Below are 112532 nucleotides of genomic sequence, written 5' to 3'. Positions count from 1 at the left end.
CGACCGAGGGCTCGGGCTTCCTGTACGTGCGCCGCGAACTGATCGCGCGGATCGAACCGATGCTGGTGGGCTGGTGGAACGGCGCCTATGACCGCGCCACCGGCGCGCTGTCGCTGGTGCCCGGCGCGAAGCGCTTCGAGGCGGGCTGCCCGATCGTGCCGGCCATCCTGGGCCTGGGCACCGCGATCGACTACGCCGCCGCGATCGGCATCGACGCGATCGAGGCGCGCGTGCGCGACCTGACCGAGTATGCGGTGGCGAAGCTGTCGTCAATCCCCGGCTTCGAGCTGTACGGCCCGGCCGACGTAGCCCACCGCATCGGCATCGTGCCGTTCAACGTGCGCGGCGTCGACCCGGCCCGCATCGTCGCCGCGCTGGAAGCGCAGCAATGCATCATCGAAGCCGGCAACTTCATGGCCGACGCCATCCTGGCGCGCTACGGCGTCTCGACCATGGCGCGCGTGTCGCTGCACTACTTCAACACGCATGACGAGATCGACCGCGTCGCCGCGCTGGTGCGCGCGGCGATCGCCTGACCCCACACCTGAACCGACGGAAAGCAAGACATGACCCAACGCATCCTCCTGATGAGCAGCTCGCGCAAGGACAACCTCGGCTACCTGGAGCACGCCGGCGAGCAGATCCACACGCTGCTCAAGCATGAGCCGCGCAAGGTGCTGTTCGTGCCGTTCGCCGGCGTGACCTTCAGCTTCGACACCTACGAAGGCATGGTCAAGCCGGTGTTCGAGAAGCTCGGCTACGCGCTCGAATCGATCCACCACAGCGCCGATCCGCTGCGCGCGGTGCAGGACGCCGACGCCATCGCGGTCGGCGGCGGCAACACCTTCGCGCTGCTCAAGCGCCTGTACGACGCCGGCATCGTCGAGGCGATCCGCGCGAAAGTGCGCGCCGGCACGCCGTATGTGGGCTGGAGCGCGGGCAGCAACGTTGCCTGCCCGACCATCCGCACCACCAACGACATGCCGATCGTGCAGCCGCCGTCGCTGCGCGCGCTGGGGCTGGTGCCGTTCCAGATCAACCCGCACTTCATCAGCGGCAAGCCCGCCGGGCACAACGGCGAAAGCCGCGAAGAGCGGCTCGCCGAGTTCCTGCACATCAACGCGCCGGAGCAGGTGTTCGCGCTGCCGGAAGGCTCGGCGCTGTATGCGGACGGGACCACCGGGCTGGTGCTGGGCGAGCGCAACGCGCTGTGGTTCCCGGCGCAAGGCAAGGTCGAGACGATTCGCGAAGGGGAGCCGTTCGCGCTGTCGCAGATCACGGGGCCGGCGGGGATGGAGGGGTGGCCGGGCTTTGAAGCCTGAGTGTTGTCTCCCCTCTCCCGCGAGCGGGAGAGGGGAGCACACACTCGGGATGGATCGTTGATCGGCAAGCGAGCCACCTCGGGCCACCAGGTCCATAGCAACCCAACAAGAATCCGCCCGCGGGCCGCCCAGCGCCGCCCGCGCGGCCCCCTTTTTGCCTTCTGGAGGAGAAAACAACATGAGCCCAACCCTTCGCCGCGCCATGCCGCTGGCATTTCCCGCGCTGCTGGCCCTGCCCGCCACCGCCATGGCCCAATCCGGCGTCACGCTGTACGGCGTGATCGATACCGCGCTGACCTACCAGACCCACTCGAATCCCGCCGGCGACGCGCAAATCGGCCTGCAGCAGGGCGGCGAAGGCTTCCTGTCCGGCAGCCGCTTTGGTTTGAAGGGGGTCGAGGACCTGGGCGGCGGCGTGAAGGCCGGCTTCGTGCTGGAGAACGGGCTGCTGGCCGATACCGGCAGGCTCGACCAGCAGGGCCAGCTGTTCGGCCGGCAAGCGTATGTGAAGATCGGCAACCGGTGGGGCGAGCTGGCGCTGGGCCGGCAGTACACCACCGCCAACACCATGCTGTACTACGTTGATCCGCTCGGCGTGGGCGCGGCGCCGTCGAATGCGTGGATGGTCTACCTGACCGGCCAGCGCTACGACAACGGCGTCAGCTACACCGGCAATTTCGGCCCGGTCTCGGTGATCGCCGAATACGCGCTGGGCGAGACCGCGGGCAACACCCGCGCGATGTCGTCGATGTCGTTCGGCGTCAAGTACGCGGCCGGCCCGTTCACCGCCGTCGGCGATTTCCAGCAGACCCGCGACAGCCAGAGCCGCAACGCCAACATCTACCTGGCCGGCCTGAAGGCCGCGGTCGGCCGCGCCAGCCTGTTCGCCAACTACATCCACAGCGACCGCGACGCGGGCTTCGACTCGTCCAAGGGCGGCACCGACACGGCCACCATCACCAGCATGTCGACCGCGGCCACGCCGACCAACCGCGCGGCGATCAGCTCGGTGTTCGGCGGCAGCCGCCACGATGATTTCTTCACGCTGGGCGCCAGCTACGCCGTCACCGGCAACGTCACCCTGACCGGCAGCGTGATGCACAACCGCACCCGCGCCGACAGCTTCAGCGGCAACCGCACCACCGCGTATGCGGTGGCCGGCTACGCCTTCAGCAAGCGCACCGACGCCTACCTGGCGCTGGCCTATGACCGCGTCCACGGCGACTGGTCCGGGCTGTTCGGCAACAACACCACCAGCTGGACCGGCGGCAGCGGCACGCCGCTGGACGGGCGCGACACGCAGACCACGGTGATGGTCGGCCTGCGCCACCAGTTCTGACCTTTTGTAGAACGCCCTGCCCGCGCCGCGCGGGCGGGGCCAACCTTTGGAGAAAGCCATGGCCCTGCAGCAGACGCTGGTCATTCACGAAGCCCTGGACAGCCCGCACGCCAACGGCGCGGTCGTCAGCGAACTGTTCGCGCCGTACGCCGACGCCGGCGTGTCGGTGCAAGTCACCACGGTCAGCAACGCGCCGCCCGAGAACACGGCCAATACCACCGACTTCATCAGCATCGTGATCCCCGGCAGCGCCGGCAAGCGCGGCGGCGGCAAGGCGCCGACGCTGGGCGTGATCGGCCGCAACGGCGCCATCGGCGCGCGTCCGGAGCTGGTGGGGCTGGTGTCCGATGCCGATGGCCCGATCGGCTGCCTGGCGGTGGCGCTCAAGCTGGCGCAGATGAAGGCGCGCGGCGACCACGTGGCGGGCGACGTGATCGTGACCACGCACCTGTCGACCAATGTCTCGATGGTGCCGCACGACCCGGTGCCGTTCATGGGCATGCCGGTGTCTTCCGACACCATGAACGATTACCAGGTGCTGCCGGAAATGGACGCGATCCTGTCGATCGATGCGTCCAAGGGCAACAGCATCGTCAAGCACCGAGGCTTTGCGATCTCGCCGACCGCGCTGCAGGGCTATATCCTGCGCGTGGCGCCTGACCTGGTCGCGACCATGGAGTCGACCACCGGCTGCCCGGCGGTGACCTTCCCGATCTCGCTGCAGGACATCACGCCGTACCACAACGGCCTGTACCACTTCAACAGCATCATGCAGCCGCACGTGGCCACGCAGGCCCCGGTGGTGGGCGTGGCGGTGACGGCGCAGTCGGTGGTGTCGGGCAGCGCGACCTCGGCCAACCATGAGGTCGACATCGCCGAGGCGGTTCGCTTCTGCGTGGAAGTGTCCAAGCGCTTCGGCGCCGGCAAGTGCCAGTTCTTCAACGCCGCCGAGTGGGAGAAGATCCGCGCGATCTACCCTGACCTGTCGGTGTTCCAGACCGCCGGCAAGCGCTGACGCGCGCGGCTCAGCGTGCCGTCGCCTGGCCCGGCTCGGGAGGGGTGGCGGCCGGCGGCACGGTGGCGCCGTGCCGCCGCTTCCATTCGTCGAAGCCGCCGGCCAGCGCCCAGGTCTTGGGATAGCCGGCCACGCGCAGGCGTTCGGCCAGCAGCGCCGCCGACAACTCGTTCGGGCAGGCGCAATAGACCACGATGTCGGCCTCGGCGGGCGGCACGCCCAGCGCGTCGAGGCTGTCGAGCGCGCCCTGCATGTCGAGCACCATCGAACCGGGGATGCGCTCCATCGGCAGGTCGCCATGGGCGCGCACGTCGATCACCACCGGCAGCGTGCCGGCCAGCCGGCGCGATTCCAGTTCATCCACGCTCATGCGCGGCACGCGCCGGGTGATGCGCAGCAGCCGGAAGCGCCGCCACGAGCGCCACGCCAGGAACACCAGGAACGCCCCCACCACCGCCGCCAGCGCCAGGTGGCCGTAGGTGCTGAAGCCCGCCAGGATGGCATCGATAAAGTCGCTGAACACCACGCCGATCAGCAAGCCGCTGCCGGCCCACACCAGCGCGCCGATCGCGTCGTAGAACAGGAACACCGGCAGCGGCGTGCCGGTCATGCCGGCCATCGCGGTCGACAGCGCGCCGGCGCCCGGCAGCAGCTTGGCGACCACCAGCGAGCGCGGCCCCACGCGCAGGTACAGCGACTGGGTCTGGCGGATGCAGGAGTCGGGCGAGATCGACACCTTGCAGATGGTGCGCAGCATCGGCTGGCCCAGCCTGCGCCCGGCAAAGTACCAGCCGGTGTCGGCAATCAGGCAGGCCACGATGACCGCCGCCAGCACCGCGCCGATCGACGGCCCGGTCTCCTGCACGCCCAGCGCGCCGGCGACGAACAGCATCGGATAGGCCGGCACCGGCAGGCCGGCCTGCTCGACCAGTACGTTCAGGAACACCAGCAACAGCCCGTGGTTTTCCAGCAAGGCCTGTAACTCTCCCACCGCGCTCTCCCCCGTTGGTTCAGGACGCCAGTGTGCCAGCGGCGGGATGCCAGTGGCGCGGCAGCTTTGCATGGTCGGTTCAAATTCGCTGAGTGGACGGCCCGCTACGCCACTTACGTTGTCCTACAACCAGCACCCCGGCATGGACCTCCGTACAGTGTTCTCGTCTGCCTTTTTGGCCTGCCGAAGCGGGATCCGGACGCACGAGGCATGTGGCTACCGGTTAACCCGCTGTACGGCCGCACCCTATTGCCTTCGTCAAAGCAATGTCGTACGATGACTGATAACTCGACTGGCTGCCCCGCTGCAGTCAGCCGCCTCTGCCACCCCGGGCCATCGGCCCGCCCTGGATTGCCGCAATGCTCGCACCCAACGAACTCAAGCAAATCGTCTCGGAAGGCCTGCTGTCCTTCCCCATCACCGACTTCGACGCCCGGGGCGACTTTGCGCCGAAGCCCTACGCCGCCCGACTGGAGTGGCTGGCTCCCTACGGCGCCACCGCGCTGTTCGCGGCCGGCGGCACCGGCGAGTTCTTCTCGCTGACGCCGCAGGACTACACCGCCGTGGTCGACACCGCCGTGCGCACCTGCGCCGGCAAGGTGCCGATCCTGGCCGGCGCCGGCGGCCCGACCCGCACCGCTATCGCCTACGCGCAGGAAGCCCAGCGCCTGGGCGCCGCCGGCGTGCTGCTGCTGCCGCACTACCTGACCGAAGCCAGCCAGGACGGCATTGCCGCCCATGTGGAAGAAGTCTGCAAGGCGGTCGATATCGGCGTGATCGTCTACAACCGCGCCAACTCGAAGCTCAACGCCGACCAGCTGGCGCGCCTGGCCGAGCGCTGCGCCAACCTGATCGGCTTCAAGGACGGCGTCGGCGACATCGAGGCCATGGTCAGCATCCGCCGCAAGCTGGGCGACCGCTTCTCCTACCTGGGCGGCCTGCCCACCGCCGAAGTCTATGCCGCGGCCTACAAGGCGCTGGGCGTGCCGGTGTATTCGTCGGCAGTGTTCAACTTCATCCCGAAGACGGCGATGGATTTCTACCGCGCCATCGCCGCGAACGACCACGACACCGTGGGCCGCCTGATCGACGACTTCTTCCTGCCCTACCTGGCCATCCGCAACCGCAAGGCCGGCTATGCGGTCAGCATCGTCAAGGCCGGCGCGCGCCTGGTCGGCCGCGACGGCGGTCCCGTGCGCGCACCGCTGACCGACCTGACCGGCGAGGAAATGGAGATGCTGGGCGCGCTGATCAACAAGCTCGGCCCGCAGTAATCCAGTCGTCCTCGCATTGCCTTTCGACAGCCGGCCGCGGGGCGCATGCCCTCCGGCCGGTTTCCCCGTTCCAGACGCTGACAAGGAATCCTTCCATGCAAATCACCGGCGACATGCTGATCGGCGCGCAAGCCGTGCGCGGCACCGAAGCGACGCTGCAGGCGATCAATCCCGCCACCGGCGCCCCCATCGGCCCTGACTTCCACGGCGGCGGCGAGGCCGAGGTCGAGCGCGCGTGCGCGCTGGCCGAAGCCGCCTTCGACACGTTCCGCAACACCAGTCCCGAACAGCGCGCGAGCTTCCTCGAGGCCATCGCCGCGGGCATCGAGGCGCTGGGTGACGCGCTGATCGAGCGCGCCCACCTGGAAAGCGCGCTGCCCATCGCGCGCCTGCAGGGCGAGCGCGGCCGCACCGCCGGCCAGTTGCGCCTGTTCGCCACCGTGCTGCGCGAGGGCCGCTGGCAGCAAGCCACCTTCGACCCCGCGCTGCCCGAGCGCACCCCGCCGCGCCCGGACCTGCGCATGCAGCGCATCGCCATCGGCCCGGTGGCCGTGTTCGGCGCCAGCAACTTCCCGCTGGCCTTCTCCGTCGCCGGCGGCGACACCGCCGCGGCGCTGGCCGCGGGCTGCCCGGTCGTGGTCAAGGCGCATCCGGCGCACCTGGGCACGTCGGAGCTGGTCGGGCGCGTGATCCAGCAGGCGGTGCGCGACGCGGGCTTGCCCGAGGGCGTGTTTTCGCTGCTGGCCGGGGCGGGCAACGCCATCGGCACGGCGCTGGTGTCGCATCCGGCGATCCAGGCAGTGGGCTTCACCGGCTCGCGCGCCGGCGGCCTGGCGCTGATGCAGGCCGCCCAGCGCCGCCCGCAGCCGATCCCGGTGTATGCGGAGATGAGCAGCATCAACCCGGTGTTCCTGCTGCCCGCGGCGCTCGATGCGCGCGGCGAGGAAATCGGCCGGCAGCTGGTCGATTCGCTGGTGTTGGGCGTCGGCCAGTTCTGTACCAATCCTGGACTGGTGATCGGCATCGAAGGGCCCGCGCTCGACAAGTTCCGCGCATCGGCGCTGGCTGCGCTGCAAGGCAAGCCGGCAGCGACCATGCTGACGCCCGGCATTCATGCTGCGTATCAGCAGGGCGTGGCCCAGCTGTCGTCGCTCGACGGGCTGCAGCGCATTGGCAATGGCGTCGACGGCAGCGGGGCCAACCAGGCGCGTCCGGCGATGTTCGAGACCACCGCGGCGCAGTTCCTGGCGGATCACCGGATGCAGGCCGAGGTGTTCGGGCCGTCGACGGTGCTGGTGGTGTGCCGCGATTTCGAAGAGATGCTGACGGTGGCGCGCCAGCTCGAGGGCCAGCTGACGGCGACGATGCAGCTCGACGACGCCGACCACGAGGCCGCGCAGCGCCTGCTGCCGGTGCTGGAACGCAAGGCTGGACGGGTGCTGTGCAATGGCTATCCGACCGGGGTCGAGGTTGCCTATGCGATGGTGCATGGCGGGCCGTTCCCGGCAACTTCGGATGCGCGTTCGACTTCGGTGGGGGCGACGGCGATCGACCGGTTCTTGCGGCCGGTCTGTTATCAGAACCTGCCGCAGGCGTTGTTGCCGGAAGCGCTGCGGAAATAGCGATAGACGATGCGATGCGGCCCCGCCTGGTGCGGGGCTTTTTGCTTCTGGACGCGGTGCAAAACTACGGGCTCAGCAAAATACCGCGGACTTTCTCAAACCCGATTGGGTGCTCCCTCTCCCGCTTGCGGGAGAGGGTTGGGGAGAGGGCCAGAGCTTCAACGAAGTTCGACCGCCTCGTGCTTGCCACACGCCCCGCCCTCACCCCCGGCCCCTCTCCCGCAAGCGGGAGAGGGGAGCAAACCAGCGGCATGGCGAACGCCACAGGCTTTTCAAATTCCGCTTGGGTACTCCCTCTCCCGCTTGCGGGAGAGGGCTGGGGTGAGGGCCAGAGCTTCAACGAAGTTCGACCGCCTCGTGCTTGCCACACGCCGGCCCTCTCCCCCGGCCCCTCTCCCGCAAGCGGGAGAGGGGGAGCAAACCAGCGGCATGGCGAACGCCACAGGCTTTTCAAATTCCGCTTGGGTACTCCCTCTCCCGCTGGCGGGAGAGGGGAGCAAACCATCGCAAGCTTCACGCTCAATGCAAAACGGCCCGCATTCACCATGCGAGCCGTTGTGCCTTCGGCAAAACCGATCAAGCCTCCAGCTTGATCCCCGCCTGTTTCACCACCCCCGCCCATCGCGTCTGCTCGGCAACGAAGAACTTGCCGGTTTCGCCCGGGGTCATCGTCACCACCTCTGCGCCCTGCGCCACCAGTTGCGCGCGCAGGTCCGGTGCGCGGATGATGCGGATCAGTTCGCCGCTGATGCGCGCCACCATCGCGTCGGGCATGCTGGCAGGGGCCATCACGCCCTGCCAGGTGCCCGACTCAAAATTCGGCACGCCTTGCTCGGCGATGGTCGGCACGTTCTGCAGCAGCGGCATGCGCGTGCGCTTGGACTGCGCGATCAGCTTGAGCTTGCCCGACTGCACATGCGGCAGCGTGGCGAGCATGCCGTTCATCAGCACCTGGGCGCTGCCGCCGACGGTGTCGGCAATCGCCTGCGAACCGCCCTTGTAGGGCACGTACTGCCACTTGGCGCCGGTGGCCTGCTCCACCGCCACGCCGGCCAGGTGCGGCGCGCTGCCGATCGCGGTCACGGCGAAGTTGAGCTGGCTGCGCTGCGACAGCGCCACCAGTTCCTTCACGCTCGCCACCTGCACCGACGGATGCACCACCAGCAGGTGCGGCGAATACGCCAGCATCGATACCGGCTTCAGGTCCTTGGCGATATTGAACGTCAGCTTGGTATAGACCGACGGGCTGATGGCCAGCGCGCCGATATCGCACAGCAGCAGCGTGTGGTTGTCGGTGGCCTGCGCGACCAGTGCCGCGCCGACGTTGCCGTTGGCGCCGGGGCGGTTGTCCACCACCACCGACTGGCCCAGCGCCTCGCCCAGCTGCTTGCTGATCAGGCGCGCGATGATGTCCGACGAGCCGCCGGCGGTGTACGGCACCACCAGGCGGATCGGGCGGTTCGGCCAGTCCGGCGCGGCGTGCGCGGCCGAAGACAGGCCGGCGAGCGGGCCCGCGGCGAGGCCGGCGGCCAGTGCGGAGGATTGCTTGAGGAAGTTGCGGCGTCCGTGGGTCATGCTGTGGTCTCCTGTCGAGGGGCGCGCGCCGGCGCGGCACGATGGGCGTGCGGGGCCGGCGCGATCGGTGCTTGGGTATGGGATTGGGTGCGGCGGGGTCAGTCCAGCGCGATCTTGCCCTTCTCGATCACGGTCTTCCAGCGCTGCAGCTCTTGCGCCTCGAACTGGTTGAACTGCTCGGGGGTGTTGGCCACCACCTCGAAGCCGCTCTCGGACAGCTTCTGGCGCATCTTGGGGTCGTTCAGCGACGACACCAGCGCACCGTGCAGGCGGCTCTTGATCTCCGGCGGCAGGCCGCGCGGCGCGGCCACGCCCTGCCATGAATAGACCTCGACATCCTTGATGCCGGCCTCGGCCATGGTGGGCACGTTGGGCAGCACCGGCGAGCGCTTGTCGGAAGTCACCGCCATCGCCTTGAGCTTGCCGGTGCGGATATGCTGCAGCACCGCGTTGACGTTCTGGAACGACACGTCGACCTGCCCGGCCAGCAGGTCGGAGATCGCCGGGCCACCGCCCTTGTACGGCACGTGCAGGCCGTCGGTGGCGCTCTTCTGCCAGAACAGCGCCGCGGTCAGGTGGTCGGACGAGCCCGCGCCGGACGAGGCAAAGCTGACCTTGCCCGGGTTCTTCTTCATGTAGGCCACCAGTTCCGCCAGCGTGTTGGCGGGGAACTGCGGGTTGGCGACGAGCACGTTGGGCGCGCGCACCGCCACCGTCAGCAGGTCGAAATCTTTGGCCGGGTCATAGCCCAGGTTCTTCTGCAGGAACGGATTCACCGCGTACACGCCGATCGACGCCACCATCATGGTGTAGCCGTCGGCCGGCGCGCGCTTGACGTAGGTGGCGCCGATGGCGCCGGTCGCGCCGGGGCGGTTGTCGATCACGAACGGCTGGCCCAGCTTCTCGTTGAGCGGCACCGTCAGCATGCGCGCGATGGCGTCGCTGGAGCCGCCCGGCGGGAACGGCACCACCACCGATACCGGACGTTGCGGCCAGTCCTGCGCGGCGGCACTGGCCGGGGTGCTGAAGGTCAGCGCCGCGACCGCGGCGACCGAGCCGAGCGCAAAGGCGCGCAGCCAGTTTTGCAGGCGCGGCGCGCCCTGGCGTTGGAAGGTGTACATCGTTGTCTCCTGCAGTGTTTTGATAAGAGAGGCCTGCCGTCCTGTGATGGGCAAGGGCCGTTGGCGTCGTCGCCGGTGCCCAGTCAGCGCACCATGCACGGCGCCTTGTTGTCGAACTGCCAGCCGGGAATCAGGAACTGCATCGCCGCGGCATCGTCGCGCGCGCCCAGGCCCTTGCGCTGGTACAGCTCGTGCGCGCGCGCCAGCGCATCCGGGTCGAGCTCGACGCCCAGCCCCGGGGTCTTGGGCACCTGCACCAGCCCGCCTTCGATCTTCAGCGGGTTGCGGGTCAGGTGTTCGCCGTCCTGCCAGATCCAGTGCGTGTCGATGGCGGTGACGCGGCCCGGCGCGGCCGCGGCCACGTGGGTGAACATCGCCAGCGAGATATCGAAGTGGTTGTTCGAGTGCGAGCCCCAGGTCAGGCCCCATTCGGCACACATCTGCGCCACCCGCACCGAGCCCTGCATGGTCCAGAAATGCGGGTCGGCCAGCGGGATGTCGACCGACTGCAGCCGCACCGCATGCCCCATCTGGCGCCAGTCGGTGGCGATCATGTTGGTGGCGGTGGGCAGGCCGGTGGCGGTGCGGAATTCGGCCATGATCTCGCGGCCCGAGTAGCCGTCCTCGGCGCCGCACGGGTCTTCGGCATAGGCCAGCACGCCGCGCTTGTCGCGGCACAGGCGCACGGCTTCCGCCAGCGACCAGGCGCCGTTGGGGTCGAGCGTGATGCGCGCCTTGGGGAAGCGCTCGGCCAGCGCCAGGATCGCTTCCATCTCTTCGTCGCCGCGCAGCACGCCGCCCTTGAGCTTGAAGTCATTGAAGCCGTAGCGCTCATAGGCCGCTTCGGCCAGGCGCACCACGGCCTCGGGCGTCATCGCCGCTTCATTGCGCAGGCGGAACCACGCGTTGTCTGCGTCGGGCTCGGTGCGGTAGTCCAGCGTGGTGCGCTGGCGCTCGCCGATATAGAACAGGTAGCCCAGCATCTCCACGGCGTCGCGCTGCTGGCCCTCGCCCAGCAGCGCGGCCACCGGCACCTCCAGGTGCTGGCCGAGCAGGTCGAGCAGCGCCGCCTCCAGCGCCGTGACGGCGTGGATGGTGATGCGCAGGTCGAAGGTCTGCAGGCCGCGGCCGCCGGCATCGCGCCCGGCGAACGCCGCGCGCACGCGGTTCAGCAGGGCCTGGTACTGGCCGATGGGCTGGCCCACCAGCAGCGGGCGCGCGTCTTCCAGGGTCTGGCGGATGCCTTCGCCGCCCGGCACTTCGCCCACGCCGGTGTGGCCGGCGCTGTCGCGAAGGATCACGATATTGCGCGTGAAGTACGGGCCATGGGCGCCGGACAGGTTCATCAGCATGCTGTCATGCCCGGCGACGGGCACCAGGGTCAGTTCGGTCACGACCGGGGTGTGGGCGGACGCCATGGGGGCGGCGGTAAAGGTCATCTCAGGACTGTCTCCGGCATCAACCCCGGGCGTACGATTGTCCACCCGGGCTTCCGTGTTGCGTATGTTATCTGTCATCGTATGACTTATAACCCAGTATAATGAGGCAATCTCAGACCGGTCAAGTCCGGGAAACCCCGCCCGTTATCCGTCCCTAGCCGCCATGCCGAACGCCCAGCCCCTCGCGCCGCCTCCCTCCTCCGGCCCAACCTCCGGCCCCACCCCGTTGCGCCGCCGCGGCCGCACGCTTGCCGAGGAAGTCGTGCAAGCCCTGGGCGAAGAAATCCGCCAGGGCCAGCTCAAGCCCGGCGACAAGCTCCCTACCGAATCCGAGATCATGGCCACCCTGGGCGTCAGCCGCACCGTGGTGCGCGAAGCGCTGTCGCGGCTGCAGGCCAGCGGCATGGTGGAGACGCGCCACGGCATCGGCACCTTCGTGCTGGAGCGCGCGGCCGAGGCGCCGTCGCCGTTCCGGATCGGGCCGGACGCGCTGGGCACGGCGATGGATGTGATGGCGATGCTGGAATTCCGCGTCAGCGTGGAAGCCGAGGCGGCCGGCCTGGCGGCCGCGCGCCGCACCGATGCGCAACTGGCGGCGATGCGCCAGGCGCTGGATGAACTGAAGCATGGGGCCGGCGCCGGCAATGACGCCGTGGAAAGCGACTTCGCCTTCCACCTGGCGATCGCACGCGCCACCGGCAACCGCTATTTCACCGACATCATGGGCCACCTGGGCACCATGGTGATCCCGCGCAGCCGCCTGCAGGTCAGCACCCCCGAGCGCGTGCAGTACCTGGAGCGCGTCAGCATCGAGCACGAGAACATCTACGACGCGATCGAGCGCCGCGACCCCGACGCCGCCAAGGCCGCCATGCGCATGCACCTGACCAACAGCCGCGAGCGCCTGCGCAAGGCGTCCGGCTCCGCCAGCCCGCAAGGCTGACGCGGGACGCGCATGCGGCGGGCATGCGCCGGCAAGTCATACGATGTCTAATGAATGGTGATGCAGGCGCCCGCCCGCTAAGGGGTCAGCCGGCACCGGCGCGCAAAGTCGACCAGTTCGACCAGAGACGACACCTGCAGCTTGTTCATGATGCGGGCCTTGTAGCTGCTGACGGTCTTGTTGCTGATAAAGAGGCTCTCGCTGATGGCCTTGTATGACATGCCGCGCGCCAGCATCTGCAGCACCACCAGTTCCTTGTCGGACAGCCGCCGCAGCATCTCGTCGTCGGCCGACATCGACTGGCGCGGCGCGCCGCCGCGGCCCAGCACCGGAAACACGGTATAGCCGGCCAGCACCGCCTCGACCGCGCGCAGGATTTCCTTGATGTCCTGCGTCTTGCTGACGAAGCCCTGCGCACCCGCCTGCCAGGAACGGCTGACGAACACCGCCGGGTCCAGCGCCGTCACCACCAGGATGCGCACCTGCGGATGGATCGCGCGAAGCCGCGGCGCCACGTCGAGCCCGCTCGAGCGCGGGATGTCCAGGTCCAGCAGCACCAGGTCCGGCATGCGTGCGCGCACCATTTCGATGGCGCATTGCCCATTGTCCGCCTCGATCACCTCGTCGACGCCAAGCAGCTGCGACAGATGGTGCCGAAGCACCAGCCGCATCGCCGGATGGTCGTCAACGATCAGGATGGTTGTCATGCGCGGGTCCGAGGTTCGAGGCAGGCATCGGCTGAAGCCGCATCCCGAAGCAGCAAGGGGATGGCAGGAACGGCGCACGCCGGTACGCGATGCCACGCCAGTATAGGGAGCCGCAAGCGCGCGCAGGATGGGAGGAATCCGCTTCAGTTGCAGCGAAAATCCTAGGCCGGCCTCAGACGCGCGGCGCGTTGCGCGGCATCGCCCCGGGGCCGTGCCGGGGCGCGTGTCCCTGCGCGCGGCAGGGACAACGGGGTGCGGCCAGTGGTGCTACTCTATTCGGGCGTGTTTCATCCATGGAGAACACTGTGCCCCGCAAGACCCCCATCGAGCGCTACCGCAATATCGGCATCAGCGCGCATATCGACGCCGGCAAGACCACGACGACCGAACGCATCCTGTTCTACACGGGCGTCAACCACAAGCTGGGCGAAGTGCACGATGGCGCGGCCACCATGGACTGGATGGAGCAGGAGCAGGAGCGCGGCATCACCATCACCTCGGCCGCCACCACCGCCTTCTGGAAAGGCATGGCCGGCAACTACCCCGAGCACCGCATCAACATCATCGATACGCCCGGACACGTCGACTTCACCATCGAAGTCGAGCGTTCGATGCGCGTGCTGGACGGCGCCTGCATGGTCTACGACGCGGTCGGCGGCGTGCAGCCGCAATCCGAAACCGTCTGGCGCCAGGCCAACAAGTACGCGGTGCCGCGCATTGCCTTCGTCAACAAGATGGACCGCGTCGGCGCCGACTTTTTCCGCGTGCAGACGCAGATCGCCGACCGCCTCAAGGGCCGCGCCGTGCCGATCCAGATTCCGCTGGGCGCCGAGGACCACTTCCAGGGCGTGGTCGACCTGGTCAAGATGAAGGCCATCGTCTGGGACGACGCCAGCCAGGGCGTGCGCTTCGAATACCGCGACATTCCCGAAGAACTGCTCGCCACCGCGCAGGAATGGCGCGACAAGATGATCGAGGCCGCCGCCGAGGCCGACGAGCCGCTGCTGAACCAGTACCTGTCCGGCGAGCCGCTGAGCGAGGCGCAGATCAAGCAGGGCCTGCGCAAGCGCACCATCGCCAACGAGATCGTGCCGATGCTGTGCGGCAGCGCCTTCAAGAACAAGGGCGTGCAGAGCATGCTGGACGCGGTGATCGACTACCTGCCGTCGCCCGCCGACGTGCCCGCCATCCTCGGCCACACCGAGGACGACCGCGAGGCCGAGCGCCATCCCAGCGACGACGAGCCGTTCTCCGCGCTCGCCTTCAAGATCATGACCGACCCCTTTGTCGGCCAGCTGATCTTCTTCCGCGTGTATTCCGGCGTGGTCAATTCCGGCGACAGCGTCTACAACCCGCTCAAGGGCAAGCGCGAGCGCCTGGGCCGCATCCTGCAGATGCATGCCAACGTGCGCCACGAGATCAAGGAGGTGCGCGCCGGCGACATCGCCGCGGCGGTGGGCCTGAAGGAAGCCACCACCGGCGACACGCTGTGCGACCCCGACAAGGTCATCATCCTGGAACGCATGAGCTTCCCCGAACCGGTGATCTCGCAGGCGGTGGAGCCCAGGACCAAGGCCGACCAGGAAAAGATGGGCGTGGCGCTGAACCGGCTGGCGCAGGAAGACCCGTCGTTCCGCGTGACCACGGACGAGGAGTCCGGGCAGACCATCATCTCCGGCATGGGCGAGCTGCACCTCGAAATCCTGGTCGACCGCATGCGGCGCGAGTTCGGCGTCGAGGCCTCGGTCGGCAAGCCGCAGGTGGCGTACCGCGAGACCATCCGCCAGCCGGCGCGGGACGTCGAGGGCAAGTTCATCAAGCAGTCGGGCGGGCGCGGCCAGTACGGCCACGTGGTGCTCAACCTCGAGCCGATGCCGCACGGCGGCGGCTACGAGTTCGTCGACGCGATCAAGGGCGGCGTGGTGCCGCGCGAGTTCATTCCCGCGGTGGACAAGGGCATCCGCGAGACCATGCAGTCGGGCGTGCTGGCCGGCTACCCGGTGGTCGACATCAAGGCCACGCTGGTGTTCGGCTCTTACCACGACGTGGACTCGAACGAGAACGCCTTCCGCATGGCTGGCTCGATGGCGTTCAAGGAAGGCATGCGCCGCGCCCGGCCGATCCTGCTCGAGCCGATGATGGCGGTCGAGGTGGAAACGCCCGAGGAATTCACCGGCAACGTGATGGGCGATCTGTCGTCGCGCCGCGGCATGGTGCACGGCATGGAAGACATCGCCGGCGGCGGTGGCAAGATCGTGCGCGCCGAAGTGCCGCTGGCGACCATGTTCGGCTACTCCACCACGCTGCGCTCGCTGACGCAGGGGCGCGCGACCTTCACCATGGAGTTCAAGCACTATGCCGAGGCGCCGGCCAATGTGGCGGAAGCGGTGATCTCGGCGAAGCGGGTGGGCTGAGGGTTTCCGTCCCCGGGCGGTTTGTCGCGCGGGGACTTCGTTGGCGCGCCGGCCCTCACCCCCCGCCCCTCTCCCGCACGCGGGAGAGGGGAGAAAACAAGCGGAATATAAGGGGCCTGCAAGCAGTCTATGACAGGCCCTCGACCAGCGCTCGACGAAGCACTTTTCGAGGGCGCTGACCCGGTACGGGTAAACTACGCCCTGTTCGCCGCGCCGGGCACCACCCGGCACGCGCCTTCCAAGCCCGATCGGCCGCTGCCGAAAAACGCTTGCCGAAGCGGGCGCCGGCGAACCCGTTCCATGGCCTTCGGGCCGCTCCCGTGGCGCCGGCAAGCGGCGCTGCGCAAGGCTTGCCCGGCAACACTGCCGGCATTCGCCGCCCACCCTGGCATCGCCGCCCGCTTCGACCCTCGCCCGGGCCGCGCGCACCCATTGCGCATGGCCCGATGACGACCCGCGCCCCCGCGCGGGACTGGAACCCGCAGGCCATCGGCCTGACGGATCCGCTGCGGCACGCCACCGCGCCGGCCGGATCCGCCCTCCGGAGGACCCTCCATGCAGAAGACAGCCAGCCACTGGCTGCTGGCGGCCGGGCTGTTGCCCGTCGCTGCCGTCACCGCGGCGCTCACCGCCGCGCGTGCCCACGCCGAGCCCGGCATCACCGTGTATGGCATCGTCAGCACGGCCGTGCGCTATACCTCGAACCTGGACGGCCATCACCACGACCAGGCGGCGCTGGTCTCCGGCGGCATGGTCGGCAGCCGTTTCGGCCTGAAGGGCGATGAAGACCTGGGCGGCGGCCAGCACGCCATCTTCCAGCTCGAGGCCGGCATCGGCAGCGACGACGGCCGCGCCAGCTACCAGGCGCTGTTCGGCCGCCAGGCCTATGCCGGGCTGGCCGGCGACTGGGGCAGCCTGACCTTCGGCCGCCAGTACAACGCGCTGAACAATATCGGCTGGGCCTTCAATCCGCTCGACCAGGGCTGGGGCAACTTCTGGTCCGATCCGCTCTACCTTGGCGGCGACATCTTCTTCCAGGACTACCGCATCAACCACAGCGTGGTCTACAAGAAAACCGCCGGCCCGCTGACGCTGCAACTGGACTACGGCGCCGGCGGGCAGGCCGGCAGCCTCGCGCGCGGCGCCACGCTGGGTGGCGGCCTGATGCTGCAGCAAGGCGCGCTGGCGCTGGGCGCGGCCTACGACCAGCGCCGCAGCGTCGACGGCGGCGGCACGGTACGCAACTACGCCGTGGGCGGCTCGTATGCATCCGGCAAGGCGACCTTCTACCTGGGCCACATGGGCCGGCGCGAATCGGCGCGGCAACAAACCGCGGACGGCGCGCGCTTCGACATCGCCTTCGCCGGGCTGGGCTACCAGCTCACGCCCGCGCTGCATCTGTCCGGCGCCTATTACCGCTACTGGCAACGCGGCAACGTGACCACTCAGTTCCAGCAGGTGCCGGTGCTGCTGGGCGGCGGCAATGCCGACAGCGTCGCGCTGGTGGCCGACTACGCCTTGTCGCGGCGCACCAGCCTGTACCTGGAGGCCGACGTGGTGCGCGCGCGCGGCGGCGCGGTCGGCCGCGAGACCGAATACTGGGCCGGCACGCCCGCCGCCGGCGTGGCGCGCAGCACGCGCGTGGGCGCGATGCTTGGCATGCGGCACCACTTCTGAAGCCGCTGCGGAATTGCCTGCGGGATGCGTTGTTTTTGCAAGCCTCGCGAAAGAATTACCTTCGCCGGGGCGGCCGGGAGTGCCGCTGCCTGGCGCTCGACGCGGAAACCACGCGCTCGCCACGCCATCGCGGTGCAGGCATGGTCATTGCGCGCGCCAAGCATTCCACCGTCTCGCGACAAGGAGCAACAGCATGCAAACCCAACCTCCCAGCAGTCAAGGCGCAGCCATCGTCGGTTCCGGCGTGGGCGAAGGCCCGGGCCCGGAAGTGATGGCAGCTTCCAGCCTGGATGGCACCAAGGCGTATTCGTCCGACGGCGAGCATGTCGGCAAGATCTCCGAGATCATGCTGGACGTGCCGCACGGCCGCATTGCCTACGCGGTGCTGACCACCGGCGGCTTCCTCGGCATGGGCGACACGCTGCACGCCATCCCGTGGAATGCGCTGGTCATGGATACCGACGAAAAGTGCTTCCGGATCGCCGTCACGGCGGACCGGATCAAGTCCGCCCCGGGCTTCAACAAGGACAGCTGGCCAAGCATGGCCGACCCGCAATGGGGCAAGTCGCTGCACGAATACTACGGGCGCGACCCGTACTGGGTCTCTCCGCCGCTGTAATTCGCTGGCAACACGCTGCGCGAACAGGGCCGCGATAGAACCGCAATAGGGCCGCTATAGGGCCGCTATCTCGCCCCGAACAAGGCCGCGACGCGCCGCACAGGCGCCTCGCGGCCTGCTTGCATTGCACGGCAAGGCTAGGCAAAGTCTGCCAAGACGCGCGGGCCGCACGCCGGGGGCCGGCGTGCCCCGAGAGAGAAGACCATAAGGACACCGCCGCCAGCATGACGCCCTCGCCATCTCCGCCGACGCCGTCTGAATCCGCCGCCGCAAGCGCCCGCGCAGCGCCCGTCGCGCGCGCCGACGCGCCGGGCTTTCTCGCCGGCGGCGGCGAAATGGGCGCGCTGATGCGCGCCTTCGACTGGGCCGCGACCCCGCTCGGGCCGCCGCAAGGCTGGCCGCACAGCCTCAAGACCGCGATCCGCATCATGCTGACCTCGCGCCAGCCCATCTGGATCGGCTGGGGCGAGGCCCTGCACTTCTTCTACAACGACGCCTACCAATCGATCATCGGCGGCAAGCACCCCGGCGCGCTGGGCCAGCCCACGTCCGTGGTCTGGCGCGAAATCTGGCCCGAGATCGGCCCGCTGCTGGCCACCGCGATGACCGGCACCGAAGGCACCTTCGTCGAACAGAAGCTGCTGATCATGGAGCGCAACGGCTACCCGGAGGAGACCTACTACACCTTCTCCTACAGCCCGGTTCCCAATGACCACGGCGGCACCGGCGGCATCATCTGCGCCAACAGCGACGACACCGAGCGCGTGCTGGCCGAGCGCCAGCTGAACGTGCTGCGCGACGTGGCGGCTTCGGCCAGCGAGGCGCGCGCCTGGCGCGACGCGTGCGAGCGCGCCATGGCGGCGCTGTCGTCGGACCCGCGCGACATCGTGTTCGCGCTGCTGTACATCGCCGAGCCCGGCGCCCGCACGCTGCAGCGCACCGGCGCCATCGGCATCGATGCCGGCCACCCGGGCGCCCCCGCGCAGATCGCGCTGGACGCGCAATGGCCATGGCCGGTGGCCGACGTGCTGGCACGCCAGCAGCCCGGCCTGGTCAGCGACCTGGCTTCGCGCTTCGCGATGCCGCTGCCGGGCGGCGCGTGGGGCGTGCCGCCTTCGTCCGCGGCGGTGATCGAGGTCGCGCCATCGGGCAGCGCCTCGCATCGCGGCGTGCTGGTGGTGGGGCTGAACCCGTTCCGGCTGTTCGATGCGCGCTACCGCAGCTTCCTGACGCTGGCGGCGGGGCAGATCGGCGCCGCCATGCACTCGGCGCTGGCCTACGAGGCCGAGCGCAAGCGCGCCGAGGCGCTGGCCGAGATCGACCGCGCCAAGACCGCGTTCTTCTCCAATATCAGCCATGAATTCCGCACGCCGCTGACGCTGATGCTGGGACCGCTGGAAGAACTGGTGCGCCGCACCGGCCCCGGCGAAGACCGCGCCCTGCTGGAGATGACGCATCGCAACGGGCTGCGGCTGCTCAAGCTGGTCAATGCGCTGCTGGATTTTTCGCGGATCGAGTCCGGCCGCGTGACCATGCGCCGCCAGCCCACCGACGTGGCCGCGCTGACGGCGGACCTGGCCTCGCTGTTCCGCGCCAGCGTGGAAGCGGCCGGCATCACGCTGCGCATCGACTGCCCGCCGCTGTGCCCGCCGCTGGCGCGCGCGGTGGCGGTGGACCGCGACATGTGGGAGACCATCGTGCTGAACCTGGTCTCCAACGCTTTCAAGTTCACCTTCGCCGGCACCATCACCGTGGCCGTGGCGGCGCAAGGCGACGACACCGTGGCGTTCACCGTGCGCGACACCGGCATCGGCATCCCGGCGGCGGAACTGCCGCGCATCTTCGAGCGCTTCCATCGTGTCGAAGGCGCACAGGGTCGTACCATCGAAGGCAGCGGCATCGGCCTGGCGCTGGTGCAGGAGCTGGTGCGGCTGCACGGCGGCACGATCGACGTGCAGAGCGTGCCGGGCGAGGGCACCTGCTTCACCGTGCGCCTGCCGGCCGGCGCCGAAGCGGCCATGGCTGCGGTCACTGGCGAGGCCGCCGAGGCTGACGCCGCGCCCCCGTCCAGCAGCGTGCAGGCGCGCGCCTATGTCGAAAGCGCGCTGCGCTGGCCGCAAGCGCAGGTGCTGCCGGCAACGACCGCGGCAGCGGAAGACCTTCCCTTGCCCGCCGCGCAGGCCGCAGCCGGCGATACGGCGCAGGCAGGCGCCCTGGTGCTGGTGGTGGACGACAACGACGACCTGCGCGACTACATGCGCCGCCTGCTGGGCGCCGCCGGCCATCGCGTCGCCGTGGCCGCCGACGGCGAGGCGGCGCTGGCGCTGGCGCGCGCGCACGCGCCGGCACTGGTGGTGTCGGACGTGATGATGCCGCGCCTGGACGGCTTTGGCCTGGTGCGCGCGCTGCGCGCCGACGCCGCGCTGCGCGACACGCCGGTGCTGCTGCTGTCCGCCCGCGCCGGCGAGGAGGCACGCGTCAGCGGCCTGGACAGCGGCGCCGACGACTACCTGGTCAAGCCCTTCTCTGCGCGCGAACTGCTCGCGCGCGTGGCCAGCAATCTGCGCCTCTCCGAACTGCGCCGGGCCACCGAGCGCCGCCTGCAGGAACTCAACGCCACGCTCGAGCGCCGCGTCGCGCAGGCCGTGGCCGACCATGACCGGCTGTGGGAGCTGAGCGAAGACCTGCTCATCGTCGCGCGCTTCGATGGCTGCCTGCAGCGGGTCAGCCCGGCGTGGACCCGCACGCTCGGCCACGCGCCGCAGCAGGTGCTGGGGCGCGCGTACCTGTCATTCATCTACGCCGACGACCAGGCCGGCGCCAGCGCGCAGCTGGACGCGTTGCGCCACGACGGCGTGCCGGTGCGCTTCGAATGCCGCCTGCTGCGCGCCGACGGCGCGCTGCGCTGGCTGGCGTGGACGCTGTCGGTCGATCCGGCCAACGGCCATATCCACGGCGTGGGCCGCGACGTCACCGGCGACCGCGAAGCCCAGGCCGCGCTGCGCCACGCCGACGAGGCGCTGCGCACCGCGCAGAAGATGGAGGCGATCGGCAACCTGACCGGCGGCGTCGCCCATGACTTCAACAACCTGCTGCAGGTGATCGGCGGCAACCTGCAGTTGCTGGCGCGCGACCTGGCCGGCGATGCGCGCGCCGAGCCGCGCCTGCGCAACGCGCTGGCCGGCGTCGCGCGCGGCGCCAAGCTGGCGTCGCAGCTGCTGGCGTTCGGGCGGCGCCAGCCGCTGGCGCCCAAGGTCGTCAACCTGGGCCGGCTGGTGCGCAGGCTGGACGACATGCTGCGCCGCGCGCTGGGCGATGGCATCGAGATCGAAACGGTGGTGGCGCCCAACCTGTGGAACACCCTGGTCGATCCGTTCCAGGTCGAGAATGCGCTGCTGAACCTGGCGATCAACGCGCGCGACGCCATGCACGGGCACGGGCGCCTTACCATCGCGGCGCGCAACGCCCGGCCCGGCGAAGCCAGCGAGGAAGCGGCTGCTGCCTCCATGCAGTATGTGCTGCTGTCGGTCACCGACACCGGCGTCGGCATGCCGCCCGAGGTGCAGGAGCGCGTGTTCGAGCCCTTCTTCACGACCAAGCCCGAGGGCCAGGGCACCGGGCTGGGCCTGAGCATGGTGTATGGCTTCATCCGCCAGTCCGACGGCCACGTGAAGATCGTCAGCGCGCCCGGGCGCGGGACCACGGTCACGCTGTTCCTGCCGCGCGTGCAACGCGATGAAGACCCGGATATCGAACTGGATGCGGGCGCCGCGCACGGCGGCAGCGAGACCGTGCTGGTGGTGGAAGACGACGAGGACGTGCGCGCCACGGTGGTCGAGATGCTGGCGAGCCTGGGCTATCACGTGCTGCGCGCGCGCGACGCGCACGCCGCGCTGTCGATCGTCGAGCGTGGCGTGCCGGTAGACCTGCTGTTCAGCGATGTGGTGATGCCCGGCCCGCTGCGCAGCACCGAGCTGGCGCGCAAGCTGCGGGAACGGCTGCCGGACGTGGGCGTGCTGTTCACCTCGGGCTACGCCGACAGCGTTATCGTGCACGACGGGCGGCTCGACGCCGGCATCGAACTGCTGAGCAAGCCCTATACGCACGAGGCGCTGGCGCGCAAGGTGCGCCACGTGCTGGCGAACCGCGCCCAGCGCGCCCGGCGCGCCGCGCACGCCGCGCCAACGGGCCACGCGCCAGGTGCCCCGCGTCTGCGCGTGCTATGTGTCGACGACGACGCGCTGGTACGCGCGGGCACCGCGGAAGTGCTGCGCGCCTACGGCGTTCACGCGCTGGAAGCGGACAGCGAGGCCGGGGCACTCGCCTTGCTGGCCGGCAACGCGGTCGACGTGCTGGTGACCGACGTGGCACTGGCCGGCGATTCCGGAGTGGAACTGGCGCTGGCCGCGCGCATGCGCCATCCGGCGCTGGCCGTGGTCTTCGCCACCGGCTACGAACTGGACCTGACCCCGGCGCAGCGCGACGCGCTCGGCGCGGTCGCGGTGCTGCGCAAGCCGTATCCGCCGCAGCGGCTGCTCGAGGTGCTGCGCGATGTCGTGGGCGAGGTCGTTGGCGAGGTCCGGCAGCAGGCCGAAGCGCCCGCCCGACGGCAGACCGCAAGCTGAGCGCGCCGCGGCGCTGGCGGTCGGTTCAGCCGCTCAGCCCTTCAACCGTTCAGCCGCCAAGCAACCAGCCGCACGCGCCGGCCAGTCCGATCAGCGCCACGCCGGGCAGCAGGCGCTGCACCGCGCGCGGCGCGTAGGACAGGCCCAGCGCCACCGCGATGGCACTGGCCGTCATCATGCCCAGCCACGACACCGTGCCCAGCGGCCCACCCTGCGCGGCGATATGCAGTCCCCACGCCAGCGCCAGCGCCAACGCGCCGGCCAGGCGCATGCGCGCCACCGCGCCGCGCGACGGCATGCTGCCGCGGCCATGGATGTCGGCATGGTGCCGCTCGAGCGACAGCGCCAGCGCGGCAAACCCGGCCAGCGACAGCGCGAACGCAGCGAGCGCGTTCATGCGGCCTCCTGCGTGCCGGCGGCAACGTTGCGCGGGCGCGATGGCAGGCGTGCGGCCGCCGGTTGCCGACGGCCTGTGATCCACGCCGCGACGCCCAGCGCCACGCCAAGCGCCAGCGACACCAGGTCGAAGCCGGCCACGGCTGCCGGCCCGCGTCCCTGCAGCAGGGTCACGCCCAGATGCGACGCGGTGGTCAGCGCATTGAGCAGCGGGATGCTGCCGAACAACACCGCGCCCGCCCACAACTGCGCGCGCCACATGCCGCGCGTGGGCCGGCACAGCGCCAGCAGCGCGCACGCGGCCCAGGCCATGAAGAAGCAACGGATCTCGGCCTCGGGCCGCTGCGCCATTGCCACCGGCAGCAGGCGGTTAGCCCAGAAGTAGCTGGCAAAGGCCACCGGCAGGCCCGCGATCGCGCCGAGGTTGAGCGCCTCGACCAGGCGCAGGCCAAACCCCGGCCGCCCGCGCGCAGCGATCGCCCTGGCCTGCTGCTGGCGCGTGCGCACCGCCCACAGGATGGCGCCGGTGGCGACCATGGCGGTGCCGGCCAGCCCGCACAGGAAGAACAGCGCGCGCAAGCCCGGTGCCGCAAAGCCGGCGATATGCAGGCCAGTCATCACGCTGCGCGTCAGTTCGGCGGCGGACTTGTCCTCGGCGTACGCGCCAAGCAGGGCGCCGCTGGCACCGGCGAATTCCAGCGCGGGCGGATCGTGCGCGAGCGTATCCGGCTCGGCGCGGGTGATCGTCACGGTCGCGTTGGCATCGCCCGGCAGGCTCACCACGATGCGGCGCACCTGCCCGCCCTGCCATGCGCGCACGGCCTGCGCCATCATCTCCGGCACGCTCGCCAGCGGCGCGGCCGTGCCCGCGGCCTTAGGCGGCAGCGGGCGCAGCCCGGTCTGCGCCTGGAACGCGCGCTGGTCGCCCCCGTATGCCGCCTCGACGCCCCACGGCATATACATGAACAGCAGCGTCACCAGCCCGGTGTAGGTGATCATCAGGTGGAACGGCAGCGGCAGCACCGCCAGCGCGTTGTGCGCATCGAGCCAGGAACGCTGGCCCTTGCCGCGCCGGAACGTGAAGAAATCGGCAAAGATGCGGCGATGGGTGATCACGCCGCTGACGATCGCCACCAGCATGAACATGGCGCAGAACCCGGCGATCCAGCGCGCCCACTTGGCCGGCATGTAATGCAGGTCGAAGTGCAGCCGGTAGAGGAATTCGCCGCCGCGGGTCTCGCGCGCGGCTGCCAGCGGCGCGCCGGTGGCCGGATCGAGCAGGCGCGTGTCGAAGCGGCGCGGCTTGCCGTCGGCATCGCGCGGCGCCTGGCCCGGCTTGTAGGTCCACAGCACGTTGACCGTGTCGCGCCGCGCATCCGGCAGCGTGATGAACCAGCGCGCGGCATCCGGGGCTTCATGCTGCAGATAGCGCAACGCGTTCCGTGCCATCTGCGCCGGCGGCACCTGCGCGGCATCGGCCGGCGCGGTGCGATGCAGCTCCGGCCGCATCCACAGCGAGATCTCTTCCTTGTAGTAGCTGGCGGTGCCGCCGCAGAACATCAGGAACAACACCCAGCACACCAGCAGGCCGCTCCAGGTGTGGAGCCATGCCATCGACTGCCTGAATCCCGCGCGCATCACGCCCCCCGCCCGAGCGCCAGCATGGCCGCCAGCAGCGCGGCCGGCAGCGCCAGGCCAGCGCACGCGCGCCAGGCGCTACGCACCGCAAACACCCAGACCGCCGCGCCGGCATAGATGGCGAACGACAGCAGCGTCGCCGTGGTCACGGCATCGTGCCGCGCCATCGGCAGATAGAGCGCGAGCACCGCGGTGGCCAGCGCCGCCAGCGCATAGCCGCCGGCAATGGCGGCGACGGCGCGCGCGCCCACGCCCGCGCGATAGCGCCACCCGCTCGCCGCGGACGCCTTGCTCATGCCGGCACCCGCGGCGCCGCGCGCCCGGCGGCATCACCGGCGCCAGCGGCGTGGGCGACGAAACAAGGGCGGCGAGGCAGGACGAGGACGGCGGACATGGGGCGATGCAGGCTGGGAATCGTCACGAATGATAACAATTCGCATTATCGATCTCAAGGTAATCGCTGGCTGGCGCCGACCCGCCCCCGATTAGATCATCAATATTTTTGAATAACAATGACAATGCATGTCGCCTGAAAGACGCCGGGCGCTCGCTATAGTTCTGCACATGCAGCGCAACACGCCAAACAGCGCTGGCCGCAAACAATCAACTATTTTGAATCGCCCAGGAGAAAATCATGTCGAACGCCAAGCTTGAAGTACTGACCCCGCGCAACAGCCAGCTGATCTTCATCGACCACCAGCCGCAGATGGCCTTCGGCGTCCAGTCGATGGACCGCCAGCTCATGAAGAACAACGTGATCGGACTGGCCAAGGCAGCCAGCGTGTTCGACGTGCCGACCATCATCACCACGGTCGAGAGCGATTCGTTCTCGGGCTACACCTACCCGGAATTGCTGGATGTGTTTCCCGGCAAGCAGACGCTGGAGCGCACTTCGATGAATTCCTGGGACGACCAGAAGGTGCGCGATGCCCTGCAGGCCGCGGGGCGCAGGAAAGTGGTGGTCGCCGGGCTGTGGACCGAAGTCTGCAACACCACCTTCGCGCTGAGCGCGATGCTGGAAGGCGACTACGAGATCTACATGGTGGCCGACGCCTCGGGCGGCACCAGCAAGGAAGCGCACGACTACGCCATGCAGCGCATGGTCCAGGCCGGCGTGGTGCCGGTGACGTGGCAGCAGGTCTTGCTGGAGTGGCAGCGCGACTGGAAGAACCGCGACACCTATGACGCCGTGATCGACATCGCCAGGGAACACTCGGGCGCCTACGGCATGGGCATCGACTACGCCTACACCATGGTGCACAAGGCGGCGCAACGCACCGCGACGCCGCACGAGTCGATCGCCCCGGTCCACGCGCCGGTGATCGAGCGCTGATCCGCGCGGCCGGCATCTGACAGGAGATCCCACCATGAACCCAAGCCGAAGCCTCGCCCATGGCGCGCTGCTGCTCGCATGCTGGCTCGCCGTCGGCACCTCCAGCCTGGCCGCCGCGGCCATCGTCGCACAGACGCTTGGCTGAGCGCCGGGCGTGCCGCCGGCAGCAAGATCAAGCGGGCTGTCTCACCATGAGACAGCCCGCTGCACGGCTTACGCATAGGCGCCGTCGAGATACGGATCGACGCTGCGCGCCGGATCCGCCGAGACGCCGCTGCGGTCGAGCCCGGCCACGGAACGGGCGCCGTCGGTGTAGGGGGCGACGCTGCGCGCACCGTCGCTGAACGGATCGACGCTGCGGGCGCCGTCGCTGTACGGGCTGCGCGGCGCCTGGACCGAGCGCGCGCCTTCGCTGTACGGGTCGCGGGCATCGACCACGGCGCGAGCGCCATCGGTGAACGGGTCTCGTGCGCCTGCGGCAGAGAGGCTGGCGGCCTGGGCGCCGGCAGCGGCGGCAGCGAGAGCGATGGCGAAGACAAAGCGGCGGGCGATCTGGGTGGTCATGATCGGTTTCCTTAAGTTCACGTTGAGGGTTGAGCGGGCCGGCTTTCGCTTTCGGGTATCCGACGCCGCGGCCACGGAACGTATTTAAGGAGACCGGTGTATCGGCCATGTAGCCGATGCGGGCCGCCTTTGTCAGCCGCCGTGTCGGACGTGGGGCGGGATACAAGGCAGTACAAAGTCGAAGGCAGCCCGCAGGCCGTCGAGCTGGCTAGCCTGCCACCGCGCCCTGGCCTTCGCCCAGCCCCAGGCGCACTGCCTCGTCACGCAGGCTGCGCACGAACGCGTGCACGACCTCGCCGGCCCCGCCCTGGCGCCATACCGCGCCCACCGGCCCGAACGATTCGGCGTCGGCCACGGGCAGCACGCGCAGCAGGCCCAGCGCTTCCAGGTGGCGCGCCATGGCGCCGGAACAGACACCGATGTAATCGGTGCCGCGCAACACCGCTTCCAGCGTCAGCACGGAACCGGTTTCCACGCGCGGCTGCAGCCCGGCCGCGCCCCGCTCGAGCAGCACCGTGTCGAGCCGGGTCCGCATCAGCGTCTCGCGCGGCGGCATGACCCACGGGAAAGCGAACAGGTCACGCCAGGCGATGCGCTGGCGTCCGGCCAGCGGATGATGCCGTCCCACCACCACGCCGATACCATCCTCGAACAGCACCTCGTGCGCCAGGTGGGGGCCATAAGCGCGTGCGTCGATGGAGCCGACGATGACGTCGTAGTCGCGTCGCTCGAGCCGCTCCAGCAAGGTATTGAAGACGCCTTCCGTGACCTCGATCTGCACGTTGGGCTGCGCCTGCTGGAAGCTGACGATGGCGCGCGGGACTAGGTGAGCCACGCCGGCAAAGACAGTGCCCACATGCAGCCGTGCCACCGCGCCCTTGGCAATCGAGCCCAGCTCTTCATGCGCGCGCGACACCTCGCCCAGCACGCGCACCGCCAGCTTGCGCACCGCGTCGCCAGCCGGCGTGAGCTGCAGCCGGCGCCCGCGCACCAGCAGCCGCGCGCCTGCCAGCGCTTCCATCTCGCCCAGCCAATGCGACATCGCCGACTGCGTCATATGCAGCCGTTGCGCGGCAGCGGACAGCGTCCCGGCATCGAGCAGGATCAGGAAGGATTCGAGATGCCGCATGCGCAACCGGCGCGCCCAGGCCACGCGGTCTGAAGGTTCTGCCATGAGTGTTTACTAATACATCTATCGGAACAATTCACTGGCGCTCATGGTAAGCCAATTCAATAATGCGCAGGAGTTCCCGGGCTTTCTCGACTTCCTCACATTGTTCTCAGGCTTTCCACCTATGAAGAAACTCTCAGTTGTTTCGTACCTGGCCGTGGCTGCGGCCGGCCTGGGCCTGGCCCTGCCCGCCTGGAGTTGCGGCGAAGCGGGATCGACCCGGCCGATCCGCCTGGTGGTATCCCAGCAAGCCGGCGGCAGCACCGACACCATCGCCCGCATGTGGGCCGAGCATGCCGGAAAGGCGCTCGGCACCACCGTGGTGGTGGAGAACAAACCCGGCGCCGGCGGCGTCATCGCCGCCAAGTCGGTGCTGGCGCAACCCGCGGACGGCTGCACACTGTTCCTGGCCGGCGTGTCGCAGATGGTGCTGAACAAGTTCGCCTACGCCCCACTGGCCTATTCGCCCGAGAAGGATTTCACGCCGGTCGCGACGCTGACCAACGTGCCGTTCGTGCTGGTGGCCAACCCGCAGACCGGTTTGCGCACGCTGGACAGCCTGGCCGAAGCGGCGCGCGCCAAACCCGGCGCGATCAACTTTGCCTCGTCCGGGCTCGGCAATTCGACCCACCTGGTGGTCGAGATGCTGCTCAAGCAGCGCGGCCTTCGCATGACCCACGTCCCCTACAAGGGTGAACCTGACGGCGTCATTGCCACCGTCTCGGGCGAAACCCAGGTGATGGCGCCGGTGCTCAGCACCGCGTTGCCGCAGATCCGCGCCGGCAAGCTGGTGCCGCTGGTGGTGTTCGCCGCGAAGCGCGTGCCGGACCTGCCTGACGTACCGGCAGCGCCCGAGATCGGCCTGAAGGGTTTCGAGGACATCGGCTGGTCGGGCATCGCCGCCAGGGCCGGCACGCCGTCCGCGTCGATCCAGCGCATGCACGCGGCCACGCAGAAATTCCTGTCGGATCCCGTGGTCGTCGACAAGCTGCGCGCGATGCAGGTCACGCCGATGCCGGGCCCGGTCGGCAAGCTGGCCGAGCTGACGGTACGCGACACGGCCAAGTGGAAGGACGCCATTGGCGACCTGAACCTTCGCGCCAACTGAAGCCCACAACCCTTGATCCCGAGGCAACAATGAAAAAAGGCATGGTGGTCTGCCCGCAGCCCGAAGCGGCGGAAGCAGGCATCGAAATCCTGCGGGCCGGCGGCAACGCGGCGGACGCCGCGGTCGCCTGCGCGTTTGCCCAGACCGTGGTCGATCCGCTGATGTGCGGCATCGCCGGGTTCGGCACCGCCGCGGTGTATATGCCGTCGCACCAGGCGCATGAGTACATCGATTTCCACGCCACCGCACCGGCGCGCGCCACGCCGGACATGTGGGCCGACAAGCTCGAAGGCGAGGCGCGCGACGGCTTCGGCTTCTTCGTGAAGGACCGGCTCAACGACATCGGCTACCAATCGATCGCCACGCCGGGCACGCTGCGTGGGCTGGAGGCGATTCACCGCAGCTACGGCAGGCTGCCCTGGCAGGAAGTCATCGCGCCGGCGATCCGCTGGGCGCGCGACGGCTATTTCGTGCGACCGGGGATGTATGCGTTCTGGACCGATGCGGCCACGCTGGGCCGCGCCAGCAACCTGGAACGGCTCGCGTACAGCGCCGATGGCCGGCGCCTGTATTGCCGCGAAGACGGATCACCCAAGACCATCGGCACGCCGCTGCGCAATCCCGACTTTGCGGACACCCTCGAGCAGATCGCACGCGAGGGCGCGGATGCTTTCTATCTGCATGATATCGCCGGGCGCATCGTCGCCGACATGGAGGCCAATGGCGGCCTGCTGTCGCGCACGGACCTGGGGGACTACCGGGTCGAGCGCACCGCGCCGTTGACCGGCACCTATCGCAACCGCACCATCACCACCAACCAGCCGCCGGGCGGCGGCGTGATGCTGATCGAGATGCTAAACATCCTCGAGCGATTCGACCTGGCGCAGATCGGCCACAACACGCCGGAATACCTGCGCATCGTCTGCGAGGCGATGAAGGCAGCCACGCGCGACAAGGACCTGCACGTCGGCGATCCGGCCTTTGTCGACGTGCCGCTGGCGCGCCTGCTCGACAAGGGCTATGCCGGCGAACTGGCCGCGCGCATCGTCGCCGGCGACAAGGTCGACGTTGCCCGCGTCAATCCCGGCCATGTGGTACCGCGCGATACCACGCACCTGTCGGTAGTCGATGGCGAGGGCAACTGCATTGCGCTGACCCATTCGCTGGCAATGCCTTCGGGCGTGATGACGCCGGGGCTTGGCTTCCTGCACAACGGCTGCATGGGCGTCTTCGATCCGCGCCCAGGCCGCGCCGGAAGCATCGCGCCGGGCAAGCGGCGCTTCACTTCGTCCTGCCCTTCCATCGTGTTCCGCGACGGCAAGCCGGAGATCGTGCTAGGCGCGCCGGGCGGCACCCAGATTGCCATGGGAGTGCTGCAGACGATCCTGAACGTGGTGGATTTCGGCATGGCGATGCAGCCGGCCGTGTCCGCACCGCGCTTTTCGTCGACCAGCAATGCCATCGACGTGTGCAACCGGATTCCGCGCTACCTCACCGCGCAGCTGGAAGCGCAAGGCTATGAGGTGATTCGCAATCCGTATAACTACACGATCGCCTGGGTGCATGCGATCCGGTTGGTGAACGGGGAACTCGATGGCGGGGCGGATCCCGGGCGGGACGGGGTGGCCCTGGAGACGGAGGTTGCCTGAGGACGCGCGCAACCCGGAAATCCTGCCACCCCCGAAAATTTTTCTTGTAATGAGATCGATTCCCATTTACTATTCGATCACTGCCTGACGCACGGCGCATCGAACCAAGCACCGGACGGCGCAGGCAGACCGGCCAGGCTGGCACCTCGCGGCACGCGACGGCGACCAGCGCTGGCAGGCAAGACAGATTTCCGGATGCCGCCCCCGCGGCCTTCGACACCGACTTTTGTGGGGACCGCTCCGTCACGCGGAGCGTTTGGTAGTAGCCAGTCTCCGGAAGATCGGGAAAGCAACCAGACCCCGCTTTCCCGATCGCGTCTTCCGGCGGCAAGCCAGGCCATCTTTTTATTCCGCGCGCCGTGCAGGCACGTCGCGCCGCCAGGGACGAGGGCGCCAGCGCCCGGCCGGCCCTGGCGCTTCCCGCCTGAAATTCCGCCAAGCCACTGACGCCGTGCCCCGTGCGGCGCCAGGCCGGGCGCCGCCCTGACTGCGGGGCGCCAGCCGCAGCATGCCTATGCCATCCGCCATGTCATCCGAGAGCACCAACCCGATCCATCTCAAGCGCGCCGGCCTGAAGGCCACCTCGCCGCGGATGCGCATCCTCGAAGTGTTCCGAACCAGCGCCAGGCGGCACCTGAGCGCGGAAGACGTCTACCGCATCCTGCTGACCCAGGACGAGGATGCGGGGCTGTCGACGGTGTACCGCGTGCTGAACCAGCTGGTGCAGGCCGATATCCTGCTGCGGCACAGCTTCGAGTCCGACCACGCCGTATTTGAACTGAACGAAGGCGGTCACCACGACCACCTGATCTGCGTGGCATGCGGCCGCGTGGAGGAATTCCGCGACGAGAGCATCGAGCAGCGCCAGCGCCAGGTCGCCGCCGACAACGCCTTCGTGCTGCGCGAGCATATGCTGGTGTTGTATGGCGTGTGCCCGCAATGCCGTGCCGACGCCGCCGACGCGGAACGCGTGCCGGAACTGCCGGCCAGCGCCTGAGCGCTGCCCCCGCCGTCCCTGCCGTCCCCCGCCGCATCCTGCGCGCCTGACGGAGCCATCCATGGAGCGCCTGACCAAACCGCTATCCGAACTGAAGCACCTGATCAACCTGTGCCTGCGCCAGGAGCCCGGCTGCCAGGACTGCCAGCTGCGCGCGGTGTGCGTGCACCGTCCCGACCACACCGGCTGCAACTGGAGCGCCGAAGTCGATTTCCCCGAACGCAGCGAAGCCGACGCCGTGCGTCACTGGCGCCAGGCGCGCCGGGTGGTGATGCTGGTGCGTGAGCAGTACAACGTGGGCACCGCGGCGCAGGCCTGAGCCGGCCGCGGCGGTCAGATATCGAGCTGTGCTGCCGTGATGCCGAGCGCCGCGGCAATCCGCTCACGCGAGGTCTTGCGCAGCCGCTCACTGTTTTCCTGCTGCGCGTAGGCGGGCTGCGAAATGCCGAGCCGCGCGGCAACTTCCGCCTGGGTCAGGCCAAGATGTTCGCGCCAGGCGCGCAGCGGGGGCACATCGTCGGCCAGCACGCGCCGGACCACGGCATGCGGGATCAAGTTTCCGGCTTGCGCAAATTGCGTGAGGTAATCGCCGTAGGGGATCACGACAAAGGCCGGCTTGCCGTCCGCGCCGACGATGGTCTGGATGTTAACTGGCCCGAATCAACGGTCGACGGCAGCGCCGGCAGTCTGTCTGCTTCCGGTTTCCCTTGCAGCCCCCGGCCGCAGCACCAGCCAGACCGCCATCCCGATCAGCGCGCCGCCGGCGGCATGCGCCCACGACAGGGCCTCGCCCAGGAACAGCGCGCCCCAGGCAATGCCGAACGGCGGGATCAGGAACGTCACCGTCAGCGAGCGCACCGGGCCCAGGTCGGCGATCAGACGGTAGTACAGGATGTAGGCCAGCGCCGTGCACAGCGTGCCCAGCCCCAGCATGGCCGCCCAGACGCCGGCCCCTGCGTCGGGCAGCGTGTTGTGGCGCCACAGCGCGGCGATGCAGAAAGGCAGCAGGAACGCGGCCGCGCCGACCAGGCTGCCGGCCGCCACCAGCCGGCTGTCCAGCCCGCCGCGCTGCGTGATCCAGCGCCGCGCCAGAAAACCCGACAGGCCGTAGCACGCCGTGGCGAACAGGCAAGCCAGCGCGCCCAGCAGGACCTCCGTGGAAAACACCACCGGCCCGGTGCGGGTCAGCACCGCGGCGCCCGCCACGCCGAGCAACACCCCCAGTGCTTTTGCGCGGGTCAGCGGCTCCGCAAAGGCGATCGCGCCGATCACCACCCCCATCAGCGGCGTCATGGCATTGAACACCGCCGAGTAACCGGCCGGCAGCCACAGCGCCGCCACGGCATACATCACGAACGGCACGCCGGAGTTGACCACGCCCAGCGCCAGCACCGCCGGCCATTTGCCTTGCATGTCCCAGCGCAGCCCCAGCAGCGGCAGGCACGCCGCCAGCGTCAGCGCGCCGACCAGCACGCGCACGAAGGCCGTCGGCATCGGCCCCAGCACCGGCGCGCCGATGCGGATGAACAGGAAGCTGGCGCCCCACAGGGCGGCGAGGGCCAGCAAGCGGAACAGGTCGAGGGGTTTCATCGGACAGGCGGGGGGCCCCGCCGGCAAGGTGAGCAATGCCGCATTGGACGCCGGTGCGGCGCGGACCGCAAGCCGGATTCGGACCTGTGCCCCCGTTCCGACGCTTGCCGACGCGAGAAGGCCAATGGCGATTCCGCTCTGTTGACAGATCTACCTGAGAGTTGGGGGCCGTTTAGGCCACAATGTCCCAAAAAAACATCACTTCCTTTCCATGGCCTTTCATCATCACCCCCCGCAGGAGGGGACGCGCGCCCGGCGCGTGACAATCCGCATTCGATTAAATTAAAATCTGGTCTGCGCCAGAGTTAATTGACCCCTCCGACGCATTCCCGACAAGCCGCCAGGCCTCCTGGCGGCTTCTTTTTTTGCTCCGGTAAAATGCGTGCTGCCCGCGCACCGGCGGGCGAAGGTCCCTTGATAGGCGGTGCTGCGGCGCCGCCGGCGTCACACCGCCAGCATCGCGCGTCAACCGGCGCGGCGCCGGCCGCGTTGCCAACTCACATGAAACGACAGTTTTTGGGCCTGCTGGCCCGCGTCTACGTCCTGCAATTCGCGCTGGAAGTCCCCGCCACGGTGGCCATGCTGGCCGACATGCTGCTGGAATACGGCTTCCAGGTCGATATCGGCTCGGTGCGCCCGCTGCTGCGCGCGCTGCAAATGGAAGGCTACCTGGAAAGCGTGCTGCGCGACGGCATCGGCCGGGTCTACCTGCTGACCGAACGCGGCCGCGAAGAGCTGCAGGCCAGCCGCCAGCGCATCGACGAACTCTACCGCCGCCTGCACGCGGGCCTTCCCGCGACCGACGACGCGCAACGCTCGGCCTGAGCAGGCCCGGCACCGCTGCCGCGGCGCCGCCAGCGTACCCGTTTCTGCGGGCTGCCAGGATCACCGCGGCGCCCGGCCCAACCGCCTTACTTCTTCTCCGCCTTCCCTTCGTAGCGCTTGCTCCATTCGGCCAGGATGCGGTCGCGGTTGTCGCTGGCCCAGCGGAAATCGTTCCTGATCAGGCGCTTTTCGTAGTCCGCCGGCAGCAGCGCGTCGGGTTTGGCGATGCCGGGCACGGCCAGCACCGCGAAGTTCTTCTCATACAGCGCCATCGCCTCGCGCGACGCCGAGAAGTCGGCCAGCTTGCGCGCCGCGTCGAGTTGCTTCGTGCCCTTGACGATGGCGGTGGCCTCGATGTCCCAGCCCAGGCCCTCGCTGGGCAGCACGATATCGATCGGCGCCCCTTCCTTCTTCGACTTCAGGGCGCGGTACTCGAACGCGATGCCGATCGGGAACTCGCCCTGCGCCGCCATCTTGCACGGCTTGGAGCCCGAGTGCGTGTACAGGCCGATGTTCTTGTGCAGCGCGTCCATGTACTGCCAGCCCTTCTGCTCGCCCATCATCTGCAGCCAGGCGCTGACGTCGAGGAAGCCCGTGCCGGACGAGGCCGGATGCGGCATCACCACCTTGCCGGCATAGACCGGCTTGGTCAGGTCGGCCCACGAGGTGGGCCTGGGCAGGCCCTGCTTCTGTGCCTCCACGGTGTTGAAGCAGATCGCCGCGCCCCACACGTCCATGCCGACCCAGGCCGGCGGGTTGGCCTGGCTGCGGTACTTCGCATCGATCGCGGCCAGGTTCTTCGGCGCATACGGTTCCAGCATGCCTTCCTTGTCGAGGATCGCCAGGCTGGAGCCGGCCAGGCCCCACACCGCGTCGGCGCGCGGCGCGGCCTTTTCCGCCAGCAGCTTGGCGGTGACGATGCCGGTGGAGTCGCGCACCCACTTGATCCCGATCTCGGGATGCGCCTTTTCGAACGCGGCCTTGTAGGCGGCGATCTGGTCGGCCTCGAGCGCGGTGTAGACCGTCAGCACAGTGGCGGCGGCGGCGTGGCCGGCGAGCAGCGGCAGCGTGGCGGCCACCGCGGCCATTGCCGCGGAAATGCCGGTGATGCGGATGCGGGACATGGGTTCTCCTTTGGAATCGGTCAGGGTTGCGAAAGCAGCGGAACGGCAAGCATGGGACGGGCTCAGTGGGACAGGCTCAGCCGGCGCGCCAGCGCTGCGCGGCGGTGGTGGCGGGCATCATGCGAACACCCGCAGCGCCGGCGCGGGCAGTGCAATCCAGAACTTGTGGCCGCCCGCCTCCGGCAGCCGGTGCCGCGCCTCGCGCGCGACGTCGGCAAACAGGGTCAGGCCGGGCAGGCGGTCGGCTTCCAGCGCCAGCCGGTAGCGGTTGCCGAGGTAGGTCTGGTCGACCATGCGCGCCAGCAGCCGGTTGGGCTCGACGGGGTCCGGGTCCAGCCGCACGGCTTCCGGGCGGCAGCACAGCCTGCCGGCGCCGGCCACCGGCTGCGGCACGTCGACCAGCAGCTCGAGCGCCTGGCTGCCCTCTCCCACCGTGAAGTGCCCGGCCGTCGCGCTGTGCCCGGGCAGCCAGTTGGCCTGCCCGACAAAGCCGGCGACAAAGGCCGACGCCGGCTGCTCGTAGATCTCGGCGGGCGTGCCGGCCTGCACGATGCGCCCGCCGTCCATCACGGCGATGCGGTCGGCCATGGTCATGGCCTCTTCCTGGTCGTGCGTGACCATCACCGTGGTGATGTTCAGGCGGCGCTGCAGCTGGCGCAGCTCCGCGCGCAGGTGCTCGCGCACGCGCGCGTCGAGCGCCGACATCGGCTCATCCAGCAACAGCAGCGACGGCGCCGGCGCCAGCGCGCGGGCCATCGCCACGCGCTGCTGCTGGCCGCCGGAGAGTTGCCCCGGGTACTTGCGTTCGCTGCCGGCCAGGCCGACCAGGTCGAGCATCTCGGCCACGCGCGCATCGCGGTGCGTGCGCCCCATGCCGCGCCCGTGCAGGCCGTAGGCGACGTTCTGCGCCACGGTCAGGTTGGGAAACAGCGCATAGGACTGGAACAGGATGCCGTAGTCGCGCGCCTGCGGCGGCAGCCCGGTCAGCTCGCGCGCGCCGGCGTGGATGCGGCCGGCGTCCTCGCGCTCGAGGCCGGCGATGATGCGCAGCAGCGTGGTCTTGCCGCAGCCGGACGGGCCCAGCAGGCACAGCAGCTCGCCCTGCCCGACCGACAGCGACACGCCGTCCAGCGCAACAAAGCCGCCCGAGCCGCCCGAGCCGCCCGAGCCGCCGAAGCGCTTGCTGACCTGCTCCACGGCCAGGAACGCCCTGCCCTGCGTTGGCTTGCCTGCCTGCATCGCCGAATCTCCCTGCCTCTCGATCGAACCAGCCGCCAGCATAGGCAGCGCAGATGCCAGCCATATGGCAGATCGGCAAAGGTTTTCGATGGAGGTATCGGGGGATTTGGGATGCGGCGGGCGCTTCGGCACGCGCTCCAGCGGGCCGCGGCGATCAGGCCTGTTGCGCGGCGGACGGCGCCGGGACGCGCGGGATCTCTGGCACCGCCAGCGGCTTGCTTAGCACCTCACGCAGCGCCTGCTGCGGCACGCCCTGGCTGAACAGGAAGCCCTGCAGCCCGTCGCACCCCTGCGCGCGCAGGAAGGCATACTGCGCCGCGGTCTCGACCCCTTCGGCGATCACCTTCAGGTGCAGCTGGTGGCCGAGCGCGATGATGGCCGCGGCGACGGCCTGGTCGTGGCCGGGCGTGGCCACGCCGTCGATGAAGGACTTGTCGATCTTGAGCCGGCTGATCGGCAGCCGGGTCAGGTAGTTGAGCCCCGAGTAGCCGGTGCCGAAATCGTCGATCGACAGCCCCACGCCCAGTTCGCGCAGCCGGCGGAAGGTCTCGATGGTGGTCTCGCCGCCGTCGACCAGGATGCCCTCGGTGACTTCGATCACCAGCCCCTGCGGCGGCAGTCCGGCCTGCTGCAGGCAGCGCGCCACGGTGTCGGGAAAGTTGGCCTGGCGCAGCTGCAGCGGCGAGATATTGACCGCGACCTCGAGCTCGCGGCCCAGTTCCGTGCGCAGCGCCTGGATCTCGCGGCAGGCGGTGGCCAGCGTCCATTCGCCCAGCGGCACCACCAGGCCGCTCTGCTCGGCAATGGGGATGAACTCGGCCGGATGCATGACGCCGCGCTCCGCGGTCTCCCAGGTGATCAGCGCCTCGACGCCGGGAATGGTCAGCGTGGCGGCATCGACGATCGGCTGGTAGCGCAGCCGGAACTCGTTGCCGGCCAGCGCGCGCCGCAGCAGGCCTTCGATGGTGAAGCGCGCCAGCGAGGCCTCGGCCATGGCGCTGGCAAAGCGGCACAGCTGCGCGCGCCCGCTCTGCTTGGCGGCGTAGACCGCCGAGTCGGCGGCCTTGAGCAGCTCGGTCAGCGTGTCGCCGTCGTCGGGAAACACCGCCATGCCGATCGACGGCGTCACGCGCAGGCGCTGGCCGCCGGCCAGCAGTTCTTCATTGACGCGCGTCTGGATCTTGGCGGCGATCAGTTCGGCTTCGCTGTCGTGGCGCAGGCCGCCCAGCACCACGCCGAACTCGTCGCCGCCCATGCGCGCCACCAGGTCGCCCTGGCGCACCGTGCCCTTGAGGCGGTCGGCCATGGTGCGCAGCACGTCGTCGCCGACCGGGTGACCGAGCGAATCGTTGATGCGCTTGAAGTGGTCCAGGTCGAGCAGCAGCAGCGCCACGCGCTCGCCGCGGGTGCGCGCCTGCAGCAGCAAGGCCTGGGCGCGCTCGCTCAGTTCGGCGCGGTTGGGCAGGCCGGTCAGCGGATCGTGCAGCGCCAGGTGGCGGATGTACTCGTCCACGCGCAGGCGCTCGGTCAGGTCATAGCCGATCGCCTGGTAGCCAGGCGCGGCATTGTCGGCAGTCATCCCGGCGGACACCCCGGCGGGCGACGGCGCGGGCAACGCGGACACCGCCAGACGCACCGGCATGCGCGAGCCGCCCTTGCGCACCCAGGTCCATTCGCGCTCATCGGTCAGCCCAAGCCGCGGCTTGGCCAGCAGTGCGGGCAGCCCGGGCGGCACCGGCGCACCCAGCTCGGCGCTCAGCGCGCGTGCGTGATCGGCCAGTTCGGCGGCGACATGCAGGCCGGTCATGGGCATGCGGCCGACCAGTTCGGCGCTGCTGTACCACAGCATGCGCTCGCCCGCGGGGTTGATGCCGGTGATCAAACCGTGCTCGTCGAAGGTGATGACGCAGAAGGCGGCGTGCTCGAGCAGCCCGGCATAGCGCGCGGCCTGCATCGCGGCGTCGGCCTGCGCGTGCCGCTCGGGCGCGAGGTCGGTCACCGCCCACAGCCAGTGGCACGTGGCGCTGTCGCCGGCGGGCAGGCGCGCGGCGCCGACGCGCAGCGCAAAGCGGTCGCCGTTGGCGCGCACGCCGGCCAGTTCGCGGTGGATCGCGGAACCCGCCGCGGCGTCGGCGGGGACCACGCCGGTGGCGCCGGGAACCAGCGCGTCCAGGCTGCGGCCGGCCAGGCGCGCGGCCTCGGTGCCGAACAATTGCCCGGCGCGCTCGCTGGCGCGCACCACCACGCCGTGCGCATCGGTGACGAGGAAGCCATCGGCGGACTGCGCCAGGCAGGCCTGCAGCATGGCGCTGTCGTCTTCCCAGGCGTGCACCGCCTGCGCCTCGCGCTGGCGCGCGGCGCGGCCCTGGCGCGCCAGCGCATGGGTCAGCCATGCCAGCAGCAGCGTCGCCAGCGCACCGATGGCCGGCACCAGGTAAGCGGGCCGCGGGCCGTGCGCGGCTTCAAAGGCGGGACGCGTGGCGGCGCGCAGCGTCCAGGTACGGCCGCCGTACTGGAACTGGCGCTCGCCGCGCAGCAGCGGCGCGCTGCCGTCTTCGCGCCGCTCGCCTTCGGTGGGGCCGCCCGACAGCAGCACCCCGGCCGCGGCGGGGCCGCCCTCGTGCAGCGACAGTTCGAGTTCGTTCGCGGCCGAGGCCCCGACCGCGCGCATCAGGTCGCCCAGCCGCAGCGACAGGTAGACGTAGCCCAGCACGGCTTCGCGCCGCTGCGCCACGGTGCTGACCGCGGCGCCGCCATAGACCGGCAGGAACAGCACCGCGCCGCGCTGGCGCGGCGCGGCCCCGGTCTCGCCGAGCGGGTCCAGGCCGGCGCTCAGGCGCGGCTCGCCGCTGTCGCGGGCGGCTTCGAGCGCGGCCCGGCGGGCGGGCTCGGACAGCATGTCGAAACCCGCGACGCGCATGCTGCGCCCGTCGAGCGGATCGATGTAGAGGATGGGCGCGTACAGCGCGCGCGCGCCGGCGGGGTGGATGCGGTAATCGGCGAGGCCGTCGGCGCGCGCGGCCTGCTCCAGCTGGGGTACCTGCTGCGGCGTGGCGAGCGGCGCGTAGCCGATGGCCTGGGTGCCGGCGGGCAGGTCGTCGCGCTGCGCGGTATAGAGATAGTTGCGCCATTGCGCGCGCGAGGTGCCGGGGTTGGCCGTCATCACCGCGGCGACGCCGCGCAGCAGCCGTTCGTTGTCGAGCATGCGCTCGCGCAGCGCGCTGCCGGCTTGCGCCAGCAGCGCGTCGAAATGCTGCTGGGCGGCGCGGCGCTCGAGCCGGTCGGCGTGCAGCCATGCCCCCGCCGTCAGCAGCACGCCGCCGGCCGCGACCAGCAATGACAACAGGGCGGGAGAAAGCGAAGTCGGTCTCATGGTCGGTCGGTTCCGGCATGCGGCAGGAGCACGCGCCCTGCGCAGGCATGCCGCCATGCGGCCAGCCCTCGCCTTAGCGGGGGACTATACCGTGGCGCAGGCGGCGCGCACAGCCCCGCCGCGGCATGGCCACAGGCGCGGGGAAATGCCCGATGCCCCGCCAAGGCAGGGGTATGGTAGGGTTGTACCCGAGACTCGACCTGCAGTTTGCGACCAAGCCTGCAATGTTCCTCGCTTGCCTTGCGCCCCCACTGCACCCGACATGCACGTCTACACGCCCACGCTGAAAGCGCGCATCGCGATCATCACCACCGTGCTGGCCGCAGTGTTCGGCACCGGCATCGTCCTGATCGCCCTGTATGACGCGCACAGCGATCTGCACGATGCGCTCGAGGGCCAGCAGGATTCCGTGGTCAAGCTGACCGCCAACCAGCTCGACACGGCCATGAACGACCGTATCCAGCTGCTGTCGCACCAGGCCGGCCAGCTCGGCGGGCTGATGGCGCAGGCGCACGGCGCGCAGGCCACCGCGGTGCGGCAGCGGGCGCTGCAGACACTGTCCGCCGCGATCCCGGTGCCGGCGGCGTTCAACGCGCTGCTGGTCGTCGACCAGCACGGCTACGTCCTCAGCAACCAGGGCGCCGGTGCCGAGGTGCGCGACCGCGCCTACTTCCGCGAGGCGGCGCGCACGCTGGCGCCGGTGGTATCGCCGCCGATCCGCTCGCGCACCACCGGCCAGATGGGCGTGCTGGTGGCGGTGCCGGTGCTGTCGCCGCAGCGCAGCTTCGTGGGCCTGGTGGGCGGATGGCTGGACCTGTCCAGCGCCAACTTCCTGGTCGACATCCTGCACAACCGGCTCGGCACCACCGGCTACTACTGCCTGGTATCGGCCGGGCGCGAGCCGGTCTACGTGCGCCATCCCGATCCCGCCCAGGCGCGCCAGCCGGCACGGCCGTTGGCCGATACCTGCGGCGAGGACGACAGCCCCGCGCTGCTCGAATTCCTGACGCCGGCGCGGCCGGTGATTGCGCGCTACCTGATGTCGAGCACCGGCTGGGAACTGGTGGCGTTGCTGCCGGCGCGCGAGGCCTATGCCCCGCTGCGCCAGATGCAGCAGCGCTTTCTCGGCATGGCGGGGGTGGCGATGGCCGGGGTGGCGCTGCTGATCTGGCTGGCGGTGCGGCGCCAGCTGGCGCCGCTGTCGCGCCTGCACCGCGTGGTGCTGGCCAGCGCCAACGACCTGTCCGCGTTCGAGCGCCTGCCCACGCGCCAGCAGCGCGACGAGATCGGCGACCTGACCCGCGCCTTCATCAAGCTGATGCGCGACGTGCGCGAGCGCCGCCAGGCGCTGGACCGCAGCGAACGGCGGCTGCGCGCCGTGACCGACACGCTGCCGTCGCTGCTGGCCTTCGTCGATACCGAAGCGCGCTATGTGTTCAACAACCTTGCCTACGAGCGCGTGTTCGGCCTGAAGCCCGAAGAGCTGCGCGGCAGGCCGATGCGCGAGGTGCTGGGCGAGGCCCGCTTCGCGCGCGTGCGGCCGTTCCTGGAACGCGCGCTGGCCGGCAGCGCGGTGACCTTCGAGACCGAGGACGATGGCCCCGAATACCACTGCATGGAAACCAGCCTGCGTCCGGAATGGAGCGCCGACGGCAGCGAAGTGGTGGGCGTGCATGTGCACGTGCAGGACATCACCCAGCGCAAGCTGGAAACGCAGCGCCTGGCGCGCATGTCGCGCACCGACCACCTGACGCAGCTGCTCAACCGCAGCGCCTTCGAGGGCCAGCTGCACGCGGCCATGGCGCGCAGCCGCGAGCACGGCACGCTGATGGCGCTGCTGTATCTCGACATGGACCGCTTCAAGGCGGTCAACGATATCCACGGCCACGCCGCCGGCGACCTGCTGCTGCAGGACTTTGCGCAGCGCGTGCGCCAGTGCGTGCGCGAGGGCGATACCGTGGCCAGGCTGGGCGGCGACGAGTTCGCCGTGGTGCTGGAAGACCTGCCGCAGCCCGGCGCGGCGCGCCGGGTCGCGCAGGCGATCCTGCAGGCGATGGACGTGCCGTTCAGCTTCGAAGGCGTGCAGGCCGACGTCGATGTCAGCATCGGCGTGGCGCTGTACTGCGGCGGCGCGGCGCAGGACCACGAACTGATGCGGCTCGCCGACGTGCTGCTATACCGCGCCAAGGGCGCGGGCCGCGGCCGCTACGAGATCGGCCCGCCGGAACTGGCGGACCAGCCGGCCCCGCAGCACGCGGGGCCGCCCGCGGCTCAGTGAAGCGTGCCGGCGGGCTTGTCCGGCACCGCGCCGGCCGCGCCGTCGGGCTCGAACGGCACGTGGCGGCCGTCGCTGGACTGGTAGCCAAGCTGGGCGTCGGCGCCGAGCATTTTTTCCCAGGCGATCATGGCCTGGGCGACGGCCTCGGGCGCGCCCTTGAACACCACCACGTCGTTGCCGCAGCCGGGGCATTCGCCGCCGAACACCGCGTCGATGCCGGGCAGGCCCGGCACGTCGAGCGCGTCGAACTGCGCGAACGCGGTCTTGCAGTGGCCGCAGACCAGCTGGGCCGGGCGCAAGGCCTCGATCTTTGCGCGTGCCTGTGCCGCACGCTCTTCGGGGGTACCCCGCCGTTTCGCCTCGCCCATGATGTCCTTCCTTCCCCGTGCTGCCGGTGTGTGTGTGTTTGCAGCGGCCGGCCGGTCTGGCCGGTGCCGTGCCTGTTAGATGCGCAATGCGGGCCGGTGGTGCCCGGACCGTGATGCAGGTGACGGCCGCAATGCCTGCGTGCCGGTACCTGCCACGTTGCGCCGGTGACGCGCCTACCCGGCATTGTAACCAGCACGGCGCAGCAAATACCGGGCCGACAGGAAGCGGCAGCGCCTGCTATTGTGGATAACGATGCCCCGTGCGGCCGCGCATGCGTCGCTTGCCGCACCGCGGGCATGCCGGTGCCATCCACCTACCCCCAAAGGAGGACGTTCCATGATGCGACCCAACGTGCAGGAAAACGCCGCCCGCTACGCCGACTGCATTGCCGCCTGCAATGCCGCGGCGGCGGCCGCTCTCAAGTGCGCGGCCGCGTGCCTGGAGGAACAGGACGTGCGCAAGATGGCGCGCTGCATTGCGCTGGACATGGATTGCGCCGGCATCGCCCAGCTGGCCGCGTCCTACATGCTGCGCAACAGCGAGTTCGCGCCGCTGGTGTGCGAGGACTGCGCCGAAGTCTGCAAGTGGTGCAAGGAGGAATGCGAGCGCCATGACGCCGAGCATTGCCAGGAATGCGCGCGCGCCTGCGCCGCCTGCATGGAGCAGTGCCTGAAAATGACGGCGTAGCGCAAGCGCCGCCCCGCTTCTGCCCTGCTTCAGCTGCGCTCAATCTCCGCCGGGCGCTGCGTCCGCCAGCGCGACGAAGGCATCGATCAGCCGCGCGCCGCGCCGCTCGCGCAGGCAATACAGGTATTCGTGCAGGCACGGCGCAGCATCGGTGAAGCCCAGCACGCGCAGGTCAGGATGGCTCGGCACCTCGTGCCGGGCGATCACCGATACCCCCAGGTTGCGGATCACCGCTTCGCGGATCGATTCGCGGCTGCCGATTTCCATCTGCGCCATCGGGCTGACGCGCGCCTGCGCCAGCATGTCTTCGGTGGCGATGCGCGTGGTCGATCCCAGTTCGCGCATCAGCAGCCGGCAGTCCGCCAGCGCGCTGACCGGCACCTCGGTCCGCGCGGCCAGCGCATGGCTGCGATGCACCACCAGCCTCAGCGGATCGATCCCCAGCAGCATCCGCGACAGCCGCGCATCGTCAACGCGCTGCGACGAGGTGGCGAGGTCGACGCGGTATTCCTGCAGCGCCTCCAGCACCTCCTGCGAGTTGCCGGTGACCACGCTCACGTCGATGGCCGGGAAGCGGTCGCTGAAGCGGCGGATCAGTTCCAGCACGTAGTAAGGGGCGGTCGCGCCCACGCGCAGGCTGCCGGTGCGCAGGTCGCCGGAATGGCGCAGGAAGAAGTCGATCTCGGTTTCCTGCTGCACCAGTGCCTCGACCCGCGGCAGCAATGCCAGCCCGGCGTCGGACAACGCCAGCCGGCGCCCGCCGCGATGGAACAGTTCCACGCCGTAGGCCTCTTCCAGCGCGCGGATCTGCGCCGTGATGGTCGGCTGCGACAGCCCCAGGCGCTTGGCCGCCTGCGTGACGCTGCCGATGCGGGCCACCATGAAGAAGGATTTGAGCTGGGCGATGAGCATGCGAGGTGGATATCCCCGGAACGGGCCGCGAACGCCGGCAACGCGGCAAGACGGCGGGGCGCGGCGCCCGCCATGGCGAAGCGGTATTCTAATGGACCGCACCCTATCCTCCGGCCCAGCCGCCCGCTCGCATTGAGAAGGAGTCAGCCCATGCCTGCCCCGTCCACCGCCGCCACCCGCATCGAAAAAGACAGCCTGGGCGACGTGCCCGTGCCCGCCGACCACCTGTGGGGCGCGCAGACCGAACGCTCGCGCCAGAACTTCCGCATCGGCACCGAGAAGATGCCGCCCGCGCTGATCGAGGCGTTTGCCATTCTGAAGCTGTGCGCGGCGCGCGCCAACGGCGAACTGGGCGTGCTGCGGCCCGAGCTGGCGCACGCCATCGAGCAGGCCGCCGCCGAGGTCATCGAAGGCCGCTGGCCCGATGAATTCCCGCTGTCGGTCTGGCAGACCGGTTCCGGCACGCAGACCAACATGAACCTGAACGAGGTCATCGCCAACCGCGCGATCCAGTTGCTGGGCGGCGAGGTCGGCAGCAAGACCCCGGTGCATCCCAACGACCACGTCAACGCCAGCCAGTCGTCCAACGACAGTTTCCCCACCGCGATGCACATCGCCGCCACGCGCGCGATCCGGCAGGAACTGCTGCCGGCGCTGGAGCAGCTGCAGCAGACCTTCGCGCGCAAGGTCGACGCCTTTGCCGATATCGTCAAGGTGGGCCGCACCCACCTGCAGGACGCGGTGCCGCTGACGCTGGGGCAGGAGTTCTCCGGCTACATGACGCAGGTCGCCGATGCGCAGTCGCGCCTGCAGCAGGCCATGCTGCGCGCGATGCCGGTGGCGCAGGGCGGCACCGCGGTGGGCACCGGCCTGAACGCGCCGCACGGCTTTGCCACGGCCTTTGCGCGGGCGCTGGCCGACTACACCGGCCTGCCGTTCGAGCCCGCGCCCAACCGCTATGCGCTGCAGGCCGCGCACGACGCGCTGGCGGATTTGTCCGGCGCGCTCAACACCACCGCGTCGTCATTCCTGAAGATCGCGCGCGACTTCATGCTGCTGGGCTCCGGTCCGCGCGCCGGCTTTGCCGAGCTGGTGCTGCCGGCCAACGAGCCGGGCTCGTCGATCATGCCGGGCAAGGTCAACCCGACCCAGGCCGAGGCGCTGGCGATGGTGTGCTGCCGCGTGATCGGCAACCACACCACGGTGACGCTGGCGAACGGGCTGGGCACGCTGGAGCTGAACGCGTACAAGCCGGTGATCATTTACAGCCTGCTGCAGTCGGTCAGCCTGCTGGCGGGCGCGGCGTCGAGCTTTGCCGAGCATATGGTCGAGGGGGTCGAGGCCGACCGCGAACGCATCGCCGAACTGCTGGAGCGCTCGCTGATGCCGGTGACCGCGCTCAACCCGCATATCGGCTACGACCGCGCCGCGGAAATCGCCAAGCTGGCGGTCAAGCGCAACCTGTCGCTGCGCGAGGCCGCGATCGCGTCGGGGCATGTCACCGAGGCGCAGTTTGCCGAGTGGATCGACCTGAAGGGAATGACGCGCGAGGTATAGCGCCCGAGGGAATGCAACAGAGGCGCCCGGCGCGGGACCGCGCCGGGGCGGGGCGCGCCGGCCTTAGCCGACGAAGGCCTTTTCCAGCACGAAATGGCCGGGGTGGCTCATATTGCCTTCGGCAAAGCCGCGCGCTTCCAGGATGGCGCGCACGTCCTTGAGCATGTCGGGGCTGCCGCACAGCATGATGCGGTCGTTCTCGGTCGAGAACGGTGCCACGTCCAGGCGCTCGAACAGCTCGCCGGAGGCGATCAGGTCGGTGATGCGGCCGCGGTTGTCGAACTCTTCGCGCGTCACGGTGGGGAAGTACACCAGCTTCTCGCGCACCAGTTCACCGAGGTGCTCGTGCTGCGGCAGGTGTTCCTGGATCAGCTCGCGGTAGGCCAGCTCTTCGACGAAGCGGCAGGTGTGGGTCAGCACGACCTTGTCGTAGCGCTCGTAGACTTCCGGGTCGCGGATGATCGACAGGAACGGCGCCAGGCCGGTGCCGGTGGCCAGCAGCCACAGGGTCTTGCCGGGCAGCAGGTTGTCCACCAGCAGCGTGCCGGTCGGCTTCTTGCCGACATAGATCTGGTCGCCTTCGCGCAGGTGCTGCAGGCGCGAAGTCAGCGGGCCGTCGGGCACCTTGATGCTGAAGAATTCCAGCGTCTCTTCATAGTTGGCGCTGGCAATGCTGTAGGCGCGCAGAAGCGGGCGGCCGTTGACTTCCAGCCCGACCATGGCGAACTGGCCGTTTTCGAAGCGGAAACCGGGGTCGCGCGTGCAGGTAAAGCTGAAAAGGGTGTCGGTCCAGTGATGGACGGAAAGGATCGATTGCTGGTTCAGATTGCTCATGGCAAGACGCGGAATGCAGCGCAACGGCGCGCCAAAACGGCTGGGAAGGAAGCGATCTTAACGCATGGCCCGGGTCGGCGCAGGCGGAGCCTGCAACGCCAGCAAGGGCTTTGCACGGACCAAGCGCGGATGAGGCGTATCGGGCACGCTGCGGATGGAGCGGCGCGCCGCAGAGCTGCCGTCAGCCGCCGGGGGAAGTCGCCCCGGACAGTTCGCAGCGCTGGCGCGCCAGCGCCTCGCGCGAGTAGCCGTGGCGCACGCGCAGCTGGTGCTCGACCGCGTCGGCCTGGTCCAGGCAGGCGAACACCAGGTCGTCCTTGACGCGTTGCGACACGCCCTTCAGCCGCGGCGCCTCGTAGGCGACCTGGCGCGCGCGGCAGCGCAGGAACAGCAGGGTTTCCTGCGAGGCGATGATGAGCTGGTCGTGCTCGATCCGCTTGCATTCGACCAGGTCCTGGGCGGAAGCGCTGGCGCCGGCAAAGAACAATGGCAGGCACAGCCAGCGGCGCAACGAGCGGTGCATGGGAAACGGGGGCGCAGAAGGCCAGTTGAAGGTCCGGCTCGAATCATTGCCCAGACCGGCGCACAGTGCAAGCCGCGGTGCGCGCAACAGCGCATTGCGGCGCGGCGCCGGACGGCGCCAATTCGAATTCAGTGTCCAGCGCATTGGACAATCGGCCGCAAAGCCTGATGGCGCCGTCGCCCCCGTCATTCATGCTGCACCGCAACACGCTTCGGGGGGTGGGCAGCCAGGCCCGCAGCGGCTACGCTGATGCCAATAGCGCCGCAGTGCGCGCCAGATCACGCCCCAGTCCGACGGGCTCCTGCTTTTCGCCCGGCCTGCCCCCGTGTTCCCCCTTGCCGCTCCACCGCCTATCGTCAGGCGATCCTGTGCGCGGCATCCCCCGCCCCGTACTGCGCAGCGCGATCCACCGCGGCGGCTTGCACCGCCCTGACTGCAAAGACCACATCATGACCGATCTCACCGCTACCCCAGCCCGGACGGCGACGCCTGACCGCGAGGACGTGCGCAAGCGCGTCTACGCCATCGTCGCCGCTTCGTCGGGCAACCTGGTCGAATGGTTCGACTTCTACGTCTACGCCTTCTGCGCGATCTATTTCGCGCCGTCGTTCTTCCCCAAGTCCGATCCCACTGCGCAGCTGCTGAACACCGCCGGCGTGTTCGCCGTCGGCTTCCTGATGCGCCCGATCGGCGGCTGGCTGTTCGGCACCATTGCCGACCGCCACGGCCGCAAGCATTCGATGCTGATCTCGGTGGTGATGATGTGCGCCGGCTCGCTGCTGATCGCGTGCCTGCCCACCTATGCCAGCATCGGCAACTGGGCCCCGGCGCTGCTGCTGCTGGCGCGGCTGATCCAGGGCCTGTCGGTGGGCGGCGAATACGGCACCACCGCCACCTATATGAGCGAGGTGGCGCTGCGCGGCCGGCGCGGCTTCTTCTCGTCGTTCCAGTACGTGACGCTGATCGGCGGGCAGTTGCTGGCGGTGCTGGTGGTGGTGATCCTGCAGCAACTGCTGGACGAGGCCGAACTGAAGGCCTGGGGCTGGCGCATCCCGTTCGTGGTGGGCGCGCTCACCGCGGTGGTGGCGCTGTTCCTGCGCCGCACGCTGCACGAGACCTCGTCGGCCGCCACCCGCGGCAGCAAGGAGGCCGGCAGCGTGGGCGCGCTGTTGCGCCACCACAAGGCCGCGTTCTTCACGGTGCTGGGCTATACCGCGGGCGGCTCGCTGATCTTCTACACCTTCACCACGTACATGCAGAAGTACCTGGTCAACACCGCCGGCATGTCGATCAAGACCGCCAGCTATGTGATGACGGGCTGCCTGTTCCTGTACATGTGCATGCAGCCAGTGTTCGGCGCGCTGTCCGACCGCATCGGCCGGCGCAGCAACATGCTGTGGTTCGGCGCGCTGGGCGCGCTGTGCACGGTGCCGATCCTGACCGCGCTGCGCACCGTCAGCAGCCCGGGGATGGCCTTCGTGCTGATCGCCGCGGCGCTGGCCATCGTCAGCTTCTACACCTCGATCAGCGGCATCGTGAAGGCCGAGATGTTCCCGCCCGAGGTGCGCGCGCTGGGCGTGGGCCTGGCCTACGCCATCGCCAACGCGATCTTCGGCGGCTCGGCCGAGTATGTCGCGCTCGGCATGAAGACGCTGGGCCATGAGACCGCGTTCTACTGGTATGTGAGCGCGATGATGGCGATTGCCTTCTGCGTCAGCCTGCGCCTGCCGCGCCAGGCCAAATACCTGCACCACGAGCACTGAGGCGCGGCGTCTCGCCGGCATGGCAATATACGGGGGCTTTGATGCCCCCATCCGCCTCCGCCTTTCTTCGATCACCCCATGGACCTGAACGCCCTGCGCCTGTTCGTCGACATCGTCGACGCCGGCAACCTGAGCGCGGCCGCGCGCAAGCTCAAGATGACGCGCGCCAACGTCAGCTACCGGCTCAAGGCGCTGGAGGAAGAGCTGGGCGTGCAGCTGCTGCGCCGGACCACGCGCCATGTCGAGCCCACCCCGGTCGGCGCCGGGCTGTACGAGCACGGCCGCAATATCCTGGGCGAGGTCGCGGCGGCCAATGCGCTGATCAGCAATATGGGCAAGAGCCTGCAAGGCCATGTGCGGCTGTCGGTGCCGACCGGGCTTGGCCATTCGCTGCTGTCGCCGCTGCTGGTGCAGTTCAAGCAGCGCTACCCGGACATCACCCTCGACGTGGTGTTCGACAACCGCGTGCACAACCTGGTGTCGGAAGACGTGGAGGTGGCGCTGCGCATCATCTCCACCCCGCCGGATTCGGTGGTGGCCACCGAGATCGGCGCGGTCGACTGGATCGTGTGCGCGTCGCCGGGGTACCTGGCCGGGCACCCGGCGCCGCAGGCGCTGGCCGGGCTGCAGGCGCATGCGATCGTGTGCGCGTCGCCGGTGGGGCAAAAGCTCAAGGCATCGGGTTCGCGCGAGGGCGGCAGCGGCGACGAGGTGCGCGAGCAGGTGGTGCTCGAGCCCACGCTGAGCTCGGAGAACTTCGCCTTCCTGAAGGAGGCGGTGCTGGCCGGCCTGGGTGTCGGCATCTTCCCGATCTATGCGATCGGCGCGGAACTGGAAAGCGGGGCGCTGGTGCCGCTGCTGTCCGACTACCGCATCAGCGTGTTCGGCAGCAAGCTCTACATGCTGACCCTGCCCAACCGCTACCAGACCCTGGCCACGCGCTACCTGCTGAATTTCCTGAAGACCGAACTGCAGGCGGTGTGGCCGCGGCTGCACCGTTAGCCGCGGCCCTTCAGGCCGGGTGCCGGCGCACTATAGTAGGAGCACAAGGATAACCGTCGGCGCATCGGTAACCAAGGAGCAACCATGGCCCTGGCCAGCACGCTCGCAAACTGCCTGAGCAGCAAGAACACCCGCTACGACATCATCCGCCACCCCTACACCCTGAGCAGCATGGCCACGGCAGAGGCCGCGCACGTGCCCGGGGACCGGCTGGCCAAGACGCTGTTGCTGGAGGATGAACGCGGCTACGTTGCCGCTGTGATCCCTTCGAGCCATCACCTGCAGATGGCCGCCATCTGCGAACAGACCGGGCGCAACCTGGTGCTGGCGCACGAGGACGAGATCCGCGAGATATTCAAGGATTGCGACCTCGGCGCGATTCCGCCGGTGGCAATGGCATACGGCATGCAGACTTATGTGGACGACAGCCTGATGCAGCAGCCCGAAGTGTATTTCGAGGGCGGCGACCACCAGGACCTGGTGCACATGAGCGGCGACCAGTTCAGGCAGCTGATGTCGGATGCGGGACACGGGCAGTTCTCGCGCCGCATGATGTAAGCGGTGCGGCGGCAACGGCCACCACGCGGGTTGCGGCCCGCGTGGTGGCCGTTTTGCGTTTTCAGCGGACCTGCGGCGCCGGCTCGGCGCTGCCCTCGGGCAACGCCGGCGCGCTGTCGTCCTTCAGGTCCACGCCGGAGCGCCCCAGCGCCGCGGCGCCGCGCAGCAGAAACACCAGCCGCTCGGCGGCGTGCGCACAGGGCAGCCCTTCCGGGCGCACGTTGGAGATGCAGTTGCGCTCGGCATCGGTACGGCCGGGGCGCGGCGCATAGGTCAGGTAGATGCCGAGGCTGTCCGGCGAACTCAGCCCGGGCCGCTCTCCGATCAGCATCACCACCTGGCGCGCGCCCAGCCGCGCGCCGATCTCGTCGCCCAGCGCCACGCGCGACTGCTCGGCCACCACCACCGGACCGATGTGCCAGCCTTGCGGCAGGCGCTGGCGCGCCGCTTCGAGCAGCGGCAGCGCATGGCGCTGCGTGGCCAGCGCGGACAGGCCATCGGCAATCACGAACACCACATCCGGCGCCTGCTGCGGCCGCGCCGCGTCCAGCCGCGCGCCGCTGGCTTCGTCCAGGCGCCGGCCCAGGTCGGGGCGGCGCAGGTAGTGCGCGCGGTCCGGCGCGGCGCTGTGCACCGCCACGTGCGCCAGCCCCGCCGCATCCAGCGCCGCGGTGACGGCGCCCACCTCCAGCGCCAGGTGCACCGCATCGCGCGCCTGCGCATGGGCCAGCCCGAACGCCAGCACCGCATCGGTGGGCTGGCTGTGGCCGGTGCGGCCCAGCGCGATGCGCGCGCGCGTGAAGCGGCGCAGCCGTTGCCACGGGTCGGCTTCGGGCGCGGCGCGGTCCGGACTGGCGGGAGTCTGGGGTTCGACCGTCATCGCGGCTCCTTACAAGCTGTGCGCCATCTGCAGCAGCGGCTGGCGCGCGGCGGGTTCCAGCAGCCGGCCGGCGGCGTCGGCAATGCCCATGCGCTGCAGCCAGTCCTCGAACTCCGGCGCCGGGCGCAGCCCCAGCACTTCGCGCAGGTACAGCGCGTCGTGGAACGAGGTGCTCTGGTAGTTCAGCATGATGTCGTCGGCGCCCGGCACCCCCATGATGAAGTTGATGCCGGCCACGCCGAACAGCGTCAGCAGCGTATCCATGTCGTCCTGGTCGGCCTCGGCATGGTTGGTGTAGCAGACGTCGCAGCCCATCGGCACGCCCATCAGCTTGCCGCAGAAGTGGTCCTCCAGCCCGGCGCGGATGATCTGCTTGCCGTCGTACAGGTACTCCGGCCCGATAAAGCCCACCACGGTATTGACCAGCAGCGGCGAGAACGCGCGCGCCACCGCATAGGCGCGCGCCTCCATGGTCTGCTGGTCGACGCCGTGGTGCGCGTCGGCCGACAGCGCGCTGCCCTGCCCGGTTTCGAAATACATCAGGTTGTCGCCCACGGTGCCGCGCGTCAGCGCCTGCGCCGCGTCGTGCGCCTCGGCCAGCAGCGACAGGCTGATGCCGAAGGCCGCGTTGGCGCGCTCGCTGCCGGCCACCGACTGGAACACCAGGTCCACCGGCGCGCCCTGCCCGATCGCGCGCAGCGTGTTGGTGACATGGGTCAGCACGCAAGACTGCGTGGGGATGTCGAAGCGGCTGCGCAGCTCGTCGATCATGCGCAGCAGCGAAACGATGGTGCCCAGGTTGTCCGACGCCGGGTTGACGCCGATGGTGGCATCGCCGCAGCCATAGAGCAGGCCGTCGATGATCGACGCGGCGATGCCCTTGGGGTCGTCGGTGGGGTGGTTGGGCTGCAGCCGCACCGCCAGCCGGCCCGGCAAGCCCACCGTGCTGCGAAAGCGCGTGACCACCTGGCACTTGCGCGCCACCGCGACCAGGTCCTGGTTGCGCATCAGCTTGCTGACCGCTGCCGCCATCTCCGGCGTGATCCCGGGCGCCACCCGCGCCAGCAGCGCGCTGTCGGTGTCGTGCCACAGCAGCCAGTTGCGCAGGTCGCCCACGGTGGTGGCGCCGATCGCGGCAAAGGCGGCGGCGTCGTGGCGGTCCTGGATCAGGCGCGTGACCTCGTCGTCTTCATAGGGGACCAGCGCCTCGTTGAGAAAGCGCGTCAGCGGCACCTCGGCCAGCGCCAGCCTTGCCGCCATCCGTTCCTGCTCGCTGTGTGCGGCAAGGCCCGCCAGCGCGTCGCCGGAGCGCGCCGGGCTGGCCTTGGCCAGCAGCGCGCGCAGGTCGGCAAAGACGTGGCGGTGGTTGCCGATGATATGGGTGTAGGCCATGCGTTGCGTTCCCTGGGCGTGGCGATGGACGAGAGACAGCGGCGAGACAGCGGAAAGACAGCGCGGCGCACGACTGGCCGAGCCCGATTCCCCCTAATATAGACACCCTTTGCGTGTGCCGATATGCCAACATCGAAGCCATGCTGCGGCGGCACATGGGGCCGCTCGGGCGGCTGACGCCGTCATTACATCTGGATCGGCGAGAATCCAGGACTTATTTCAGCATTTCAGCAAATTGCATGCCGGAGACACCGATGAAAGACCCCGAACCGACCGCCACCCCGCGCCTGCCGCCGGCCGCGTGGTACAGCGTCGGCACCGTCGCCTACCTGCTGACCGCGCTGGCGCTCTGGACCGTGCTGCATGCCAACCTGGTCGCGGCGCTGCTGTCCGGGCTGCTGCTGTACTCGCTGGTGGACGTGCTGGCGCCGCGCCTGAAGCGCCTGCACCAGAGCCACGACGCGCTCGCCGTGGCGATCCTTTCCGCGCTGATCCTGCTGGGGCTGACGCTGGCGGGCTGGCTGCTGGTGCGCTTCGTCAGCGGCGAGGGCAATACGCTCGACGGCCTGCTCAACCACGTCGCCGACATCATCGACCGCTCGCGCGGGCAATTGCCGCCCTGGGTCAGCGACGCGCTGCCCAACGGCGTCGACGAACTGGCCAACACGCTGATCGACACGCTGCGCGAGCATGCCGCGACGGCGCAGAAGCTGGGCGCCGAAGTGCTGCGCACGCTGGTGCATATCCTGATCGGGCTGGTGATCGGCGCGATGGTGGCGCTGTACCGCGCGGTGGCGCGCCCCAACCGGCGCCCGCTGGCAGCGGCGCTGGTGGCGCGTGCGCGCACGCTGCAGCAGGCCTTCTCGCAATTCATCTTCGCGCAGATCCAGATCTCCACCATCAACACCGTGCTGACGGCGATCTACCTGCTGCTGGTGCTGCCGCTCTTTGGTGTTCACCTGCCGCTGAGCAAGACGCTGGTGGTGATCACCTTCGTCGCGGGCCTGCTGCCGGTGCTGGGCAACCTGATCTCGAACACGGCCATCGTGGTCGCGTCGCTGTCGGTGTCGCTGCCGATCGCGGTGGCCTCGCTGGTGTTCCTGGTGGTGATCCACAAGCTCGAGTACTTCCTGAACGCGCGCATCATCGGCGCGCGCATCCAGGCGGCGGCGTGGGAACTGCTGATGGTGATGCTGCTGATGGAAACGCTGTTCGGCATCCCGGGCGTGATCGCCGGGCCGATTTTTTATGCGTACCTGAAGCGCGAGCTGGCCGGTGCCGGGCTGATCTGAATGCCGCGGCCGGCACGCCGGCGCGGTGGTTGGACCAAAGACCGGCTCACGGACGCTCCCTAGCCGCCGTCCTGCTCCACCCGGCTGCGCACGAAATCGATATGGGTCTGCATCGCCGTGCGCGCCTCTTCGGGGCGGCGCGCGCAGATGGCCTCGCACAGCGTGCGGTGCTGCAGCAGCAGCAGGTCCGAGGCATCGTCATCCTGTTCGCGCAGGCCGGTGCCGTTGATGGTGATGTGCTCGCGCAGCATGCCGATCACGCTGGTATGCAGGTGCAGGAACATGGTGTTGTGCGAGGCCTGCGCGATGGCGTCATGCAGCTGCGCGTCGGCATCGGCCTCGGCCTGCTTGTCGTCGGCGCCGCGCGCGCGTTCCAGCTCGGCCATCAGCGCGCGGATCCGCTTCACGTCGGCGGCATCGGCGCGCAACGCGGCGAAGTAAGCCGTGGCCCCCTCCAGCACGCGGCGGAATTCCAGGATGTCTTCACGCAGCGCGGGATGGTCCGCCACCAGCTGCCCCCACGGCGAGGCAATGCCGGCGCGCAGCTGGTCGGTGGCATAGACGCCCGCGCCGCGCCGGCTCTGCAGCAGGCCGCGCGCGGCCAGGCGCTGGATCGCCTCGCGCACGGTGTTGCGCGCCACCGCGTATTGCGCGGCCAGCAAGCGCTCGGCCGGCAGCCGCGTGCCGGGCGGCCAGGTGCCGTCGAGCAGCGCGGTCTCCATGCGCCGCATCACCGACTCCACGCGTCCGCGCGCCTGCCCGTGCCTGGCTGCCGTCATGCCGTGTTTCCTCGCTCCTGATCTGGCGCGGCGCTCCTGAAAAATTGGTCCGACCAATTTGAACCGCCGCGCGGAAGCGGGAATTATGCGCCCAAACGTGCGACCCAGCACGTGTGGAGCGAGACATGAAGGATCGTCAGTACCCCAGCGGCCCTGCCCCCACGCAGGCCTACCTGTTTGCCACCTGCCTGGTCGACATGTTCGTGCCGCAGGCCGGCCTCGACGCCGTGCGGCTGCTCGAGCGCGAAGGCCTGACCGTGCATTTCCCGCGCGGCCAGAGCTGCTGCGGCCAGCCCGCCTACAGCAGCGGCAACCCCGACGCCGCCCGCGCGGTGGCGCGCGCCCAGCTGGACCTGTTCCGCCAGCCGTGGCCGGTGATCGTGCCGTCCGGCTCGTGCGCCGGCATGATGCGCCACCACTGGCCGCAACTGTTTGCCGACGATGCCGACGCCGGCCCGAAGGCGCGCGAACTGGCCGCGCGCGTCTATGAGCTGGGCGAGTTCCTGCTGCACGTGCTGAAGGTGGACTTCGGCGCGGCATCGGCAGCGGCCCAGCCGCCCGAGCGCATCGTGCTGCATACCTCGTGCGGCGCGCGCCGCGAAATGGGTACGCGCCAGCACGGTGTGGCGCTGGTCGATGCGCTGCCGGGCGTGACCCGCGTCGAGCATGCGCGCGAGTCCGAATGCTGCGGGTTCGGCGGCACCTTCTCGCTCAAGCATCCCGACATCTCCGGCGCCATGGTGCGCGACAAGGTCGCCTCGGCCTGCGCCACCGGCTGCGACCGGCTGGTTTCGGCCGACTGCGGCTGCCTGCTCAATATCGGCCACACCGCCGCGCACGACCGCGCGCCGCTGCAGGTGGAACACCTGGCCAGCTTCCTGTGGCGCCGCACCGGAGGTGCCGCATGAGCACGCCCGGCGCCCGCGAACGCATGCTGGGCCGGCTGCGCGCCGCCGCGCCCGCGCCGTCGCCGCACACCACTGAACTCGACCGCCGCATCGACAGCCATTTCGCAGCGCGCCGCCATGGCACGCCAACCACCGGCGAACGCGTCGCCGCCATGCAGGCCGCATTGCAAGGCCTGCATGCCGAGGTCTGGTGCGCCGACGCCGGCGCCTGGCCCGCATTGATCGGCGCGGAACTGGCTAGCGCAGGCGTCAGGCGCCTGCTGCTCGATCCGGCCAGCCCGGCCGGCGCCGCGCTGGCTGCCGCGTTGCCGGCCGGAGTCGAAGCCATCGGCTACGACCGCCCGATCGAAGCGTGGAAGGCCGAGCTGTTCGACACCGTCGACGCCGGCTTCACCGTGGCGCGCTCCGGCATCGCCGCCACCGGCACGCTGGTGCTGGCGCCGGACGCTGGCTCGCCGCGCACGGTGTCGCTGGTGCCGCCGCTGCACGTGGCGCTGGTGCGCGCCTCGACGCTGCATGACGACCTGCACATGGCCGCGCGCGCCGAGCGCTGGGCCGACGGCATGCCGACCAACCTGGTGCTGGTCTCCGGCCCGTCCAAGACCTCGGACATCCAGCAGACCCTGGCCTACGGCGCGCATGGTCCGCGCCGGCTGTGGGTGGTGATCGAGACCGACACCGCGGAGGCCGTGCGATGAGCCAGCACACGCTGAATTTCGTTCCACCGCAGGACTTCAAGGCGCGCGCCCGCGAGGCGCTGGACGACCCCAAGCTGCGCCAGAGCTTCCGCGGCGCGATGGACTTCCTGCAAGGCAAGCGCCTGGCGCAGTTCCCCGACGCCGATGAGCTGGAACGCCTGCGCGACCTGGGCGAGGCGGTGCGCCAGCACGCGCTGGCCAACCTGCCGGACCTGCTGGTGCAGCTCGAAGACAAACTCACCGCGGCCGGCGTACAGGTGCACTGGGCCGAGACCGCCGACGAGGCCAACGCCATCATCCATCGCATCGCGGCATCGAAGCAGGCGCAGCGCGTGATCAAGGGCAAGTCGATGGCGAGCGAGGAGATCGAGCTCAACCATTACCTGGCCGAGCGCGGCGTGGCCTGCATCGAGTCCGACATGGGCGAATACATCGTCCAGCTCGCCGGCGAGAAGCCGTCGCATATCGTGATGCCGGCGATCCACAAGACCAAGGGCGATATCGCGCAGCTGTTCACCGAGCATATCCCCGACACGTCCTATACCGAGGACGTCGACGCGCTGATCCAGACCGGCCGGCGCGCGCTGCGGCAGGCCTTTGTCGAGGCCGACATCGGCCTGTCCGGCGTGAACTTCGCCGCGGCCGACACCGGCACGCTGTGGCTGGTGGAGAACGAGGGCAACGGCCGGCTGTCCACCACCGTGCCGGACGTGCATATCGCCATCATGGGCATGGAGAAGGTGGTGGCCAGACTCGAGCACATCGTGCCGCTGTCGACGCTGCTGACGCGCTCGGCCACGGGCCAGGCCATCACCACGTATTTCAACCTGATCTCGGGCCCGCGCCGCGCGGGCGAGCGCGACGGCCCGCGCGAAGTGCACCTGGTGCTGCTCGACAATGGCCGCACCCAGGCTTATGCCGACGCGCAGCTGCGCGCGACGCTGCAATGCATCCGCTGCGGCGCGTGCATGAACCACTGCCCGGTCTACACCCGCATCGGCGGCCACGCCTACGGCACCACCTATCCCGGCCCGATCGGCAAGATCATCTCGCCGCATCTGCTGGGGCTGGACGCCACCGCCGACCTGGCCACCGCATCGAGCCTGTGCGGCGCCTGCGGCGAGGTCTGCCCGGTGCGCATCCCGATCCCGCAACTGCTGGTGCGCCTGCGCACCGAGGCCAACCGCGATCCGGACGAACGGGTGGCCAACCCCCTGCGCGGCCAGGGGGCCAAGTACAGCAAGGGCGAGCACCTGGTGTGGCGTTTCTGGAGCGGCGCGTACTCGCACCCGGCGGCATACCGGCTGTTCCGCTGGGCCGCGACGCGGCTGCGCGCGCTGACACCGTCGAAGCAGATGGGATGGACGCAGCACCGCACACCGCTGAAGCCGGCGGCGAAGAGCCTGGCGGATTTGCTGAAGGAAAAGGGGCAGCCGGAGTAGGGCGCTTCTCAACGCGCCAACGCCTGCCCACACCCGCTTGTTTGCTCCCCTCTCCCGCTTGCGGGAGAGGGAGTACACAAGCGCGCGAGTCGACGCCCTCACGCTTTTCCCAAGACAACAAAGCTATCCCGAACCACCACCAAATCAGGAGACCCACCTTGCAACCCTGGACCCAACTCTACACACCACTAGGCAGCCTGTGGCTGTCGTCGCTGGCGGCAGCCATCCCCATCCTGTTCTTCTTCATCGCGCTCGCGGTGTGGCGCATAAAGGGCCACGTCGCCGCGGCGGTGACGCTGCTGCTGGCGCTGGCGGTGGCGGTGTTTGCCTACGGCATGCCCGTGCAGCAGGCGCTGGCCTCGGCCGGCTTCGGCTTTGCCTACGGGCTGTGGCCGATTGCGTGGATCATCGTGACCGCGGTGTTCCTCTACAAGATCGTGGTCAAGACCGGCCAGTTCGACGTGATCCGCGCCTCGGTGCTGTCGATCACCGACGACCAGCGCCTGCAGATGCTGCTGATCGGCTTTGCCTTCGGCGCCTTCCTGGAGGGTGCGGCGGGATTCGGCGCGCCGGTGGCGATCACCGCGGCGCTGCTGGTGGGGCTGGGCTTCAACCCGCTGTACGCGGCCGGGCTGTGCCTGATCGCCAATACCGCGCCGGTGGCGTTCGGCGCGATGGGCATTCCCATCATCGTCGCCGGGCAGGTGACGGGCATCGATCCCTTCCATATCGGTGCCATGGCCGGGCGCCAGCTGCCGCTGCTGTCGCTGCTGGTGCCGTTCTGGCTGGTGTTCATGATGGACGGCGCCAAGGGCGTGCGCGAAACCTGGCCGGCGGCGCTGGTATGCGGCGGCAGCTTCGCCGTGACGCAGTACTTCACCTCCAACCATATCGGGCCGGAACTGCCGGACATCACCTCGGCGCTGGTCAGCCTGGTATCGCTGGCGGCGTTCCTGAAGGTGTGGCAGCCGCGCAGCGCATCGCAACGCGCCGGCGGCAGCGCTGGCAACGTCAGCGGCGGCACGGTCGCGCTGGCAGGTTTTGGCGGCGGCTTCGGAGGCGCGATGCCGAGCCGCAAGGCTTCGCCCTACACGCTGGCGCAAACGCTGCGCGCGTGGGCGCCGTTCGGCATCCTGACCGCGATCGTCACGGTGTGGAGCCTGCAGCCGTTCAAGGCGCTGTTCGCCGCCAACGGCGCGCTGGCCGGCACCGTGCTGAAGTTCAGGATCCCGGGGCTGGACCAGCTGGTGATCAAGGCCGCGCCGATCGTCGCCACGCCCAAGGCCTATGACGCGGTGCTGAAGATCGACCTGCTCTCCGCGGTCGGCACCGCGATCCTGCTGACCGCGCTGGTCTCGGCCGTGCTGCTGCGCATGAAGCCGCGCGACCTGCTGGCCACGTTCGGGGAAACGCTGGTGGAACTGGCGCGCCCGGTGCTGTCGATCGGGCTGGTGCTGGCGTTCGCCTTTGTCGCCAACTACTCCGGCATGTCGTCGACGCTGGCGCTGCTGCTGGCCGGCACCGGTGCGGCGTTCCCGTTCTTCTCGCCGTTCCTGGGCTGGCTGGGCGTGTTCCTGACGGGCTCCGACACCTCGTCCAATGCGCTCTTCTGCGCGCTGCAGAACACCACCGCGCACCAGATCGGCGTGTCCGACACGCTGATGGTCGCGGCCAACACCACCGGCGGCGTCACCGCCAAGATGATCTCGCCGCAATCGATCGCGGTCGCCTGCGCGGCGACCGGGCTGGTGGGCAAGGAATCGGAGCTGTTCCGCTTCACCGTGAAACACAGCCTGCTGTTCGCGGTGATCATCGGGGTGATGACGATGGTGCAGGCGTATTGGTTGCCGGGGATGATTCCGGGGTGACACTGAACCTCACCGATCGCGTGCTCCCTCTCCCGCTTGCGGGAGAGGGGAGCAAACCAGCGCGGTTGCAGCTACTCGAGGAATGCGTCGCCCTCGCTGAGCGGCGCATGCCGGTACGTCGCCGGCGTCCGGCTCAGCTTCACCGGCGCGCCCAGGCCCTGGTACCCGCCCTCCATCTCCACCACCATCCCGCGATGCCGCGTATGCGGATGCTGCAAGGCATCGGCCACCGACAGCACCGGCGCGCATGGCACGCCGGCAGCCACCAGCGCATCCGCCAGCGCCTTGCCGTCGAGCGTGCGCATGCTGGCTTCCAGCTCGGCCTTCAGCGCCACGCGATTGACCGAACGCGCGCCGGCGGTGGCGTAGCGCGCGTCGTCGGCCAGCGCCGGCAGCTGCAGGTGATCGCACAGGATGCGAAACTGCCGGTCATTGCCGACCGCCAGGAAGACCGGGTCGGTGGCGGTGGCGACGGTGTCGTACGGATAGATGTTGGGATGCGCGTTGCCGGTGCGCTGCGGCGTCTTGCCGCTCATGAACCAGTTGGCCGCATGCGGATGCAGCAGCGACAGTCCCGAGTCATACAGCGCGGCTTCGACGAACTGCCCGCGGCCGCTGCGCGCGCGCTCCTGCAGCGCCAGCAGCACGCCGATCACGGCGTTGAGGCCGGTCACCATGTCGACCACCGGCAAACCCACGCGCAGCGGATCGCCATCGGCCTCGCCGTTGATGCTGAGGATGCCGGACATGGCCTGGATCGCGGCATCGTAGCCGGGCAGGCCGCCCAGCGGGCCGTCGGCGCCGAAGCCCGACACGCGGCAATGCACCAGCCGCGGGAAGCGCTCGGACAGCGCGTCATAGCCCAGTCCCCACTTCTCCAGCGTGCCGGTCTTGAAATTCTCGACCAGCACGTCGGCCTCGGCCAGCAGGGCCAGCAGCACCTCGCGGTCGGCCGCGGCGGCCAGGTCCAGCCGCATCACGCGCTTGTTGCGGTTCAGGCCGAAGTAGTAGGACGCCACGCCGTCCTTGAACGGCGGCCCCCAGGTACGGGTGTCGTCGCCCTGCGGCGGTTCGATCTTGAGCACGTCGGCGCCGTGGTCGCCCAGGATCTGGCCGCAGTACGGGCCGCCCAGGATGCGCGACAGGTCGACCACGCGGATGCCGGCAAGCGCGCCGGGGCTGGTTTGGGTCATGGCTGTTTTCCCTTGAGCGTTGTCAGTCGAGCTGGGCGCCGGACTTCTGCACCACGGCGCGCCACTTGCCGACCTCGGCCTTGACGAAGCCGCCAAGCTGTTCCGGCGTGGTCGACGGCGCGAATTCCAGCCCTTGCGCCTGCAGCGTCTTGCGCACGTCGGGCTGCTTCAGCGCATCGGCAAAGGCGCGGTTGAGCTTGCCGATCACCTCTGGCGGCGTGCCGGCCGGCGCGACCACGCCGAAGAACACCGATACATCGAATCCCGGCACGCCCTGCTCGGCCACGGTCGGCACCTCCGGCAGCGCCTGCGAGCGCGCCTTGGTGGTCACGCCCAGCGCGCGCACCTTGCCGCTCTTGATGAAGGGCATCGCGGTCAGCACGTCGGTAAAGGTCATGCTGACTTGGCCGCCCAGCAGGTCGTTCAGCGCGGGGCCGGTGCCCTTGTACGGGATGTGCTGGAAATCGGTGCCGGTGACGTTGTTGAACAGCACGCCCGCCAGGTGAGACGAAGCGCCATTGCCGGACGAGGCATAGGTCAGCTTGCCCGGGTTGGCCTTGCCATAGGCGATCAGCTCATTGACGTTCTTCGCCGGCACCGACGGATTGACCACCAGCACGTTGGGCAGCTGCCCGATCTGGATCACCGGGGCGAAGCTCTTGACCGGGTCGTAATTGATCTTGCGGTACAGGCTGACGTTGATCGCCAGCGGCGCCGAGGTGCCGAACATCAGCGTGTAGCCGTCGGGCTCGGCGCGCGCCACGGCCTCGGCGCCGATATTGCCGCCGGCGCCGGCGCGGTTCTCCACGACAACCGGCTGGCCCAGGCTGGTCTTGAGCGCGGCGGCCAGCGTGCGCGCCATGGCATCGGTGGGGCCGCCCGGCGGGTAGGTGACCACCATCATGATCGGCTTGGACGGGAAGTCTTTCTGCGCGAAGGCGGGGGCGATAAACAGCGAACACGCGGCGATGGCCGCGACGCGGTGCCAGAGTTTCATGGCGTTGTCTCCTGGTGTAGGACGTCTCCCGCGGGGGCGGGATGGGTTGGGGCGTCTTCTCGTGGTGGGGGTGCTCCCTCTCCCGCTTGCGGGAGAGGGTTGGGTTGAGGGCGGGAGCGTCAAACGAAGTTCATGCTGTCGGTATGCCAGCGCCTGCCTTCACCCCCGGCCCCTCTCCCGCAAGCGGGAGAGGGGAGCAGACCGTGGGTTCGGGTTGGCGGTGTCAGAACACGCTGACGTCTGCCACCGCGCCGGCTGCGCGCACCACGCCGTCAGCAGCTGGCGCCACCGTTTCCGCCAGCCACTCCGGTTCGGCGCTTGCCGCCAGCGGGTCCTGCGGCAGTACGCGGTGGCGCAGCACTAGCTGCGCCAGCCGCATGCGGCGCACCGAGCCGATGCGTCCGGCTTCCCAGGCCATCGCCACCGCGCTGGTCACGTGGTACAGCGCCGAGGCTGCCTGGCGCGCCAGCAGCTCGCCCTCGGCGCCGGCCGCGGCGGCCTGCGCGGCCAGCTTCGCGGCGGTGGCGATGGCGCCGTCGAACACGGCGCGGGCACCGGCATGCATCGGGGTATCGGCCAGCAGCGCGGCCAGGTGCGCCTGCAGCACCGGCAGCGCGCCTTCGCGCCGCACCGCGCGCAGCACGTCGAGCGCGACGATATTGCTGGTGCCTTCCCAGATCGAGCCGAGGTGGGCGTCGCGCACCAGGCGCGGGTCGCTCCATTCCTCGATATAGCCGCAGCCGCCGCGGATTTCCATCGCATCGCCGGTGACCTTGCGCGCGTCGCGGCAGGCGCGGAACTTGATCAGCGGGGTCAGGATGCGCATCAGCGGGTAGGCGTCGGGCTCGCCGGCGTCGGCGCGGCGCAGCGCCTCGGCGGTCTGGAACACCATGGTGCGGGCCTGCTCGGTGGGCAGCGTCAGCTTGAGCAGCTGGCGGCGCATCAGCGGCATGTCCTGCAGGCGCTTGCCGAAGGCCTGGCGCGCGCGCGCGATAAACAGGCCTTCGGTCAGCGCGCGGCGCATCAGCCCGGCGGCGCGCACGCCGTTGGACAGGCGCGAGTTGTTGATCATGTCGGCCATCTGCACGAAGCCGCGGCCGGGCTCGCCGACCAGGTAAGCGTGCGCACCCTCCAGCCGGATCTCGCCGCTGGCCATCGAGCGCGTGCCCAGCTTGTCCTTGAGCCGGATGATGCGGTAGTGGTTGGCGCTGCCGTCGGCCAGCGTGCGCGGCAGCAGGAACAGCGACACGCCCTTGTGGCCGGGCACGGCGTTGCCGGCCTCGTCCTCCACGCGCGCCAGCACCATCGCCAGCGCGGCATCGGGGTTGGAGCAGAACCACTTGTCGCCGAGCAGGCGCCAGCCGCCTTCGGCGGACGGATCGCGCACCGCGCGCGTGGCGGTGGCGGCCACGTCGGAGCCGGCGCCCTGCTCGGTCATGAACATCGCGCCCTGGTACAGGTCGTCAAAGACCTGCGTGGTCAGGTTGGGCAGGAAGCGTTCGACCAGCGCCGGGTCGCCGAACTTGCGCAGCGTGCGCGTCAGCGAATCGGTCATCGACAGCGGGCAGCACAGGGCGAACTCCGCCTGCACGAACAGATAGGTGAGCGCGTACTTGGCCGCCGGCGGCATGGGCTTGTCCCAGCCCAGCACGCCGCCGCGGTGCGACGCCGCGGCAAGGCCGAATTCGGCAAAGGCCACGCGCTCCATCTGCACATAGGCCGGGTGCTTGTCGATGCGCTGCGCATCGACGCCGGCGCGGGTGCGGTAGGTGAGTTCAGGCGGGTTGCGGTCGGCCACGCCGGCCAGTTCGTCGAGCACGCCGCCGGCCAGTGCGCCCATGCGCTCGAGGTGCGGCAACAGGTGGTTGAACAGGTCGGGCGGCAGGTACAGCGGCAGCAGCGCGCGCAGGTCGGGGTCGGCGGCGAACAGGCTGCCGCCCTGGCGGTCGGGCACCGGGTGAACGGCGGCCGCGGCCTGATGCTGTTGGGGGATGTCGCGCACGGCGCTGGATGGCATGGCTGGTCTCCTGGTTTGGGCGGGTGCCGGCCTGCGGCCCCTTTGGCCTCCATTATTCAAACCCCATGGATTCGCGTCTAATTCTAAAATTGGCTTGATCCATATAATTTCTGTATCGCCATGGAATTCCGCCACCTGCGTTACTTCCTCGTGCTGGCCGAGGAACTGCACTTCGGCCGCGCCGCGCGCCGGCTGGCCATTTCGCAGCCGCCGCTGTCGCTCAATATCCAGCAGCTCGAGGCCTCGGTCGGGGCGCGGCTGTTCGACCGCGACAGCCGCGGCGTGCGGCTGACCGCGGCCGGGCGCGCCTTCCGGGAATCCGCCACGGCGCTGCTGGCGCAGGCCGAGGCCGCGCGGGTGCTGGCGCGCGAGATCGAAGCCGGCGCGATCGGGCGCCTGCGCGTGGGCTTTGTCGGCTCGATGCTGTACCGCGGTCTGCCGCAGACGCTGCGCGAGTTCCAGGCCGCCTACCCCGGCATTCACGTGGCGCTGACCGAACTGAACTCGCAGGAGCAGATCGACGCGCTGCTGCATGACGAACTCGACGCCGCCTTCATCCACACCGGCCGGGTACCGGACACGCTGCAGGCCACGCTGGTGCACAGCGAGCCCTTCGTCTGCTGCCTGCCGGCCGAACACCCGCTGGCCGCGCTGGCGGAGGTGCCATTGACGGCCTTGCGCGGCGAGCCCTTCGTGCTGTTCTCGCGCAAGGCCTCGCCGGACTATTACAGCCGCATCTTCGACATGTGCGCCGCGCAAGGCTTCTCGCCGCAGATCCGGCATGAGGTGCGGCACTGGCTGTCGGTGGTGTCGCTGGTGTCGCAGGGCATGGGGGTGGCGGTGGTGCCGGCGGCGCTGGCGCGCTCGGGCATGGCCGGCGCGGCGTTCCGGCCGCTGGCGGACGCGGCGGTGCGATCGGAAGTCTATTGCGCCTGGAAGACGGCGCCGGACCATCCGGCGCGCGACCACTTCGTCGCCATGGTGGCGGGGACGGCGGCGGCGGACCTGAAGCGCAGCCATATAGAAAAAGCCACCGGTCCAGGGACCGATGGCTTGTGAAGTACGCGTGGAACGGGGTGTTCAGCGTGCAGTGAGCTTAACGCCGCCGGCTTACGGCAGCCATAACGCAAATGCAGTAATTGCGCGCGATTGCCGGAAGCGCGCGGATTCGGTGTTGCATTGCCGAACCGCCGCTGCGTCGGCTGGATAGCGGCGCGCCAGCGTCGACACGCGCTCAGCGACGCCCCCTTAGCGGTTATCATTCGCCTCCTGCCGTGCCCGGCGCGCGGCAAGGCTGGCGTGCCCGCCCTTTGAGGGGGCAACGCAACGCCTCATTTGCGATACAATGAAAACGATTTTCATTTACATACCCCGGCGCGGTCGCACCGACCGCTTGGCGGCAGGCCGCGCCACGGACTGGAAGCATGATGCGGTTGTCTGAACTTCCACGGCGCACGCCCGCCGTAGTGCAATCGGTGGACGACGCCACCCCCGGGGATCCGGTCGCGCGCCGCCTGCGCGAACTGGGCTTCGTTCCCGGCGAAGCCGTGCAGATCATCGCCTACGGGCCGTTCGGCATGGACCCGCTGGTGGCGCAGGTGGGCTTCACCCGCTTTGCGCTGCGCCGCGCGGAGGCGGCGCGCATCGGCGTGGCAATCGCCAGCGCCTCGGTCACCCGCATCGCCCCCGCCGCGCAGGGCGACGAGACTGCCCAACCGTCCGCCAAGCGGACCGCCTGAGCCTTCCCCGGATTATGTCTGCAGCTGCTTCCCCTTCGGCCCTGCGCATTGCGCTGGTCGGCAATCCCAATTGCGGCAAGACCGCACTGTTCAACCGCCTGACCGGCAGCCGCCAGAAGGTGGCCAACTACGCGGGCGTCACCGTCGAGCGCAAGGAAGGCTATTTCGTCTCGCCGGCCGGGCGCCAGGTGCGCATCCTGGACCTGCCCGGCGCCTACAGCCTGCATGCGGCCAGCCTGGATGAAGCCATCACGCGCGATGTCTGCCTGGGCCAGCGCCCCGGCGAAGCGCGCCCGGACCTGCTGGTATCGGTGGTCGACGCCACCAACCTGCGCCTGCACCTGCGCTTCGTGCTGGAACTGCGCCAGCTGGGGCTGCCGATGGTGGTGGTGCTCAATATGAGCGACGCGGCCGCGCGGCGCGGCATCCAGATCGACCGCGAGCAGCTGTCGGCCGCGCTCGGCGTGCCGGTGGTCAGCACCGTCGCGGTCCGGCGCGACGGTGCCGCGGCGCTGGTGAGCCTGCTCGACGCGACGCTGCCGCCGGCACCGCCGGCAGCTGCGCAAGCCGGCGACTTCGACGTGCATGCCGAAGTCAACCGCCTGCTGGCGGCCGCCGTGACCATGCCGGCGCGCACCGCCGCGCTGGACGACCGCATCGACCGCATCGTGCTGCACCCGGTGTTCGGCCTGCTGCTGCTGGCGGTGCTGCTGTTCCTGATGTTCCAGGCGGTGTTCTCGTGGGCCGAGCCGCTGATGGACGGCATCGAGGGCGGCGTGCACTGGGCCGGCGAGATGCTGGGCGCGTGGCTGCCCGACGGCATGCTCAAGAGCCTGCTGGTCGATGGGCTGGTCGCCGGGCTGGGCAGCGTGGTGGTGTTCCTGCCGCAGATCCTGATCCTGTTTCTGTTCATCCTGACGCTGGAAGAATCCGGCTACCTGCCGCGCGCCGCGTTCCTGCTCGACCGCCTGATGATGGGCGCGGGGCTGTCGGGGCGCTCGTTCATCCCGCTGCTGTCCAGCTTTGCCTGCGCCATCCCCGGCATCATGGCCACGCGCACCATCCAGGACCCGCGCGACCGGCTCACCACCATCCTGGTGGCGCCGCTGATGACGTGCTCGGCACGGCTGCCGGTGTATGCGCTGCTGATCGGCGCCTTCATCCCCGAGCGCACCGTGATGGGCCTGTTCAACCTGCAGGGGCTGGTGCTGTTCGCGCTGTACGTGGCCGGCATCGTCAGCGCGCTGGTGGTGGCCTACGCGCTCAAGTTCCTGCGCCGCGACCGCACCGACCATCCGCTGCTGATGGAGCTGCCCTCGTACCGCATCCCGAACCCGCGCGACGTGGCCATCGGCCTGTGGGAGCGGGCCCGCATCTTCCTGTCGCGCGTGGGCAAGGTGATCCTGGCGCTGACCGTGCTGCTGTGGTTCCTGTCGACCTTTCCGTCCGCGCCCGAGGGCGCGACCGCGCCGGCCATCGACTACAGCTTTGCCGGCATGATCGGCCATGCGCTGCAGAAGGTGTTCGCGCCGGTGGGCTTCAACTGGCAGATCTGCATTGCGCTGGTGCCGGGCCTGGCCGCGCGCGAAGTCGCCGTGGGGGCGCTGGCCACCGTCTACGCGCTGTCGGGCAGCGAGGAAACCGTGGCCACGCAGCTGGCGCCGATGATCGCGGCGCAATGGTCGCTGGCCACCGCGCTGTCGCTGCTGGCGTGGTACGTGTTCGCGCCGCAGTGCATCTCCACGCTGGCGGTGATCCGGCGCGAGACCGCCTCGTGGAAGGTGATGGCGCTGTCGGCCGCCTACCTGACCGGGCTGGCCTACCTGGCCGCGTTCGTGACCTACCGCGTCGCGCTGATGTTCAGCTGAGGCCGGCCGCCGCCATGACCCTCTACCACGCCATCGAAACCCTGCTGGTCCCGCTGATCGTGCTGGCTTGCGCGGTGTCGGTGGTGGCACGCTACGCGCCGCGCACGCGCGAGCGCGTCAAGGCGGCGCTGGCAACGCGCCTGGGCGGCCCCGGTGCCGCCGGCTGGCGCGGCCGGATGGCACGCTGGCTGGCACCGCAAGCCGCGGCGGGCTGCGCCAGCGGCTGCGATGACGGTGGCTGCAATACCTGCGGCGCCAATACCAGTACGCCCGCCAGCCAGGACAAGCCTGCCGAGCAGGTGGTGCGCTTCGTGCGCAAGCGCTGAAGCGCGCTTTTCTCCTTCCTCATTTTCCACGCAGAAACGGGTACGCCCGCTGCTGCCGCATGGCGCGGCAAGCGGCGGATGGCGCGCGTGCGGGCCTGGCCGCAAGCGTCGGCGCAGGCCTTGGTGCTCGTTGATACAGCCTCTGGCAAGCCTTGCGCACTGGCACGCAGAATTGGGTACGCTTTGCGCGCTCGGCCGCTGCGCAGGCTGGAAAGGAGCGAAAGCGGGCACGCAGAAACGGGTACGCTTTGCCTTGATCGATGGTCTCTGGCTTGCCGTTTGTGTGCTCCCTCTCCCGCTTGCGGGAGAGGGTTGGGGTGAGGGCCGGGAGTCTCGACGAAGTGAAGGCTGTCGCTATGGCACGCGCCCGCCCTCTCCCCCGGCCCCTCTCCTGCAAGCGGGAGAGGGGAGCAAACCATCGGTGTCTCCGCAATGCAAAACGCCCTCCATCCGGAGGGCGTTTCACCAGCCGCGGGATACCAGCCCTTACTTCACCGTCCCATGGAAAACCACCTTCAGCGGCGTATTGTCCGCGACCGCGGTGCACGTCGCGGTGATGGTGAAGTCGCCGGGCCCGGTGCCGCTGGCGCGCACCTGGTTGGGCAGCATCACCATGCTCGGGCTCAGCGACACCGGCCCGGTGCTGGACCATGCCCAGTCCTTGCACGCGGTGAACTGCGCATCCTCGCCCAGGTGCTTCATGCGCGCGGTCACCTCGATTGGCATCGGCGCCAGCAGCAGCAGTGTCATCGGATCCTGGTTGTCGCCCACCAGTGCCCACAGCGGGTTCTCCGTCACCGTCAGCGTGGCGCTGCGGCGCTCGCCAAGCTTGCTGCTGACCGCGGTCACCGTCAGGCTGCTCTGTACCGGACCAGTGTCGCCGGCCAGGCTGGTGCGTACCGTGGCGTCATGCGTACCCGGCGCTTCCGTGGCGGACAGCGTGGCCGAGCTTGCGGTGTAGCTCCAGCTGCCGTCGAAGTCCGCGGTCACGTCCTGGCCGTCGTGGCGCAGCACGCGCGCGGTGAAGGTGTCCGGACGATTGCTGAACACCTGCAGCGCGTTGACTTCGCGTCCGCCCTTGGTGGTCACCACGCGATAGGCCGCGGCGCCGTTCTTCTGCACCATCACGGCGATCACGCCGGCCAGCGCATGGCCGTCAGGCGCAGTCACCGACACCGACACGCTGGCCGTCGCCGCGGTCGAGGGCGAGCCGTTGCTGGCCTTCAGCGTGGCGCTGTTCTGGCTGGCCGTGACCTGGACCGCGGTGCCGCTGCTGGACCAGGCCCAGCTGTTGACGCTGGCCGACACATCGCTGCCGTTGCTGTCGAGCAGCGTCACCTTGAGCGGCAGTTCCTGGCCGTCGCTCATCGACAGGCTGGTGGCCGGCATCGACAGCGTGTAGCTCTGGGCCGACGCCGCCACCACGGTGATGGTGGCCGACTGCGCGGGCAGCTGCACGGTGCTGTTGTCGGTGCCGCGCACGGTGGCGACCACCTGCACGGTGGTGGTGCCCGGCGCCACGCCCTTGACCACGGCGCTGCCCGGCGTGCCGGCGCTTGGCTCGACGGTGGCGACGGCGCTGTCGGTGCTGGTCCAGTTGAAGGTCGTGCTGCCCGATACGTCGACGCCGTTGCTGTCGACGGCCAGCGCGCTGATGGTCAGCGTGCGGCCGACGCCGACCTCGCCCGAGGTCACGCTCATCTTCGCGGTATAGGTCAGCGGCGTGGCCGTGCCGCCCGATGCCGGCGCGGCGGGTGCGCTGCCGCCGCCGCCACCGCCGCATGCCGCCATCAACAAGGCCGCGGCCGGACCCGCCAGCCAGGATGCCCACATTCTCAGTCTCATGATGTTCCCCCCAGTCGTGTTTTTCCCGCGCTATCAGCCTAGGCACAAAGCGGCCCGCGCAGTACCAGCCAGACGACTGAGGTGCAGCGCACAGAACATCGCCGCGATTCATCCATTCAGCGCAGTGGCAGCGCAGTGACAGCGCCATACGGGCGAGGCAAAGACAGCTCGCCACGCGCTGCGGCGCGCAGGTCCCAGCCATTTGGCGCAAGCCGTTGCGGCCGCTCCCCCGATCGGGCCACGATCGATCGCTGCGCACAGCGGCACGCGCCCCGCGCTTGACCGGGTCCGGGCTTGTCGACTAACCTTGCCCGGTCATATGGACTTGCGCTGCGTGCGCACCCACCGGAGCGGCTGCGGCCCCCTCTCTCCTGCCACGATGAACCGTTACTCCAGCACTCACTGCCAGGCTGCCGATGCGTCCCGCATCGCCGCCCGCGCACGCGTGCTGGCTGTGCTGGCATCGGGCCGCGCCCTGCGCGCTTCCTCGCTACTGCTAAGCCTACCGATCGGTTGCCGGGCCTAGGGCCCCGTGGCAGTTCGGCAGCCTTTCGCCACGCTTTTTCCCTTGTTCCATCTTTCATCTTCCCTTGCGAGGAAGGAGACCCCGTATGCTCGGCAATCCCGCCACCAAGTACCGCCCCGCCGCCACCGTCGACCTCCCTGACCGCACCTGGCCCGGCCGCACCATCACGCGCGCGCCGCGCTGGATGAGCACCGACCTGCGCGACGGCAACCAGGCCCTGATCGAGCCGATGAACCCGGCGCGCAAGCTGCGCTTCTTCGAACAGCTGGTGAAGATCGGCCTGAAGGAAATCGAAGTGGCGTTCCCCGCCGCGTCGCAGACCGACTTCGATTTCGTGCGCATGCTGATCGAAGAACGCCGCATCCCCGACGACGTCACCATCGTCGTGCTGACGCAGTCGCGCGAGGACCTGATCCGCCGTACCGTCGAATCGGTGCGCGGCGCGGCCCGCGCCATCGTGCACCTGTACAACCCGATCGCACCGGCGTGGCGGCGCATCGTCTTCAATGCCTCGCGCGACGAGATCCGCGAAGTCGCGGTAGCGGGCACGCGCCTGATCAAGTCGCTGACCGACGCCATGCCCGGGACCGCCTGGACCTACGAGTATTCGCCCGAGACCTTCAGCCTGGCCGAGCTCGATTTCTCGCTGGAAGTCAGCGACGCGGTGTCGGCCGCGTGGCAGGCCGGCCCGGACCGCCCGATGATCCTGAACCTGCCGACCACGGTGGAATGCAGCACGCCCAACGTGTTCGCCGACCAGATCGAATGGATGCACCGCCGCCTCGCGCGGCGCGCGCATATCGCGCTGTCGGTGCATCCGCACAATGACCGCGGCACCGCGGTGGCGGCCGCCGAGCTGGCGCTGATGGCGGGCGCCGACCGCGTCGAGGGCTGCCTCTTCGGCAACGGCGAGCGCACCGGCAACGTCGACCTGGTGACACTGGCGCTGAACCTCTATACGCAGGGCGTGGCGCCGGGGCTGGACTTCTCCGATATCGATGCGGTGCGCCAGTGCGTGGAGCACTGCAACCAGTTGCCGGTGCATCCGCGCCATCCGTATGTGGGCGACCTGGTGTTCACCGCGTTCTCGGGTTCGCACCAGGATGCGATCCGCAAGGGCTTCGCGCAGCAGCAGCCGGACCGCATCTGGGAAGTGCCCTACCTGCCGATCGACCCGGCCGACCTGGGCCGCAGCTACGACGCGGTGATCCGCGTCAACAGCCAGTCGGGCAAGGGCGGCATGGCTTACCTGCTGGAGCAGGTGCACGGCCTCTACCTGCCGCGCCGCCTGCAGATCGAGTTCAGCCGCGCGGTGCAGGCCATGACCGACGGCACCGGGCTGGAGGCGAGCGCGGACGACCTGTATGGCCTGTTCCAGCGCGAGTACCTCGCGCGCGAAACGCCGCTGCAATATGTCTCGCACCAGCTGGCATCCGACAGTACCGGCGCCACCGTGATCACGGTGCAGATGGTGCGCGACGGCCGGCCCTGCAGCGTGCGCGGCAGCGGCAACGGCCCCATCGACGCCTTCATTGATGCGCTGGACCTGCCGGTACGCGTGATGGACTACCACGAGCATGCGATGACCGCCGGCGCCGATGCGCGCGCAGCTTGCTACGTGGAATTGCGCGTGGGCGATTCGCCGACCGGCTTCGGCGCGGGCATCGATGCCAGCCTCGTCAGCGCTTCGCTGCGCGCGGTGCTCTCGGGCGTGAACCGGCACCTGCAGGCGGGCTTTGGTGCCAGCGCTCAAACGGCACGTACCGCACCGGCCGGCGTGGCCGCCGAGGCTTGACGACCGACGCAGCCTGACGCCTGAAGTCCCGCAAGAAAACCGGTGTGCCCCGCCCCCACGGGGCACACCCGGAAAGACGCCCTTGCGGACGCCCACGACATGCCTGGTGCCGATCCGCACAACGCGTTGCGCGTGCTCGGATCTTTCGCACAGCGTAAGCGGCAGGATCCTGCCGCGCTACGAATCATTTCGCATGTGGTTAGAAGCGGCGTCCGAAGCCACGCCGCGCGTGGCCACGCTGTAGCGCCCTCGCGACGCCGCACGCACCATTTGGTTCCGCTTGTTTTGTGTCAAGACCCGCGCTGGCGCGCTCCGCCACACTGGGCGCCGGATTCGATCACAAACCAAGCAGACCCATGAAAACACTGTCTCTTCGCACCGCCACCTGTTCGGCCATCGCCGCCTGCGCCATGCTCGGCGCGTTCACCACGCCCGCCGCCGCCGCGGACGACGCGCAAGGCAACTGGATGGTGCGGCTGCGCGGCACCTACCTCGACATGGCCAACAGCTCCGACCCGGTCGGCGGCGTCGGCCCGTCGGACCGCATCACGGTCAACAACAAGTGGATCCCCGAGCTCGACGTCACCTACTTCTTCACACCGAACATTGCCGCCGAACTGGTGCTGACGGTGCCGCAGAAGCAGAACGTCTACCTCGACGGCAATAAGGTCGGCACCTTCAAGCACCTGCCACCGACGCTGCTGGTGCAATACCACTTCATTCCCAACGGCACCTTCCGCCCGTATATCGGCGCGGGCCTGAACTTCACCCGCATCTGGGGCGAGAACATCGCCAACAATGCGTTGCAGCTCGATAGCTGGAGCGTGGGGCCCGCGCTGCAGGTCGGCATGGACTACAAGCTGACCAAGAACTGGTTCCTGAACGCCGACATCAAGAAGATCTGGCTGTCGAGCGACGTCAAGGCGGGGGACGTCAAGGTCTCCAAGGTAAGCCTGGATCCGTGGCTGTTCAGCGTTGGCGTCGGGTATCGGTTCTGATCCCGCTACCTCATGAAAAAGGCCGGCGTCCGATGGGCGCCGGCCTTTTGCATTTCAGGGGAATGCGTTGCGGACCGCTACCGGAACGCCGGCTCGTCAAAGCTGCGCAGCTTGCGCGAATGCAGCTGCTCGACACCGTTCTCGCGCAGGATGCGGATCGCCTCCAGGCCGATGGTCATATGCTGGCTGACGCGCTGGCGGTAGAACGCGTTGGCCATGCCGCGCAGCTTCAGTTCGCCATGCAGCGGCTTGTCCGACACGCACAGCAGCGTGCCATACGGCACGCGCAGCCGGAAGCCGTTGGCGGCCACCGCGGCGCTCTCCATGTCGATGGCGATCGCGCGCGACTGGTTGAAGCGCGCGTACAGCGACTTGGACTTCAGTTCCCAGTTGCGGTCGTCGGTCGATACCACCGTGCCGGTGCGCATGCGGGTCTTCATCTCGTTGCCCGACAGCCCGGTCACGCGCGCCACGGCCTCTTGCAGCGCCACCTGGATCTCGGCGATGGGCGGCACCGGCACCCAGGGCGGCAGGTCGTGGTCGAGCACGTGGTCGTCGCGCACGTACGCGTGCGCGAGCACGTAGTCGCCCAGCTGCTGCGAGCGGCGCAGGCCGCCGCAGTGGCCCACCATCAGCCAGCAGTGCGGGCGCAGCACGGCGAGGTGGTCGGTCATGGTCTTGGCGTTGGACGGCCCCACCCCGATATTCACCAGCGTCACGCCCAGCTTGTCGCCGCGCACCAGGTGGTAGGCCGGCATCTGCGGCAGCACGCGCGGACGCGTGGCGTCGTCGGGCTCGGGCGCGCCCAGGTCCTGCACCACGTCGCCAGGCTCGACGAAGCGGGTGTAGCCGCCGCCGTCGCCGTCGCTCATCAGCGCGCGGCCCAGCGCGACGAATTCATCGACATAGCGCTGGTAGTTGGTGAACAGCACGAAGCGCTGGAAGTGCTGCGGCGCGGTGCCGGTGTAGTGGTAGAGCCGCTGCAATGCCAGGTCCACGCGCTCGGCGGGGAACAGCGACAGCGGCCAGGCTTCGCCGGGCACCGGCTCGTAGGTGCCGTTGGCGATGCCGTCGTCGATGCGGTTCAGTTCGGGCAGCACGAACGACGCTTCCAGCTCGCGCGCCTGGGTGTAGCTGATGTCGGTGGTCGAGGCCTCGATCACGAACGGCAGCGGGATCGGGCGCCGGCTCAGGCCCACCACCACCGGCACGCGGTGATAGCGCATCAGCCGCTCGATCTGGTCGCGGTAGTAGTCGGCCAGCAGGTCGGGGCGCGTCACCGTGGTGCCGTAGACGCCGGGGTACGCCACCGTGCCCCAGGAGGGGCGGCTGTCGGTGACCATGGTCTCGATATTGACCGAGATGCCCAGGTACGGATAGCACGCATGCGCGGCCGAGGGCAGCGGCTTGCCGCTGGCGAAGGCATCGAAGCGCGCGCGCACGGCGCCGACCGATGCCTCGTAGATCTCGCGGATGCGGGCGACCGCCGCATCCGCGTCAGTGAACTCGGCAAGCTGGTCGGCCGGATGCGCGGAGGAAAAGACGGGGGCGTTCATGGAAGCGATGATACCGCGCCGGCGCGCCACCGTGAGCGGTGCCCCACCCCGCCGGAAGCCAAATTGACGCGCCAGCGCACGCTCGCTACACTCCGCCAATTGCACAGCACGGCTTGCCGTGCCGTTCTCGACTCGCGGCGTCCCTGGTGGCAAGGGGCGGCGAGGGGGCCGTACACGCTTTGCTGGGAGAGCCGCCAATGGAAATCCGTAACCTGTTGCCCGACGACCTCGAGGCAGCCAGACAACTACTGATCGCCAATGGCTGGGCTCACCGGGTGGGCGGACCCGAGAAATTCGCGCGGCTGGTGGCCAACTCGCAGCGCGTGGCCGTGGCGGTCGAGCATGGCGAGGTCATCGGCTTTGCCCGCGCGCTGTGCGACGACGTCTGCGACGGCTTCCTGTCGATGGTGGTGGTGGCGCCCGGCCACCGCCGTCACGGCATCGGCCGCGCGCTGGTGCGGCATATCGTCGGCAGCGATCCCGATATCAGCTGGATGCTGCGCGCGGCGCGCTCGTCCGAGGCCGCCTTCTTCGGCCAGCTCGGCTTTACCCCCTCGATGGTCGCGATGGAGCGGCGCCGGCCCTGAGCTTCCCCGGCCAGCGCCACCCCGGCGCAGCATCAGCGTCTCCCACTTCCTCCGCTGGAACGCCTGAGCCACCGCGCGTGGCTAGCGGTCGCCGCGGATCGGGCCGTACTCGGCCGGCACCCACGCATAGCCCGCGGTCTCGCGGCGCACATGGCCCAGCCCCGGGAACGGCATGTGCGCGCCGCCCACCCACAACCGCCCCCGGGCGGCCTGCTCCAGGATGCGCTTGCGCGTGATCACGGCCTGGTTGCTGTCCACGTCGAACTCGATCGCCACCTGCGGCCGGCGCAGCTGCAGCGCGTGGTTGTGCACGATGTCGCCCCACAGCAGCAGGCTGTCGTTGCCCGAGGTGAACAGGTAGCCGCTGTGGCCGGGGGTGTGGCCGTTGGCCTGCACCACGCGCACGCCGGCAATGGGTTCGGTGGCGGCCGCGCCGTTGAAGGTCTGCAAGCGCTGCGCCGCCTGGTACGGCGCCACCGCGGCACGCGCCATGGCGAACAGGCCCTGCGCTGCCTTCGGCGCGGCGGCGGCGTTGGCATCGCTGAGCCAGTAGTCGAGGTCGGCCTTGTCGACATAGACCGTCGCATTCGGGAACGCAGCCTTGCCGTCCGTGGCCAGGCCGCAGGCATGGTCGCCATGCAGGTGCGTCAGCAGCACGGTATCGACCTGCTCGGGCGCATAGCCGGCGGCGCGCAGGTTCTCGCCGATGCGCCCCAGCGTCGGCCCGAAGCAGCCCGCCGCGCCGGTATCGACCAGCACCAGGCGGCTGCCGGTATGGATCAGGTAGGCGTTGACCGCGGTCTGCATGCCCGGGGTCGAAGCCACGAACATGCGCGCCAGCAGGCTCTGCACTTCGCGCGCGCTGGTGTACTTGAAGAGCTTGGGGTCCAGGTCGATGTAGCCGTCATAGAGCGCGGTGACTTCCAGCTGGCCGATCATCATGCGGTAGTAGCCCGGCACCTGGGTCTTCTGCTGCGCCGGCGGCGTGGCGGTCTGCGCGCTGGCAACGCCGCCGGACAGCACGGCGCCGCCCATGGCGATGGCAATGACGGCAGCCGATAGGGCCCGGCGCAGCGTCGGGCGCTGGCGATGGCTGGAGGTTGCATGGCGCACCACGGACTGCAGCTTCATATCCTGATCCTGTTCTGGTTGGTGTTATCGGAGGAGCAGGCCGGCGCGAGCGGGCGCGCGGCCAGCGCATATCTTAGCCGCGCCTTGCCCGACAAGGCCGCAAGGGTCAAAGCGTACCTACTTCTGCGTAAAAAACGGGGCAACGTGGCCCCGTTTTCCATGCATGGGAGCTTGCGCCGCCCGCGTTTCACTCTGGCTGGATATTCGCCGCCTTGATGATGCGGCCCCACTTGCCGGACTCCTGCAACTGGAACTTCGCCAGCTCCGCGGGCGTGCTGGTGAAGACTTCCGTGCCGGTGGACTTGTAGAAGCCGGCGGCGGTCTCGCTGCGCGCGGCCTTCACCATCATCGCGTTGAGCCTGGCGACCACAGGCTGCGGCGTACCCGCGGGCGCGTAGGCGGCGAACCAGTAGCTCATCTCGTAGCCCTTGACGCCGGCCTCGTCGATGGTGGGCACCTCCGGCGCCAGCGGCGAGCGCGCCTTGCCCGACACGCCCAGCGCGCGCAGCTTGCCGCTCTTGACCTGCGGCAGCCCGGTGGCGGTGTCGGTGATCATCATCTGGATCTGGTTGCCGAGCAGGTCGGTGATGGCGAGCGGGTTGCTCTTGTACGGCACGTGCAGCAGCTGCACCTGCGCCATCTGCTGGAACAGCTCGCCGGCAATGCGCGACGACGAGCTGCCGCTGCCGAAGCTGAGCTTGCCGGGCTGCTGCCGCGCCAGCGCGATGAACTCGCCCACGGTCTTGGCCGGCACCTGCGGGTTGACCACCATGATCTGGCCGCCGCGCCCGAGCGCCGTGACCGGCGTGTAGTCCTTGACCGGGTCGTAGGGCAGCTTCTTGAACAGGTGCTCGTTGGCCGCATGCGTGGTGTTGGTGCTGATCAGCACGGTGTAGCCGTCCGGCGCCGCCTTGGCCACGTCGGACGCGGCGATAAAGCCGTTCGCGCCCGGCTTGTTGTCGACCACCACGGTGACCTTGCTGTCCACGGTGATGGCCTGGCCGATGGCGCGCGCGAGCTGGTCGGTGGCGCTGCCCGCGGCGAACGGCACCACGAAGCGGATCGGCTTGTCGGGAAACTCGGCCCAGGCCTGGCCGGCGGGAAGGATCAGCGCGAGCGCGGCAACGGCCAGTGGCTTGAAGAACGGATGCATGGAGGTCTCCTGTTGAAATCGTTATCGGGTGAAGGCAGGGTTCAGCGGTGGTCCGCAGCGCCCGGCGCGAGCCGCGGCGGCAGCGGGATCTCGAGCTGCAGCAGGCGGAACGACAGCGCCTTGCCGTGGGTGTCGAGGTTGAGCGCATCGTTGACGCCGCCATCGAGCACGCCGTCGAGGACGAAGTTCATCGCATGCAGCGACGGCACCAGGTAGCGCGTGACCGCAGCGGGCCGGCGCGCGCGGAACAGCTCGCGCACCGCGTCTTCGGTCACGTGCGCCACCAGGTGGTCGAAGTCGCGCGGGTCGTAGGCGATCACGCTGATGTTGGAGCGGTCGCCCTTGTCGCCGGTACGGCCATGGGCGAACTGGTAGAGCGTTGCGGTGGCGGTCATGGCGGACTTCCTCAGTCGATGAAGGTGTGGGTGGGCGTGACCGCTGCGCGCGGCACCAGGCACGACACCGCGTTCAGCCGCGCGCGCTGCGCGGTGCGCACGCCGCCGCCGCCGGCGGGGCCGCACGTGTAGAGCGCGTTGACCTCGCGCTGCAGCGCCTGCGCCACGGCCAGGTCGTCATGCGCCAGCGCGGCGCGCAGGCGCACGTCCTGCGCCTGCGCCTCGTGCGGCTGGGGCTGCGCGAGCATGGCGCCGGCATCGTCGGCCAGCACGCTGAGCACGCCGATAAGGTCGAAGCGGATCGGCGCGTCGTGGCCCAGCATCCGCATGCGCCGGCGCAGGATATCGGCGGCCAGCCGCGCGCGCGCCGCGGCATTGGGGCCGGCGTAGGAGATCTCGCCCTCGGCCAGCCAGCCGCCGTGGCTGAACACATTGGCCTTGAGCTGCGCCGGGCGCGGGTGGCCGCGCACATTGCGCACCGACACGCGGTCCGGCCCCAGCTGCGCCACGGTGACGGCGCCGATATCGGCCACCACGTCCGGCGTCAGGTACGCGCACGGGTCGTGCACCTCGTACAGCAGCTGTTCCTTGACCGTGCGCAGGTCGACGCAGCCGCCGGTATCGGCGGCCTTGAAGATCTCGATGCCGCCGTCGGCATCGAGCTGCGCGATCGGGAAGCCCAGCGCGTGCACGTCCGGCACCTCCTTGCGCCCCGGATCGGCAAAGTAGCCGCCGGTGACCTGCGCCCCGCATTCCAGCAGGTGCCCGGCCATGGTGGCGGCGGCGAGCCGGTCCCAGTCGTCCCACGCCCAGCCGAAGTGCGCCATCGCCGGCCCCACCGCCAGCGCCGGGTCGGCCACGCGCCCGCACACCACCACCTGGGCCCCGGCGGCAAGGGCATCGGCAATGCCTTGCGCGCCGATATATGCGTTGGCGCAGACAAAGCGTTCGGCGTCGAAGGCGTCGCCCAGGATGCCGTGCAGGCGCGCGCGCCCCCCTTCATCGGACAGGTCATCGCCCTCCACCACCGCCACGCGCGGCGCCGTCAGGCCCAGTTCCCGCGCCAGCTGCCGCACGCGCCGCGCGGCCGCGCGCGGGTTGGCGGCGCCGAAATTGCCGACGATGGGAATGCGGTGCTGCAGGCACAGGACCAGCACCGGCGCCAGCAGCGCATCGAGCAGCGGCTCGTAGCCCTGCGCGGGATCGTTGCGCCGCGCCAGCTGCGCCAGCGCCAGCGTGCGCTCGGCCAGGGTCTCGAAGATCAGCGCGGCCGGCTGCGCCGCGGCGATCAGCGTGCGCACCACCGGCAGCGCGGCGTCGGTGCGGTCGCCGGAAAAGCCGGCGCCGGAGCCGATCAGCAAGGGAGCAGTCATGGTTGGGAGCAAGGGTTGGCAGGTCGATCCCATTCTAGGGGCGGCGCGCCGAGCCAAAAAACGGATTATTTGGATTAATCTATCGACTTCCTGAATATATCCGCCGGCGCCATGAACCTCTCGGTCAAGCACCTGCGCGCCTTCGTGGCGCTGGCCACCTATCGCAATTTCACGCGCGCGGCGCGTGCCTGCCACCTGTCGCAGTCGGCCTTCAGCGCGCTGGTGCAGACGCTGGAAGAGCAGGCCGGCAGCCGGCTGTTCGAACGCACCACGCGCCATGTGGAGCTGAGCACGGACGGCGTGCGCTTCGAGCAGACCGCACGCCGGCTGCTGGCCGACTTCGAGAGCGCGTTCGAAGACCTGCGCGCGCACGCCGAGCGGCGCAAGGGCCGGGTCTCGATCGCCGCGCTGCCCTCGCTCGCCGGCGGCGACCTGCCGCCGCTGCTGGCGCGGTTTCGCGCGCGCTATCCGGGCATCGTGCTGGAGCTGTTCGACCAGCTTGCCGACGGCTGCATCGAGCTGGTCCGGCAGGGCCGCGCCGACTTTGCGCTGGCGCCCGCGCCGGCGCAGGACGACGACCTGCGCGTCGAGCCGCTGGTGCGCGACACCTTCCACCTGGTTTGCCCGGCGGACCATGCGCTGGCGCGCAAGCGGCGCATCACCCCCGAGATGCTGGCGGGGCTGCCGTTCATCCAGCTGTCGCGCACGACCAGCGTGCGCCAGCACCTGGACGCGGCGCTGCATCCGTTGCGCCTGGCCAGCGTGATGGAGGTGGAGCACCTGGCGACGGTGGCGGCGCTGGTGCAGGCGGGGCTGGGCATCAGCGCGGTGCCGTCACTGGCGCTGTTCCAGTTCCGCCGCGAGGGGCTGGCGATCCGGCCGCTGCAGCTGCCTTCGCTGGTGCGCGATATCAGCCTGGTGCGGCTCAGGGACCGCGGCGACTCGGCCGCGGCCGCGGCGATGATCGAGGCCCTGCAGGCGTTCTACCGCGGCGGCAAGGCGCCGGCGCGGCGCTGATCCACGGGCAGGATCGGCACGCAGAATTGGGTACGCTTTGGCGAAAAGGCAGGGCGCGGCGCGCCTGCAGTGCCCGGTTCAGAAGTGCCCGAGATAGCCGCCGTCGACCGCCAGCACCTGCCCGGTGACGTAGGACGCCGCCGGCGATGCCAGGAACACCACCGCGCCCGCCACCTCCTGCGGCTGGCCCCAGCGGCCCAGTGACGTCCGCTGGCGCAGCCACTCGGCCACGCTCTCGTCCTCGACCATCGGCTGGTTCGGTTCGGTGGCGAAGTAGCCGGGGGCGACCGCATTGACCGTGACGCCGTGGCGGCCCAGGTCGGCGGCCATGGCGCGCGTGAGCGCGTCCAGGCCGCCCTTGGTGGCGGGATAGAGCACGTCGCCGGCGCGCGCCACCTGGCCCGCGATCGAGCTGACATTGACGATACGCCCGTAGCCGCCGTGGCGCATGCGCTGCGCGGCCAGCCGGCACAGCGCGTAAGGGGCCACCAGGTTGGTCTCGAGCATGGCGCGCAGGTCGCCGGCATCGAGCTGCGCCATGTTGCTGCGGTTGCGCGCGCCGGCGTTGTTCACCAGGATGTCGAGCCGGCCATGATCGGCGTCGATGCGGTCGAACGCCGCCGCCACCGCGGCCTCGTCGGTGATGTCGAGCACCAGCGCCTCGGCGCTGCCGCCGCGCGCTGCCAGCGTGGCGACGGCCTCGTGCACGCGCGGCGCATTGCGGGCCACCACCAGCACATGGGCGCCGGCATCGGCCAGCCCGGCGGCGATCGCCAGGCCCAGGCCCTGCGCGGCGCCGGTCACCAGCGCGACGCGGCCATGCAGCGCGAACGGGGTACGGGAATCGGGGGAAGGGATCGGAATAGCCATGCGGGCGACTATACCGCAGCCACCGGCCCCCGCACCGGTGGCCGCGCGCTAGCGGATCAGCTTGCCGGTCGACGACACGATCGACATTTCGACGAACGACGAGCCGGTGTGGCGCGCGGCGCTGTAGCTGATCAGGATGCCGCCGAGGTCGAAGTCGCGCATCCCCTCCAGCGCCGCGACCAGCCGCTCGCGGGTCAGGTCGGGTCCGGCGCGGCGCAGGCCTTCGACCAGCACCTTGGCCGACATGAAGCCCTCCATGCCGGCGTTGGACGGCTCCACGCCCTGCTGCTTGGCCAGGCTGCGGTATTCGCTGGCCAGCGTCATCTGGCTGGAGTTGGTGCCCGGCACCACCTGCGTGATGATCAGGCCGCGCGCGTCGTCGCCCAGTTCGCGGATAAAGGCGTCGGCGGCATTGTTGGACAGCGTGACGAACTGCGCCTCGCTGCCGGCCCGGCGCAGTTCGCGGATGATGCGCGCCGCTTCCGAGCCGGAGCCGATCACCAGCACCGCCTGCGGGTTGGCCTTGTGCATGGCGGCCACGCCCTGGCCGATGTCGCCCATCGGGCGGGCGAAGTTGACCGTCGCCGCGGGCTGCACGCCGCGTGCCTGCAGCGCGGTGCTGTAGCCCTCCAGCACGTCCTGGCCGAAGCCGTCGTTGGCGTAGAAGATGCCGATGCGGCTCATGCCGGACGTGGCCAGGTGATTGATGGCGCGCGCCACTTCGTCCTGGTACTTGGCGCGCACGTTGAAGACGTAGCGGTTCACCGGCCGGTGCAGCGTGATCGCGCCGGTCAGCGGCGCCACCAGCGGCACCTTCTGCGCGGCGATGATGGGCAGGATGCTTTCGTTCTGCGGCGTGCCGCGCACCATGAACAGCGCGAACACCTTGTCTTCGTCGAGCAGCTTGCGCACGTTGTCGGGCGTGCGCTTGGCATCGAAGCCGTCGTCGTAGGTGACCAGCTCGATGCGCCGGCCCGCCACGCCGCCGCTGGCATTGACCGTGCGCAGGTACACCTGCGCGCCGGCGATCTGCTCCTTGACCGAGCCCGCCACCGGCCCCGTGATGCCGGCCGACTGGCCGATGCGGATGGTGTTGCGGGTCACGCCCGGCTCTGCCCGGGCCGTGTGCGCGGCCCACCCCAGCGTGGCGGCCAGCACGCCGCACGCGATCCATTTCGCCTTCATTGTCTCGACCCCTCCGCCTGGACGGCTGCTTTCATTGTTTTGTGGCGGCGCAGCAGGCATGGCCCGCGCGCCGTCACGCAAGTTACCGCATGCGTGTGACGTGGGCAAACCGGGAAAGCAGGGGGTGTTGCAGCGGCATCACACCGGAACCGGGGCGGTTCCGGTGCGGGCCGCGGCGCGCATGCATGGCGCGCCAGGAGACAAGACACGCAGCGCCGCGCTACGAACACAGGCGCCGGATCAGGGGAATATCAGGGGAAGGCCGGGATGGCCGGATCGACGCCGGCGAAGCTGGCTTCCGGATGCGCGTTGCGCAGCAGGGTTTCGATTTCTTCGACGCGCGTGCGCGGCACGTCCACCATCAGCAGGATCTTGCCCGCCTCGATGTCCTTCTCGAACGCGCGCAGCCGGCTGTTGGGCGCGGAGCTGCCGATCATGCTCGCGGCCCAGGCCCCGAACACCGCGCCCAGCACCGCGAGCACGCCGACCAGCCCCCACTGCGGGGTGTCGCTGACGATGGGGAACATCGCCACCACCACGCCGGCCACCACGCCCACGCCGCCGCCGACCATCAGGCCCATTTCGGCCGCATGGACGATATCGGAAGTCTGGAACAGGTTGGCTTCATGCAGGCCGGTCATGTCGGCACCGTCGCGCGCCACGAAGTGGATGTGGCGGTTCTCGACGCGAGCCAGCAGCAGGTCATCCATGGTGCGTCGGGCACTCGACAGGTCGGGCAACAACCAGAAGATGCGTTTGCGCATGTCTCTCTCCTTGTTCAGGCCGCACTACCGGTGAGGTTGAAGCAGGTCGGAAAGTACCGCTGGCGGCGCGGGGTTATTTCTTTGTACGCCGTTCACGGGGCCAGCGCAAGGCGCGTTTCGGCGCTGGCGCACGGTGCCGGAAGATGTGACGCGCACGCGTGCCCCGCGCGGAGCGGGGCACGCATTACGTCGGCGCAGCGCGCCGCGCCGGCGCTTCAGAAAGTGATCGGGAGGCGCACGTTGACCTGCAGGTCCGGGGTATCGCGCGTCAGCCCTGCGCCCACCGAAAGGTTCAGCGTGTAGCGGTTGTTGAAGCGGTACGAATACCCCACCAGCAAGGTGCCCTGCGTCACGCGCACCGAGCCCGGCACGGTCTGGCCGTTCTGCTTGGTCGGCCAGATGATGGCCTGGTCGTAGCCGATACTGAACGACGCCTTCTCGTTGAGCGACAGCCCCATGCCGAAGCTGAACTCGAAGATGTCCCCCGGCGCGATCTTGCCAAGGTTCTCCTTCTCGCCGTTCAGCACGGTGCGGCTGACGTTGTTGCGCGCGAAGTTGTGCAGGTAGCTGAAGGTGCCGAAGAACACCGCCGGATCGGTCGGCAGCAGCCACGTGATGCCGGGCTGGATCGCCTGGAAGCCGGTGCCGGTGGGCAGCCCCAGCGGCAGGCCGGTGCCGGTGGCATTGCCCACGCAGCGCGTCACGCAATCGGTGACCACCTCGAACGGGTCCTTGCCGGTGGCGGACTTGTAGCGCAGCCAGCCGACGAAGTACGGGATGCGCTCATTGCCGTAGTTGAGCTGGTAGCGCACCGTGGCCTCGACATCGCCCATGCCCTTGCCGCTGGAATTGAACACGTTGTCGAAGGCGGTGCCGGTGAAGACCTCGCGGCTGATGGTCGAGCCCGAGGTCTGCACGTACGGCACCTTGGCCTCGATCTCGAGCCGCTTGGTCACGCCGTAGCGCAGCGCGATCGATTCGATATAGGTCGAGGTCTTGACTTCGCGCACATCGATCAGCCCGATCAGGATGGCCGGGATGATCGAGTAGCCGACCAGCGCGACGCGGTTGTTCGACGAATAGCCGTACTGGAAGCCCGGCTCGACCACGAACTTGCCCTCGCCGGTGAGCACCCCGGGCTGGTCGATCAGCGGCGCCACCTCGGGCGGGCGCTGGTCGCTCTCGGGCGGACGGCCCACGGGCTCGTCCATCGCCACCGTCTGCGGGCTGGCGGACTCGCCCTGCTGTGCGCCGGGCTGCGGCCCCTGGGCCATGACCTGCTGCGGGCTGCTGCCCAGACCCGGCGCGCCCTGCGTGGCACTGGCCGCCGCTGCCGCGGTGGCGGCGTTGGTGGCGTTGTCGGCCGGCATCACGCCGGGGCCGGTGCGCTGCCCGCCGCGCTTGGTGGCCAGCACCTCGGTGCCGATCACGCTGCGCAGTTCGCGGATCACGGCCTCCTGTTCGGCCAGCGCGCGCTTCATGGCGTCGAGCTGGGTGGCCTGGTCGGCGAGCTCCCTCTGCAGGGACTCCAGTCCCGCCGCGGGTGGCCCCGCCTCCGGCGGCGTCTGTGCCTGCGCCAGTCCGCCGAGCAACAGCAACGTCGAGCATCCCGCATTGCGGATGCCCTGCATCGACCGCTTCTTCATCACGTCTTCCTCCCCCGGACGACAGGCTGTTCTGCAGGAGCCTGCGACCTGTACTGCCAGCTACCTCGCTAACGGCTATCTCATGCTCGCGGCCCGCAGCAGCGCATCGTTCAGCGCCGTGTTGGCCAGTTGCGACCGGAAGGCCTGCAGCGTATTGACGCTTGCGTCGATTGTCATCAGGCTCCGGATGCTCTGGTTGTTCAATGTGTTCTGGATCACGGTCACCGGCGTTCCCGCCAGCGCCCCCACCGATGCGGCATTGCCCGGGCCGTTCTGGATCACGTTCAGCAAGCCGTTGGTCACGACCTGGCCCGTGGCGGTACTGACGACGGTGCCGGGCAGGCCCGCCGCGCCTGCCGCACCGGCAGCGGCGCTACTGCCGCCCGCCGCACCGGCGCTGGCGGCGGCGCCGCCATTGGCCGCTGCCGAAGCCGTACCGCCCGCCCCTGCGCCGCCCGAAGCCGATGCCGCCGCGCCGGCGCCGTTGGCGCCCATCGCCGCGGCAGCGTCGGCCGTGACCGGGTTGCCCGCCAGCGCGTTGGCCACCGCGGCATTGGTGCTGGCTGCGATGGCCGGCCCCAGCGTCGCGGCGAGCCGCGCGGCCTGGTCGGCAGTGATGCGGCTGATGTCTGGGATGTTAATGCTGGTGGCGACCACCAGGTCACCGTTGATGTACACCGCGCGTTCGATACCGAACGAAACCTGCAGCCCGGACATCTCGAAGCCGCCGCGCATGTCGTCGAGCTTGTCGTGCGCCACCGGTTTCCAGCCGGCCATGCCGCCGCGCGCGGCGGCCAGGGGATGAGGGTCGGCACGCTCGCGCGCGGCCATCGCTGCCTGCGACGGCAGCGCCGAGGCATCGGGCGGCCCGGGCTGCGGCGGCATGCCGGCCTGTGCCGTGCCGGCGCACGCCAGGCCTGCGCCCAGCACCATCGCCGCGGCCGCGGAGGCGGCGCTGCGTGGCACGGCCGGGGCCGGCAAGGAAGTCTGCAACATGATGCGTTCCTCAAAAATCCCCGGCGCCATGCCGGGGCATGACCGTGAAGAACAGGTTGTCCCGGTTGACGCCCATCCAGTAAGGACCGCTGGGCGCGACGCGCCAGTCCGCGGCGACGTTGAAGCGCGCGCGGTCGGCGCGGTTGTGGATCACGAACAGCAGCTGGCTGTCCCAGATGCGCTCGAACTGTTCTCGCGACATCGCGCGCGTGCCGCGCGCCGGATCGCCGACCAGCACGCGGTCGCCCTTCACCCCCTTGACCACCACGAAATGGTGGTAGCCGTTCTCGACGATCAGCACGATCGCCGGCACCTGCGTTTCCTCCAGCTTGGACAGCGGCAGCTCGAAGCCATCGGCCTCATAGCCCAGCGCCGCCAGGAAGCGCTTCATGTCCAGCAGCGAGAACCCCTCGGCGCGGATCTTCTGCTGGTCGCCGTTGAGGTACATGTTGCGGAACACCGTGGCCTCGTTGATCGGATGGCCGTACTGGTACGTCAGCAGCGTGGCCACCGCGGCCGAGCCGCAGCTGAAGTCGAACTGCTGGCGAATGGTGGACTTGAAGCGCGCCTCGCGAATGCTGGTGACGCGCACGCTGTAGGGTTCGCCGACCGGGCCGTACATCGCGACGTCCGCGGCCTGCGCGCCGGGCACGTGCGCCCCGGCCAGCAGCCACGGCACGCACGCCAGCAGGATTCGCAGCGGCTTCATCATCTGAACTGGACGTTGACGATGGTGGCGTTCTGGATCAGCACGTTCGATCCCGAGTTCTGGATCGCGGTGGGGATCCCCGCCGCATTCGAGAACGCGCCTTCGGTGATGTGGTTCGCGCCGGACAAGGTATTGACCGCGGCGTTGTCGGCCACGGTGCCGTGCAGGCGCATATCGTTGACGGTGACTTCGGCACCGCCGCGGACATCATTGAGCCGGGACACGGGCACGGCTTTCGCCACGCCGGCGAACGAGGTGGCCGGTGTGCGCGTGGCCTCTGTCGCGGTGTCGCCTGGCGCCGCCCGGATGGCCGCGGCAGACTCCGCGCGCGCAGCGGCCATGGCGGCCTCCAGCCCTGGCGGCTCCGCGTGGGCCAAGGCTGGCCAGGCAAGTAATGCCGCGGCAAAGGCGCCGACGGCGAAGCGGACCGGTTGCATGGTATCTCCCCCCCTGCCGATGCGCCGGCTTTCTGCAGCCGGCTGCATGGCAACTTGGCTTGCGTAGGCATGACAGGGCCCGGGCGCCCGCACACAGGATGCGGGCGCCGGTCCTGCCGGCATGACTGCGAAACCGCCGGCCGGCCCCGAGGCAGGCCCCGGGAATCCGGCCGCGTTGCGCGTCTTACCTGCCGCCCACGTTGAGGTTGGCCTGCACGTTCACGCTTTGCTGCACCAGCGAAGCCACGCCGCTGTTCTGGCTGGCCATCATGATGCCCGCCGCCGTCTGACCGACGCTGGTCATGGTGTTGGACATGTTGAAGGTGCCTGCGTCGACGAGGTTGTAGCCGCCAGCACCGCCGGTACCGCCAGCGCCGCCGTTGCCCACGCCACCCACGCCGCCGGTGCCGCCGGTGGCCGCGCCGCCGCTGCCGCCGTTGCCGCCGTTGCCGCCGTCGCCGCCGTCACCGGCGGTGGCGCTGCCGTTCGACGCCAGCGCGTTGGCCGCGCCCGAGGTAGCCGCCGCGCCCGCGCCGCCGGCACCGCCGGTGCTGCTCTGCGCGCCGCCGGCACCGCCGGTCGCCGTGCCGTTGCCAGCCGTCGCCGTCGAGCCCGCGCCGCTCGAGCCGCCCGCGCCGCCCGTGCCGCTGCCGGCGCCGCCGGTCGCGGCCGAGCCGGAGCTGCCGGAACCGCCCGCACCGCCGGAGGCACCCGCGCCGCCGCCCGTGCCGGTACCCGCGCCCGCCGTGTTGGTCCCGGTCGCGCCGGATCCGCCACCGGCGCCGCCGGCACCGCCGGCATCCGCGCCACGGCCGTTGGCATCGCCGCCGCTGCCGCCCGCGCCGCCAGCCGCGCCGCCATGTCGCGCGCGGCGGCCGGCAGGTCGGGCTGCGCGTGCAGGCTCAGTTCGATATCCGGCACCGCGGCGGGCCAGCCATGCTCCAGCACGGTGTGATGCGCCGTGGCCAGCCGCCGCGGCAGCAGCGTTACGCCCAGGCCATCGGCCACCGCCGCCAGGATGCTGGCCAGGCTGGCGCTGACAAAGGCCACGCGCCAGCGCCGGCCGCCGGCGTCGAGCGCGTGCGTCATCTCGCCGCGATACAAACCGCCCACCGGGAACGCCACCAGCGGCACCGGGTCGCGCGCCACCGCCGGGCGGCTGCGGCTGTCGATCCAGCACAGCGGTTCGGGCCAGCTGGCCAGCCCCTGCGCCTGGCCGGTGCGCTGCTTGACCAGCACCAGGTCCAGCTCGCGGTCCTGGAAGCGCTGCCACAGCTCGTGGCTCATGCCGCTGGTCACCTCCAGCCGCATGCCCGGCCAGTCATCGGCAAACCCGGCCAGCACCGGGGTCAGCGGCCGCGCGGCAAAGTCCTCGGGCACGCCCAGCCGGATCTCGCCCTGGCCGGCGCTCTGGCGCAATTGCCCCACCGCCTCGGCCATCAGCTGCTGCAGCCGGCGCGCATAGCCCAGCAGGCGCTCGCCTTCCGGCGTGGTGGTGACATAGCGCCCGCCGCGGTCCAGCAGCACGCAGCCGAGCTGCTCTTCCAGCCGGCGCACCTGCTGGCTGACGGTGGACTGGGTCAGGTGCACGCGCTGGGCGGCGCGGGTAAAGCTGCCGCTCTCGGCGACGGCGACAAAGCTCTGCAGCAGCACGGGGTCGAGATGGGGGTCCTGCATGGCGGCTTATCCATTGGTTTTTCCACTGCCGGCGATTTCATCATTTAATTTCCCAATTACCAAGGCCCGGCGTACAGTTCGGCACGATGCCCCGGCCCGCGTCCGGGTGCCATCGCCCCCAAATCTCAAGCTTCATGCCGCGTCGCACGCGAGCATGTACCCACTTTTCTGCCAACCATGACGACTCACCAGGAATTCATGCGCGAGGCGGTCCGCCTCGCGGTGGCCAACCGCGACCGCGGCGCGCGTCCCTTCGGCGCCGTGCTGGTGCTCGACGGCGAAGCCGTTGCCACCGGCGTCAACGACATCGTCCACAGCCACGACCCCACCACCCATGCCGAGATGGAGGCGGTGCGCGCCGCCGCGCGCAAGCTGGGGCGGCCCGACCTGCGCGGCAGCGTGGTCTATGCCAGCGGCCACCCGTGCCCGATGTGCCTGGCGGCGATGACCATGGCCGGGGTGCAGGCGGTCTACTACGCCTTCGACAACGACGATGCCGCGCCCTACGGCATGTCGAGCGAGGCCGCCTACCAGGCGCTGCGCCTGCCGCTCGACCCGCCGCCGCTGCCGCTCACGCGGGTGCCGGTCGACCTCTCCGCCGCGCAGCTCTATGGCATGCGCGCGCGCCGTGGCTGAGGGCGCCAAGCCCGCGCACCGCGCGCACCGCGCGCCCCCGCGCTGGCTGGTGCTGGCGGCCGTGGCCGGCATCGGCCTGAACCTGCGGCCGTTCCTGACCGCGGTGGGGCCGCTGGCGCCCGCCATCCGCGGCGGCACCGGCCTCACCTACCAGGGCATGGCCTGGCTGACGCTGCTGCCGATGCTGCTGATGGGGGTGGGCGCGTTCTTCGGCCCGGCCATCCGCGCGCGGCTGGGCGCGCGCACCGCGGTGCTGGGCGCGCTGGCCTTGCTTGGCGCCGGCTGCGCGCTGCGGCTGGGCGTGGCCGGCGGGACCTGGCTGATCGCCTCGGCGGCGCTGTGCGGGCTGGGCGTGGCGGTGGTGCAGGCGGCGTGCCCGGGGCTGGTCAAGCAGGAATTCCCGGCGCGCGTGGCGCCGGTGATGGGCTTGTATTCGGCGGCGCTGATGGGGGGCGGCGCGCTGGGCGCGCAGTTGTCGCCCTATGTGTCCGGGCTGGCCGGCAGCTGGCGCGAGGCGCTGGCGTTGTGGGCCGTGCCCGCGCTGGCCGCGCTGGCACTGGCGTGGTGGGCGCTGCCGCGCGGCGCGGCCGGCACGCCGGCCTTGGCGGCCGCCCCGGCCATCGGCGCCGGCAAGACCCGCGCGCTGTTGCGGCGCCCGCGCACGTGGCTGCTGATGGCCTGCTTTGGCGTGATGAACGGCGGCTATGCGTCGCTGGTGGCGTGGCTGGCGCCGTTCTACCAGAGCCACGGCTGGAGCGCGCCGGCGAGCGGTTCGCTAGTGGCGCTGATGGCGGTGGCGCAGGCCGCCGCCGCGCTGCTGCTGCCGGCGCTGGCGGCGCGCCGCCTGGACCGGCGCGCGTGGATGGCGCTGGCGCTGGCCCTGCAGGTTGCCGGCTTTGCCGGGCTGGCGCTGTGGCCGGACGCGGCCCCGCACGCCTGGGCCGTGATCGGCGGCGCCGGCCTGGGCGGCTGCTTTGCGCTGTACCTGGTGGTGGCGCTCGACCACCTGCCCGACGCCGACAGCGCCGGCGCGCTGAGCGCGGTGATGCAGGGCGGCGGCTTCCTGCTGGCGTCGCTGGCGCCGTGGATCACCGCCATGCTGCAGGCGCGCACCGGCAGCTTCGCCGCGGGCTGGTGGTACCACCTGGCGTGCGCGGCGCTGGTCGGCGTGCTGACCATGCGGCTGGACCCGGCGCGCTACGGCGCATCCTTTGCGTTGCCGGCGCCCGCCGGCAGCGCAAAGGCTGGATGAAACCGGCCTGGCCGCGATGACGGCGCACGGTTGATACCAGTCCGGGCATCAGCCTGACGACCGGTTGGCAAGCTCAGCGGGCCGGCGCGGCCTCCACCACGGCGGTGGCATCCGCCGGCACCTGCGCCTGCGGCAGTGCGAACAATGCCGCGGCGGGCGGCGACAGGCCCTGCAACCATTGCAAGGCAAGCACGATAAGCATGACCGGCATGGCGCCTCCTTCCCGCATACATGGCCACTTCCCACTGGTATAGCCCATCGCGCCCCGGTGGCGCCAAATGCAGCGCCGCTGGCGCGCCCCGGCGTACCCGTTTCTGCGCGCCTGCCGGGCCGGCCGGGACCACGGCAGCGGCGCCGCCGGGACCGCCAGCCTTGCGAGAATTATTTCCCATGTAACGTCACATTACGTTCGACGTTCTGCCCCGGCGCCGCTCGCCGTGGCCGCCACCGCGCCCGCCAGGCCTTGCCTGGCAAGGACTTCCGGCGGGGCACGCCGGCGCAGCGGCAGCTGGTCCGCGCCATCCCCCTTGTGAGACAGGCTTACAAGTGCAAGCGCGCAGCGCGGGGCCCGGCCGCTACATTGGGGCCATGTCCAACGCGATCCCGCCAGGAGCCCTGATGAAACGCGCCCTCTCCCTGGTCGTGCTGCTGTCCACCACCGCCGCACTGCTTTCCGCCTGCATCGTGGTGCCCCCGCGCGGTGGCCCGCCGCCGCGCCACCACCACCATCACCACTATTGATTCCGCCACCGCCCAAAGGAGCCCTCCCATGAAACGCCAACTCCTGCTTGCAGCAGCCGTCCTTGCCACGGGCGGCGCCTTCGGACTGACCGCCCCCGCCGAAGCCCATACGGCGCCCGTCGCCCGCGGCTACGGCCACCCGCCGCCGCCGCCGCGCTACGAGCCGCACCCGGCCGCGCGCCGCGGCCAGGTCTGGGTCCCGGGCCACTGGGAAGCCCGCGGCGCACGATACGCCTGGCGCGGTGGCTACTGGCAGCCGCAGCGCGTCGGCTACCGCTATGTGCCCGAGCGCTGGGTGCGCGGGCCGCACGGCTGGGTCATGCGCCCGGGCCGCTGGGTACGCTGAGCCAGGCAGCCGGCGCCATCATCCTGCACCGCGGCCTGCCTCCCCACCGATGGGTGGTGGCAAGCCCGGCGCGGCCGGTGCCGCCGGCGCCGCAGCCCTCATCCATGGTGGTATCCGCGCCTCATCCTTATGCACTAGGCCATGCGCGCGAGCCGCCGGGAAAGCTGCTGAATTGATTAAACAACAAACCTTTCCGGAGCGCGTTTCATAATTGGAGCAGCGCCGCTGATCGTGTATTTCGGACATCCCTCAATAGGGTTATAAAGCCGTCATATCGTGCCATGGATAATAGAAACTGTTTCAGAATTGCAACCAATTAAATTCTGTATGTCACATCCGTGAAACCGCCGGGAACGGCGCCAGCGCGCCGTTCCCGGAACCTGCCAGGCATAAATGCGATTTATTTGAAAGGATTATGACGGTCCTTTCACTCCCTCCCTCATTCCACCCCCAGCCCGCTGGCTTGCATTCCCCTCACCCAGCCCATAAGATGAATTCCAACTGATTTTGGAGCAAAGCAAGTACCCAGGTTCGGGTTCGGGTTCATCCTTCCAGCCATGGGCAAGTTCCTGCCAGAACAACGGAACCGCCCGGCATGGAAGCATGGGGGTCAGCCAACGAGACAACCACCAGCCACCGGCCATCGCGGTGACTGCGGTCCTCTCATGTCCTCCATACGAAAAGTGCCCCACAGTCCGCCCGGGTAAAAAACGGGGAGTGAAGTCCATGAATGCGTTGCTGATCGAGGAGCATCCGCTGCTCCGGCTCGGGCTGTTGCAGATGCTCGAGAACATCCACGAATCCGCGCAGGTTGCGGCCCTAGCACCAACGGAAATGGCCAGGCTGGACGCCCGGCACCATAACGCGGACCTGCTGGTATTTGGCATGCCCGCCGACCCCGCGCCCGGCTGGGCGCTGCTGGAACAAGCCCGGCAGACGCTCGCGCCGCAACGCATCCTGATCCTCGCCGACACCCTGCCCCTGCATGTGCCAAGCGCGGACAGCGCGCGCGGCATCTGCGGCTGCCTGCCCAAGTCCGCCTCGCTGGCGGTGATCGAGGCCGCCATCCGCATGGCCGTGTCGGGCGTGCAGGGGCTGGTGTTCAGCGCCGAGACCGGCACCCTGCCGTCGGCGTCGCGCTCGGCGATGCCCGCCACGCAGTCACTCGCCTCGGCGGCGCCGCTGCCGCTCAGCGCCGCGCATCCGGGCCAGGCGCCGGGGGAGCAGCTGGCGCTGGCGTCCTGCGCCAGCACCCCGCGCGCCGCCATGCGTACCACCATGGCCTTGCGCGACCTGACCGAATTGCGGCCCGGCCAGCCGCTGTCCGCGCCGGCGGCGCTGTCGCCAACGCCCGCTGCCATGCCGCTGAGCGAGGAAGAACCCGGCTACGACGAGGCCGAGATGCTCAAGATCACGCCGCGCCAGTACGAAGTGCTGGTGCTGCTGGCGCGCGGCTATCCGATCAAGACCGTCAGCCGCATGCTCAACATCTCGGTGGCAACGGTGAAGAGCCACGCCTGCACGCTGTACCAGCGCCTCAAGGTGCGCAACAAGGGCGAGGCCGTCTACGCCGCCCTGCAGCGCGGCGCCACGCTGGAATGGGTCAGCGGCGACGAACGCATCACGCGCGAAACCAATGGCGCCGGGGTGACCACCGGGGTGGCCACCGGGGTGGCCACGAGACGCAGCGAACCGCCGTGCCAGGCGGTCAGGCAAGCAGTCTGAGCACTGCTGCGCCAGCTTTGCCGCGCCGCGCCCGCACAGACGGGCCGGCGCAAACCCGGCGCTTGCCGGACGGGAGGGGTCATCATGCAAGCCAGCACGTTCTTGCCCAGCTTTTCCGTGTGCGTCAGCACGCGCGACCATCCGGCGGGCCTGCGCCGGACCCTGCAGTCGATCGCGGCATCGACCATGCCGCCCCACCAGCTGATCGTCTGCGATGACAGCAGCGACGACGCCACGCGCGCGCTGATGCGCGACGCGTACCCCGACATCCCCTGCCTGGACGGTCCCCGGCGCGGCGCCGCCGCCAGCCGCAACCGGCTGCTGCGCGCAGCCACCGGCACCCATGTGCTGTTTCTCGACGACCACGCCGCGCTCGGGCCAACCTTCCTGCAGCAGATGGGCGAGCGCCTGGCCGACGACTTCATCTACCGCGTCGCCGCCGGCGGCAACGCCGACGCGCTGGTGCTGACCGGCACGGCGCTGTGCGCGGGCCAGTGCCTGCGTCCGCAGCGCCAGGACTTCCTCGGGCAGCCGTTGCGCCAGCCGCCGCGCGGCAACGCGCGCGCGCGGCCGCTGTGCGCGGTGGTGCTGGCGAGCACGGTGTTCCCGCGCGCGCTGCTGGAACGGCTGCCGTTCGATGAACACCTCGATGCCGGCTACGACGTCGCCGACCTGACCGGGCGCGCGGTCTATGGCTGCGGCTGCCGCATCGAGCTGGTCCCGAGCGCGATGAACCAGCTCGATGCGCAGCAGCCGGCGCCATGCGAGGGCAGCCCCGCCGCCGATGCCGCGCGCATGGCCACCATGCTGCACCGCTACGGGCGCAGCCAGCACCGCCACGGCAAGGCCGCGCTGTTCCTGATGCTGGCGCTGCCGCACAACCTCGGCCAGCACCTGCAGCGCAGCGGCTGGCGCGGCGTGGCGCCGTTCTGCACCACCACGCGCCTGCTGTGGCAGCACTTGCGGCTTGCGCCTGCGCATGACGGCACCGAAGCGCGCCCCCGCGCCGAGGTGACGGCGCCGCTGCCGCGCACCTGATCCGTGGCGGTGCGCCCACAGCGCCAGCCGCCGTTGTGTGGGGTAGCAGACGGTGCGCTGCCGCAGTGCGGCGCTACAGTCGCCCCACTTGCTAACGGATCAGAGCCATGGGCGCAAACGAGCTGGACACTCTTGGTCATATCACTGCCAGCGGGCCGGAGCGGGCCCCGCCACGCGGGCGCAACGGCATCCGCCGCGCGCTGATTACCGGCATCACCGGGCAGGACGGCGCCTACCTGTGCGAACTGCTGTTGGGCAAGGGCTATGAAGTCCACGGCATCAAGCGGCGCAGCTCGCTGTTCAACACCGAGCGCATCGACCACCTGTACCAGGACCCGCAGGCGCAGGAGCGCCGGCTGATCCTGCACCACGGCGACATGACCGACACCGCCAGCCTGGTGCGCGTGGTGCAGCAGTCGCAGCCCGACGAGATCTACAACCTCGCCGCGCAGAGCCACGTGCAGGTCTCGTTCGAAGAGCCCGAGTACACCGCCAACACCGACGCCATCGGCACGCTGCGCCTGCTCGAGGCGATCCGCATCCTGGGGATGGAGAAGCTCACGCGCTTCTACCAGGCCTCGACCTCCGAACTCTACGGGCTGGTGCAGGAAATCCCGCAGAAGGAAACCACGCCGTTCTACCCGCGCAGCCCGTATGCCGCCGCCAAGCTCTACGCCTACTGGATCACGGTGAACTACCGCGAGGCCTACGGCATGTACGCCTGCAACGGCATCCTGTTCAACCATGAAAGCCCGGTGCGCGGCGAGACCTTCGTCACCCGCAAGATCACGCGCGCGATCGCGCGCATCGCGCTGGGGCTGCAGGAAACGCTGTACCTGGGCAACCTGTCGGCGCTGCGCGACTGGGGCCATGCGCGCGACTACGTCGAGATGCAGTGGCTGATGCTGCAGCAGCCGGCGGCCGAAGACTTCGTCATCGCCAGCGGCGAGCAGCACAGCGTGCGCGAGTTCGTGCAGCGCGCGGCGCGCGAGCTGGGCATCACCATCACCTTCCATGGCAGCGGCGTCGACGAGGTCGGCATCGTCGAGCAGGTCGATCCGCCCGCCCGCGCCGGTGCGATCGCGCCGGCATGCAAGCCGGGCGAGATCGTGGTGCGGGTCGATCCGCGCTACTTCCGGCCGACCGAGGTGGAAACGCTGCTCGGCGATGCCAGCCGCGCGCGCGAGCGCCTGGGCTGGACCCCGCGCATCGGCTTCGCCGAACTGGTCCGCGAAATGATCGAGGCCGACTACGCCGCGGCGCGCCGCGACGCGCTGGTCAGGCTGGCCGGCTTCCAGGCCTTCAACCATCTTGAGTAGCCGCTGGCACGGCCAACGCGAGGCACCCATGAACCAGGCCCTGGCAGCGCGCCCGCGCATCTTTGTGGCCGGCCACCGCGGCATGGTGGGCTCGGCGATCGAGCGCGCCCTGCGCGCGCAGGGCGGCGCCGACCTCGTCACGCGCACGCACGCCGAGCTGGACCTGTGCGACCAGGCGCAGGTGCAGGCGTTCTTCGCCGGCGAGCGCATCGACGCGGTCTACCTGGCCGCCGCGCGCGTGGGGGGCATCCATGCCAACAACACCTACCCCGCCGAATTCATCCGCCAGAACCTGGCCATCGCCACCAACGTGATCCATGGCGCCTGGCAGGCCGGCGTGCGGCGGCTGCTGTTCCTGGGCTCGAGCTGCATCTACCCGCGGCTGGCGCCGCAGCCGATCCGCGAAGCGTCGCTGCTGACCGGCGCGCTGGAGCCGACCAACGCGCCCTACGCCATCGCCAAGATCGCCGGCATCATGCTGTGCGACAGCTACAACCGCCAGTACGGCACCGATTATCGCTGCGTGATGCCGACCAATCTCTATGGGCCCGGCGACAACTACCACCCCGACAACAGCCACGTGATACCGGGACTGGTGCGCCGCTTCCATGACGCGCGCCTGGCCGGCAGCGAACGCGTGCCGGTGTGGGGCACCGGCAAGCCCCTGCGGGAATTCCTGCATGCGGACGACCTGGCGCGCGCCTGCCTGCATGTGATGGCGCTGTCCGCGCCGGCCTACCGCGAGGCCGCGCCCGCGGGCTTCCTCAACGTCGGCAGCGACGACGAGGTCTCGATCGGCGAACTGGCGGCATTGGTGGCGCAGGTCACCGGCTATCGCGGCACCATCGTCTTCGAAGCCGGCAAGCCCGACGGCACCCCGCGCAAGCGGCTGGACAGCAGCGCCATCATGCGCACCGGCTGGCACCCGCGCATTGCGCTGCGCGACGGCCTGCGCGGCGTCTACGACGAGGCCTGCCGCACCGGCATGCTGCCCGGCGGCATCGCGGCCGCGCTGGCCTGACCCCGAACGCGCGGAGCGGCCATGAAGATCCTGATCTACTGCCAGAACTACGCGCCCGAGCTGACCGGCATCGGCAAGTACACCGGCGAGCAGGCGCAATGGCTGGCCGCGCGCGGGCACGAGGTGCGCGTGGTCTGCGCGCCGCCGTACTACCCGGCGTGGCGCGTCAGCGAGGGCTACAGCGCCTGGCGCTATCGCCGCGAAACGCACGGCAGCGTGACCGTCTACCGCGCGCCGGTGTGGGTGCCGCGCAAGCCTTCCGGCCTGCTGCGCATCCTGCATCTGATGAGCTTTGCGCTGAGCAGCGTGCCGTGCATGGCGGCGCAGCTGCGCTGGCGTCCCGACGTGATCTTCGCGGTCGAGCCCACGCTGATGTGCAGCCCCGCGGCGCTGCTGCTGGGCAGCTGCACGCGCGCCCGCACCTGGCTGCATGTGCAGGACCTGGAGGTCGATGCCGCGTTCGCGCTGGGGGTGCTGCGCCATCCGCTGCTGCGCCGGCTGGCCACGCGCATCGAACGCGCGCTGACCACGCGCTTCCACCGCGTCTCGACCATCTCGCACGCGATGGCCGACGCGTTGCGCGCCAAGGGCGTCAGCAATGCGCGCCTGACGCTGCTGCCCAACTGGGCCGACCTGCACGAGGCCCCGGCCGACGCGGCGCTGGCGTTCCGGCAAGGGCTGGGCATTCCCGCCGATGCGGTGGTCGCGCTGTATGCCGGCAACATGGGCAACAAGCAGGGCCTGGAAGTGCTGGCCGACGCCGCGCAGGCGCTGCAAGGCCACCAGCGCATCCACGTGGTGCTGTGCGGCGACGGCAGCGGCCGCGCCGCGCTGCAGGCGCGCTGCGCCGGCATGGCGCGCGTGCACTTCCTGCCGCTGCAGCCGCAGGCGCAGTTCCACGCGATGATGGCGGCCGCCGATATCCATCTGCTGCCGCAGCGCGCCGACGCGGCCGACCTGGTGATGCCGTCCAAGCTCACCGGCATGCTGGCGAGCCGGCGCGCGGTGATTGCCACCGCGCTGCCCGATACCGAGCTGGGCCGCCTGGTGGCGCGCGTGGGCGTGCTGGTGCCGCCCGGCGATGGCAGCGCGCTGGCGCACGCCATTGCCACCCTCGCCTGCCAGCCGCAGCGGCGCGCCATGCATGCCGCCGCGGGCCGCGCCTGGGCCGAAGCCCATCTCGGCCGCGACGCGGTGCTGGCGCAACTGGAAACCGCGCTGCAGGCGCTGGTATCGCCGCCTGCCGCGCAAGATGCCTCCGCGGTTGCCTGAGGCGCCGCGGCGGCCCACCCAACATCGAAGGGGGAACCCGTCATGACCGACAACACCGCCACCACGCAGGCCGCGCTGGCGCAACGCCTGATGCAGACCATCAAGCCCCTGGTGCCCGCCTGGCTGCGCACGTACTACCACGTGCGCCGCGAGCAGCAGCATGACGCACGCTACCGCGCCAAGCCGCCTGGCGAAGTGTTCTCAGACATCTACCACAGCAGCCTGTGGGGCGAGGCGGAAGAGCCGGGCTTCTTCAGCGGCACCGGCTCGCACGACCCGCGCATCGTCCAGCCCTACACCGAGGCCGTCACCGCGCTGCTGCGCGAACTGCCGCGCAAGCCCGACGTGGTCGACCTGGGCTGCGGCGACTTCCATATCGGCAGCCGCATCCGCCCGGCCTGCGCGCGCTATGTCGCCTGCGACGTGGTGGCGCCGCTGATCGCGGCCAACCGCGAGCGCTACGGCCACCTCGATGTCGAATTCCGCTGCCTCGACATTGCCGGCGACGATCTGCCCGCCGGCGACGTGGTGTTCCTGCGCCAGGTGCTGCAGCACCTGGACAACGACAGGATCGCGCGCGTGCTGGCCAAGCTGCACCGCTACCAGGTGCTGGTGCTGACCGAACACCTGCCGCTGGCGCCGGATTTCCCGCCCAACGCGGCCAAGCGGCTGGGGGCGTCGACGCGGCTGGCGCGCATGGTGCCGAGCGGCGTGGTGCTGACCGCGCCGCCGTTCAACCTGAAGCCGGTGCACAGCCGCGTGTTGTGCGAGGTGCGCGAAGGCGCGGGCGTGATCCAGACCGTCGCCTACACCCTGCATTGAGCCGAAGTTCGCGCCACGGCCGCGGTCCTGCCGCGCGGCCGTCGGCCTCAGCCGGCCTGAGCCGGCTTCCGCCGCTCTCAGCCGCTCTCTATCGCTCTCAGCCGGCCGTGCCGGCCTCCGCCGTCTCGGCCGCTGACGCCGGGGCCAATGCGGCCTGGTAGATGGCCTCGTACTGGTCCAGCGCCCGCTCCGCGGAGAAATGCCGCGCCCACGCCAGCGAGTCGGCCGAGAGCTGGTCGAGCCGGGCCTGCGGCCACGACAGCAGCTCCAGCAGCACGCCCACGTTGCGCCGGGCCCAGGCCTGCGCCTGGCCTGGCTCGATCGCCTCCATCGGCTCCATCAGCAAGGCCAGCCCGCCGCCGATCTCCTGCATCGGCGCGCGCGCCGTGGTCAGCACCGGGATGCCGCACGCCATGGCCTCGATCACCGGCCAGCCGAAGCCCTCTTCCAGGCTCGGGAACAGCAGCACTGCCGCGAGCGCATAGGCAGCGTGCACGGCCGCGGTGGACATGCCCTCCAGGAAGCGCACCTCGCCGCCCAGCTGCTCCGCGCCGGCGGCCAGCTCGCGCATGGCCGGGGTCGGCTCGGGGCCGATCATCCACAGCGGGCGCGGCGCGGCGCCGCCGGCGCCCGTGCAAAGCGCCTCGCAATAGGCCTGGTAGAGCGCCAGCACGCCTTCGCGGTTCTTGTACCACTGGTTGCCGCCGATATGGACCAGCATGCCGGGCCGGATATCGTCGATGCTGGCCGCGCGCAGCCGGCGCATGGCGACATCGGGCGCGAGCGGGCGGAACGGGTAGTTGAGGCCGTTGTGCACCACGCGCACCCGCGGCGGCCGCCCCGGATGCAGGCGCAGCAGGTCCTGCGCGGTCTTGTCCGAGACCGCGACGAAGTTGCGGCCCAGGCCGACGCCGCGCAGGATCAGCGCCTGGTACAGGCGCCCGCTGGCGGACAGCTGGCGGCCGGGAAACTCCCCCGCCGCGGTGCGCTGGGCGATAAAGTCGTGGCAGTGGATGACATGCGGGCGGCGATGCAGCAGCCACATCCACATGCCCAGCGAATGATCGGTCAGCACCACCAGCGCGCCCGCGCCCTCGCGCCGCAGCCGCCACCACGCCCACGCCGGGAACAGCACGTACTGGTCGAGATAGCCGAGCCACTTGCGCGGGCCCGGGCGCGTGGACAGCCGCACCAGCACCGCGGGCGGCGTCCACAACTGGGCCTCGTGGCCGCGCTCGCGCATGCCTTCGACAATCATGGCCGCGAAGCGGTCCATGCTGTGGCTGCCGAAAAAAACGGGATGACCGAACAGGATGAGCCTCATATTGCCTTTCGCGGATCGATGTTGAGGTCTGATATGGGTGCGTGGCCCCGCGCTGGTGGCTAGCGCGGGCGCCGCGGCCGCGCGCGCCCGTCCGTGCGCGCGAGCCTTCCCTGGCGCGCCAGCCGCGTGACCGCCATGGTGAAGCCGACAAACAGAAAGCCCAGCACGTTGGCGGTCAGCTGGCCGATCAGCGACCAGGTCAGCAGGCACAGCGTGGCCACCAGCCACAGCAGGATGGCAAAGCTGTTGCCGCTGCGCCGCGCCGCGCCGACGGCGAGCCACAGCCCCGCCACGCAGACCGTGAACTTCAGCGCGACGTACAGGTAGCCGAGCAGGCCGGCCTCTTCGATGGTGCGCCCGGTCTCGGTCTCCGACAGCATGAAGGTGATTTCGCCGCGCTCGAGGTAGCTGGCCAGGTTGCTGCCGCGCCCGAGCCCCGCGCCCAGCAGGCTCGGTTTGGCGTAGGCCTCGCTCTCGCCCAGGAACATGGTGCCGACGCGGTCGCTGAAGTCTTCGTCCTCGGCCGCGTCGTGGAAGCGCTGGACCGTGCCTTCGACCGACTCGCTGAACACGGCCATGCCGACCGCCCCGATCAGCACCGCCGCGCCCGCCCACACCAGCACGCGGCGCTTGGCCACGGCGCGCCCGAACAGCAGCGTGCACAGCGCCGCCACCGCGAACAGGCCCGGCAGCAACAGCACGGTCGCGCGCGAACCGCTCACCAGCACGCTCACCAGCAGGCTGCCCAGCACCACCAGCGCATACAGCCAGTGGCGCTTGCCGTCGCCGCCGAGCACGTAGTGCAGCGCCATCGGCATGGCGATCGCCAGGAAGGTGGTGTAGCCCAGCGTGAACGAGAACGTGCCGGTGGTGCGCACGATGTCGCCGACCATCATGAAGACCCGGTCCTCGTCGCCGTCGACCTGCCGGTTCAGGAAGCTGCCCGGCGGCAGGTAGTGCTGCAGCACCACCAGCGGCGCCATCAGCACCATCAGCACCAGCGTGGTCTTGCAGATCGCGGCGACGTCGTCGGGCTCGAGCAGCAGCGCCGCGGCCACGCCGAACCACAGGTAGAGCAGCCAGAAGCGCAGGCCGACCAGCATGATGGCGAGGTTGCCCTCGCCGGCGATGGTCTGCACCAGTCCCCACGCCAGCACCAGCGCGCTCCACAGCAGCAGCAGCCGCACCGCGGGCCGTGCCGGCGTGAAGCCGCCGTAGCGCATGGCGTAGTAGATGCCATAGACCGCCAGCAGGTCGCGCAGCAGCACCAGCGGCAGGCTCAGCGAGCCCGCCACCCACTTGCGCGCCGCCCCTTCCAGCACGGCGACCAGGAACACCAGCAGGAACACCGTGCCGAAGGTGGTGCGGGCCTGCCGGCGGATGCGCGAGCGCGCCGGCGGCGCCAGGTGTGCGGCGGAGTGGCTCAGCATAGCGTCGCGATGGTTGCGACCGCGGCGCGGCGATACCTGGCCCAGGTGTACTTCTCCCCGGCCAGGCTCGCGTACGGGCGCGCCTCGTCCAGGCTGGCGCGTACCGTGGCAAGCTCCAGCATGCGGTCATACAGCGATTGCGCGCTGACCTGGACGATCCAGCCCGCGCGCGGGAATTCCTGCAGAATCTCCTTGGCCCCGACCCGCTCCGACACCAGCGCCGGCGTGCCGCAGGCGAGCGCCTCGGCCACCACCATGCCGAACGAATCGAAGCGCGACGGCAGCACCAGGCAATCGGCGTCGGCCAGCTCCTGGTACAGCGCCGATTGCGGCAAGGCGCCGAGCAGCGTGACCCCGGGAGTCGCCGCCAGCGCCGCGGCCAGCCCGGGCTCGGCACCGCCGCCGGCCACCGCCAGCTCGGCCTCCGGCACGCGCGCGCGCACCATGGCAAAGGCCTGTTGCAGCAGGTCGACGGCCTTGAGCGTGGTCAGCCCGCCGGCATACAGGAAGCGCGTGCCGGCGCGCGTGCGCCGGCGCTGCACGTGGCCCGGCAGGCTCGCGCCGAGCAGGATCGACCTGAGCTTGGCGTCCGGCACGCCAGCCTGCGCGTAGGTCTGCGCGGCAAACTCGGAACAGGTGATGACCAGGTCGGCCAGCTCCACCTCGCGGTCCTTGCGCGCGTCGATGCACGCCAGGTAGGGGTCGGGCTGCAGGCCCAGCAGCGCCGCCGCGGTGGCGCGATGCACCGCCGGCGCGTCGAGCACGCAGCGGGCGCCGATGCGGCGCGCCGCCTCGAAGGTCTGCATCGCCGAGTTCTCGTAGGCCACCACCACGTCGGGGCGCAGCGCCTCGACGCGCCGCGCGGCCCACGCATCGAACAGGTGGAACACGCGGTGCGCATAGGCCGACTGCGACATGCCCAGGTAGCGGTTGAGTCCGACGCGGCGGTGCAGCCCCAGCTTGAGCATGGCCGGGAAGCACAGCGGATGGCGGCGCAGCGCGCGCGGGATGCCGACCTCGCGCACCTTGGCGCCGAGCGACGGCGGCAGCCACCACGGCACCGGCTCGCCCGGCCCGCGCACCGGCACGCCCGACCAGTACTGGCAGAGCAGCCCCTGCTCGTACAGCGCCTGCGCCATCTGGTGCGAATGCTGCAGGCCGGGGTGGGTGACCAGGACCTTCATGGGCGGCTCCCGTCGACGCTCAGCACCGGCGGCGGCAGCAGCCGCCCGGCGCGGATCGCGCCCGCCAGTTCGCACAGCACCGCGGCGCCCAGCCCGGAGGCCAGCCCGGCCTCGAACCACAGCACGCCGCGCAGCGTGGTCAGGTCCAGCAGGTGGGGCGCGATCAAGCACCACGCCACCACCACCGGCACCTGCATGTAGTTGAAGTGGTTCAGGCCCCGGTTGGCCAGCAGTTCCCACGCCACGCCGGCAATGCTGTAGGCCCCCGCGCCCAGGCACGCGATCAGCAGTTCCGAAGTCAGCCCGGCGTAGTTGCCGCCGACCAGGCGCAGCAGCAGTGCGGGCCACAGCCACGCCAGCAGCACCAGCGTGCAGGCCGGCAGCGAACCCAGCAGCAGCCAGCCCAGGTACTGGCGCAGCACGTGCTCGCGCGCCTGCGCGAAGCGCGGCACGACATACGCGCCCACCACGATGCTGACCGGCACCAGCAGCTGGCCGATGCGCGACAGCGCACCGATCGCCGCGGTCTGGCTGACCGCGCCGTAGAACGCGACGATGCCGAAGGCGAACTGCGACTGCATGCAGTAGAACGCGTCCATGGGAATCTGGCGGCGCGTGATGGCGCGGATCGAGCGCTGGTCCTCGGGCATCGGCTCGGCCGCGGTCGCCGGCAGTTCGCGGCGCAGCCAGCGGCGCACGAACGGCACGCGCAGCCCGGCGAACAGCGTGTTGACCAGGCTGGCGGCCAGCGCGCTCTGCAGCCCCAGCAGGTAGACCCCCCACGACAGCACCAGCCGCGCGCCCGACAGGCTGGCATCCAGCACCTGCAGCGCCGGCGCGCGGTTGGCGAACAGCAGCACCTGGTCCACCACGCGCGACTGCATGTCGAAATACCACATCGTCAGCAGCGTCAGCAGCAGCGCGGCAATCAACGCCAGCGACGCATGGTTGCGGTACATCAGCACGCCGGCGACGACCAGCAGCGGCGGCAGCAGGAAGGCCGAGATGCGCTTGCGCTGCGCCAGCGCGGCGCGCGTGGCCTGCGCCGCGCGCGCGCGGTCCGGCCAGGTGCGCCCCAGGATCGCATTCAGCCCGAAATGGATGCCGCCCTTGGTGATGATCGACATCGCGCCGACGATGGCCCCCGTGACCGTATAGATGGCGTAGTCGCCCACGCTGAGCCAATGCGCCAGCAGCAGGCCGGTGATGGCGCCCAGCCCCTGCGACAGCACCGCGAAGATGAAGATGCGCAGCGCCTTCATGGCGTGCCGCCCGGCGTGGCGCTGCTGGCGGCGGCGCCGCGCGCGGGCTGCGGCGCCGGCCGCTGGCCGACGATATCCAGCAGCCGCTGCGCGCTCTGGCGCACCTCGAAGCGTCGGAGGAAGCAGGCTTGCGCCTGCACCCGCATGCGCGCCTGCGCGTCGGGCCCTGCCTGCAGCCACTGGCGCAGGCACGCACCGGTGCCCTCGGCGGTATCCGCACCGGCCAGTCCGGCCCCGTCGGCAACGATCTCGCGCCAGATATTGACCTTGTCCGAAATCAGCACCGGCACGCCGCAGCCCAGCGCCTCGGCCACGGCCACGCCAAAGTTCTCCTGGTGCGACGGCAGGCTGAAGACTTCCGCCGCGTGATAGGCGCCCCATTTCACGTCGCCGGACAGCATCCCGGTCCAGCTCAGCCGCTGCGCCAGTCCCAGGCCCTCGGCCTGCCGCGCCAGGCGTTCGCGCAGCGCCGCCTCGACCGGGCCCGCCAGCACCAGCTGCAGCCGCGGATCCGCACCGGCCACGCCGGCAAAGGCTTCGACCAGCAGGTCGCAGCCCTTCTTTTCGTGGATGCGCCCGAGGAACAGCACGATGCGCTTGCCGCGCAGCGCCGGAAATGCGGCGAAGAAGGTCTCGCGCAGCGGCGCGGCAGCGGTGGGCGGCTGCGCGGTGCCGTAGCCGGCCACCAGCTCGCGGCAGCGATAGGGCCAGAACGCATTGCGCGAACGCCGCTGCTCTTCCTCGCAGGTGAACAGCACGCCGCGCGCGCCGCGCAACACCCAGTAGTCGCCGAGCAGCCAGTACAGGCTCTTCTTGACGTGCTTGAGCGGATAACGCTCGCGGAACCACGGGTCGAGCATGCCGTGCGTATAGACGAAGTACGGCACCTCGGCGCCGCGCAGCGCCAGGCAGGTGGCCAGCGCATGGAACTGCCACAGGCCTTCGACCAGCACCGCGTCATAGTCGGCCGCATGGGCGCGCAGCCACGCCAGCATCCTGGGGTTGAAGCCGTATTTGGACGAAACCGGGCCCAGTGCGATTACGTTCATCTCGCTGGCACGCACGAACGGCGCGTCGGGTGCGTCGCCACAGCAGACATGGATCTCGGCGCCGCGTTCGCGCAGCGGCTGGCGCAATTGGCGGATGCCCTCGATGGGGCCGCCCCCGGCGGGGTCGATGGAGGGTATGACGTGCAGCAATTTCATGGTGCAGGGCGATCTCCGGATTCCGCGCGTCGTGCCCGCTCTGCGGCAGGCTCTGGTCCCCAGGCTGGCGCCAATGGCAAGCGGGGCCATACGTCCTCGTGCCCGCAGCATGAGCCAGCCCGTCCGCGGGCTCTGTTCGCTGCCACACACCCGCACGGCCAGCACCGGCGCCGCCTGGCCAATGTGGACCAGCGCACCGAGCCGCGCGCCGCGGCGCACCAGAATGGCTGGCATCCGGCGCCATCCGCATGGCGCGCACCTTGTTCCTGCCATGCCGATCCCGATCCTGATGTACCACCAGATCGACGCCCCGCCGCCACGCCGCTCGCCCGGGCGCGGGCTGTGGGTGCCGCCCGCGCGCTTCCGGCGCCAGATGCGGCTGATGCACCGGCTGGGCTATCGCGGCCTGAGCATGCGCGACCTGATGCCGTACCTGCACGGCGAGCGCAGCGGCAAGGTGTTCGGCATCACCTTCGACGACGGCTTCCGCAACGTGTTCGAGCACGCCATGCCCGCGCTGGATGCGCTGGGTTTCACCGCCACCAACTACTTTGTCTCGCGCCAGCTGTCGGGCAGCAATGTGTGGGACCGTGACCTGGGCATCCGGCCCGCGGCGCTGATGAGCGTGGCGCAGATGCGCGCCTGGCACCAGCGCGGCCATGAAGTCGGCTCGCATACGCTGGACCATGTCGACCTGCGCCGCATGGCGCCGCACGAGGCGCGCCGGCAGATCGCCGCGTCCAAGGATGAGCTCGAGCAATGGCTCGGCGTGCCGGTGACGGCCTTCTGCTATCCCTACGGCAGCCAGGACGCCGCGCACCGGGACATGGTGCGCGAGGCGGGCTACGCCAACGCCACCATTACCGCGCGCGGCCTGGCCCGCGCCAGCGACGACCCGTTCGGCCTGCCGCGCGTGAGCGTGTATTGCGCCACCGGCCTGTTCGGCTTCCTGCGCAAATGCCTGACCGCGCACGAAGACCGCTGGCGCGAAGCCTAGCGGCCGGCTTCGGAACCCTGCCGGTCGGTGCTGAACGGTGCCGGCTCGCTGGGGTGCCGGGTGAAGCGCGCGATGGCCTCGGCGTAGCGCTGCGCCACCGCCTTGCGTTCGTGCTCGTGCAGGAACTGGCGCGTGCCGGCTTCGTCCCGGCGTGACGCGCCGGCCAGCACGGCGGCCATGGCCGCGTGCAATGGCTCGAGCGCCGGCTCGACCACCCAGCCGAAATCGCCAACCGCTTCAGGCAGGCCGCCGCGCTGGCTGACGATCACTTCGCAGCCCGCCGCCAGGCCTTCCAGTGCGACGATGCCGAACGATTCATAGCCCAGCGACGGCGCCACCAGGCATCGATGCCGGCCCAGCATCGCCGCCACGCCGGCGGCGCACTGGCAGCCGGCAAAGTGCACCGCATCCGCGCAGCCAAGCGCGGCGGCGAGGCGCGCCAGCGCCTCGCGCTCGGGCCCGTCGCCGACGATGGTCAGCCGCGCATGCGGCTGGCGCGCATGCAGGCGCGCGAAGCTGCGCACCAGCAAATCCACGCCTTTTTCCGACACCAGCCGCCCGACGAAGATAAAGCTGCCCGCCGGCCGCGCATCGGCCGGCGCCGCGTGCGCGAACAGTTCGTCGCGATAGCCGTTGTGGATCACCAGCGGCTGGCCCGGCAGCCAGCCGGCCAGGTAGTGGCTGACGCAGATGCCGTGGTAGAAGCGCGACAGCCAGCGCTTGATGACACCGGCCCAGGCGCGGCGCTTGTGGCCGTGGACCACGTACGGGCCGTGGTGGGTCAGCACGATGCGCCGGCGCAGCACGCTGGCCAGCATCACGTCGTAGAAGGTCAGGCCAACGAACAGCACGCGCCGGTGGCGCAACAGCGCCCGCGCCAGCTGCAGCTTGCCGCGGATCCGGGTCACGGTGAACGGGAACGTGGTGGCATCGCCGGGCGCGGCCGGCGTGCGCGTGGCCACTTCCACCGGGTAGCCCAGTTCCGCCAGGCCATGCGCCAGTTCCTCGGCGAACCGCTCCATGCCGCCGATCGCCGGATGGAAGGGGGCGCTGTAGATCAGGATGCTTGGCAGCGGCGCAGGGGTCTCGTGCAGCCGCAAGGGTTGCATCATCGCGTCATGGCTCCGGTCGCGCAGCGTGTCAGCACGCCTGTGCACGCTGCGTCTGCCTGCAGCATGCGCCAGCACCGGGTGCCGCTCCGTGCGCTGGCGCACCTGTCTGGAGCGCAATGGTCGCGCGAGGGCGGCGCAATGGCCGACGCACCCGGCCTGGCAGGCTCTCGCCCTGTTTCTGTGGCGCGGCGCACCGATGCGCCGGCCGCCTTCGCGCGAGCATCGCCGCAATGCCAGCCGTCCCGGAACGCTTCGTATGATCATCCAGCACACCCACCGCACCTCCGGCCCGTCGTTTTCGCTGTCCAACCGTGTGCGCCGGCAGCTATGGAACTGGGTATGGCTGTGGCTGTTCCGCCCCAGCCTGCGCCCGATGCATGCCTGGCGCGCCGCGCTGCTGCGGTTGTTCGGCGCACGGCTGGGCCGCGACGCGCGGGTCTACCCCGGCGCGCGCATCTGGGCGCCGTGGAACCTGGTGATGGGCGAGCACACCGCCGTCGCCGACGGCGTGACGCTCTACAACATCAGTCCGATCACGCTTGGCGACTACGCCACCGTGTCGCAGGGCTCGCACCTGTGCACCGGCTCGCACGACTACAACAGCGAAACGTTCCAGCTGATCGCGTCGCCGATCACGCTGGAGCGCCATGTGTGGGTGTGCGCCGAAGCCTTCATCTCGCCGGGCGTGACGCTGCCCGAAGGCGTGGTGATTGCGCCGCGCACGGTGGTCACCAAGCCGCTGCGCGAAGCGTGGACGGTGTATGGCGGCACGCCCGCGCGGCCCATCGGCCAGCGCCGCCCGCAGCCGTGAAACGGCCCGCAGCGCCGCGCGCCCAGTGCGGGGCATGCCACGCAAGGCGCTTGCGGCAGTGTGCGAGAGCGCACCGATTCGCGCTACCCGCAGCCCTAGGCTGGGAGCATCGGGGGCATGCCGTCCCAACGCGCGCCCAGCCCCAAATGTGCAGGAGTCATGTCGTGGAAACCAGTCAATGCCGCACCGCTTGCCTCATCCCCCGCACCCACCGCACCGGCCATGCGCGCCCGCGCTCGCTGCCGGGACTGTGCGCCGTACTCGGCGCCGCCCTGCTGCTGGGCGGCTGCGCCGCCTCGCCGGGGATGCACTTCAGCCCGACCGCGAATGTCGACGCGGTCGGCCCCGACGTCAAGCCGGACATCACGCCCATCACCATGGACCTGGTGCGCGAGCTGCGCGCCAAGAGCAAGCCCACCAATGACCGCGTCGAAGAACTGTTCGCCACGCCCAAGCCCTATGTGATCGGCCCCGGCGACATCATCTCGGTGGTGGTGTGGGACCACCCGGAACTGGTGTTCCCGACGCAGACCTACAGCATCGGCGCGGGCTTCGAGGTGCCGGCGTCGACCGGCGGCTCGAACATGCCGGGCTATGTGGTCAGCCCCAACGGCGATATCCAGTTCCCGTATGCCGGCGTGATGAAGGTCTCGGGCAAGACCGCCAACCAGGTGCGCGACGAAATGGCGCGCGTGCTCTCGCGCGTGGTGCGCAACCCGCAGATGACGGTGCGCGTGCTGGGCTTTCGCAGCCAGCGCGTCTATGTCGACGGCGAGGTGCGCACGCCCGGCATGCTCGCCATCGACGACGCGCCGATGACGCTGGTCGAGGCGCTGAACCGCGCCGGCGGCGTGCTCAACAACACCGGCGACAACAGCCGCGTGCGCGTCACCCGCGGCGAGCGCAGCTGGTACGTGAATATCCCGGCGATGCTGGCCAAGGGCATCGACCCGTCGCGCATCCTGCTGCGCTCGGGCGACATCGTGCGCGTCGAGCAGCGCGAGGACAGCAAGATCTTCGTCACCGGCGAGGTGGTCCGGCCGGCCTCGCTGCTGATGCGCAACGGCCGCATGACGCTGAACGAGGCGCTCGGCGACGCCGGCGGCGTGAACCCCAACTCCGCCAACGCCGAGCAGATCTACGTGATCCGCAAGACCGCCAGCGATACGCCCAAGGTATTCCACCTCGACGGCACCTCGCCGGTGGCGCTGGCGATTGCCGAGGGCTTCGAGCTCGAGCCCAAGGACGTGGTCTACGTGGATGCACGCGAAGTGGTGCGGTGGAGCCGCGTCATGACCCTGCTGGTGAGCCCGATCGTGGGCGTCAACAGTCTCGCTACGCGGCCCTGAACCATGCTGCTCGCGCCGCCCCTGATAGCCGATGAAGCCGCGATGATCCGCTCGATCCTGGTGGTGTGCCTGGGCAACCGTTGCCGCAGCCCGATGGCCGCCGACCTGCTGCGCCAGGCCCTGCCCGACTGCAGCATCAGCTCCGCGGGGCTGGCGCCGCCGCCCGACGCCGGCGCCGATCCGCGCGTGATCCGGCTGCTGGCCAAGGATGGGCTGGACCTGGCGGCGCACCGCACGCGCGAACTCGACGACGGCATGGTGAACGATGCCGACCTGGTGCTGGTGATGGACAGCGAGCAGCGCGAATGGCTGGAGCAGCGCTTCCCGCAGGCGCGCGGCAAGACCTTCCGCCTGTGCGAGGCCGCGCAGGCGGATATTCCCGATCCCTACGGCGGCTCGCAGGCGATGTTCCTGATCGTGCTGGGGCTGATCCGCGAGGGCGTGCAGGCATGGACCGCACAGATTCAATCCGAAGCACAGGCAACCCGCTACGGGGAGGCAACATGAGCAACATCAAGAACCTGCGTGACTACGAGGCCCAGGCCACCGACGGCGATGAGCCGTCGTCTGACCTGACCTCGTATGTCGACGTGCTGATCCGCTATCGCTGGACCTTTATCGGGGTTGCTGCCGCGGTCATGGCCGTGGGCCTGCTGTTCGCGCTGCTGACCAAGCCGGTCTACCGTGCCGACATGCTGGTGCAGGTGGAGGAGCAGAACAGCACCAGCGCCAACAACCCCAACAAGCCCACCGCCACCGTGTCGCCGGTGTATGACGTCAGGCCCGCCCCGTCGGCGGAGATCGAGCTGCTGCGCTCGCGCATGGTGGTCGGCAAGGCGGTCGACGCGCTGCAGCTGGACGTGTCCGCGTCGCCGCACTACTTCCCGGTGATCGGCGCGGCGCTGGCCGGCTTCAACCGCGAGCTGTCGCAGCCGGGCCTGTTCGGCAAGGGCGGCTATGCGTGGGGCAGCGAAGCGATCGCGGTCTCGCGCCTGGAGGTGCCGCCGGCGATGGAGCGCCGGCTGATCACGGTGACCGCGCTGGGCAACGGCAAGTACCGGCTGGCCTTCGCCAGCGACGACGCCGTGGTCGAAGGCAGCGTCGGCGTGCCGCTGACGGTGGCGACCCACAGCGGCAAGGTCACGATCGAGATCACCCAGCTCGAAGGCCGGGCCGGCGCGGTGTTCCACGTCTCGCGCGTGCCGCGCGCGGTGGCCATTGCCGACCTGCAAAGCAAGCTGATGATCACCGAGCGCGGCAAGCAGAGCGGCGTGATCGGCGTGGCGCTGGAAGGCACCTCGGCCGAGAAGACCGCCGCCATCCTGAACGAGGTCGGCAACGAGTATGTCGAGCAGAACCTGCGCCGCAAGGCCGCCGAGGCCGAGAAGTCGCTGGCCTTCCTGGAGGCGCAGCTGCCGCAGCTCAAGCAGCAGCTGGAAAGCGCCGAGTCGCGCTACAACGCCATGCGCAACCAGCGCGGCACCATCGACCTGAACGAAGAATCCCGGCTGGTGCTGGCGCAATCGGTAGCCGCACAGACCAAGCTGGCCGACCTGCGCCAGCGGCGCCAGGAACTGATTGCGCGCTTCACGCCCAACCATCCGGCGATCGAGATCATGGACAAGCAGATCGCCGACGTGAACGCCGAGCTCGGCACCGTCGGCGGCAAGATCCAGCGCCTGCCGGACATCGAGCAGAACGTGCTGCGGCTGATGCGCGATGTGCGGGTCAGCACCGAGATGTACCAGTCGCTGCTGAACGACGTGCAGCAGCTCAGGCTGGTCAAGGCCAGCAAGATCGGCACGGCGCGGCTGGTGGACCCGCCCGAGGTGCCGATCCGCCCGGTCAAGCCGAACCGCAAGCTGATCGCCGCGGCCTCGGTGCTGCTGGGCCTGCTGGCCGGCACCGCGGTGGTGGTGCTGCGCCGGCTGCTCGACGGCGGCGTCGCCGATGCCGACGAGATCGAGCGCGAAACCGGCATGACGGTGTACGCCACGGTGCCCTACAGCGCGGCGCAGTCGCGCCTGCGCGGCGGGCCCGATGTCGACCGGCTGCTGGCGCGGCGCCTGCCGGACGACCCGGCCGTGGAGAGCCTGCGCAGCTTCCGCACCTCGCTGCAGTTTGCGCTGCTCAACAGCGACAGCAACAACGTGGTGGTGATCACCGGGCCGGCACCGGAAGTCGGCAAGTCCTTCATCTCGGCCAACTTCGCCACGGTGCTGGCCACCGCCGGGCGCCGCGTGGTGCTGGTCGACGCCGACCTGCGGCGCGGCGGCCTCAACCACCATTTCGGCAAGCCGCGCGTGCCGGGGCTGACCGAGCTGCTGACCGGCACGCCGCTGGAGCAGGTGCTGCAGCGCGACGTGGTGCCCGGGCTGGACTTCATCGCCACCGGCTCCGAACCGCCGCTGGCCGCCGACCTGCTGCAGACGCGCGGCATGGATACGCTGCTGGCCACGCTCAGGAACCGTTACGACGTGGTGCTGCTCGATACCCCGCCGGTACTGGCCACCTCCGACGCCGGCGTGCTGGCAACCAAGGCTGGGGCGGTGTTCCTAGTGGCGCGGGCCGATGCCAGTACGGCATCAGAGCTCAAGGCGACGCGGCGTGCGATCGTGCAGGCTGGCAGTGATATCAAAGGCGTGATCTTCAATGGCCTGAAGGTGGAGGGGCGGTGGTATCGGGCGCATTATCACTTTGGGAAGTATCGGTATATGAATCAGTATGGGGGGGCTAGTTCTAAGAGGGCATGAGGGGGTCGTCTGGCGTGGGCGCGGCATGTCGCTTTTGGTGACATGCTGTCGGCTCTTGAACCGCCTGGTTCCGCCCTGCTGGGCGGGTCACTTTTTGGCCGAGCGCCAAAAAGTAACCAAAAAACGCGTCGCCTGTGCGGCTGGCAATCAATTCCACGGCGTTGGTGGTTCCAGCGGTGGTGATTTCCCTTTGGCGTGGGTGCCCGTTCGAGCCTGCTAACGCTATGTGAGTCAGGGGTGGTGCCTGCGATAACCCACTTTTGAACGATCCCAAACTAGGGTGTAGGCAGCCTGCTGCTGGCGTCAACGCGGGGACGCCTTCGGCTGCGCTGCGCGCCGGTCCTATCGCAGGGCGTGGGCTCTGGCATGGAACGCGTCGCTGCGCTTGCTTGGCGCTGGCAGGCCCGCAGGCCGCGGCTGCCGTGGCTGCTTCGCTGCGGAAGGCCTGACTTCGTTGAGGCTCCCTGCCCTCACCCCCGGCCCCTCTCCCGCAGGCGGGAGAGGGGAGCAAACCAGTGGCAGTGGCCCCGCCGGTCCTATCGCGAGGCGGAGGCCCAGGCACGGAACGCGTCGCTGCGCTCGCTTAGCGCTGGCAGGCCCGCAGGCCGCGGCTGCCGTGGCTGCTTCGCTGCGGAAGGCCTGACTTCGTTGAGGCTCCCTGCCCTCACCCCCCGGCCCCTCTCCCGCAGGCGGGAGAGGGG

General features: G+C 69.9%; 96 protein-coding genes and 2 pseudogenes (1 of these 98 running past the window's edge). 51 read left to right on the top strand and 47 right to left on the bottom strand.

Annotation, left to right across the window (positions count from 1 at the left end; all coding sequences use genetic code 11):
- The 4 genes from CBM2594_RS26010 to CBM2594_RS25995 all read left to right on the top strand — a co-directional run.
- On the top strand, positions 1–536 hold the final stretch of the coding sequence (locus CBM2594_RS26010) for an aminotransferase class V-fold PLP-dependent enzyme (RefSeq protein ID WP_116359623.1). Its footprint begins 649 nt before the window's first position; 536 of the gene's 1185 nt are visible here — the last part of the coding sequence; its start codon lies off the left edge, out of view; it ends in the stop codon at positions 534–536.
- Positions 537–566: 30 nt separating this feature from the next.
- A complete protein-coding gene (gene pepE / locus CBM2594_RS26005; RefSeq protein ID WP_116359622.1) occupies positions 567–1322 on the top strand; it encodes a dipeptidase PepE in 756 nt (251 codons plus the stop codon).
- Positions 1323–1500: 178 nt separating this feature from the next.
- A complete protein-coding gene (locus tag CBM2594_RS26000) occupies positions 1501–2661 on the top strand; it encodes a porin (RefSeq protein ID WP_232346758.1) in 1161 nt (386 codons plus the stop codon).
- 58 nt (positions 2662–2719) lie between these two features.
- On the top strand, positions 2720–3676 hold the full coding sequence (locus CBM2594_RS25995) for a DUF1177 domain-containing protein (RefSeq protein WP_116359620.1): 957 nt from the start codon (positions 2720–2722) through the stop codon (positions 3674–3676).
- A 10-nt stretch (positions 3677–3686) separates the two neighbouring features.
- On the opposite strand, the gene CBM2594_RS25990 is transcribed toward CBM2594_RS25995, so the two are convergent.
- Complete coding sequence (locus tag CBM2594_RS25990) at positions 3687–4667, bottom strand: DedA family protein/thiosulfate sulfurtransferase GlpE (RefSeq protein ID WP_116359619.1); 981 nt, start codon at positions 4665–4667, stop codon at positions 3687–3689.
- Between the two features lie 359 nt (positions 4668–5026).
- Between CBM2594_RS25990 and kdgD the strand changes: the two genes are divergently transcribed.
- Together kdgD and CBM2594_RS25980 are read left to right on the top strand one after the other, a co-directional pair.
- The gene (kdgD, locus tag CBM2594_RS25985) at positions 5027–5941 is read left to right on the top strand and encodes a 5-dehydro-4-deoxyglucarate dehydratase (RefSeq protein ID WP_116359618.1); all 915 of its coding nucleotides are present in this window, start codon (positions 5027–5029) and stop codon (positions 5939–5941) included.
- 95 nt (positions 5942–6036) lie between these two features.
- The gene (locus CBM2594_RS25980) at positions 6037–7563 is read left to right on the top strand and encodes an aldehyde dehydrogenase (NADP(+)) (RefSeq protein ID WP_116359617.1); all 1527 of its coding nucleotides are present in this window, start codon (positions 6037–6039) and stop codon (positions 7561–7563) included.
- 576 nt (positions 7564–8139) lie between these two features.
- On the opposite strand, the gene CBM2594_RS25975 is transcribed toward CBM2594_RS25980, so the two are convergent.
- The 3 genes from CBM2594_RS25975 to gudD all read right to left on the bottom strand — a co-directional run bounded on the left by CBM2594_RS25975 (position 8140) and on the right by gudD (position 11698).
- Positions 8140–9138, bottom strand: a complete 999-nt coding sequence (locus CBM2594_RS25975; RefSeq protein WP_116359616.1) for a Bug family tripartite tricarboxylate transporter substrate binding protein — start codon at positions 9136–9138, stop codon at positions 8140–8142.
- 98 nt (positions 9139–9236) lie between these two features.
- Entirely contained in the window at positions 9237–10259 is a 1023-nt protein-coding gene (locus CBM2594_RS25970; RefSeq protein WP_116359615.1) for a Bug family tripartite tricarboxylate transporter substrate binding protein, read from the bottom strand.
- Between the two features lie 83 nt (positions 10260–10342).
- The gene (gudD, locus tag CBM2594_RS25965; protein ID WP_116359614.1) at positions 10343–11698 is read right to left on the bottom strand and encodes a glucarate dehydratase; all 1356 of its coding nucleotides are present in this window, start codon (positions 11696–11698) and stop codon (positions 10343–10345) included.
- A 163-nt stretch (positions 11699–11861) separates the two neighbouring features.
- Between gudD and CBM2594_RS25960 the strand changes: the two genes are divergently transcribed.
- Complete coding sequence (locus CBM2594_RS25960) at positions 11862–12641, top strand: FadR/GntR family transcriptional regulator (protein ID WP_116359613.1); 780 nt, start codon at positions 11862–11864, stop codon at positions 12639–12641.
- A 77-nt stretch (positions 12642–12718) separates the two neighbouring features.
- On the opposite strand, the gene CBM2594_RS25955 is transcribed toward CBM2594_RS25960, so the two are convergent.
- Positions 12719–13348, bottom strand: a complete 630-nt coding sequence (locus CBM2594_RS25955; protein ID WP_026164172.1) for a response regulator transcription factor — start codon at positions 13346–13348, stop codon at positions 12719–12721.
- 305 nt (positions 13349–13653) lie between these two features.
- Between CBM2594_RS25955 and fusA the strand changes: the two genes are divergently transcribed.
- The 4 genes from fusA to CBM2594_RS25935 all read left to right on the top strand — a co-directional run bounded on the left by fusA (position 13654) and on the right by CBM2594_RS25935 (position 22683).
- Positions 13654–15762 carry an elongation factor G gene (gene fusA, locus CBM2594_RS25950; protein WP_116359612.1) on the top strand — a complete coding sequence of 703 codons (2109 nt, stop codon included), beginning with the start codon at positions 13654–13656 and terminating at the stop codon, positions 15760–15762.
- Between the two features lie 555 nt (positions 15763–16317).
- Positions 16318–17439 carry a porin gene (locus tag CBM2594_RS25945; protein ID WP_116359611.1) on the top strand — a complete coding sequence of 374 codons (1122 nt, stop codon included), beginning with the start codon at positions 16318–16320 and terminating at the stop codon, positions 17437–17439.
- 193 nt (positions 17440–17632) lie between these two features.
- Entirely contained in the window at positions 17633–18058 is a 426-nt protein-coding gene (locus CBM2594_RS25940; protein ID WP_062804057.1) for a PRC-barrel domain-containing protein, read from the top strand.
- A 224-nt stretch (positions 18059–18282) separates the two neighbouring features.
- Entirely contained in the window at positions 18283–22683 is a 4401-nt protein-coding gene (locus CBM2594_RS25935) for a response regulator (protein ID WP_232346756.1), read from the top strand.
- Between the two features lie 49 nt (positions 22684–22732).
- On the opposite strand, the gene CBM2594_RS25930 is transcribed toward CBM2594_RS25935, so the two are convergent.
- From CBM2594_RS25930 to CBM2594_RS25920, 3 genes are read right to left on the bottom strand one after another with little or no spacing between them, the layout of a single operon-like run.
- Entirely contained in the window at positions 22733–23080 is a 348-nt protein-coding gene (locus tag CBM2594_RS25930; protein ID WP_116359609.1) for a DUF3325 domain-containing protein, read from the bottom strand.
- Complete coding sequence (locus CBM2594_RS25925) at positions 23077–24717, bottom strand: PepSY-associated TM helix domain-containing protein (protein ID WP_116359608.1); 1641 nt, start codon at positions 24715–24717, stop codon at positions 23077–23079. The genes CBM2594_RS25930 and CBM2594_RS25925 overlap by 4 nt, the downstream gene beginning before the upstream one ends.
- Positions 24717–25013: a DUF3649 domain-containing protein gene (locus CBM2594_RS25920; RefSeq protein WP_116359607.1), complete on the bottom strand. Its 297-nt coding sequence runs from the start codon at positions 25011–25013 to the stop codon at positions 24717–24719. The genes CBM2594_RS25925 and CBM2594_RS25920 overlap by 1 nt, the downstream gene beginning before the upstream one ends.
- Before the next feature lie 338 nt (positions 25014–25351).
- Here CBM2594_RS25920 and CBM2594_RS25915 point away from each other — a divergent pair, with 338 nt between their 5' ends.
- Complete coding sequence (locus CBM2594_RS25915; RefSeq protein WP_116359606.1) at positions 25352–26050, top strand: hydrolase; 699 nt, start codon at positions 25352–25354, stop codon at positions 26048–26050.
- A 213-nt stretch (positions 26051–26263) separates the two neighbouring features.
- Here the strand turns inward: CBM2594_RS25915 and CBM2594_RS25910 are convergent, their stop codons facing one another.
- Together CBM2594_RS25910 and CBM2594_RS25905 are read right to left on the bottom strand one after the other, a co-directional pair.
- On the bottom strand, positions 26264–26614 hold the full coding sequence (locus CBM2594_RS25910) for a hydroxyquinol 1,2-dioxygenase (protein WP_116359605.1): 351 nt from the start codon (positions 26612–26614) through the stop codon (positions 26264–26266).
- Positions 26615–26822: 208 nt separating this feature from the next.
- Entirely contained in the window at positions 26823–27788 is a 966-nt protein-coding gene (locus CBM2594_RS25905) for a LysR family transcriptional regulator (protein WP_232346755.1), read from the bottom strand.
- 121 nt (positions 27789–27909) lie between these two features.
- On the opposite strand from CBM2594_RS25905, the gene CBM2594_RS25900 reads away from it, so the two are divergent.
- From CBM2594_RS25900 to CBM2594_RS25885, 4 genes are all read left to right on the top strand, one after another.
- Entirely contained in the window at positions 27910–28893 is a 984-nt protein-coding gene (locus CBM2594_RS25900) for a Bug family tripartite tricarboxylate transporter substrate binding protein (protein ID WP_116359603.1), read from the top strand.
- A gap of 41 nt (positions 28894–28934) precedes the next feature.
- On the top strand, positions 28935–30542 hold the full coding sequence (ggt, locus tag CBM2594_RS25895; RefSeq protein ID WP_174078356.1) for a gamma-glutamyltransferase: 1608 nt from the start codon (positions 28935–28937) through the stop codon (positions 30540–30542).
- A gap of 508 nt (positions 30543–31050) precedes the next feature.
- Positions 31051–31539, top strand: a complete 489-nt coding sequence (fur, locus tag CBM2594_RS25890) for a ferric iron uptake transcriptional regulator (protein WP_112776291.1) — start codon at positions 31051–31053, stop codon at positions 31537–31539.
- Between the two features lie 61 nt (positions 31540–31600).
- On the top strand, positions 31601–31858 hold the full coding sequence (locus CBM2594_RS25885) for a hypothetical protein (protein ID WP_116359601.1): 258 nt from the start codon (positions 31601–31603) through the stop codon (positions 31856–31858).
- Positions 31859–31872: 14 nt separating this feature from the next.
- On the opposite strand, the gene CBM2594_RS25880 is transcribed toward CBM2594_RS25885, so the two are convergent.
- A complete protein-coding gene (locus CBM2594_RS25880) occupies positions 31873–32184 on the bottom strand; it encodes a helix-turn-helix domain-containing protein (protein WP_116359600.1) in 312 nt (103 codons plus the stop codon).
- Positions 32185–32199: 15 nt separating this feature from the next.
- Entirely contained in the window at positions 32200–33129 is a 930-nt protein-coding gene (locus CBM2594_RS25875; RefSeq protein WP_116359599.1) for a DMT family transporter, read from the bottom strand.
- A gap of 501 nt (positions 33130–33630) precedes the next feature.
- On the opposite strand from CBM2594_RS25875, the gene CBM2594_RS25870 reads away from it, so the two are divergent.
- On the top strand, positions 33631–33954 hold the full coding sequence (locus CBM2594_RS25870) for a PadR family transcriptional regulator (RefSeq protein ID WP_116359598.1): 324 nt from the start codon (positions 33631–33633) through the stop codon (positions 33952–33954).
- Positions 33955–34040: 86 nt separating this feature from the next.
- Here CBM2594_RS25870 and CBM2594_RS25865 read toward each other — a convergent pair whose 3' ends face one another.
- The 3 genes from CBM2594_RS25865 to CBM2594_RS25855 form a co-directional block, all read right to left on the bottom strand.
- Positions 34041–35042: a putative 2-aminoethylphosphonate ABC transporter substrate-binding protein gene (locus CBM2594_RS25865; RefSeq protein ID WP_116359795.1), complete on the bottom strand. Its 1002-nt coding sequence runs from the start codon at positions 35040–35042 to the stop codon at positions 34041–34043.
- Positions 35043–35195: 153 nt separating this feature from the next.
- Positions 35196–36317 (bottom strand): putative 2-aminoethylphosphonate ABC transporter ATP-binding protein, encoded by a 1122-nt coding sequence (locus CBM2594_RS25860; protein WP_116359794.1) that lies wholly within the window; start codon positions 36315–36317, stop codon positions 35196–35198.
- A gap of 154 nt (positions 36318–36471) precedes the next feature.
- Positions 36472–39690 (bottom strand): bifunctional diguanylate cyclase/phosphodiesterase, encoded by a 3219-nt coding sequence (locus tag CBM2594_RS25855; protein WP_116359597.1) that lies wholly within the window; start codon positions 39688–39690, stop codon positions 36472–36474.
- Between the two features lie 262 nt (positions 39691–39952).
- Here CBM2594_RS25855 and CBM2594_RS25850 point away from each other — a divergent pair, with 262 nt between their 5' ends.
- On the top strand, positions 39953–41968 hold the full coding sequence (locus CBM2594_RS25850) for a sensor domain-containing diguanylate cyclase (protein WP_116359596.1): 2016 nt from the start codon (positions 39953–39955) through the stop codon (positions 41966–41968).
- On the opposite strand, the gene CBM2594_RS25845 is transcribed toward CBM2594_RS25850, so the two are convergent.
- Positions 41962–42336 (bottom strand): hypothetical protein, encoded by a 375-nt coding sequence (locus tag CBM2594_RS25845; RefSeq protein WP_116359595.1) that lies wholly within the window; start codon positions 42334–42336, stop codon positions 41962–41964. The genes CBM2594_RS25850 and CBM2594_RS25845 overlap by 7 nt on opposite strands.
- Positions 42337–42673: 337 nt before the next feature.
- Between CBM2594_RS25845 and CBM2594_RS25840 the strand changes: the two genes are divergently transcribed.
- The gene (locus CBM2594_RS25840; RefSeq protein WP_116359594.1) at positions 42674–43024 is read left to right on the top strand and encodes a four-helix bundle copper-binding protein; all 351 of its coding nucleotides are present in this window, start codon (positions 42674–42676) and stop codon (positions 43022–43024) included.
- Between the two features lie 39 nt (positions 43025–43063).
- Here the strand turns inward: CBM2594_RS25840 and CBM2594_RS25835 are convergent, their stop codons facing one another.
- Positions 43064–43936: a LysR family transcriptional regulator gene (locus CBM2594_RS25835; RefSeq protein WP_116359593.1), complete on the bottom strand. Its 873-nt coding sequence runs from the start codon at positions 43934–43936 to the stop codon at positions 43064–43066.
- Between the two features lie 150 nt (positions 43937–44086).
- On the opposite strand from CBM2594_RS25835, the gene fumC reads away from it, so the two are divergent.
- Entirely contained in the window at positions 44087–45493 is a 1407-nt protein-coding gene (fumC, locus tag CBM2594_RS25830) for a class II fumarate hydratase (protein ID WP_116359592.1), read from the top strand.
- 63 nt (positions 45494–45556) lie between these two features.
- On the opposite strand, the gene CBM2594_RS25825 is transcribed toward fumC, so the two are convergent.
- The gene (locus CBM2594_RS25825; protein ID WP_116359591.1) at positions 45557–46327 is read right to left on the bottom strand and encodes a ferredoxin--NADP reductase; all 771 of its coding nucleotides are present in this window, start codon (positions 46325–46327) and stop codon (positions 45557–45559) included.
- A gap of 181 nt (positions 46328–46508) precedes the next feature.
- Entirely contained in the window at positions 46509–46850 is a 342-nt protein-coding gene (locus CBM2594_RS25820; protein WP_116359793.1) for a hypothetical protein, read from the bottom strand.
- Positions 46851–47299: 449 nt separating this feature from the next.
- On the opposite strand from CBM2594_RS25820, the gene CBM2594_RS25815 reads away from it, so the two are divergent.
- From CBM2594_RS25815 to CBM2594_RS25805, 3 genes are all read left to right on the top strand, one after another.
- Positions 47300–48613 carry an MFS family transporter gene (locus CBM2594_RS25815; protein ID WP_116359792.1) on the top strand — a complete coding sequence of 438 codons (1314 nt, stop codon included), beginning with the start codon at positions 47300–47302 and terminating at the stop codon, positions 48611–48613.
- Between the two features lie 78 nt (positions 48614–48691).
- The gene (locus tag CBM2594_RS25810) at positions 48692–49615 is read left to right on the top strand and encodes a LysR family transcriptional regulator (protein ID WP_116359590.1); all 924 of its coding nucleotides are present in this window, start codon (positions 48692–48694) and stop codon (positions 49613–49615) included.
- 84 nt (positions 49616–49699) lie between these two features.
- Entirely contained in the window at positions 49700–50173 is a 474-nt protein-coding gene (locus CBM2594_RS25805; protein WP_116359589.1) for an aminoacyl-tRNA deacylase, read from the top strand.
- Between the two features lie 61 nt (positions 50174–50234).
- On the opposite strand, the gene eutC is transcribed toward CBM2594_RS25805, so the two are convergent.
- Positions 50235–51053: an ethanolamine ammonia-lyase subunit EutC gene (gene eutC, locus CBM2594_RS25800; RefSeq protein WP_116359588.1), complete on the bottom strand. Its 819-nt coding sequence runs from the start codon at positions 51051–51053 to the stop codon at positions 50235–50237.
- A 9-nt stretch (positions 51054–51062) separates the two neighbouring features.
- Positions 51063–52445, bottom strand: a complete 1383-nt coding sequence (locus tag CBM2594_RS25795) for an ethanolamine ammonia-lyase subunit EutB (protein WP_116359587.1) — start codon at positions 52443–52445, stop codon at positions 51063–51065.
- A 254-nt stretch (positions 52446–52699) separates the two neighbouring features.
- Between CBM2594_RS25795 and CBM2594_RS25790 the strand changes: the two genes are divergently transcribed.
- Positions 52700–53737: an AI-2E family transporter gene (locus CBM2594_RS25790; protein ID WP_116359586.1), complete on the top strand. Its 1038-nt coding sequence runs from the start codon at positions 52700–52702 to the stop codon at positions 53735–53737.
- Positions 53738–53796: 59 nt separating this feature from the next.
- On the opposite strand, the gene CBM2594_RS25785 is transcribed toward CBM2594_RS25790, so the two are convergent.
- Positions 53797–54516 carry a FadR/GntR family transcriptional regulator gene (locus CBM2594_RS25785; protein WP_174078319.1) on the bottom strand — a complete coding sequence of 240 codons (720 nt, stop codon included), beginning with the start codon at positions 54514–54516 and terminating at the stop codon, positions 53797–53799.
- A gap of 125 nt (positions 54517–54641) precedes the next feature.
- Here CBM2594_RS25785 and CBM2594_RS25780 point away from each other — a divergent pair, with 125 nt between their 5' ends.
- The 4 genes from CBM2594_RS25780 to CBM2594_RS25765 all read left to right on the top strand — a co-directional run bounded on the left by CBM2594_RS25780 (position 54642) and on the right by CBM2594_RS25765 (position 59432).
- Positions 54642–55424: a (Fe-S)-binding protein gene (locus CBM2594_RS25780; RefSeq protein ID WP_116359585.1), complete on the top strand. Its 783-nt coding sequence runs from the start codon at positions 54642–54644 to the stop codon at positions 55422–55424.
- Positions 55421–56122 carry a LutC/YkgG family protein gene (locus CBM2594_RS25775; RefSeq protein WP_116359584.1) on the top strand — a complete coding sequence of 234 codons (702 nt, stop codon included), beginning with the start codon at positions 55421–55423 and terminating at the stop codon, positions 56120–56122. Before CBM2594_RS25780 ends, CBM2594_RS25775 begins: the two co-directional genes overlap by 4 nt.
- On the top strand, positions 56119–57564 hold the full coding sequence (locus tag CBM2594_RS25770; RefSeq protein ID WP_116359583.1) for a LutB/LldF family L-lactate oxidation iron-sulfur protein: 1446 nt from the start codon (positions 56119–56121) through the stop codon (positions 57562–57564). Before CBM2594_RS25775 ends, CBM2594_RS25770 begins: the two co-directional genes overlap by 4 nt.
- Positions 57565–57722: 158 nt before the next feature.
- The gene (locus CBM2594_RS25765) at positions 57723–59432 is read left to right on the top strand and encodes a lactate permease LctP family transporter (RefSeq protein WP_116359582.1); all 1710 of its coding nucleotides are present in this window, start codon (positions 57723–57725) and stop codon (positions 59430–59432) included.
- A 71-nt stretch (positions 59433–59503) separates the two neighbouring features.
- Here the strand turns inward: CBM2594_RS25765 and CBM2594_RS25760 are convergent, their stop codons facing one another.
- The 3 genes from CBM2594_RS25760 to CBM2594_RS25750 form a co-directional block, all read right to left on the bottom strand.
- On the bottom strand, positions 59504–60625 hold the full coding sequence (locus CBM2594_RS25760; RefSeq protein WP_116359581.1) for a CaiB/BaiF CoA transferase family protein: 1122 nt from the start codon (positions 60623–60625) through the stop codon (positions 59504–59506).
- Positions 60626–60647: 22 nt separating this feature from the next.
- Positions 60648–61622: a Bug family tripartite tricarboxylate transporter substrate binding protein gene (locus tag CBM2594_RS25755; RefSeq protein WP_116359580.1), complete on the bottom strand. Its 975-nt coding sequence runs from the start codon at positions 61620–61622 to the stop codon at positions 60648–60650.
- Positions 61623–61845: 223 nt separating this feature from the next.
- Positions 61846–63639 carry an acyl-CoA dehydrogenase family protein gene (locus tag CBM2594_RS25750; protein ID WP_116359579.1) on the bottom strand — a complete coding sequence of 598 codons (1794 nt, stop codon included), beginning with the start codon at positions 63637–63639 and terminating at the stop codon, positions 61846–61848.
- Between the two features lie 120 nt (positions 63640–63759).
- Between CBM2594_RS25750 and CBM2594_RS25745 the strand changes: the two genes are divergently transcribed.
- From CBM2594_RS25745 to CBM2594_RS25730, 4 genes are all read left to right on the top strand, one after another.
- Positions 63760–64698 (top strand): LysR substrate-binding domain-containing protein, encoded by a 939-nt coding sequence (locus CBM2594_RS25745; RefSeq protein ID WP_116359578.1) that lies wholly within the window; start codon positions 63760–63762, stop codon positions 64696–64698.
- A 368-nt stretch (positions 64699–65066) separates the two neighbouring features.
- Positions 65067–65378, top strand: a complete 312-nt coding sequence (locus tag CBM2594_RS25740) for a FeoA family protein (protein WP_116359577.1) — start codon at positions 65067–65069, stop codon at positions 65376–65378.
- 14 nt (positions 65379–65392) lie between these two features.
- On the top strand, positions 65393–67246 hold the full coding sequence (gene feoB / locus CBM2594_RS25735) for a ferrous iron transport protein B (protein ID WP_116359576.1): 1854 nt from the start codon (positions 65393–65395) through the stop codon (positions 67244–67246).
- A 14-nt stretch (positions 67247–67260) separates the two neighbouring features.
- A complete protein-coding gene (locus tag CBM2594_RS25730) occupies positions 67261–67572 on the top strand; it encodes a DUF6587 family protein (protein WP_116359575.1) in 312 nt (103 codons plus the stop codon).
- Between the two features lie 486 nt (positions 67573–68058).
- Here CBM2594_RS25730 and CBM2594_RS25725 read toward each other — a convergent pair whose 3' ends face one another.
- Positions 68059–69405, bottom strand: a complete 1347-nt coding sequence (locus CBM2594_RS25725; protein ID WP_232346754.1) for a hypothetical protein — start codon at positions 69403–69405, stop codon at positions 68059–68061.
- Between the two features lie 623 nt (positions 69406–70028).
- Here CBM2594_RS25725 and leuA point away from each other — a divergent pair.
- Positions 70029–71738, top strand: a complete 1710-nt coding sequence (gene leuA / locus CBM2594_RS25720; RefSeq protein WP_116359573.1) for a 2-isopropylmalate synthase — start codon at positions 70029–70031, stop codon at positions 71736–71738.
- A gap of 356 nt (positions 71739–72094) precedes the next feature.
- Positions 72095–72736, top strand: a complete 642-nt coding sequence (locus tag CBM2594_RS25715) for an OmpW/AlkL family protein (RefSeq protein WP_116359572.1) — start codon at positions 72095–72097, stop codon at positions 72734–72736.
- Between the two features lie 77 nt (positions 72737–72813).
- Here CBM2594_RS25715 and CBM2594_RS25710 read toward each other — a convergent pair whose 3' ends face one another.
- Entirely contained in the window at positions 72814–74292 is a 1479-nt protein-coding gene (locus CBM2594_RS25710; protein ID WP_174079133.1) for an AMP nucleosidase, read from the bottom strand.
- Between the two features lie 197 nt (positions 74293–74489).
- On the opposite strand from CBM2594_RS25710, the gene CBM2594_RS25705 reads away from it, so the two are divergent.
- Positions 74490–74879 carry a GNAT family N-acetyltransferase gene (locus tag CBM2594_RS25705; RefSeq protein WP_116359571.1) on the top strand — a complete coding sequence of 130 codons (390 nt, stop codon included), beginning with the start codon at positions 74490–74492 and terminating at the stop codon, positions 74877–74879.
- Positions 74880–74960: 81 nt separating this feature from the next.
- Here the strand turns inward: CBM2594_RS25705 and CBM2594_RS25700 are convergent, their stop codons facing one another.
- The 4 genes from CBM2594_RS25700 to CBM2594_RS25685 form a co-directional block, all read right to left on the bottom strand.
- Positions 74961–76010, bottom strand: coding sequence for an MBL fold metallo-hydrolase (locus CBM2594_RS25700; RefSeq protein ID WP_116359570.1), 1050 nt, complete (start codon positions 76008–76010; stop codon positions 74961–74963).
- A gap of 187 nt (positions 76011–76197) precedes the next feature.
- A complete protein-coding gene (locus CBM2594_RS25695; protein WP_116359569.1) occupies positions 76198–77163 on the bottom strand; it encodes a Bug family tripartite tricarboxylate transporter substrate binding protein in 966 nt (321 codons plus the stop codon).
- A 41-nt stretch (positions 77164–77204) separates the two neighbouring features.
- Positions 77205–77558, bottom strand: a complete 354-nt coding sequence (locus tag CBM2594_RS25690; protein ID WP_116359568.1) for an AtuA-related protein — start codon at positions 77556–77558, stop codon at positions 77205–77207.
- 11 nt (positions 77559–77569) lie between these two features.
- On the bottom strand, positions 77570–78931 hold the full coding sequence (locus CBM2594_RS25685; RefSeq protein ID WP_116359567.1) for an acyclic terpene utilization AtuA family protein: 1362 nt from the start codon (positions 78929–78931) through the stop codon (positions 77570–77572).
- A 111-nt stretch (positions 78932–79042) separates the two neighbouring features.
- Between CBM2594_RS25685 and CBM2594_RS25680 the strand changes: the two genes are divergently transcribed.
- Complete coding sequence (locus CBM2594_RS25680; protein ID WP_116359566.1) at positions 79043–79948, top strand: LysR family transcriptional regulator; 906 nt, start codon at positions 79043–79045, stop codon at positions 79946–79948.
- A gap of 78 nt (positions 79949–80026) precedes the next feature.
- On the opposite strand, the gene CBM2594_RS25675 is transcribed toward CBM2594_RS25680, so the two are convergent.
- The 9 genes and pseudogenes from CBM2594_RS25675 to CBM2594_RS25640 form a co-directional block, all read right to left on the bottom strand.
- Positions 80027–80818 (bottom strand): SDR family oxidoreductase, encoded by a 792-nt coding sequence (locus CBM2594_RS25675; RefSeq protein ID WP_116359565.1) that lies wholly within the window; start codon positions 80816–80818, stop codon positions 80027–80029.
- A 48-nt stretch (positions 80819–80866) separates the two neighbouring features.
- Positions 80867–82003: an ABC transporter substrate-binding protein gene (locus CBM2594_RS25670; protein ID WP_116359564.1), complete on the bottom strand. Its 1137-nt coding sequence runs from the start codon at positions 82001–82003 to the stop codon at positions 80867–80869.
- Positions 82004–82254: 251 nt separating this feature from the next.
- Entirely contained in the window at positions 82255–82767 is a 513-nt protein-coding gene (locus tag CBM2594_RS25665) for a DUF1269 domain-containing protein (protein ID WP_116359563.1), read from the bottom strand.
- Positions 82768–82982: 215 nt separating this feature from the next.
- Positions 82983–84413 (bottom strand): acetate kinase, encoded by a 1431-nt coding sequence (locus tag CBM2594_RS25660; RefSeq protein ID WP_116359562.1) that lies wholly within the window; start codon positions 84411–84413, stop codon positions 82983–82985.
- A 75-nt stretch (positions 84414–84488) separates the two neighbouring features.
- Positions 84489–85409, bottom strand: a complete 921-nt coding sequence (locus CBM2594_RS25655; RefSeq protein WP_116359561.1) for a flagellin — start codon at positions 85407–85409, stop codon at positions 84489–84491.
- A gap of 10 nt (positions 85410–85419) precedes the next feature.
- Positions 85420–86118, bottom strand: coding sequence for a C39 family peptidase (locus CBM2594_RS25650; protein ID WP_116359560.1), 699 nt, complete (start codon positions 86116–86118; stop codon positions 85420–85422).
- Positions 86118–86555 carry a hypothetical protein gene (locus CBM2594_RS25645; RefSeq protein WP_116359559.1) on the bottom strand — a complete coding sequence of 146 codons (438 nt, stop codon included), beginning with the start codon at positions 86553–86555 and terminating at the stop codon, positions 86118–86120. Before CBM2594_RS25645 ends, CBM2594_RS25650 begins: the two co-directional genes overlap by 1 nt.
- 184 nt (positions 86556–86739) lie before the next feature.
- Positions 86740–87411: pseudogene (locus CBM2594_RS27230) on the bottom strand (hypothetical protein); the annotation flags it as partial.
- Positions 87396–88232: pseudogene (locus tag CBM2594_RS25640) on the bottom strand (LysR family transcriptional regulator); the annotation flags it as partial. The pseudogenes CBM2594_RS27230 and CBM2594_RS25640, both read right to left, overlap by 16 nt.
- Before the next feature lie 177 nt (positions 88233–88409).
- Here CBM2594_RS25640 and CBM2594_RS25635 point away from each other — a divergent pair.
- Positions 88410–88868 carry a nucleoside deaminase gene (locus CBM2594_RS25635; RefSeq protein ID WP_116359558.1) on the top strand — a complete coding sequence of 153 codons (459 nt, stop codon included), beginning with the start codon at positions 88410–88412 and terminating at the stop codon, positions 88866–88868.
- Positions 88843–90120 (top strand): cyanate transporter, encoded by a 1278-nt coding sequence (locus CBM2594_RS25630; RefSeq protein WP_198048210.1) that lies wholly within the window; start codon positions 88843–88845, stop codon positions 90118–90120. The genes CBM2594_RS25635 and CBM2594_RS25630 overlap by 26 nt, the downstream gene beginning before the upstream one ends.
- 73 nt (positions 90121–90193) lie before the next feature.
- Here CBM2594_RS25630 and CBM2594_RS25625 read toward each other — a convergent pair whose 3' ends face one another.
- The gene (locus CBM2594_RS25625) at positions 90194–90331 is read right to left on the bottom strand and encodes a hypothetical protein (RefSeq protein WP_174079148.1); all 138 of its coding nucleotides are present in this window, start codon (positions 90329–90331) and stop codon (positions 90194–90196) included.
- Positions 90332–90738: 407 nt separating this feature from the next.
- Here CBM2594_RS25625 and CBM2594_RS27050 point away from each other — a divergent pair, with 407 nt between their 5' ends.
- The 8 genes from CBM2594_RS27050 (at position 90739) to CBM2594_RS25590 (ending at position 98404) form a co-directional block, all read left to right on the top strand.
- Positions 90739–90861, top strand: a complete 123-nt coding sequence (locus CBM2594_RS27050) for a hypothetical protein (protein WP_255638404.1) — start codon at positions 90739–90741, stop codon at positions 90859–90861.
- A 28-nt stretch (positions 90862–90889) separates the two neighbouring features.
- Positions 90890–91207, top strand: a complete 318-nt coding sequence (locus CBM2594_RS25620) for a YXWGXW repeat-containing protein (RefSeq protein WP_116359557.1) — start codon at positions 90890–90892, stop codon at positions 91205–91207.
- 726 nt (positions 91208–91933) lie between these two features.
- The gene (locus CBM2594_RS25615) at positions 91934–92932 is read left to right on the top strand and encodes a helix-turn-helix transcriptional regulator (RefSeq protein ID WP_116359556.1); all 999 of its coding nucleotides are present in this window, start codon (positions 91934–91936) and stop codon (positions 92930–92932) included.
- Positions 92933–93016: 84 nt separating this feature from the next.
- On the top strand, positions 93017–93970 hold the full coding sequence (locus CBM2594_RS25610; RefSeq protein ID WP_116359555.1) for a glycosyltransferase family 2 protein: 954 nt from the start codon (positions 93017–93019) through the stop codon (positions 93968–93970).
- A 107-nt stretch (positions 93971–94077) separates the two neighbouring features.
- A complete protein-coding gene (gene gmd, locus CBM2594_RS25605) occupies positions 94078–95289 on the top strand; it encodes a GDP-mannose 4,6-dehydratase (RefSeq protein WP_174079152.1) in 1212 nt (403 codons plus the stop codon).
- Positions 95290–95317: 28 nt separating this feature from the next.
- Positions 95318–96310 carry a GDP-L-fucose synthase family protein gene (locus CBM2594_RS25600; RefSeq protein WP_116359554.1) on the top strand — a complete coding sequence of 331 codons (993 nt, stop codon included), beginning with the start codon at positions 95318–95320 and terminating at the stop codon, positions 96308–96310.
- 21 nt (positions 96311–96331) lie between these two features.
- Complete coding sequence (locus tag CBM2594_RS25595) at positions 96332–97582, top strand: glycosyltransferase WbuB (protein WP_116359553.1); 1251 nt, start codon at positions 96332–96334, stop codon at positions 97580–97582.
- A 42-nt stretch (positions 97583–97624) separates the two neighbouring features.
- Entirely contained in the window at positions 97625–98404 is a 780-nt protein-coding gene (locus tag CBM2594_RS25590) for a class I SAM-dependent methyltransferase (protein WP_116359552.1), read from the top strand.
- A gap of 97 nt (positions 98405–98501) precedes the next feature.
- On the opposite strand, the gene CBM2594_RS25585 is transcribed toward CBM2594_RS25590, so the two are convergent.
- Genes CBM2594_RS25585 through CBM2594_RS25565 form a run of 5 tightly spaced genes read right to left on the bottom strand, consistent with a single transcriptional unit; the run spans position 98502 to position 104809 of the window.
- Complete coding sequence (locus tag CBM2594_RS25585) at positions 98502–99728, bottom strand: glycosyltransferase (protein ID WP_116359551.1); 1227 nt, start codon at positions 99726–99728, stop codon at positions 98502–98504.
- Between the two features lie 59 nt (positions 99729–99787).
- Positions 99788–101158 carry a hypothetical protein gene (locus tag CBM2594_RS25580; protein WP_116359550.1) on the bottom strand — a complete coding sequence of 457 codons (1371 nt, stop codon included), beginning with the start codon at positions 101156–101158 and terminating at the stop codon, positions 99788–99790.
- Positions 101152–102342, bottom strand: a complete 1191-nt coding sequence (locus CBM2594_RS25575) for a glycosyltransferase (protein WP_116359549.1) — start codon at positions 102340–102342, stop codon at positions 101152–101154. Before CBM2594_RS25575 ends, CBM2594_RS25580 begins: the two co-directional genes overlap by 7 nt.
- Positions 102339–103604 (bottom strand): hypothetical protein, encoded by a 1266-nt coding sequence (locus tag CBM2594_RS25570; RefSeq protein WP_116359548.1) that lies wholly within the window; start codon positions 103602–103604, stop codon positions 102339–102341. The genes CBM2594_RS25575 and CBM2594_RS25570 overlap by 4 nt, the downstream gene beginning before the upstream one ends.
- Positions 103601–104809, bottom strand: coding sequence for a glycosyltransferase (locus CBM2594_RS25565; RefSeq protein ID WP_116359547.1), 1209 nt, complete (start codon positions 104807–104809; stop codon positions 103601–103603). Before CBM2594_RS25565 ends, CBM2594_RS25570 begins: the two co-directional genes overlap by 4 nt.
- 271 nt (positions 104810–105080) lie before the next feature.
- On the opposite strand from CBM2594_RS25565, the gene CBM2594_RS25560 reads away from it, so the two are divergent.
- Entirely contained in the window at positions 105081–105806 is a 726-nt protein-coding gene (locus CBM2594_RS25560; protein ID WP_116359787.1) for a polysaccharide deacetylase family protein, read from the top strand.
- Here CBM2594_RS25560 and CBM2594_RS25555 read toward each other — a convergent pair.
- On the bottom strand, positions 105803–106918 hold the full coding sequence (locus CBM2594_RS25555; protein WP_116359546.1) for a glycosyltransferase family 4 protein: 1116 nt from the start codon (positions 106916–106918) through the stop codon (positions 105803–105805). The genes CBM2594_RS25560 and CBM2594_RS25555 overlap by 4 nt on opposite strands.
- A gap of 256 nt (positions 106919–107174) precedes the next feature.
- Here CBM2594_RS25555 and CBM2594_RS25550 point away from each other — a divergent pair, with 256 nt between their 5' ends.
- From CBM2594_RS25550 to CBM2594_RS25535, 4 genes are all read left to right on the top strand, one after another.
- A complete protein-coding gene (locus CBM2594_RS25550; RefSeq protein ID WP_116359545.1) occupies positions 107175–107729 on the top strand; it encodes a putative colanic acid biosynthesis acetyltransferase in 555 nt (184 codons plus the stop codon).
- Between the two features lie 305 nt (positions 107730–108034).
- The gene (locus tag CBM2594_RS25545; RefSeq protein WP_116359786.1) at positions 108035–109078 is read left to right on the top strand and encodes a polysaccharide biosynthesis/export family protein; all 1044 of its coding nucleotides are present in this window, start codon (positions 108035–108037) and stop codon (positions 109076–109078) included.
- A gap of 3 nt (positions 109079–109081) precedes the next feature.
- The gene (locus tag CBM2594_RS25540) at positions 109082–109585 is read left to right on the top strand and encodes a low molecular weight protein-tyrosine-phosphatase (protein ID WP_116359544.1); all 504 of its coding nucleotides are present in this window, start codon (positions 109082–109084) and stop codon (positions 109583–109585) included.
- Complete coding sequence (locus CBM2594_RS25535; protein WP_116359543.1) at positions 109582–111831, top strand: polysaccharide biosynthesis tyrosine autokinase; 2250 nt, start codon at positions 109582–109584, stop codon at positions 111829–111831. The genes CBM2594_RS25540 and CBM2594_RS25535 overlap by 4 nt, the downstream gene beginning before the upstream one ends.
- Positions 111832–112532 lie beyond the last annotated feature (701 nt).

Source organism: Cupriavidus taiwanensis, from assembly GCF_900249755.1.
GTDB lineage: Bacteria > Pseudomonadota > Gammaproteobacteria > Burkholderiales > Burkholderiaceae > Cupriavidus > Cupriavidus taiwanensis_D.
Note: the sequence above shows the minus strand (reverse complement) of the source record. Positions and strands in the feature narration are given on the sequence as shown.

What these genes read in the sequence shown, in the direction of transcription:
- CBM2594_RS25760 (WP_116359581.1), bottom strand. Translation starts at nt 60,625, where the DNA reads ATGACCCAAACCAGCCCCGGCGCGCTTGCCGGCATCCGCGTGGTCGAC.
- CBM2594_RS25825 (WP_116359591.1), bottom strand. Translation starts at nt 46,327, where the DNA reads ATGAGCAATCTGAACCAGCAATCGATCCTTTCCGTCCATCACTGGACC.
- CBM2594_RS25905 (WP_232346755.1), bottom strand. Translation starts at nt 27,788, where the DNA reads ATGGCAGAACCTTCAGACCGCGTGGCCTGGGCGCGCCGGTTGCGCATG.
- CBM2594_RS25740 (WP_116359577.1), top strand. Translation starts at nt 65,067, where the DNA reads ATGCGGTTGTCTGAACTTCCACGGCGCACGCCCGCCGTAGTGCAATCG.
- CBM2594_RS26000 (WP_232346758.1), top strand. Translation starts at nt 1,501, where the DNA reads ATGAGCCCAACCCTTCGCCGCGCCATGCCGCTGGCATTTCCCGCGCTG.
- CBM2594_RS25920 (WP_116359607.1), bottom strand. Translation starts at nt 25,013, where the DNA reads ATGAGCAAGGCGTCCGCGGCGAGCGGGTGGCGCTATCGCGCGGGCGTG.
- CBM2594_RS25835 (WP_116359593.1), bottom strand. Translation starts at nt 43,936, where the DNA reads ATGCTCATCGCCCAGCTCAAATCCTTCTTCATGGTGGCCCGCATCGGC.
- leuA (WP_116359573.1), top strand. Translation starts at nt 70,029, where the DNA reads ATGCTCGGCAATCCCGCCACCAAGTACCGCCCCGCCGCCACCGTCGAC.
- CBM2594_RS25730 (WP_116359575.1), top strand. Translation starts at nt 67,261, where the DNA reads ATGACCCTCTACCACGCCATCGAAACCCTGCTGGTCCCGCTGATCGTG.
- CBM2594_RS25695 (WP_116359569.1), bottom strand. Translation starts at nt 77,163, where the DNA reads ATGCATCCGTTCTTCAAGCCACTGGCCGTTGCCGCGCTCGCGCTGATC.
- CBM2594_RS25955 (WP_026164172.1), bottom strand. Translation starts at nt 13,348, where the DNA reads ATGACAACCATCCTGATCGTTGACGACCATCCGGCGATGCGGCTGGTG.
- CBM2594_RS25675 (WP_116359565.1), bottom strand. Translation starts at nt 80,818, where the DNA reads ATGGCTATTCCGATCCCTTCCCCCGATTCCCGTACCCCGTTCGCGCTG.
- CBM2594_RS25655 (WP_116359561.1), bottom strand. Translation starts at nt 85,409, where the DNA reads ATGTTGCAGACTTCCTTGCCGGCCCCGGCCGTGCCACGCAGCGCCGCC.
- CBM2594_RS25580 (WP_116359550.1), bottom strand. Translation starts at nt 101,158, where the DNA reads ATGCTGAGCCACTCCGCCGCACACCTGGCGCCGCCGGCGCGCTCGCGC.
- feoB (WP_116359576.1), top strand. Translation starts at nt 65,393, where the DNA reads ATGTCTGCAGCTGCTTCCCCTTCGGCCCTGCGCATTGCGCTGGTCGGC.
- CBM2594_RS25685 (WP_116359567.1), bottom strand. Translation starts at nt 78,931, where the DNA reads ATGACTGCTCCCTTGCTGATCGGCTCCGGCGCCGGCTTTTCCGGCGAC.
- CBM2594_RS25855 (WP_116359597.1), bottom strand. Translation starts at nt 39,690, where the DNA reads ATGAGACCGACTTCGCTTTCTCCCGCCCTGTTGTCATTGCTGGTCGCG.
- fur (WP_112776291.1), top strand. Translation starts at nt 31,051, where the DNA reads ATGCCTATGCCATCCGCCATGTCATCCGAGAGCACCAACCCGATCCAT.
- CBM2594_RS25980 (WP_116359617.1), top strand. Translation starts at nt 6,037, where the DNA reads ATGCAAATCACCGGCGACATGCTGATCGGCGCGCAAGCCGTGCGCGGC.
- CBM2594_RS25570 (WP_116359548.1), bottom strand. Translation starts at nt 103,604, where the DNA reads ATGAAGGCGCTGCGCATCTTCATCTTCGCGGTGCTGTCGCAGGGGCTG.
- CBM2594_RS25810 (WP_116359590.1), top strand. Translation starts at nt 48,692, where the DNA reads ATGGACCTGAACGCCCTGCGCCTGTTCGTCGACATCGTCGACGCCGGC.
- CBM2594_RS25900 (WP_116359603.1), top strand. Translation starts at nt 27,910, where the DNA reads ATGAAGAAACTCTCAGTTGTTTCGTACCTGGCCGTGGCTGCGGCCGGC.
- CBM2594_RS25875 (WP_116359599.1), bottom strand. Translation starts at nt 33,129, where the DNA reads ATGAAACCCCTCGACCTGTTCCGCTTGCTGGCCCTCGCCGCCCTGTGG.
- CBM2594_RS25970 (WP_116359615.1), bottom strand. Translation starts at nt 10,259, where the DNA reads ATGTACACCTTCCAACGCCAGGGCGCGCCGCGCCTGCAAAACTGGCTG.
- CBM2594_RS25635 (WP_116359558.1), top strand. Translation starts at nt 88,410, where the DNA reads ATGACGACTCACCAGGAATTCATGCGCGAGGCGGTCCGCCTCGCGGTG.
- eutC (WP_116359588.1), bottom strand. Translation starts at nt 51,053, where the DNA reads ATGACGGTCGAACCCCAGACTCCCGCCAGTCCGGACCGCGCCGCGCCC.
- CBM2594_RS25940 (WP_062804057.1), top strand. Translation starts at nt 17,633, where the DNA reads ATGCAAACCCAACCTCCCAGCAGTCAAGGCGCAGCCATCGTCGGTTCC.
- gudD (WP_116359614.1), bottom strand. Translation starts at nt 11,698, where the DNA reads ATGACCTTTACCGCCGCCCCCATGGCGTCCGCCCACACCCCGGTCGTG.
- CBM2594_RS25885 (WP_116359601.1), top strand. Translation starts at nt 31,601, where the DNA reads ATGGAGCGCCTGACCAAACCGCTATCCGAACTGAAGCACCTGATCAAC.
- CBM2594_RS25790 (WP_116359586.1), top strand. Translation starts at nt 52,700, where the DNA reads ATGAAAGACCCCGAACCGACCGCCACCCCGCGCCTGCCGCCGGCCGCG.
- CBM2594_RS25975 (WP_116359616.1), bottom strand. Translation starts at nt 9,138, where the DNA reads ATGACCCACGGACGCCGCAACTTCCTCAAGCAATCCTCCGCACTGGCC.
- CBM2594_RS25630 (WP_198048210.1), top strand. Translation starts at nt 88,843, where the DNA reads ATGGCATGCGCGCGCGCCGTGGCTGAGGGCGCCAAGCCCGCGCACCGC.
- CBM2594_RS25930 (WP_116359609.1), bottom strand. Translation starts at nt 23,080, where the DNA reads ATGAACGCGCTCGCTGCGTTCGCGCTGTCGCTGGCCGGGTTTGCCGCG.
- CBM2594_RS25815 (WP_116359792.1), top strand. Translation starts at nt 47,300, where the DNA reads ATGACCGATCTCACCGCTACCCCAGCCCGGACGGCGACGCCTGACCGC.
- CBM2594_RS25540 (WP_116359544.1), top strand. Translation starts at nt 109,082, where the DNA reads ATGCTGCTCGCGCCGCCCCTGATAGCCGATGAAGCCGCGATGATCCGC.
- CBM2594_RS25750 (WP_116359579.1), bottom strand. Translation starts at nt 63,639, where the DNA reads ATGCCATCCAGCGCCGTGCGCGACATCCCCCAACAGCATCAGGCCGCG.
- CBM2594_RS25595 (WP_116359553.1), top strand. Translation starts at nt 96,332, where the DNA reads ATGAAGATCCTGATCTACTGCCAGAACTACGCGCCCGAGCTGACCGGC.
- CBM2594_RS25590 (WP_116359552.1), top strand. Translation starts at nt 97,625, where the DNA reads ATGACCGACAACACCGCCACCACGCAGGCCGCGCTGGCGCAACGCCTG.
- CBM2594_RS25690 (WP_116359568.1), bottom strand. Translation starts at nt 77,558, where the DNA reads ATGACCGCCACCGCAACGCTCTACCAGTTCGCCCATGGCCGTACCGGC.
- CBM2594_RS25820 (WP_116359793.1), bottom strand. Translation starts at nt 46,850, where the DNA reads ATGCACCGCTCGTTGCGCCGCTGGCTGTGCCTGCCATTGTTCTTTGCC.
- CBM2594_RS25850 (WP_116359596.1), top strand. Translation starts at nt 39,953, where the DNA reads ATGCACGTCTACACGCCCACGCTGAAAGCGCGCATCGCGATCATCACC.
- CBM2594_RS25795 (WP_116359587.1), bottom strand. Translation starts at nt 52,445, where the DNA reads ATGGCCTACACCCATATCATCGGCAACCACCGCCACGTCTTTGCCGAC.
- CBM2594_RS25585 (WP_116359551.1), bottom strand. Translation starts at nt 99,728, where the DNA reads ATGAGGCTCATCCTGTTCGGTCATCCCGTTTTTTTCGGCAGCCACAGC.
- CBM2594_RS25935 (WP_232346756.1), top strand. Translation starts at nt 18,283, where the DNA reads ATGACGCCCTCGCCATCTCCGCCGACGCCGTCTGAATCCGCCGCCGCA.
- CBM2594_RS25565 (WP_116359547.1), bottom strand. Translation starts at nt 104,809, where the DNA reads ATGAAATTGCTGCACGTCATACCCTCCATCGACCCCGCCGGGGGCGGC.
- CBM2594_RS25770 (WP_116359583.1), top strand. Translation starts at nt 56,119, where the DNA reads ATGAGCCAGCACACGCTGAATTTCGTTCCACCGCAGGACTTCAAGGCG.
- CBM2594_RS25680 (WP_116359566.1), top strand. Translation starts at nt 79,043, where the DNA reads ATGAACCTCTCGGTCAAGCACCTGCGCGCCTTCGTGGCGCTGGCCACC.
- CBM2594_RS27050 (WP_255638404.1), top strand. Translation starts at nt 90,739, where the DNA reads ATGAAACGCGCCCTCTCCCTGGTCGTGCTGCTGTCCACCACCGCCGCA.
- CBM2594_RS25560 (WP_116359787.1), top strand. Translation starts at nt 105,081, where the DNA reads ATGCCGATCCCGATCCTGATGTACCACCAGATCGACGCCCCGCCGCCA.
- CBM2594_RS25700 (WP_116359570.1), bottom strand. Translation starts at nt 76,010, where the DNA reads ATGAAGCTGCAGTCCGTGGTGCGCCATGCAACCTCCAGCCATCGCCAG.
- CBM2594_RS25620 (WP_116359557.1), top strand. Translation starts at nt 90,890, where the DNA reads ATGAAACGCCAACTCCTGCTTGCAGCAGCCGTCCTTGCCACGGGCGGC.
- CBM2594_RS25645 (WP_116359559.1), bottom strand. Translation starts at nt 86,555, where the DNA reads ATGCAACCGGTCCGCTTCGCCGTCGGCGCCTTTGCCGCGGCATTACTT.
- fumC (WP_116359592.1), top strand. Translation starts at nt 44,087, where the DNA reads ATGCCTGCCCCGTCCACCGCCGCCACCCGCATCGAAAAAGACAGCCTG.
- CBM2594_RS25925 (WP_116359608.1), bottom strand. Translation starts at nt 24,717, where the DNA reads ATGCGCGCGGGATTCAGGCAGTCGATGGCATGGCTCCACACCTGGAGC.
- CBM2594_RS25600 (WP_116359554.1), top strand. Translation starts at nt 95,318, where the DNA reads ATGAACCAGGCCCTGGCAGCGCGCCCGCGCATCTTTGTGGCCGGCCAC.
- CBM2594_RS25780 (WP_116359585.1), top strand. Translation starts at nt 54,642, where the DNA reads ATGAAGGATCGTCAGTACCCCAGCGGCCCTGCCCCCACGCAGGCCTAC.
- CBM2594_RS25755 (WP_116359580.1), bottom strand. Translation starts at nt 61,622, where the DNA reads ATGAAACTCTGGCACCGCGTCGCGGCCATCGCCGCGTGTTCGCTGTTT.
- CBM2594_RS25575 (WP_116359549.1), bottom strand. Translation starts at nt 102,342, where the DNA reads ATGAAGGTCCTGGTCACCCACCCCGGCCTGCAGCATTCGCACCAGATG.
- pepE (WP_116359622.1), top strand. Translation starts at nt 567, where the DNA reads ATGACCCAACGCATCCTCCTGATGAGCAGCTCGCGCAAGGACAACCTC.
- CBM2594_RS25545 (WP_116359786.1), top strand. Translation starts at nt 108,035, where the DNA reads ATGCACTTCAGCCCGACCGCGAATGTCGACGCGGTCGGCCCCGACGTC.
- CBM2594_RS25660 (WP_116359562.1), bottom strand. Translation starts at nt 84,413, where the DNA reads ATGAAGAAGCGGTCGATGCAGGGCATCCGCAATGCGGGATGCTCGACG.
- CBM2594_RS25845 (WP_116359595.1), bottom strand. Translation starts at nt 42,336, where the DNA reads ATGGGCGAGGCGAAACGGCGGGGTACCCCCGAAGAGCGTGCGGCACAG.
- CBM2594_RS25670 (WP_116359564.1), bottom strand. Translation starts at nt 82,003, where the DNA reads ATGAAGGCGAAATGGATCGCGTGCGGCGTGCTGGCCGCCACGCTGGGG.
- CBM2594_RS25995 (WP_116359620.1), top strand. Translation starts at nt 2,720, where the DNA reads ATGGCCCTGCAGCAGACGCTGGTCATTCACGAAGCCCTGGACAGCCCG.
- CBM2594_RS25625 (WP_174079148.1), bottom strand. Translation starts at nt 90,331, where the DNA reads ATGCCGGTCATGCTTATCGTGCTTGCCTTGCAATGGTTGCAGGGCCTG.
- CBM2594_RS25715 (WP_116359572.1), top strand. Translation starts at nt 72,095, where the DNA reads ATGAAAACACTGTCTCTTCGCACCGCCACCTGTTCGGCCATCGCCGCC.
- CBM2594_RS25615 (WP_116359556.1), top strand. Translation starts at nt 91,934, where the DNA reads ATGAATGCGTTGCTGATCGAGGAGCATCCGCTGCTCCGGCTCGGGCTG.
- CBM2594_RS25840 (WP_116359594.1), top strand. Translation starts at nt 42,674, where the DNA reads ATGATGCGACCCAACGTGCAGGAAAACGCCGCCCGCTACGCCGACTGC.
- CBM2594_RS25610 (WP_116359555.1), top strand. Translation starts at nt 93,017, where the DNA reads ATGCAAGCCAGCACGTTCTTGCCCAGCTTTTCCGTGTGCGTCAGCACG.
- CBM2594_RS25550 (WP_116359545.1), top strand. Translation starts at nt 107,175, where the DNA reads ATGATCATCCAGCACACCCACCGCACCTCCGGCCCGTCGTTTTCGCTG.
- CBM2594_RS25555 (WP_116359546.1), bottom strand. Translation starts at nt 106,918, where the DNA reads ATGATGCAACCCTTGCGGCTGCACGAGACCCCTGCGCCGCTGCCAAGC.
- CBM2594_RS25535 (WP_116359543.1), top strand. Translation starts at nt 109,582, where the DNA reads ATGAGCAACATCAAGAACCTGCGTGACTACGAGGCCCAGGCCACCGAC.
- CBM2594_RS25865 (WP_116359795.1), bottom strand. Translation starts at nt 35,042, where the DNA reads ATGGCCGCGGTGGCCGCCACGCTGCCGCTGCTCGCCGGCCACGCCGCC.
- CBM2594_RS25915 (WP_116359606.1), top strand. Translation starts at nt 25,352, where the DNA reads ATGTCGAACGCCAAGCTTGAAGTACTGACCCCGCGCAACAGCCAGCTG.
- CBM2594_RS25665 (WP_116359563.1), bottom strand. Translation starts at nt 82,767, where the DNA reads ATGCGCAAACGCATCTTCTGGTTGTTGCCCGACCTGTCGAGTGCCCGA.
- ggt (WP_174078356.1), top strand. Translation starts at nt 28,935, where the DNA reads ATGGTGGTCTGCCCGCAGCCCGAAGCGGCGGAAGCAGGCATCGAAATC.
- CBM2594_RS25775 (WP_116359584.1), top strand. Translation starts at nt 55,421, where the DNA reads ATGAGCACGCCCGGCGCCCGCGAACGCATGCTGGGCCGGCTGCGCGCC.
- gmd (WP_174079152.1), top strand. Translation starts at nt 94,078, where the DNA reads ATGGGCGCAAACGAGCTGGACACTCTTGGTCATATCACTGCCAGCGGG.
- CBM2594_RS25705 (WP_116359571.1), top strand. Translation starts at nt 74,490, where the DNA reads ATGGAAATCCGTAACCTGTTGCCCGACGACCTCGAGGCAGCCAGACAA.
- CBM2594_RS25960 (WP_116359613.1), top strand. Translation starts at nt 11,862, where the DNA reads ATGCCGAACGCCCAGCCCCTCGCGCCGCCTCCCTCCTCCGGCCCAACC.
- kdgD (WP_116359618.1), top strand. Translation starts at nt 5,027, where the DNA reads ATGCTCGCACCCAACGAACTCAAGCAAATCGTCTCGGAAGGCCTGCTG.
- CBM2594_RS25910 (WP_116359605.1), bottom strand. Translation starts at nt 26,614, where the DNA reads ATGACCACCCAGATCGCCCGCCGCTTTGTCTTCGCCATCGCTCTCGCT.
- CBM2594_RS25805 (WP_116359589.1), top strand. Translation starts at nt 49,700, where the DNA reads ATGGCCCTGGCCAGCACGCTCGCAAACTGCCTGAGCAGCAAGAACACC.
- CBM2594_RS25945 (WP_116359611.1), top strand. Translation starts at nt 16,318, where the DNA reads ATGCAGAAGACAGCCAGCCACTGGCTGCTGGCGGCCGGGCTGTTGCCC.
- CBM2594_RS25860 (WP_116359794.1), bottom strand. Translation starts at nt 36,317, where the DNA reads ATGCAGGCAGGCAAGCCAACGCAGGGCAGGGCGTTCCTGGCCGTGGAG.
- CBM2594_RS25870 (WP_116359598.1), top strand. Translation starts at nt 33,631, where the DNA reads ATGAAACGACAGTTTTTGGGCCTGCTGGCCCGCGTCTACGTCCTGCAA.
- CBM2594_RS25650 (WP_116359560.1), bottom strand. Translation starts at nt 86,118, where the DNA reads ATGAAGCCGCTGCGAATCCTGCTGGCGTGCGTGCCGTGGCTGCTGGCC.
- CBM2594_RS25785 (WP_174078319.1), bottom strand. Translation starts at nt 54,516, where the DNA reads ATGACGGCAGCCAGGCACGGGCAGGCGCGCGGACGCGTGGAGTCGGTG.
- CBM2594_RS25725 (WP_232346754.1), bottom strand. Translation starts at nt 69,405, where the DNA reads ATGTGGGCATCCTGGCTGGCGGGTCCGGCCGCGGCCTTGTTGATGGCG.
- CBM2594_RS25745 (WP_116359578.1), top strand. Translation starts at nt 63,760, where the DNA reads ATGGAATTCCGCCACCTGCGTTACTTCCTCGTGCTGGCCGAGGAACTG.
- CBM2594_RS25710 (WP_174079133.1), bottom strand. Translation starts at nt 74,292, where the DNA reads ATGAACGCCCCCGTCTTTTCCTCCGCGCATCCGGCCGACCAGCTTGCC.